Origin of the sequence: Streptomyces sp. NPDC094032 (assembly GCF_040303965.1) — a bacterium.
Taxonomy (GTDB): domain Bacteria; phylum Actinomycetota; class Actinomycetes; order Streptomycetales; family Streptomycetaceae; genus Streptomyces.
Map to the genome: position 1 here is coordinate 1 of NZ_JBEOUE010000019.1, position 111,324 is coordinate 111,324.

Consider the following 111,324-nt stretch of genomic DNA (forward strand, 5'->3'; position numbering starts at 1 on the left):
GGTACTGCAGGGGGGACCCTGTGGGAGAGTAGGACGCCGCCGAACAATCATTGTGGGAAAGCCCCGCACCTTATGGTGCGGGGCTTTTCTGCGTTCTGGCCGGGTTCTAGGGTGATCTTCATGGGCTATGACTTGGTCATCTTCGACAACGACGGTGTGCTCGTGGACAGCGAGCCGATCTCCAACACCCTGCTCGCCGGCTATCTCACCGAACTCGGGCACCCCACCACGTACGAGGAATCGGTGCGCGACTACATGGGGTCGGCCATGCACCGTATCCACGAGCTAGTGGAGGAGCGGTCCGGGAAGCGGCTGCCCGCCGAGTTCGACGAGGTCTTCCACCAGCGCGTCTTCGAGGGCTTCCGGCGGGAGCTGGAGCCGGTCGCCGGGGCCGCCGACGTACTCAAGCGGCTGGCCGACGCGGGTGTGCCGTACTGCGTGGCGTCGTCCGGGAGCCATGAGCGGATCCGGGTCGGGCACCGGAAGACCGGGCTCGACGTCTGGTTCCGGGACGGGATCGTGTTCAGCGCCGAGGACGTCGGCCGGGGCAAGCCGGCGCCCGACCTCTTCCTGTACGCCGCCGAGCGCATGGGCGTGGCCCCCGAGCGGTGTGTGGTGGTCGAGGACAGCGGGCTCGGCGTCCAGGCCGCGGTGGCGGCCGGGATGGACGTGTACGGGTACACCGCGATGACGGCGCGGGAGCGGCTGGTGGGGGCCACGGGGTTCTTCGGGGCGATGGACGAGCTGCCGGCGATTTTGGGTCTGTGATCCATCTACCGCTGAGTAGGTCCCGGCCCTACGCTGTGCCGCCATGAAGGATGCGCGTGTGCGGCGTGGGCGGGGATCCCTGGCGGTCGGTTTCTTCGTGCAGGGGGTCACCTTCGCCCTGCTCGTGACCCGAATACCGGCGATCCAGGACCGGTACGGGATCTCGGACGGGCTGCTGCCCCTGTTCCTGGCGGCCGTGCCGGTGCTCGCCGGGGTGGCCAGTGTGCTCACCGAGAAGGTGGTGGCCCGGGTCGGGCCCGCCCTGGTGCTGCGCTGGGCCCAGCCGGTCGTGCTCCTCGCCCTGCTCGGTGTGGGGGCCGGCTCCGAGCTGTGGCAGGCGGCGGTCGCCCTCGGGGTCTTCGGGCTCGCGGTCGGGGCGCTGGACGCCTCCATGAACATGCTGGGGGTGAGCCTCCAGCGGGCGTACGGCCGGAGCATCATGCTCGGCTTCCACGCCGCGTACAGCCTGGGCGGCATCGTGGGAGCCTCGCTCGCCTGGGCGGGCGCGCACTGGCATCTGTCGCTGTTCGTGTCCTATCTGCCGGTGGTGGCGCTGCTGCTGCCCGTGGTCCTGGTCGGCAGCCGCTGGTACGTGGCGGGGGAGCCGGGCCCGGCGGCCGGCGAGGAGGGGGCGCAGGCTCCGGCGGGCGGCGGTGGTGTGGTGTTCCGGATGCTGCTGCCGCTGTGCCTGGTGATGACCTTCGCGTACATCGGGGACTCGACGGTCTCCAACTGGTCGGCGAAGTACCTCCAGGACGTCCTCGGCTCCTCGGAGGAGCTGGCGACCGTCCCCTACAACGCGTACATGGTGACGACGCTGCTCGGGCGGTCCGTGGGGGACTTCGGGGTGCGGCGGTTCGGTGCCGTGCTGGTGGTGCGGTGCGGGGCGGTGCTCGGGGCGCTGGGCTTCGCCGTGGTGGCGCTGGCGCCGGGGCCGTGGGCGGGGATGGCCGGGTTCACGGTGCTGGGGCTCGGGCTGAGCGTGATCGTGCCGCAGACCTTCGCGGCGGCGGGCCGGATGTTCCCGGCGGCGAGCGACGCGGCCGTGGCGCGGCTGAACGTCTTCAACTACGTGGGCTTCCTGGTCGGCTCGCCGCTGGTGGGCGCGCTGGGCGACGCGTGGAGCTACCGCGGGGCGATGCTGGTGCCGATGGTGCTGGTCCTGGTGACGGTGGTGTACGCCACGTCGTTCGGTTCGGAGAAGGCCCGATACGGTGGCTCGCATGAGCGGCCGCGCACTGTTGATGTGGGATGAAGCTGTCACGGGGTACGACTTCGGTCCCGAGCACCCGATGGACCCGGTGCGGCTGGCGCTGACCATGGGGTTGGTGCGGGCGTACGGGCTCGACCGGGCCGTGGACGTGGTGGCGGCGAAGCCGGCGGGGGAGTCGACGCTGCGTCTGGTGCACCGTGAGGACTATGTGGCGGCGGTGCGGGCGGCTTCGGCGGACCCGCGGGCGGCCGACCAGGCGTACGGGCTCGGGACGGTGGACGATCCGGCGTTCGCGGGGATGCACGAGGTGTCGGCGCTGATCGCCGGGCAGTCGGTGGCGGCGGCGGAGGCGGTGTGGCGCGGGGACGCGGCGCACGCGGTGAACTTCGCGGGCGGTCTGCATCACGCGATGCCGGGGGCGGCCTCGGGGTTCTGCATCTACAACGACGCCTCGCTGGCCGTGGCCCGGCTCCTGGAGCTGGGCGCGGAGCGGGTCGCGTACGTGGACGTGGACGTGCATCACGGGGACGGGGTGCAGGCGGCGTTCTGGGACGATCCGCGGGTCCTGACGATCTCCCTGCACGAGCATCCGCGGACGCTGTTCCCGCAGACGGGCTGGCCGGAGGAGACGGGCGCGTCCGGCGCGGGTGAGGGCGGGGCGGTGAATCTGGCGCTGCCGGCGGGGACCGGGGACGCGGGGTGGCTGCGGGCCTTCCACGCGGTGGTGCCGGAGCTGATCGCCGATTTCCGGCCGCAGGCGCTGGTGACGCAGCACGGGGCGGACACGCACTTCGAGGACCCGCTGGCGCATCTGGCGGTGTCGCTGGACGCGCAGCGGGCGGTGCAGGAGGCCTGCCACGAGCTGGCGCACGCCCATGTCGAGGGGGGCAGGTGGGTGGCGCTCGGCGGGGGCGGTTACGCGGTGGTGGACGTCGTACCGCGGTCGTGGACGCATCTGGTGGGGATCGCGGCGCACGCTCCGGTGGAGCCGGAGTCGGTGGTGCCGTCCTCGTGGCGGGACGAGGTGTACGCGCGGACGCGGCAGCTGGGTCCGGCGCGGATGACGGACGGGCGGTGGCCGGTCCAGTGGCGTGACTGGGCGGCGGGTTACGACCCGGCGGACCGGCTCGACCAGGCGATCCTGGCGACGCGCAGGGCGGTGTTCCCGCTGCGCGGGCTGTTGGTCTGAGCCTGGCCTGAACCGTTCGCGGACAGGTGCGTGACCGTTACGCCGACTGGTCGGTGTGCGGGGGTTTCCGGGTCGGCGGCAGGAGCGTTCCGGCAGCATCGGAGGGTGTTGAGTACCGGGGCGCTGCGGGCGCATCTGTTGGCGGCGGGGTTGGCGGGGCCGGTGGCGACCCCTCGGGAGACGAGTCTGCGCAGCTATCGGCTCTTCGCGGCGCGCGATCCGCGGGTGACGCTGGGGATCGAGCCGCTGTGGAGGTGGGGCGAGGCCGAGCTGCTGCGGCTGATGGCGGAGCGGTGCGGGGTGTCGGGGGATCCGGCGTACCGGTCGGGGCCCGACGTGATCGATCCGGAGCGGACGCTGGGGGCGCTGGCGGCGTTCGCGGAGCGGCTCGGGGAGGCGGCGGGGCGGCGGGCTCCGGTGCTGTTCGGTACGGGGCATCCGCATCGGCTGATCGGTTTCTACGCCGCGCTCGCAGACGCTTTGTCGGCGGCGGGATGTCTTGTTCTCACCCCGGCGCAGGGGAGATGTGTCGACATAACGACCCGGTTCGGCGTACGTACGTACCTCGTGGACTACGTACGGGGGGTCGCGCTGGTGCGAGAAGCGGACCTGTCCGCCGCAGGGCGTGAGACCGGGGCGCACACGCACTCGCCGCTGCCGGTTAGGGCCGTGCTGGAAGGCGCGGCGGAGGGCGGCTGGCCGCTGCCGGAGCTGGTGGTGGGGGATCACGGATGGGTCTGCGGGGCAGGTCAGCTGGGTATCGAGGCCATCGGGCTTGCCGATACGGATGATCCCGCGCTGTTCGTCGGGGAGGCCGAGGGGCAGGTGTCCGTGGTCGTTCCGCTTGATGACGCGGTGCGCTCGGACTACTACCGTCCACTCACTCGCTATGTACTCAATCGAGCGTGTCTGTCACGGTAAACGGTCGATGCCAGCTCCTCTTCCCCACTCGTACCACCCGCCCCTAGTCTGGGCGTGAGCGCTCAGCGACGAAGAGTCACCGGAGGGGAAGCCGGTGCGCGTCGTGTGCGGAAGGTACAGGTGGGTCATGGCTGCTGGCGACAGGCCTCTCAACGAGGTGAAGTTTCTGACCGTGGCGGAGGTCGCCTCGGTGATGCGCGTCTCGAAGATGACCGTGTACCGCTTGGTGCACAGCGGTCATCTGCCGGCGATCCGGGTGGGCAGGTCCTTCCGGGTGCCGGAACAGGCGGTTCACGAGTACCTCAGGGAGTCCTTCGTGGGGGTGGCGACCGCGTAGCGAGCGCGCGGCCGGAGCCCGGTTCCGCCCTCGGTTCACGAGCGGGTCGCTCGGGGCGGTAGGCTAGCCCCTCGTAGGTCGTGTGGGCCCAGACGCCCCGCACCGATCCCCGCTGGCGCGGGGATGTTCCGAGTAGTGAGCGAGGGTAGTCGTGGGCTCTGTTATCAAGAAGCGGCGTAAGCGGATGGCGAAGAAGAAGCACCGCAAGCTGCTCAAGCGCACCCGCGTTCAGCGTCGCAACAAGAAGTAAGCGACCGCTGTAACGACGGCGTTTCGCGTCGGCGTGGCCCCCCATCGGTTCACCGGTGGGGGGCCACGCTTTTATTGCGCCGAAATGCGGAGGCGCTACGGTGGCCGTCAGCGGAACACCGATGGAAGACCGACGGAAGGCGCTCCTCTTGGGCAAGGTCGTGCTCGTCACCGGTGCGGCCCGGCACCTCGGCGCCCGTTTCGTGCGGCGCGTCCAGCGGGACCCGGAGGTCGGCCGGGTGATCGCCGTCGACGCGGTCGCCTCCCCGCATCCGCTGGGCGAGGCCGAGTTCGTCCGGGCGGACATCCGGCAGCCCGCCATCGCCAAGGTGCTGGCCCAGCACGACGTCGACACGGTCGTCCACATGGACGTCACCGGGACGGCGCTGGGCTCCGGCGGCCGTACGTCGGTCAAGGAGACCAACGTCATCGGCACCATGCAGCTGCTCGGCGCCTGCCAGAAGTCGCCGCGGGTCAAGCGGCTGGTGGTCAAGTCCAGCACGAGCGTGTACGGCGCCGCGCCCCGCGACCCGGCGGTGTTCACCGAGACGACGGCGGCGAAGTCGCTGCCGAGCGGGGGCTTCGCGAAGGACGCGGTCGAGGTCGAGGGGTACGTACGGGGCTTCGCCCGGCGCCGCCCGGACGTGGCCGTGTGCGTGCTGCGCTTCGCGAACATCCTCGGGCCGCGGGTGGACTCCCCGCTCGCCGAGTACCTGGACCTGCCGGTGCTGCCGACGGTCCTCGGCTACGACCCGCGGCTGCAGTTCGTCCACGAGGACGACGTCATGGACGTCCTGGAGCTCGCGGCGCGGGAGCCGCGCCGGGCCACCCTCAACAGCGGCACGTTCAACGTGGCCGGCGACGGGGTGCTGCTGCTCTCCCAGTGCGCGCGGCGGCTCGGCAGGCCGACGGTGCCGGTGCTGCTGCCGGCGGTCACCTGGGTCGGGCAGGCGCTGCGGACGGTCGGGGTGACCGACTTCTCGCCGGAGCAGATCCGGCTGCTCACCCATGGCCGGGTGGTCTCCACCGTCCAGATGCGCGAGACGCTCGGCTTCACCCCCCAGTACTCGACGGCGGAGGCCTTCGCGGACTTCGCCGCCAGCCGGGGGCCCGGCCTGCTGCCGCCGGAGCTGCTCGCGGGGGCCGTGGACCGGCTCGCCGGGCGGCTCGCCCCCACCCCGACCTCCACGACCGCGGAATAGGAGCTCAGATCGCGATGGCGGACGCCAAGGTCATTCCGTTCGACGACGACCGGTCGCGGTCCCGCCGCAGGCCTCCCGCCCGCAGCGGCGGGGAGGCGGCCGTGCGGGCGCTGCCGGCGCAGCAGCGGCCGGAGGGGGCCCCGGAGCCGGTGGCGGGGTCCGGCGGCGGCTGGGAGCGGCGGCTCGCGGGCGGTCTGGCGTTCCTGCGGCGGCGGGTGACCGGTGACTACGAGGTCGACGAGTTCGGCTACGACAAGGAGCTCACCGACCAGGTCCTGATGTCGCTGCTGCGCCCGGTGTACGAGAAGTACTTCCGGGTGGAGGTGAAGGGCGTCGAGAACATCCCGAAGGACGGCGGGGCCCTGGTGGTCTCCAACCACTCGGGGACGCTGCCGCTGGACGGCCTGATGATGCAGGTGGCCGTCCACGACCACCATCCGGCCGGCCGGCATCTGCGGCTGCTCGCCGCGGACCTGGTCTTCATGCTGCCGGTGGTGAACGAGCTGGCCCGCAAGGCCGGGCACACGCTGGCCTGCGCGGAGGACGCGGAGCGGCTGCTGCGGGCCGGGGAGATCGTCGGGGTGATGCCGGAGGGCTTCAAGGGGATAGGGAAGCCGTTCGCCGAGCGGTACAAGCTCCAACGCTTCGGGCGGGGCGGCTTCGTGTCGACGGCGCTGCGGGCGGGCGTGCCGATCGTGCCGTGCTCGATCGTGGGCGCGGAGGAGATCTATCCGATGCTCGGCAACGCGAAGACCCTGGCGCGGGTGCTCGGTCTGCCGTACTTCCCGCTGACGCCGACCTTCCCGTGGCTGGGGCCGATGGGTGCGCTGCCGTTGCCGACGAAGTGGACCATCCAGTTCGGCGAGCCGATCCCGACCGACTCGTATCCGCAGGAGGCGGCGGAGGACCCGATGCTGATGTTCAACCTGACCGACCAGGTCCGGGAGCAGATCCAGCACACGCTGTACAAGCTGCTGGTGCAGCGGAGGTCGGTGTTCTTCTGACGCGCGGATACGGGGGAGGGGGCGCCGCCCAGGCCGGGCGCCGCCCCCTCCCCCGTATCGCCGGGGCTACTTCACGTCCTCGCTGTTGATGCCGAGGCCGGGCAGGATGCCCGGGAGGATCGGCGGGATCGTGACGTCCGGGGGGGTGGGTGTCGGGTCGCCGGACGGGGTGGTGCTCTGGCCGCCCTGGGGCGGGTTGAACAGGCCGCCCGTGTTGCCGCCGAGGAGGCCCTCGTCCTTGGGCGCGCCGGTGCCGGTGCTGGTGCCCGAGGGGTGGGGCTGGGCGGCGTCGCCCGTGGTGGAGGGCGTGGCGGGCGGGGTGTGCGCCTGCTGGGGGCCGGCCGGCTGGGTGTGTCGCGGCGTGCTCGGGGCGCCGGAACCGATCGTGCCGCGCTCGGGGGTGCGCGGAAGCACGGACTGCAACGGCTCGACCTCTTCGTCTATGGCGTCGAAGACGTCGTTGACCTGGTTGCCCACGTCGGTCAGCTGGACCGGGAGCCGGTCGCGCAGGCCGTCCCAGGTGGCGCGGTGGGACTGGGCGAAGGAGTTCAGCCGGGCCATCGGGCCGATCTCGCCGTCCCGCTCGTAGGCCTGGCGGAGCAGCCGGTGGCCTTCGGAGGCGTCGTGCTCCATGCCGCTCAGGACCCGGCGGATCTCGCCGAGCGACTCGTGGTCGAGGTCGCCGAGGCGGCCGCGTTCCATGAGTCTGCGGGCCTCGCTCAGCCGGGTGGAGGCCTGGTCGAGGTAGATCCCGCCGCGGTCGGCGTCGTCGTCGGCCATCCCCAGCTTGAGGTCCTCCATGCCGCGCTTCAGCCCGTACAGGGAGTCACCGGGGAGGGCGTCGGAGCTGGCGGCGGCGACGCCGCTGAAGGCTCCCGCGGCGACGCCGACGGTGAGCCCGCCCGCCGCGAGGCCCTTGGTCCAGCGGGAGCGTGGGCGCAGCTTCCGGAGCGGGGAGGCCCTGTGCGCCCCCTTGCCGCCTGCGGTCCGCTGCTCGGGCACGGTGGGGGCCGCGGACGCGCTCCCCTCCGCGAACATCGCCTCCATGGCGGCGACGAGCTGGGCCCGCTGCACCACCTTGACCTCGGGGTCCATCTGCGGCTTCGGCAGCTCGCCGAGGCCGTTCGCCAGGGCCAAAAGCCGTCCGTGCTCGGCCGGTTCGGCCGTCGCCTCGGACTGCTCGGCCGCCGCGCCCTCGGGCGTCCGGTCCTCCAGGGCCTGGGCGAAGGCGTTCGCCCGCCGGTGCGCCGATACGTTCGCGATCACTGGCGGCACCTCCTCTCGTCATGACGGTCGACTCCCCGGGGGGTTCGGAGGGTTGCACACCTTGAGCACATCCACACGAAAGAGTGAGTGGAAGTGGACATGGTGTGACCACAGGGAGCCTGCATTTCGCACAACGAGCGGCGCGGCACTTGGGTTACGCGCGAAAGATGATCGGACCAGTGCGTCATCGAGGCGTCACCGACTGTGAGTTGGTCTCGGGTGGTGGGGGTGCGGGGAGGAGGAGGGGTGTCGCCCGGGGGGCGCTGCGCGTGTGGGGGGCGCGCAGCGCTCAGCGGGCGTCCTCCGGGAGCAGCCGGGCCAGGGTGCGGACGGCCCGGTACTGGAGGGTCTTGATCGCGCCCTCGTTCTTCCCCATGACCCGGGCGGTCTCGGCGACCGACAGGCCCTGGAGGAAGCGGAGCGTCACGCACTCCTGCTGCTGGGGGTTGAGGCGGCGGACCGCGTCGAGCAGCGCGGCGTTGGAGAGCGATTCGAGGACGGAGTCCTCGGGGCTGCGCTCCACCTCGTTGGCGTCGAGCATCTCGCCGGTGGTCACTTCGAGGCGGAAGCGGCTCGACTTGAAGTGGTCGGCGACGAGGTTGCGCGCGATGGTCACCAGCCAGGCGCCGAAGTCGCGGCCCTGCCAGGTGAAGGTGGAGATCCGGCGCAGGGCGCGCAGGAACGTCTCGCTGGTGAGGTCCTCCGCCGTCGCCTTGCCGCCGACGCGGTAGTAGATATAGCGGTAGACGGTGTCGCTGTACTGGTCGTAGAGCCGGCCGAAGGCGTCGGCCTCGCCGGCCTGGGCGCGTTCGACCAGGTCCATCATGCGGGCGCTGTCGCTGTCGGCGGTGGGCCGGCGGGCGGCGGTCGAGGTTCCGGAGCCGCCCCGGGCGCCGCGTCTGCCGACAGCGGCACCGCTCTCGGCCAGGGCGTAGCAGGGACCGACGGGTGCCGGTCCGGCGAAGGCGGGTGCGAGGCCGGCGTACGCGGTGGGGACGAAGCCGCGCAAGCGGTCGAGGACCGTTGCGCGCAGCGTAGCCAGGCCCGAGGCGTCAACCCCGACGTGTGGGTACACGGGACTCCCAGAGGCAGAGCTTCCATCACGTGCAGTGCGGGACCGTTCACTCGTCGTGGCGACGTGTGGGGTCCCTTGTGCGTCTGAGGAGAATAACGCTTCGTACAGGCAGCGCTACACCCAGTTGCTCAAATCATCGATTCCGTCGTATCTGTTACCGCTTACGGGCGGAACGAGTCGCACTTCGTGACCGGTTGCGCTCGGATTGCTTCCGAGTGTGATCGGGGCCGGGTTGGGTTGTGCTCAAGTGCGGGACGGGCGAGTGATCGTGGCCGCTGCCGGGTAGGGGGCGGGGATTGCCTGGGCGTCGATCCGCGCGTGCGTGTTCGACCACGTACGGGTGAGCCGGGTTGGTCCTGGGTTGTCCCAGATGATCGCAGCCGAAACGTATCCGCAGGACGCGACACGCCGGGGGAGCGATCCTCAGCGGCGGCGGCGGTGCAGGGCGAGCGCGGCCGCCGCGCCGCCCGCGAGGGCGCCGACGCCCGCGGCGGCCGGGATGCCGACCTTGGCGGCCTTGCGGCCGGTCCGGTAGTCCCGCAGCCGCCAGTCCCGCTCCCGCGCGTGCCTGCGCAGCTTGGTGTCCGGGTTCACCGCGTACGGGTGCCCGACCAGCGAGAGCATCGGGATGTCGTTGTGCGAGTCGCTGTACGCGGCGCAGCGCGCGAGGTCCAGGCCCTCGGCCGCCGCCAGGGCGCGTACCGCCTCGGCCTTGGCCGGTCCGTGCAGCAGCTCGCCGACCAGGCGGCCGGTGTAGACGCCGTCGACCGACTCGGCGACCGTGCCCAGCGCGCCGGTGAGGCCGAGGCGGCGGGCGATGATCGTGGCGGTCTCGACGGGGGCGGCGGTGACCAGCCAGACCTTCTGCCCCGCGTCCAGGTGCGCCTGGGCGAGCGCCCGGGTGCCGGGCCAGATGCGGTCGGCCATGTACTCGTCGTAGATCTCCTCGCCGATGGACATCAGCTCGGAGACGCGGTGGCCCTTGACGATGGACAGGGCGCTGTCGCGGGCCTCCTGCATGTGCTCGGGGTCCTCGACCCCGGCCAGCCGGAACCAGACCTGCGCCCAGGCGAAGCGGGCGAGTTCGCGGCGCTGGAAGAACTTCCGCTTGTACAGGCCGCGGCCGAAGTGGAAGATCGCGGCGCCCTGCATCACGGTGTTGTCGAGGTCGAAGAAGGCGGCGGCCTCGGTGTCGCCGGCGACCGGGAACTCCGGCTCGGCGGGCGCGGCCTCCCCAGCGGCCCCCGCTGCCTCGGCCGCCTCTGCCGCCTCCTGGTCCCGCCGGAGCTGCTCTTCTCTCTCCCGCTCCAGCTGCCGCGAGGTCTTGCGGGCCGCCTCGGCGGCGGCCTCGCCTGCCAGGACGCTGCGCGCGGTGGCGGAGCGCCTACGGGGGGTGAGCCATCCCAGAGCGGCCATGTCCTTGAGCATAGTCAGTCTGTTCGGTCCTTCCCGACTTGTGGGGATGCCGTGGTGTGAACAGTGGGCGCCGGGGGTGTGACCCGGGCCGTGCGGGCCGCGCAGAATGGACGTCATGTTCGGACGTACGAAGAAGAAGGCCGGTCCGCGCACGGTGACGCTGATCGGGAAGCCGGGATGTCATCTGTGCGACGACGCCAGGGCGGTGGTCGAGGCCGTCTGCGCCGAGACGGGGGCACTCTGGGAGGAGAAGGACATCTCGGTCGACGAGGAACTCCATCGGGCGTACTGGGAGCAGATCCCCGTGGTCCTCATCGACGGCGAACAGCACACGTTCTGGCGGGTGGACGCCGGGCGGCTCCGGCGCGAACTGGGTGCGTGACCGAAAGACGGCTACCATCATGGACGTTTTGTTGGGTTTCGGGGGCGGCGTCGTGAGGAGAGTGTGCGGCTTTGCCCCCTTCGGGTTCTCAACGCTCTGACGCCGTCCGCGGTTCCGTACCGTCGGGAACCAGCCGCGTGACCCCGGTCACTTTGGCCAGACAAAACGGACACCATCTTTGTGCACGCGTTCACAAAGACATAGCCTGCATTCGACGGGGCGGTCCTGGGACACACGGCCGCCTGCAGCCCCGCTCATCCCGCAGGAGCACCGTGGCAACTGGCCGAACTCACCGACCGGCGACCCGTAGCCGAGGAATTCCCGAGGCCACCGTCGCCCGCCTTCCGCTGTATCTGCGTGCCCTCACGGCGCTGTCGGAGCGCTCCGTACCCACGGTCTCCTCCGAAGAGCTCGCGGCCGCCGCGGGGGTCAACTCCGCGAAGCTGCGCAAGGACTTCAGCTACCTCGGCTCGTACGGGACGCGCGGCGTCGGCTACGACGTCGAGTACCTCGTCTACCAGATCTCCCGCGAACTCGGCCTGACCCAGGACTGGCCGGTCGTGATCGTCGGTATCGGTAACCTCGGCGCCGCGCTGGCCGGTTACGGCGGCTTCGCCTCCCGTGGCTTCCGGGTCGCCGCGCTGATCGACGCCGACCCCGCCATGACCGGCAGGCCGGTCGCCGGGATCCCGGTCCAGCACAGCGACGACCTGGAGAAGATCGTCACCGAGGACGGTGTCTCCATCGGCGTCATCGCGACCCCGGCCGGGGTCGCCCAGCAGGTCTGCGACCGGCTGGTGGCCGCCGGGGTCACCTCCATCCTGAACTTCGCCCCGACCGTGCTGTCCGTGCCGGACGGCGTGGACGTGCGCAAGGTCGACCTCTCCATCGAGCTGCAGATCCTCGCCTTCCACGAGCAGCGCAAGGCCGGCGAGGAGATGGGCGCCGAGAACGCCGACAGCACCGACAGCACCGACAGCGCTGACAGCACCGAGAGCACCGGAAGCGCCGGCGGCCCCGCGCCCGCCGTCGCCGCCGCGCCGTCGGCCGGCCGTGGCGCGGCCGCGGCGGGCCGCAAGGGACCTGACGGGGACATGCCCGCCGTGATGCCGGCATGAGCCTCCTCGTCGTCGGTCTCAGCCACCGCAGCGCCCCCGTCAGCGTCCTGGAGCGGGCCTCCCTCTCCGCCGACGCCCGCGCCAAGCTGCTGCACGACACCCTCGCCGCCGAACCGGCCACCGAGGGCGCCGTCCTGGCCACCTGCAACCGCATCGAGCTCTACGCCGACGTGGACAAGTTCCACGCCGGTGTCGCCGAGCTGTCCACGCTGCTCGCGCAGCACAGCGGCGTCGGCCTCGAAGAGCTCACCCCCTATCTCTATGTGCACTACGAGGACCGGGCCGTCCACCACCTCTTCTCGGTGGCCTGCGGCCTGGACTCCATGGTCGTCGGCGAGGGCCAGATCCTCGGCCAGATCAAGGACGCCCTCGCCGTCGGACAGGACCTGCACACCGCCGGACGCCTCCTGAACGACCTGTTCCAGCAGTCGCTGCGGGTCGGCAAGCGGGCCCACAGCGAGACCGGCATCGACCGGGCCGGACAGTCGCTGGTCACCTTCGGGCTCCGGCAGCTGGCCCAGGGCGCCGACGTCGACGGCTGGGCCGCGGGCAAGCGCGCCCTGGTCATCGGCGCCGGCTCGATGTCCTCGCTGGCCGCCGCGACCCTCGCCCGCTCCGGCGTCGCCGAGATCGTCATCGCCAACCGCACGGCCGCCCGCGCCGACCGGCTCGTCGAGATCCTCACCGAGCCCGGCAGTACGGGAGTGGCCGCGCGCGCGGTCGAGATGGTTGCCGTCGGCGACGAACTGACACGTGCCGACATCGTCGTCTCCTGCACCGGAGCCACCGGACTCGTCCTGACCGGCGACGAGATCGAGGCCGCTCTCCAGGGCCGCACCGCCCCCCTCCACCTGCTCGACCTCGCCATGCCCCGCGACATCGACGCCGCCGCCCACCGCATGCCGGGCGTCCGACTCGTCGACATCGAGTCGCTGGCCGAGGCCTCCGCCGACGCGCCCATGGCCGCCGACGTCGACCGGGTGCGCACCATCGTGTCCGACGAGGTCGCCGCGTTCGGCGCCGCCCAGCGCGCCGCGCACATCACGCCGACCGTGGTCGCCTTGCGCGCCATGGCCGCCGACGTGGTCGCCGGCGAGGTCGCCCGCCTCGAAGGCCGGCTGCCCGACCTCGACGACAAGCAGCGCGCCGAGATCACCCAGACCGTGCGCCGCGTGGTCGACAAGCTCCTGCACGCGCCGACCGTGCGCGTCAAGCAGCTCGCCAGCGAGCCCGGCGGCGCCGGGTACGCGGACGCACTGCGGACACTCTTCGACCTCGACCCGGAGACGGTTGCCTCTGTCAGCCGGGCCGACCTGAACGACGGCGACGTCAAGAACCGAGGGCGAGTATGACCGAGAGGGCACTGAGGCTCGGGACCAGGCGCAGCAAGCTGGCCATGGCCCAGTCCGGACATGTGGCCGACGCCGTCCGCCGGGTGACCGGCCGGCCCGTCGAGCTCGTGGAGATCACGACGTACGGGGACACCTCCCGCGAGCACCTCGCGCAGATCGGCGGCACCGGCGTCTTCGTCGCCGCGCTGCGCGACGCGCTGCTCGCCGGCGAGGTCGACTTCGCCGTGCACTCCCTCAAGGACCTGCCGACCGCCCAGCACCCCGACCTGGTGCTGGCCGCGATCCCCGAGCGCGAGGACCCGCGCGACGTCCTCGTCGCCGGTCCCGGGGTCACGCTCGACCGGCTGCCCGCGGGCGCCCGGGTCGGCACCGGCTCCCCGCGCCGCATGGCCCAGCTCAACGCGTACGCGCGCAGCCACGGCCTGACCATCGAGACCGTACCGATCCGGGGCAACATCGACACCCGCGTCGGCTATGTACGCAGCGGAGAACTGGACGCGGTGGTACTCGCCGCGGCCGGACTCAACCGCATCGGCGGAACCGAGGAGCTCACCGGCTCCCTGTCGCTCGACCACCTGTCGGTCGACTCGGTCCTGCCCGCCCCCGGCCAGGGGGCCCTGGCCGTCGAGTGCCTGGCGTCCGACGCCGCACTCGTCGCCGCGCTCGCCGAGCTCGACGACCCGCTCACCCGGGCCGCCGTGACCGCCGAGCGATCCCTGCTCGCCGCCCTGGAGGCCGGCTGCTCCGCACCTGTGGGTGCGCTCGCCGACCTGCTGGCCGACGACCCCGGTCACGGGCAGGTTGTCACCGAAATGCGCCTGCGCGGCGTCGTCGGCACCACCGACGGTTCCACGCTGGTGCAGCTGTCCACCACCGGTCCCGTACCCACCTCCTACGACGAGGCGGTGGCACTCGGACGCGAACTCGCGGACGAGATGCTCGCCAAGGGTGCGGCCGGTCTTATGGGGGAGCGAGCACTTTGAACCCCAGCCCGACCACCAGCCCCGCGTCCGCCGCCGTCTTCGGCCACGGTCACGTCACCTTCCTCGGCGCAGGCCCGGGCGACCCCGGACTGCTGACGCTCCGGGCCGTCGAAGCCCTGGCCGGCGCGGACGTACTGATCGCCGAGCCGGAGGTGCTCGAAGTCGTTCGCGGCCATGCCCGCGCGGGCGTGAGCACGCCTGAGCTGACGGTGGTTGACGACGTGTCAACAACCGTCGGTGTCCCCGTGTTGAGGGATGCGGCCAATCTTGTCATGGAGGCCGCACGGGGCGGCAAGCGGGTCGTCCGTGCGGTGACCGGCGACCCCGGCCTCGACGGAAACGCAGGTCAGGAGATGCTGGCCTGCGCCGCCGAGGGCATCGCCTTCGAGGTCGTACCCGGTGTCGCCACCGCCGTCGGCGTCCCCGCGTACGCCGGTGTCCCGCTGCGCGACGCGCAGGGCACCGACGTCCGCTTCGTCGACGCCCGCACCGCCGACGACCGCTGCTGGTCCGAGGTCGGCGCCTCCGACGGCACCGTCGTCGTCTCCACGACCCTCGACGCGGTGGCCGCGGCCGCCGGTGAACTGGTGGCGGCGGGCCGTAAGCCGGACACCCCCCTCACCGTCACCATCGCCGGCACCACGACCCGGCAGCGCACCTGGACCGCCACGCTCGGCACCATCGCCCAGGTCTTCAAGCAGGGCAAGGTCCTCCCCTCGCCCGAGGGACACCGGCCGGCGATAGCCGTGGTCGGCGAGCGGTGCGCCCCGGCGCAGCGCGACCAGCTCTCCTGGTTCGAGTCCAAGCCGCTCTTCGGCTGGCGGGTCCTCGTGCCGCGCACCAAGGAGCAGGCCGCCTCGCTCTCCGACCAGCTGCGTTCCTACGGCGCGGTGCCGCACGAGGTGCCGACCATCGCCGTCGAGCCGCCGCGCACCCCCCAGCAGATGGAGCGCGCGGTCAAGGGCCTGGTCACCGGCCGCTACGAGTGGATCGCCTTCACCTCGGTCAACGCCGTCAAGGCCGTCCGGGAGAAGTTCGAGGAGTACGGGCTCGACGCCCGCGCCTTCGCCGGGATCAAGGTCGCGGCGGTGGGCGAGCAGACCGCGGCCGCCCTCGTCGACTTCGGCGTCAAGCCGGACCTGGTGCCCAGCGGCGAGCAGTCCGCCGCCGGTCTCCTGGAGGACTGGCCGCCGTACGACCCGGTCTTCGACCCGATCGACCGCGTCTTCCTGCCGCGCGCCGACATCGCGACCGAGACCCTCGTCGCCGGGCTCATCGAGCTCGGCTGGGAGGTCGACGACGTCACCGCGTACCGGACCGTACGGGCCTCGCCGCCGCCGGCGGACACCCGCGAGGCGATCAAGGGCGGCGGCTTCGACGCCGTGCTCTTCACCTCCTCGTCGACCGTGCGGAACCTGGTCGGCATCGCCGGCAAGCCGCACAACGTCACCGTCATCGCCTGCATCGGCCCCGCGACGGCCAAGACGGCGGAGGAGCACGGCCTGCGGGTCGACGTCCTGTCGCCCGAACCCTCCGTCCACAAGCTGGCCGAGGCGCTCGCGGACTTCGGCCTGCGCCGCCGGGAGGCCGCGCTGGAGGCCGGGGACCCGGTGACCCGGCCCAGCGAGCGGCGACCGGGAGCACGGCGTCGCCGCACGACGTGACGTGAGCTGATACGACAGGGGCGCGGGGCCTTCCGGGGACCCGCGCCCCTTCGCGTACCGGCGGCTACCGGCGGCAACACCCTGTCGGTAAACGCACCCGGCGGGCGGGCGTAGCCTCGGGGGATGAACTCGTACGGATCTTTCCCCGGTGCGCGCCCGCGCCGGCTGCGGACGACTCCCGCCCTGCGGCGGATGGTGGCCGAGACGAGGCTGCATCCGGCCGATCTGATCCTGCCCGCCTTCGTACGGGAGGGCGTCACCGAGCCCGTACCGATCACCGCCATGCCCGGCGTCGTCCAGCACTCGCGGGACACCCTGCGCAAGGCCGCCGTCGAGGCCGTCACCGCCGGCGTCTCGGGGATCATGCTCTTCGGCGTGCCCGAGGACGCCAAGAAGGACGCCGCGGGCACCGCGGGCACCGACCCCGACGGCATCCTCCAGGTCGCCATCCGGGACGTGCGGGCCGAGGTGGGCGACGACCTCGTGATCATGTCGGACCTCTGCCTCGACGAGTACACCGACCACGGCCACTGCGGTGTCCTCGACGCCGACGGGCGCGTCGACAACGACGCCACCCTGGAGCGCTACGCCGAGATGGCCCAGGTCCAGGCCGACGCCGGCGTCCACGTCGTCGGCCCCTCCGGGATGATGGACGGCCAGGTCGGCGTCATCCGCGACGCCCTGGACACCATCGGCAAGGAGGACGTGTCGATCCTGGCGTACACCGCCAAGTACTCCTCCGCCTTCTACGGCCCCTTCCGCGAGGCCGTCGGCTCCTCCCTCCAGGGCGACCGCAAGACGTACCAGCAGGACCCGGCCAACCTGCGCGAGTCGATGCGCGAGCTCGCCCTCGACCTGGAGGAGGGCGCGGACATGGTCATGGTGAAGCCCGCCGGGCCCTACCTGGACGTCCTCGCCAAGGTCGCCGAGTCCGTCGACGTGCCCGTCGCCGCGTACCAGATCAGCGGCGAGTACGCGATGGTCGAGGCCGCCGCCGAGAAGGGCTGGATCGACCGCGACAAGGCGATCTTCGAGACCCTGACCGGCATCCGCCGCGCCGGGGCGCAGATGATCCTCACGTACTGGGCGACGGAGGTCGCGCGGAAGCTGGGGTCGGCGCACTCTGGATAGGTAGCCGACAGGTACCCCGCCGGAGGTGGTCCTCATGATGAACACGCTTGTCGGATGGCACGTCGAGATGGAGTTCCGGGAGGAGGGCGACCAGACCAAGGCGGCGGCCATGGTGCGGCTCAGCGACGGCACCGAGTTCCGCGCCCACGGCAACGCCAACCGGCACCCCTCCGACCCCGAGCAGCTCCGGGTCGGAGAGGAGATCGCCGGGGCCCGTGCCCTCATGGACCTCGCCTCGCAGCTGCTCCAGAAGGCCCACACCGAGATCGACGAGGTGTCGGGGCGGAACTCGCGTCCGATCCACCGCTGAGCCTCAGTAGGTGAGTGCCTCTCCCAGGGTGCGCTGCCAGTACGACACGGCGGCGCCGTCGTCGGCGAACGTGCCGCTCGGCGCCGTCACCGTCGTCCCGCTGTCCGAGGTCAGATACACCTTGATCGTGCGGACGGTGCGGCCGTGGGTGTCGCCGCCCGGCTCGCCCGTCAGGATCACCGACGCGTAGCCCGACTCGCCCGGCGCCAGCGTCACCACCGCCTGGGGCTTGCTGTCCTCCACGACCCCGATCGCCGCCTGGGCGTCGTCGAAGCCCACGGAGGGCGCGCCCAGGGCGTTGCAGGCGCGGCTGCCCACGTTGGTGACGGTCAGGACCAGGTGGTTGATGGGGCGGGTGACCTTGCTGGCGACGATCTTGGTGTTGGCCGCCGTGCAGGTGCGGGGGGCGGCGGGCGGGGCCGTCGTGGGCTTGGGGGACGACTTCTTGGAAGCCGTGGGCTTCGGGGTCGGCTGCTCTGTCGAACCGGTCTGCGTGGGCTTGGGGGTCGGGCTCGTGGTGGGGGTGCTCGACGCCGACGCCGATGTCGACGCGGGCTTGGCCGGGGCCGGGGCTGCGGACGCCTTGCTGTCGTCCGACTGGCAGGCGGTCAGGGCGAGCGCGGCGGCGAGGGCGGTGGCGGGCAGGGCGAGGCGGCGGGCGTGGATGCGCATGGTGGGTCCCCGTGTAGGTCGGTGTGCTGTGGTCAGTGGGCGTTCAGAAGGGCGATCACGATCGCCGTGCAGACGATCAGCACCGTGATGGCCAGGGCGTCGATGACGCGGCTGCTCGGCATGGCTCATACCCTGCGGGTCGGGGTGATCCACCCGCAATCGGCACGGGACAATGGGGGACGCTGGAACGCTCTCACCCACCGTGACCTGGGGAAATGACCCTCCCCTGGAATGCGTTCCCGGGACGCGGGGAGATACGGATGGAGGCGGCGGACGGCTTCGCGGAGCTGATGCGCGGGCTGAAGGAACGGTCGAAGCTCAGTTACGGGGCCCTCGCGAAACGGCTCCACGTCAGCACCTCGACCCTCCACCGGTACTGCAACGGGGACGCCGTACCGACGGACTTCGCCCCCGTCGAGCGGCTCGGGCGGCTGTGCGGGGCCACCCGCGACGAGCTCGTCGAGCTGCACCGGGCGTGGATCGTCGCGGACGAGGCGAGGAGGCGGGGGAAGGGGGAGACGGAGAGTGCTCCCGATGGGGACGACGTGGTCGGAGACGAAGCCGCCGACGAGGCTTCCGAGGGGCCCGCGCCCGTCGCCTCGCCCGGCCCCCGGTCACGTAAGCGGCTGCTCGTCCTGCTCGCCGCCGTCGCGGTCGTCGGGCTCGCCCTTCCCGCCGCGTACGTCGTGGGGCGTGCCGGCGACAGCCGGGACGGTGCCGCGGGGAAGGGTGCGGACGACGGGCCTCCCGCGCCGCTGAGCGTCGGCATCAGCTCGTACAACTGGGCCGAGCCCTGCGGCCAGTACTACGTGCTCGACCAGCAGCCCGGGCACGTGCCGCCGCCGCCCGCGCCGCAGGACACCCGCGGCTGGGCCCGCGCGCTCGGCGGGATCGACGGGGGGCACATGCAGCTCCAGCTCACCGTCACCGGCCGCACCCAGGCGCCGGTGGTCATCACCGGGCTCCATGTGCGGGTCGCCGAGCGCGGCAGGCCGCTGGACGGGCCGGTGTACTCCATGGGCGACGGCTGCGGCAGCGGCGTCACCCCGCAGACCTTCGACGTCGACCTGGACGCCCCGCGCCCGTACCTGAAGCCCGTCGCCGGGCAGGACGGCGACCGTGTGGTGCCCGCGAAGAACTTCCCGTACAAGGTGTCCACCGGCGACCCCCAGGTCCTCAACCTGGACGTCCACACCGAGGCGCACGTCGCGTCCTGGTACCTGGAGCTCGCCTGGAGCAGCGGCGACCTGCGCGGGACGGTGCGCGTGGACGACGGCGGGCAGCTGTTCCGTACCAGCGCGATCGAGGGACGCCCGGTCTTCGGCTACTGGCCCGACAAGGGGACCTGGGTCAAGCAGTCGTGACCCGGGCCCCTCGTCGTGCCGCCGGGTGCCGTCAGAGGCGCTCGGGGGTGCGGATGCCCAGCAGGGCCATGCCCTGGTGGAGGGTGCGGGCGGTCAGGTCGCACAGGAACAGGCGGTTCTCGACCTGCTCCGGGGTGTCGGCCTTCAGGACCGGGCACTCCGAGTAGAACGTCGTGTAGAGCGAGGCCACCTGGTACAGGTAGGCCGCCAGCTTGTGCGGGGCGTACTCCACGGCGGTCTCCTGGACGAGCTCGCCGAACGAGTCCAGGTGCAGACCCAGCGCGCGCTCCGAGGCGGCCAGCGCCAGCTCCGGGTGGGCGGCCGGCTTCGCGTCGCCCGCCTTCCGCAGGATCGACTGGATCCGGGCGTACGCGTACTGCAGGTACACCGACGTGTCGCCGTTGAGCGAGACCATCTGGTCCAGGTCGAACTTGTAGTCCCGCGCCGCCGACGTCGACAGGTCCGCGTACTTCACCGCGCCGATGCCGACCTGGGCGCCCCGCTCGGCGATCTCCGCCTCCGACAGGTCCTGGGCCTTCTCGCGGACGACGGCCGACGCGCGGTCGATCGCCTCGTCGAGCAGGTCCACCAGGCGGACCGTCTCGCCCTCGCGGGTCTTGAACGGCTTGCCGTCCTTGCCGAGCACCGTGCCGAAGGCCAGCTGGACGGCCTTCACCTCGTCGTTCAGCCAGCCGGCCCGGCGGGCCGTCTCGAAGACCATCTTGAAGTGCAGCGACTGGCGGGCGTCCACCACGTACAGCAGCGTCGACGCCTTCAGGTTGCCCACCCGGTCGCGGATCGCGGACAGGTCCGTCGCCGCGTAGCCGAAGCCGCCGTCGGACTTCTGCACGATCAGCGGGGTCGGGTTGCCGTCCGGGCCCTTCACGTCGTCGAAGAACACGCACAGCGCGCCCTCGGAGCGCACCGCGACACCCGACTCCTCAAGGAGCCGGCAGGTCTCGTGCAGCATCTCGTTGTAACCGGACTCGCCGACCACGTCCGCGTCACGGATGTCCATGTCCAGCTTGTCGAAGACCGAGTAGAAGTAGATCTTCGACTCGTCGACGAACCGCTGCCACAGCGCCAGCGTCTCCTCGTCGCCCGCCTGCAGGTCGACGACCCGCGCGCGGGCCCGCGCCTTGAACTCCTCGTCGGAGTCGAACAGCGCGCGGGAGGCCTTGTACAGCCGGTTCAGGTTCGACATGGCCTCCTCGCCGGAGACCTCGGAACGGTCGGCGCCTTCGCCGTCGGCCTTGTGGTCCAGCTCGTGCGGGTGCTCGATCAGGAACTGGATCAGCATGCCGAACTGGGTGCCCCAGTCGCCGATGTGGTGGCGCCGGACCACCGTCTCGCCCGTGAACTCCAGGATCTCGACCATCGCCGCGCCGATGACCGCCGACCGCAGATGGCCGACGTGCATCTCCTTCGCCACGTTCGGCTGCGCGTAGTCGATCACCGTCGTGCCCGCCGCCGGGTTGAACGGGACGCCCAGCCGGGCGTCCGCCGCGCGGGCGGCCAGCGTCCGCACGATCGCCTCGTCGGTCACCGTGATGTTGAGGAAGCCGGGGCCCGAGACCTCGATCTCCTTCAGCACGTCGTTCTCCGGGATCGCCGCGACGACCTGCGTCGCCAGCTCACGCGGGTTGCCCTTCAGCCGCTTCGCCAGCGCCAGGATGCCGTTGGCCTGGAAGTCGGCCCGGTCGCTTCGTCGCAGCAGCGGGTCGGCGGACCCGGCGTCCGGCAGGGCCGCCGAGAGGCCGTCCGCGAGGCGCTGCTGCACGGTCGAAGCGAGGGAAGGGACCGAGGCCATGAGCTTCCGTTCCTGTAGAGGCTGTCCGGGGAAAATCCGGTGGTCTATTTCGCCTGTCAAGTGTCCCATGGGGCGGCAACGTCTTTTCTCCGCCTGTGGACAACCTCGGAGCGCGTCGTTCCGTCTGGGACAATGAGTGGAGCAAGGCTGTAAGGCGTTGTACGGAAATCCGGAAAGAATCCAGGAAGAAGGACGTACCGACCGTGGCTCAGAGCAGCACCGAGACCGACTGGGTCTCCCGTTTCGCGGACGAGGTCATCGCCGAGTCGGAGCGACGTGCGCCTGGCAAACCGGTCGTCGTCGCCTCCGGCCTCTCCCCGTCCGGCCCGATCCACCTGGGCAACCTGCGCGAGGTCATGACCCCGCACCTGGTCGCCGACGAGGTCCGCCGCCGTGGTTACGAGGTCCGGCACCTGATCTCCTGGGACGACTACGACCGCTACCGCAAGGTGCCCAACGGCATCGCGGGCATCGACGAGTCCTGGGCCGAGCACATCGGCAAGCCCCTGACCTCGGTCCCCGCCCCGGCCGGCTCCCCGCACGCCAACTGGGCGGAGCACTTCAAGGCCGCCATGGTCGAGGCCCTGGCCGAGCTGGGCGTCGAGTACGACCCCATCAGCCAGACCGAGCAGTACACGGCGGGCGTCTACCGCGAGCAGATCCTGCACGCCATGAAGCACCGCGGCGACATCGACGCCATCCTCGACCAGTACCGGACGAAGAAGGCCCCGAAGAAGCAGTCCCAGAAGCCCCTCGACGAGGCCGAGCTGGAGGCCGCCGAGGGCTCCGGCGCCGCCGCCGAGGACGACGGCTCGGGCTCCGGCTCCGGCTACTTCCCGTACAAGCCGTACTGCGAGCGCTGCGAGAAGGACCTCACCACCGTCACCTCGTACGACGACGAGACCACCGAGCTCGCCTACACCTGCACCTCCTGTGGCTTCGCCGAGACCGTCAAGCTCAGCGAGTTCAACCGCGGCAAGCTGGTCTGGAAGGTCGACTGGCCCATGCGCTGGGCCTACGAGGGCGTCATCTTCGAGCCCTCCGGCGTCGACCACTCCTCGCCCGGCTCGTCCTTCCAGGTCGGCGGGCAGATCGTCTCCATCTTCGACGGCGTCCAGCCCATCGGCCCCATGTACGCCTTCGTCGGCATCAGCGGCATGGCCAAGATGTCCTCCTCGCGCGGCGGCGTCCCCACGCCCGCCGACGCCCTGGAGATCATGGAGCCGCAGATCCTGCGCTGGCTCTACGCCCGCCGCAGGCCCAACCAGTCCTTCAAGATCGCCTTCGACCAGGAGATCCAGCGCCTCTACGACGAGTGGGACAAGCTGGAGGCCAAGGTCGCCGACGGCTCGGTGCTCCCCGCCGACGCCGCCGCCCACACCCGCGCCGCCCGCACCGCCGCCGGAGAGCTCCCGCGCACCCCCAGGCCGCTCCCGTACCGCACCCTTGCGTCCGTCATGGACATCACCGCGGGCCACGACGAGCAGACCCTGCGCATCCTCACCGAGCTCGACCCGGAGAACCCGGTCACCGGCCTCGACGAGGTCCGCCCCCGCCTCGACCGCGCGGAGAACTGGATCACCACCCAGGTCCCCGCCGACCAGCGCACCATCGTCCGCGACGAGCCCGACACCGAGCTCCTCGGCACCCTGGACGACGAGGGCCGCGAGTCGCTGCGCCTCCTCCTGGAGGGCCTCGACAGCCACTGGTCGCTCGACGGCCTGACCACCCTGGTCTACGGCGTCCCCAAGGTCATGGCCGGCCTCACCCCCGAGGCCAAGCCGACCCCCGAGCTCAAGCTGGCCCAGCGCTCGTTCTTCGCGCTGCTCTACAAGCTGCTCGTCAGCCGCGAGACCGGCCCCCGCCTGCCCACCCTGCTCCTCGCCGTCGGCGCGGACCGGGTGCGCAAGCTGCTCGGTTCCTGACCCGCACCACGACGGAGGCCGCCACCCGCACCGCGGGCGGCGGCCTCCGCCATGTCGTCTGCATCCTTCGACGGAGGGCGACTTCCCCCGTGGGCACGACGTAACGCCCGCTCCGCCGGGAGACCGTGGAGGCATGAAGAACGAAGCCCTCGCAGTCATCGGATGGATCGCCCTCGTCCAAGGCGGACTCGGCGCCGGAGGCCGCCTCTTCGGAGACGGCCCCTGGGGCCTGCTCCAGAAGTGGTGGGACATCCCCACCGCCGGCTACCTCGCGCTCCTCGTCGTGGGGATCGCGCTCGCCGCGGTCGGCGAGACGGCGAAGGCGAAGAAGAAGGCCAAGGCCTGACGGGAGCAGCACCGCCTACGGGGGGCGGGCCTACGGCGTGTGGGCTACGGCGTGTGGGTCTCCGCCCACTCCTGCTCGATCCGGTGCCGCAGTCGCGGCGTCAGCTCCCGCAGGATCGACGCGCTGCGCGGGTGCGTGATCCCGTACATGTCGCTCAGCCTTATGTCGAGCTGCTCCGACGTCGGGAACTCCTGGTTCTCCTCCAGGAAGTCCCACATCGCCTTGTACGCCGACTCCGCGAACTCGTCCCCCGAAGGCTCCTCGTCCACGAACTCCGAGTACTCCTCGAACTCCTCGGGACCCGGCGGAGGAACATCCTCCGGACCCTGCGGGATCGGCACCGGAGTCGGCTCAAGACCCTCCACGATCTGCGGGTTGTACGAACCCTGATACGTCTCCGGCGACACCTGGGCCGCGAACCACTGGCTCTCCTGCGAACCCGGCTGCGCCGCCTCGGGCCCCTGCGCCTGCTGCGGAACCTCGGCGACCGCGACCGGCTGCGGCGCCGGAGCCACGGCGGCCTGCGGCAACTCCGGCTGCTGCGGCACCTGCTGAACCTGCGGCACCTGCTGGACAGGGAGGGGCTGCTGGGCCGGGAGGGACTGCTGCGGCGCCGGCGGCAACAGCATCGGCTCCACGCCCGCCGCCGCCAGACCCGCCGCCGCCGTCTCCGCCAGCGGCACCCCGTACTTCGCCAGACGCAGCGGCATCAGCGCCTCCACCGGCGCCTTGCGCCGCCACGCCCGCCCGAAACGCGCCTGGAGCCGCGCCTGGTAGATCAAACGATCCTGCTCCAGCTTGATCACCTGCTCGTACGAACGCAGCTCCCACAGCTTCATCCGCCGCCACAGCCGGAACGTCGGCACCGGCGACAACAGCCACCGCGTCAGCCGCACACCCTCCATGTGCTTGTCGGCCGTGATGTCCGCGATCCGGCCCACCGCGTGCCGCGCCGCCTCGACCGCCACCACGAACAGCACCGGGATCACCGCGTGCATCCCCACGCCCAGCGGATCCGGCCACGCCGCGGCGCCGTTGAACGCGATCGTCGCCGCCGTCAGCAGCCACGCCGTCTGCCGCAGCAGCGGGAACGGGATCCGCATCCACGTCAGCAGCAGATCGAGCGCCAGCAGCACACAGATGCCCGCGTCGATCCCGATGGGGAAGAAGTACGAGAAGGTGCCGAAGCCCTTGTCGATCGCGAGCTCGCGCACAGCGGCGTACGAGCCCGCGAAACCGATCCCGGCGATGATCAGCGCACCGGCGACGACCATGCCGATGAGTATCCGGTGCGTCCGTGTCAGCTGCATCGCGGCCACCCGCGATCCCCTCCCGTCAAACGACAACTCGCGGGCACAGCGTGGCACACACACGAAGGGCCCGACCCCCGGGGGAGGGGCGGGCCCATCGCAAAACAGCTCAAACCACTACTTGTTGGCCACCGCGACCGCCGCGACGGCCTCCTTGGCCGCCTTCAGCGCACCCTCGCTGATCGCCTTCTCCGACGGGCCGTCCGCACCCGCGTACCCGGCACCGTTGTACGAAAGCAGCACCAGCACATTGCCCGTACGCGCCACCACCGACGCGTACGTGAAGTCCTCGTCGGTCTTCTTCAGCTGGTACGTCACCGTGCTCGCCTCGTCGCCGACACCGGCCGCGGCCGTCGTCTTCAGCTTCTTGGCGCCCTGCGTGCCCTGGAACTTGGCCAGCTCCTTGGCGTAGTTCTCCGTCGCCCGCTCCTGGCCGCTGCCGAGCGTCGCGTCCGACTCGTAACGGTAGAAGGACACATCGAGCCAGCGGTACTGCGAGCCCTTCACGCCCTTGTCCTCAAGACCGTTCCACGAGCAGCCGCCACGGCTGGTCACATCGCTCGACTCGGCCGTCGTGCCGTTCTTCGCCTTCGCCTTCGGCACCAGAGCCGCCGTCGTCTTCGCCGACACCGCCTTGCACACGTCGGGCAGCTTCGCGAACTTCGCCGCCTCCACCGTCTTCGTCGGCGTGGGCTTCGCGGACGCCGACGCGGACGCCGAGGACGCGGCCTGGTCCTTGGAGCCCGACCCCTTGTCACCGGAATCGGAGCCGGACGAGCACCCGGCGGCGACGAGCATCACCGGGACGGCGGCACAGGCGAGGACGCGGGAGAGGCGCGAGGCGGATCGCTGCATGGTTCCTTCAGTCGCTTGTCGTACAGGCCCGCGAGGCGCACGGACCGGGCGGCCGGCGGCCGGGGTACCCCGACACGTTACGTGGTCCGACCCCGCTCACGGAGCGGGTCCGAACCGCTACTCCTCCAGCCGCTCCGCGAGCAGCCGAGCCAGATTCCGGGCCTTTTCCTGCAGCTCCCCGCTGTCCGGAGCCTCCGTCGACACCATCGACTGCTCCTCGTACTGGACCGTCACGATGACGTTCGATGTGCGGAACACCACGCTCACGAGCCGCTTGGCACCCGCCGGACCGGTCGCCGACAGCGCGTCGTCGAGGAACGCGACCTCGCCGAGACCGTCGAGCGAGCGGGGTTCGAGACCGGTGGTGGGCGTGGCGGAGGGACTGACAGGGGCGGTCGTCCCGGCCGGCGGCTTGCCCGTCGGGGCGTGCGCGCCGGACGGCGGGGCCGTCGTCGCCGTCGCCGCTGTCGCCGTCGCGGGCGGTGTCTTCGGGACGACCGGGATACCGGCCGCCGTCTGCTTGGTGACGTACACCTGCTGCGCCCGGTCGGCGTCGCTGACCGCCGGGTCGTACGAGACGACCCGCTCGATGTCCAGGGTGAGCCGGTGCGCCGCGTCCGGGGAGTCGGCCTTCCAGCTGCAGCCCACCCGGCGGTCGGTGTCGAAGGTGACGGCCGCGGTCCCCCGGTATGCCCGCTCGCGCTCGGCGTCGGGCAGCGCGGCGGCGCCCGGGAGCAGGCTCTTCAGGGTCGCCTGCGGGACGGCGCCGCAGGGCTCGAAGAGGGTGCGGTAGCGGCCTGGGGGCGCGGCCGGGGTGGCGGGGCCGGCCTTGGAGTCGACGGCGTCGACGTTCGCCGTCGGGCCGGCGGAGCAGCCGCTCAGGCCGATTCCCAGACCGAGGGCGAGGGCGGCCGCGGTGAGCACCGCGGGCCTGGACCGGCCGGGCACGTACGCCTTTCGCTGCACGATCCCAGGCTCCCTTCTCCCGGAGACATCCCCGAAAACCGTTTGTCGCTCCCTATGGGGCGATGAACACAATGTCTATCGCACGCGCCGCTGTTGATGCCGGTCCGTAGTCACCTGTACGGGCTTGTGCTCCGGTTTTTGCGCTATCAGACTTAATGGGGGAATCGAGGAAGTATGTCGTATGTAGAGGTGGCGGGCGCGAAGGTCCCCATCCGCCTGTGGACCGACCCGGCGTCGGTCGACGAGGGCGCGATGCGGCAGCTCCAGAACACGGCGACCCTCCCGTGGATCAAGGGCCTGGCGGTCATGCCGGACGTGCATTACGGCAAGGGCGCGACGGTCGGCTCGGTGATCGCGATGCAGGGCGCGGTGTGCCCGGCGGCGGTGGGTGTGGACATCGGCTGCGGCATGTCCGCCGTCAAGACCTCCCTGACCGCGAACGACCTGCCGGGCGACCTGTCCCGGCTCCGCTCGAAGATCGAGCAGGCCATCCCGGTGGGCCGCGGGATGCACCGCGAGATGGTGAACCCGGGCCGGCTCTTCCAGTTCCCGACGGCGGGCTTCGACGAGCTGTGGTCGCGGTTCGACACGGTCGCGGACTCGGTGAAGTTCCGGCGGGAGCGGGCCGAGAAGCAGATGGGAAGCCTTGGCCAAGGCAACCACTTTGTGGAGCTTTGTATCGATATGTCCGATTCGGTGTGGCTCATGCTGCACTCGGGTTCACGGAACGTCGGCAAGGAGCTCGCCGAGTACCACATCGGCGAGGCGCAGAAGCTGCCGCACAACCAGGGTCTGGTCGACCGCGACCTCGCGGTGTTCATCGCGGACACGCCGCAGATGGCGGCGTACCGCAACGACCTGTTCTGGGCTCAGGAGTACGCCAAGTACAACCGCGCGATCATGATGGCGCTGTTCCAGGAGGTCGTCCGCCGTGAGTTCCGCAAGGCGAAGGTGACCTTCGAGCCGGTGATCTCCTGCCACCACAACTACGTGGCGGAGGAGCGGTACGAGGGCATGGACATGCTCGTCACCCGTAAGGGAGCGATCAGGGCCGGATCCGGGGAGTTCGGGATCATCCCCGGTTCGATGGGCACCGGTTCGTACATCGTGAAGGGCCTGGGCAATGCGGCGTCGTTCAACTCCGCCTCGCACGGCGCGGGCCGCCGGATGAGCCGGAGCGCGGCCAAGCGGCACTTCTCGACGCGGGACTTGGAGGAGCAGACCCGGGGCGTGGAGTGCCGCAAGGACTCCGGCGTCGTGGACGAGATCCCCGGCGCCTACAAGCCGATCGAGCAGGTCATGGAGCAGCAGCGGGACCTGGTCGAGGTGGTCGCGAAGCTGAAGCAGGTCATCTGCGTCAAGGGCTGACAGCGTGGCTGACGGCGGGCCGGCTGACGGGTTTCGATGCCTGGCCGGTGCGGAGCCGCCACAGGCGCATGGCGCAGCTCTGCTCGGTACGGTCGAGGGCGGTGGCCGCGGCGGCGGGGTCGCCGAGGCGGAGCAACTCGCGGTCGTCCGCCTCGGTCCAGCGTCGGCGGGGCGGTGCGAACCTCATATGTGCCGGGCGTACCCAGGTCTGGATCGCCGCGGCGTTGGCCTTCTTGTGGTCCAGGGCCAGGCAGCCGGGGTAGTAGAGGTGCTCGGCGAGCTGCTGTGCCTGTTCCTTGTGGTAGGTGGTGACGTAGACCTGGTCGCGGGTGTTCCGCCGGGCGATGCGCTCCGCACCCGTGACCTTCTTCGCGTAGTGGCACAGGTATACGGCCACGGCTGTGCTGGCCGACGTGAACGAGAGGAACGGGAGGCCCTGCGCCGTCCAGCCGAGCGATCCGTCGGCGTCGATGAGTCCGCGGATGTAGTCCGCTCGGGAGAACTCGACCCGGGGAGGTTTGATGGTGCGCGACTTCTTGCCGTAGGGGATCCCGAGCTCGTTGACGATGGTCCTGGCTTCGAGCGCGAACAGGGACCATGTGGCGGAGTGGTGCTGCTCGGCGAAGTTGGTGTCGCGAACTCGGTGCGTGATGGAGCTGTAGTACGGGGTCAGGCGCTGGAACTCGCCGAGGATGTGGGCGTCCCGCGCGTTGATCTCGACAGCCAGTCTGCCCTTCTGGCCTGCGCCGTGCGAGAGGTGGCCGTCCGCCTGGAGGAAGCCGAACATGTAGGCGTACTCGGGGTCTTCGAGGTCCATGAACGGTGTCGTGGGTGCGGCGAGGTCGAAGAGGGTCGGCGGGTTAGGGTCGTGTTCAGCCATGGGAAGTTTTCGCCTTCCTGATGGTGAGGCCCTCGGTGGGGATTGCAGTCCCGGCCGAGGGCCGTTCTGTATGGAGTTGTGTCGAGCCTAGGTTCGGGTTTCGCACTCGGTAGGGGCTTTGGGGCCGTTCACTCGAATGAGTGGGCGGTGGTCGTCAGAGTTCGCGGTGGACCTTGGTGTTGGAGGCCTGGGCTCGGGGGCGGACGACGAGGAGGTCGATGTTGACGTGTGGGGGGCGGGTGCAGGCCCAGGTGATCGTGTCGGCCACGTCGTCGGCCGTGAGGGGCTCGGCCACGCCCGCGTAGACCTTGGCGGCCTTCTCGGTGTCGCCGCGGAAGCGGGTGGTGGCGAACTCCTCGGTCTTGACCATGCCGGGGGCGATCTCGATGACGCGGACCGGGGTGCCGACGATCTCCAGGCGGAGGGTCTCGGCGAGGACGCGGGCGCCGTTCTTGGCCGCCACGTAGCCCGCGCCGCCCTCGTAGGTGGCGTGGCCCGCGGTGGAGGAGAGGACGACCACGGTGCCGTCGCCGCTCGCGGTGAGGGCCGGGAGGAGGGCCTGGGTGATGTGGAGCGTGCCGATGACGTTGACCTCGTACATCCGGCGCCAGTCCTCCGGGTCGCCGGTGGCGACGGGGTCGGCGCCGAGTGCGCCGCCCGCGTTGTTGACCAGGACGGCGAGGCTGCGGAACGCGGTGGCGAACTCGTCGACGGCCGCGCGGTCGGTGACGTCGAGGGCGTAGGCGGTGGCCTGGTGGCCGGCCTCGTTGATCTCGGCGGCGAGGGCCTCGATGCGGTCCTTGCGGCGGGCGGTCAGGACCACGCGGTAGCCGGCGGCGGCCAGCTGTCGGGCGGTGGCGGCGCCGATTCCGCCGCTCGCTCCGGTGACGACGGCGATGGGGGTACCGGCGGCAGTCATGACGTGCTCCTCGCGCGTGTGGTCGATTACGGGTCGATCGCCCGGTCAGGATAGGCGGGCGGGGGTCAGTGGCCGCGCGGGGCGTACATGATCACGGCCATGCCCGCGAGGCAGATCAGGGCGCCGGTGACGTCCCAGCGGTCCGGGCGGTAGCCGTCGGCGACCATGCCCCAGGCGAGGGAGCCGGCGACGAACACGCCGCCGTAGGCGGCGAGGACCCGGCCGAACTCGGCGTCGGGCTGGAGGGTGGCCACGAAGCCGTAGACGCCGAGGGCGATGACTCCGGCGCCGATCCAGATCCAGCCGCGGTGTTCCCGGACGCCTTGCCAGACGAGCCAGGCGCCGCCGATCTCAAGGAGGGCGGCGAGGACGAACAGGGCGATGGAGCGGGCGATCAGCATGGGGGAAGGGTGTCATCCGGGGTGGGGGGAGGGTGGGCTCCGGGCTCCGTGGGACACGCTGGCTGACTGATCGTCAGAAAATGTGGGTTATTTCGGTATCTTCTGGGCATGAGTGTGATGCGTAAGGCTCTGCTCGGCGCGGCCCTCGCCGCTGCCCTGGTGGCCGGTGCGGGAAGCGGCGCCGTCGCCGTCGGGCCCGAGGCGGAGGCGGATCTGGCCCACCACGGCCATGTCTCCCTGTGGGACGGGCGGCTCGGAGTGTGGCTGGTCAGCGAGAACCACGGGCCCTCGAACGTCTCCCAGGCGACCGTGCGGCTCGCCTTCTCGGAGCCCATGGCGGGCGGCCAGGAGCTGCCGCCGGCCTGCCTGTGGAGCAGCGACCGGGTGGTGTCCTGCCGCACCGGCGCGCTGCGGGCGGCCGGGGCGGTCGGGGAGCTGGCCCTGGATCTGCGGACCGCCGGGCGGCCGGACGAGCTGACCGTGGACATCCGTACGGTCTGGCGGGACGGGGTCGTCGACCGGAACTCGCGGAACGACCGGCATCGGGTGCTCGTGCTCGCCACCGGGGATCCGTATGTCTTCTGATGCGGGCTAGTGGCTAGGGCCTCCTGAGCGGGACCGTGTAGCCGTCCGGGCGGACCAGGAGGGTGTCGCGGCGGGTCGGGTCTGCCCAGGTGGTCCGGGTGAGGCGGTCCATCGCGATCGGAGCGGCCGGGGGCAACGTGGCGGGTGTGGTCCTCGGGGTGATCAGGACGAAGTGGCCTTCGCGCAGTGCCTCGTACAGGCGGCCCTCGCGCAGGGGCTCGTCCGGGGCGCGCCGGGCCCCGGACGCGTACGCGTACGCGATGCCGATGCCGCTGATCTGGCCCATGGCGCGGTCGGCGGCCGGGCGGACGGTGCCGAGCAGGCGGGTCGCGAGGGTGCGGGCGGTGCGCTGGAGCGGGGTGTGGGCCATCGCGAGGCGGACCAGGGTGCCGCTGCTGCGCAGGACGGTGGCGCCGACCGGGTGCCGTTCGGCCTGGTAGCTGTCGAGGAGCGCCTCGGGGTCCCGGGCCTCGCCGCGCAGGGTGGCGGCCAGCTTCCAGGAGAGGTTGGCGGCGTCCTGGAGGCCGGTGTTCATGCCCTGCCCGCCGGCCGGGGAGTGGACGTGGGCGGCGTCCCCGGCGAGGAAGACGCGTCCGGAGCGGTAGGCGGGGGCCTGGCGCTCGTCGCTGTGGAAGCGGGAGATCCAGCGGGCGTCGTGCATGCCGAGGTCGCTGCCGAGGGCGCGGCGGGTGATGTCCCGTACCTCGTCGAGACCGACCGGGTCGTCGTCGGCGGCCTGATGGGTGCGGTCCCAGCCCATCACCCGGTACCAGCCGTCGCCGAAGGGGGCGATGAAGGCGAAGGCGTCCTCGGAGGCGGTGACGGTGAGCAGCTTGCCCGGCTCCTCGGCGAGGCGGACGTCGGCCAGGACCATGGAGCGGATCACCGACGAGCCGGGGAAGGGGAGGCCGAGGGCGGTCCGCACGGTGCTGCGTGAGCCGTCCGTGCCGACGAGGTAGCGGGCGCGGAGGGGGGAAGGGGCCCCCGCCGTGAGCAGGTCGGCGGTCACCGAGTCCGTGTTCTGGTGCAGGCCGCGGAGCTCCGTCCCGTACCGGAAGTCCACGCCCGCGGCGCGCGCCCGGCGTTCGAGGAGGCGCTCGACCTCGTACTGCGGGGTGAGGAGCAGGTACGGGAAGCGGGAGGGCAGCCGGGACAGGTCGAGGGCGAGGCGGCCGAAGAGGCGGAGGTCGGTGACGGGGGTGCCGGTGGCGACGAGCTCGTCGGCGAGGCCGCGGGCGTCGAGCTGCTCCAGGGTGCGGGCGTGGACGCTGAAGGCCCGGGTGAGGTTGCTGATGCCGGGCGCTCTGCGTTCGGCCAGGGTGACGCGCAGGCCCGCGGCGGCGAGGTCGCCGGCGAGGAGGAGGCCGGTGGGGCCCGCGCCGACGACGAGGACGTCGGTGTCGGTCGTGTGGGTGGGATCCGTCGTGTCCTGGGTGCTCATCGGTGCCTCCGGGAGGGTCCTGGTCGCACATCAACGGCCGTTGGCCAACGCCTGTTGGTCAACGCTTGTTGGCAATTCTGGACCCGCTCGGCATGGTGTGTCAACGCCTGTTGGCCTACAGTTGTTGGCATGACGACCGCACGCCGCTCCGACGCCACCCGCGCCGCGATCCTGGAGGCCGCCCGCGAGCACTTCGCCAGCGAGGGGTACGAGCGCGCCACCATCCGGGCCATCGCCCGCGACGCCGGGATCGACCCGTCGATGGTCATGCGCTACTACGGCAACAAGGAGGGGCTGTTCGCCGCGGCCTCCGACTTCGAGCTGGAGCTCGCCGAGCTCGGCGGGCTGCCCGCCCGGCACATCGGCGCCGCGCTCGTCACGCACTTCCTCGACCGCTGGGAGCGCGACGACGTCCTGACCGGGCTGCTGCGGGTCGGCGTCACCAACCCCGCCGGGACCGAGCGGATGCGGGAGATATTCGCCCAGCAGCTCGGGCCGATCACGCGCGGCGTCTGCCCCGACCCCGACGAGGCGCCGCGCCGGGCCGCGCTCGTCGCCTCCCAGATCCTCGGCATGGCGCTCGTCCGCTATGTGCTGCGCCTGCCGCCCGCCGCCGAGATGTCCCGCGAGGAGGTCGCCGAATGGCTCGGGCCGACCATCCAGCGCTACCTCACGGCCGAGCAGCCCTGAGCCGAGCCGGCTTGTCTAGCGGCGGGCCGTCGCGTCGCCGAACTCCCGTACGGCGTCCGCGACGATCGTCTCCAGGCGGGCGTGGTGCGCGCCCCGCCAGTAGACCCGGTCGCACTCCGTGCACTGCGCGAAGACGTCGTACGTCCGCTCCGTGCCGTGCTCGATCCGCTCGCGCACCATGTCCTTGTCGGCCTCCGCCAGCGGCCCGTTGCACGCGGTGCAGCGGGTCCAGGGCGCGAGCCGCGGCGCGAAGCGGCCGAGGACGTCGCGGAGCTGCGCGTCGGGCTGGTCGCTGTAGACGTACGCGCCCGCCCACAGCTCCCGGCGGCGCAGCAGGCCGCGGTCGCGGGAGAGCAGCACGCGCCGGTCCTTCGCCGACAGCGCGGCCAGCGCCGGGTCGCCGATGTCCTCGCTCTCGTACGCCGCGTCGACGCCGAGCAGGCGCAGCCGCCGGGCGAGCGTGCCGAGGTGGACGTCGAGCAGGAACCGGAGCGGGGCGCCGGGGACCGGCTGGGGGCGTTCGACGCCCTCGACCTCGACGGTCTCGCCGGCCGCGGGGACGTGCGAGGGCTCCACCGGGCGCCCGTCCACGAGCAGCCGCCCGGCCTCGGTCAGCGGTACGCCCAGCGACTCGACCACATGGCCGAGCGAGGACGAGCCGTCGGTCGTCACGGCGCTGCGGCCCGTGCGGCGGTCGGCCGCGACGAAGAGGCGCAGGGCGGGGGCGAAACTGATCTGGATCTCCGGTCCGTTCACGGGGACAGGATGGCACCGGAGCACCCGCCCGGCCACGGATTTCCTGTCGCGCGCGAGGGCCCGGGGTACGGTCCCGGCATGAAGATCATCGATGTCGAGCCTGGCGACCCGCGCCTTGAGTCCGATCTCCTGCCCGTCCTCGGCGAGCTGCGGCCGCATCTGACGCCGGAGCTGTTCCGGGACGTGTACGAGCGGGGGCACCCGCAGGGGCTGCGGTTCAGCGCCGCCTACGCCGACGACGGGGCGTGCGTGGGCGTGGCCGGGTGGCGGATCGTCCACAACACCAGCTCCGTGAAGAAGCTGTACGTGGACGATCTGGTGACCAAGGCCGTCAGCCGGTCCGGCGGGGTCGGGCACGCGCTCGTCGAGCACCTCGAAGGGCACGCCCGCGCGGCCGGCTGCTTCGAGCTGAACCTGGACTCCGGCACCCACCGCACCGGAGCCCACCGCTTCTATCTGCGCGAGCGCTTCGACATCGTCGCCTTCCACTTCACCCGGATGCTCAAGCCCCGGGGGGAGTGAGGTCGAGCCGCCAGTCGTTGCACCGCATCGGGTGACCCGGCGGGTATTCGAGCTCCCGCTCCGCGAGGAGCGTGAAGCCCGCCTTGCGGCACACCGCGTTCGACGGCGCGTTCTTCGTGGACGGGTAGGCGTGCAGGTGGGGGAAGCGGCCCTCGGCGCGGGCCCGTTCCACCACCGCGAGCGTCGCCGCCGTCGCCACGCCGCGGCCCTGGAAGCCCGGGAGCACGGTCCAGCCCGTCTCGTAGGCCGAGGCCCCGGCCTCCTCCGACCTGTGCTCCCAGAAGCCGATCGCGCCCACCGCCCGCTCCTCCGGCAGCAGCACGATCCGGAACATGCACCCCGCGCGGTCGGGGTCCACGCTCAGGCGCTCGTAGCGCAGCTGCCGGGCCGCGAGCTGCTTCTCGGTCTCCGGGCCGCCCAGATGCTCCATCAGCTCCGGTGCGTTCATGGCCTGGAGCAGCCAGAAGTCCCCCTCCGCCCAGGGTTCGAGCCGTACCGTGCCGTTTCCGCGCTCGTGGTCCATGCGCGCACCCTAGGTCACGGCACTGACAGTGCCTTCGCGTACGTCGTCGGCGGCACGCCCACCATCGCCGTGAAGTCCCGTACGAGATGGGCCTGGTCGCTGTAGCCGAGTTCGGCGGCGAGCCGGGCCCAGTCCGGGGCGCCGGGCTCCGGGCGGGCCCGTTCCAGGGCCTCGTGGATGCGGTAGCGGAGGATGACCCACTTCGGGCCGACGCCGACGTACGCCGCGAACAGGCGCTGGAGCGAGCGCGGCGTGAGCCCGGCCTCGTGGGCGAGGACCGAGACGCGGCGCATCGCGCGGTCCGTGCGGACCAGGTCGACCAGCGCCATCGCCTGGTCGGCGGCCGGGTCGGGGGCGGGGCCGTGGGCCAGCAGGAAGGCGTCGAGGGCGGCCACGCGGGCCGCGTCGTCGGCGGGGGAGAGGACGTCCGCGCGCTCGGCGGGGCCGGTGGCGGGGAACGCCTCCGTGAGCGGGAGGATCCGGCCCGTCCACTGCGAGAGCGGCCACGCCGGAGCGAACGGGCGGAAGCCGCCCGGGCGGAACTGCACACCGCAGGCTCGGCCGGTGCCGGTCAGCGTCTTCGTGTAGAGCCCGAGGCCGATGCCGGAGAGCACGGCGGAGTCCCCCGTCTCCTCACCGCGCTCGAACACCACGTTCACCGAGGGGTGCGGGACCACCTGGGACGCGTACGGCTCCGTCAGGTCCCAGTCGATCAGCCAGTAGTGCTCCAGGTACGGGCGGAGCGCGGGCGCGGGGGAGTGGCGGCGGAAGCGGACGCGGGCGAGGAGTTCGGCGGGGTCCACGATGCCCCGGGTGTCACGGCGGGGTCCTGGGGCGGAGGTCATGCGGGGCATGGTGTCCGGTCCGGGGGGATCCTTCAAGGACCTGGGCGGGGGTCCGGGCGCGGACAGGAGGGGGTCCGGCCGAGGTCCGCCCAAGGACCTGGGCGGGGAGGCGCGGCCGAGGGCCCTCCCCCCGTCTCAGCGCAGCCGCCCCGCCGTGCCGAGGGAGAGGCGGGAGACGACCTGGCCGAAGGCGTGTTCCTCGGCGGGGGTGAGGGCGACCGTCTCCTGCGGGTGCCAGATCCGCTCCAGCGGGGTGTTCGCCCGGTCGCGGCGGGCGCGGGCGCGCAGGCCGAGGGCGAACCAGACCGCGGCGGACAGGGCGAGGAGGCCGAAGAGGGTGATCACGCGGGGGTCCGAGAACTGGCCGGGCAAGGTCATGGCTGACTCCAGGGCGGGGGACCGTGCGGCGGCGGGGCCCATGGCAGGGGGCGCACGCCCGTACGGTGCTGTCGATTCCTACTGCTTCCTCCCGACCCGTTCAGTTAACACCACCCTGGGGGTCTTTCGGCAGGGGGGTACGGGACCAAAGTCCCGGGGTGCGCGCCGGAGCGGAGGCCCTCTTGTGCGCGTGGTGGAACCGCTTCAAGGTGGCGGGGACGGAGGTTTCCGGCCGGGGAGGGAGCGGGCCCATGACTGACGCGACGGGTACGGGCGGGTGGGGTTTCACGGACGACCGGGGTACGGCCCTGGCGGCGGGGCGCAGGCCGGAGCGGGTGGTGGCGTACGTACGGGCCGGGGCGGCCCTGCTGGACCTGGGGGTGCGGCCGGTCGCCGTGTACGGCTCCGGGCACGACGGCGACCTGCTCGATCCGGTCAAGGCGGGCGGTCTGGCGGCGGCCGGCGTGCCGTATCTCGGTCCTGGCCGGGCGCTGGACGTGGCGCGGCTGCGGGCGCTGGGCGGCGTGGACCTGGTCGTGGACGTGACGTACGACGGGAAGAGCCCGTACGCGGTGGACGAGGCGCTCGTCGAGGGGCTCGGGGTGCCGCTGGTGGCGCTGTCGGTCGGCAACGAGTTGACGCTGGCGGCGATCGTGGACCGGTTCGGGGAGCTGGCGGGCGCGCTGGGCGCGGCGGCGGGGCCCTCGGGCCGGGTGGGCGACGCGGAGGCGGCGCTGCGGGCGGCGGCGGGGCGCGCGGACGTGGGGGTGCTTGCGCTGTCCGGGGCCGGGCCCGAGCAGGTGCACCTGGCGCGGCCGCAGGCCTGGCCGGAGCTGGCGCGGCTGGCCGAGCTGGGGGTGCGGTTCGTGGATCCGGGGCCGGGTCCCGGCGCGAACTGGCTGACGACCGACTGGGAGCACGCGGTGGGGCTCGCGCCGGACCTGGTGCTGTTCGACAGCCGGGCCAACGCGGTGCCGCCGCACGCGGTCCCGCCGGGGGCCCGGCTGGCCCCCTGGAACCCGGAGACCCCGCCGAGCCCCACCGCCTGCGCCCGCTTCTTCCAGGACCTGGCGGCGGCGCTGGAGATCGAGCGGGAGTAGCACCGACGCCCCCCGAGCACCCCTACGGCAACCGCGCCCGCAACGACGCCGCGAACTCCTCCGCCCTCGTCAGCTGGGCGTGGAGTTCCGCGACGCGGGCGGTCGCGGCGCGTTCGTAGCCGCGGACGCGGGCGACGAGGGTGGCGCGGGTGGGCGGGTCGAGTTCGTCGGGGGTGTCCGGGGTGTCGGCGGCGAGGCGGTCGACGGCGGTGAGCAGGTCGCGGGTCTCGTCGAGGGTGAAGCCGAGCGGCTTCATCCGGCGGATCACCATCAGGCGGGCCACGTCGGCGTCCGTGTAGAGCGGGAAGCCGCCCTCGGAGGCCGCGGACGGGACGACGAGGCCGCTGTCCTCGTACTGGCGGATGGTGCGCAGGGGCAGCTCGGTGCGCGCGGCGACCTCGCCGATGTGCAGGGGGTCGCCGGTGGCGCGGGGGGCTGTGGGGGCTGTGCTCACGCTGGTCGGGTCCTTCCTCGTACGGGCGGGCCCCGTCCGGGCCGCCGGCGGGCGCGGCTTCCGCGCATTACATCCGATTCGTCCTAACTTCAGCACTTATGAGAGCTGGAAGCGTGGCGAAACGCCTGCTGGTAGGACGTCCGTTGGACAGCGCGCGGCTCGGTGAGACCCTGCTGCCCAAGCGCCTCGCCCTGCCGATCTTCTGCAGCGACCCGCTCTCCTCGGTGGCCTACGCCACGGAGGAGATCCTGCTGATCCTGGCCCTCGGCGGCCTCGCCGTGCTCCATCTGGCCTGGTACGCGGCGGTCGGCATCGTCGTCCTGCTGCTCGTGGTCGTCGCCTCCTACCGGCAGACCTGCTACGCCTACCCGGGCGGCGGCGGGGCGTACGTCGTCTCCGCCGAGAACCTGGGCACCACCGCGGCCCTCACCGCGGCCAGCGCGCTGCTCATCGACTACGTGATGACCGTCGCCGTCTCCGTCGTCTCCGGGGTCGCCGCGATCACCTCCGCGGTCCCGGCGCTCGACGGGCACGCGACGCTGATGTCGGTGGGGTTCGTGGCCGTGCTCGCCTGGCTGAACCTGCGCGGGGTACGGGAGTCGGGCCGCTGGTTCGCCCTGCCCACCTACGCGTTCATCACCGTGATCTACCTGATGTTCGCGGTCGCGGCGGTGCGGATGGCGAGCGGCGAGACGATCCGCGCCGAGTCGGCGGACCTGCCCGTCGAGGCGGTCTCCACCTACTCGGGGCTCGCGCTCGTGCTGCTGGGGCTGCGGGCCTTCGCCTCCGGCTGCACGGCGCTGACCGGCGTCGAGGCGATCAGCAACGGCGTGCCCGCCTTCACGAAGCCCAAGAGCCGCAACGCGGCCACCACCCTGGCGGTCATGGGCGGGCTCTCCGTGACCATGTTCTTCGGGATCACGGTGCTCGCCATGGTCTACAAGGTGCATGTCGCCGAGAACCCGACCCAGTTGGGGCTGCCCCCCGGCACCCCCACCTCGACCGCCCTCGCGCAGATCGGGCGCGCCACCTTCGGCGACTGGCACGTCCTCTTCTACGCCCTCCAGGCCGTCACCGCGGGCGTCCTCGTCCTGGCGGCCAACACCGCCTTCAACGGCTTCCCGATGCTCGCCTCCGTCCTGGGCCGCGACCGCTTCGCGCCCCGGCAGCTGGTCCACCGCGGCGACCGGCTCGTCCACTCCAACGGCGTCCTCCTCCTGGCGCTGGCCGCCATCGCCCTGATCGTCGCCTTCGACGCCAACCTCACCCGGCTCATCCAGCTCTACATCCTCGGCGTCTTCGTCTCCTTCACCCTGTCCCAGGCGGGCATGGTCAAGCACTGGCGGCGAGAACTCGCCACGCCGGAGGGGGCCGCCCAGCGGGTGCACATCCTGCGGCGGCTGTCGATCAACGCGTTCGGGGCCTGTCTGACGGCGGTCGTCCTCGTCATCGTCCTGATCACCAAGTTCACCCACGGCGCCTGGATCGTCGTCATCGCGATGCCGCTGCTCTTCGCCGGGATGAAGGGGGTGCGCAAGCACTACGACGCCGTCGCCGCCGAGGTGGCCGTCGCCCCCGACGCCCACCCGCACCCGCTCGCCGCCAACCACGTGCTGGTCCTGGTGTCCTCGGTCAGCGCGCCGAGCCTGCGCGCCCTGTCGTACGCGAAGACCCTGAAGCCGGCCTCGCTGGCGGCGGTCACCGTCGCCGAGGACCCGGCCGCGGCGGAGGCCCTGCGCGCCTCCTGGGAGGCCCACGGCATCGACGTACCGCTGCGGGTGCTGAGCTCGCCCTACCGCTCGATCGTCCAGCCGCTGCTGCGGCACATCCGCGACGCGCCCGAGCGTTCGCCCGACTCGGTGCTCTCCGTCGTCATCCCCGAGTACGTCGTCGGGCGCTGGTGGGAGCAGCCGCTGCACAACCAGAGCGCGTTCCGGCTCAAGGCCCGGCTGCTGTTCATGAAGAACGTCGTCGTCATCGACGTGCCCTACCGGCTCGCCTCGGCCCGGGAGCTGGCCGCCGAGCGCGCGAGGGCCGCCGCCGAGGCGGCGCGCCGGGACTCCTAGGACGTGACCGACCCGACGTACGTCCTACGGCCACACCAGGCAGTACGGCTGATGCCCCGCCTCGTGCAGGCGGACCGAGAAGTCCTGCCACTCGTGGAGCAGCTGGTAGACGTTGAACGCGTCCCGGGGGCCGCCGCGGTCGGGGACGGTGGACCAGATGAAGGCGGCGGCGCCGACCGACTCCTCGCCGATGCCGCGCAGCGGGTCGACCACGGTCATGGGCAGCTTCACCACGGCGTAGTCGGGGTGCAGCACCACCAGTTCCAGCGGCGGCACCTTGTACAGGGGCATGCCCTGGATGCCGGTGAGCACCATCGCGGCTATGGTCTCCGGCTTGATCTTGGTGAACATGCCGCCCATGCCGAGCTCGTCGCCGCCCAGCTCCTCGGGGCGCATCGAGATGGGCACCCGGGCCGCGGTCGCGCCGTCGGGCGCGCCGAAGTACTTGTACGTCACCCCCAAGCGGCCACCCCGCGATTCCCCGGCCTTCGGCTCGTCCGCCCCCGGTCCGCCCGGCTCCCCCGGCTCGCCCGTCCTCGGGGAGTTCGCCCTGGGCTCCTCGGCCCGCCGGCGCCGGTGCCTCCCCCGCCGGACAGGCTCGGGACCCAGGTCGTCAGTCCCCTCGCCCGGTCCGCCACCGCGATGCATATCTCCACCCGACTGCTGTTCCGGGCCGCGCGTCTCCGCGGCGTGACCCGATCATCGTGACAATGACCTCCCCCACGTTCGTACGGTGAAACACCTGTCCGCAAGAACGCCGTGGCCTCTGACACCATGGATTCCGTGAGCCATCCCTATGACGCCCCAGTTTCGCAGACGCGGAGGACAGACGCCCCGGCGTAATTCAGAGGGTGCTCACTCCATCCCTCCGTACTCGCAGGTCAGGATCCCAGTGCCGTATTCATACGAAGCCCCAGTCTCACAGACGCTTTTCGACCGCGCGTCCCTTGTGACGCCCGGCGGCGTGAACTCACCGGTGCGTGCCTTCCGAGCCGTGGGCGGTACGCCCCGGTTCATGGTGTCCGGTACCGGTCCGTACCTCACCGACGCCGACGGGCGTGAGTACGTCGACCTCGTCTGCTCGTGGGGGCCGATGATCCTCGGTCACGCGCACCCCGAGGTGACCGCCGCCGTGCAGGAGGCGGTGACCCGCGGCACCTCGTTCGGCACGCCGGGCGAGGGCGAGGTCGCGCTGGCGGAGGAGATCGTCGCGCGGGTCGAGCCCGTCGAGCAGGTCCGGCTGGTCTCCAGCGGCACCGAGGCCACCATGTCGGCCATCCGGCTGGCCCGCGGGTTCACCGGCCGCGCCAAGGTCGTCAAGTTCGCCGGCTGCTACCACGGGCACGTGGACGCGCTGCTCGCCGCGGCCGGCTCGGGCGTCGCCACCTTCGGTCTGCCGGACACGCCCGGTGTGACGGGCGCGCAAGCGGGGGACACCATCGTGCTGCCGTACAACGACCTGGAGGCGGTGCACGAGGCCTTCCACCGGTACCCGGGCGAGATCGCCTGTGTGATCACCGAGGCGTCGCCGGGCAACATGGGCGTCGTCCCGCCGCTGCCGGGCTTCAACCAGGGCCTGAAGGACGCCTGCGAGAAGAACGGCGCGCTGTTCATCTCCGACGAGGTCATGACCGGTTTCCGCACCTCGCGGGCCGGCTGGTACGGCGTCGACGGCGTGAAGCCGGACCTGATGACCTTCGGCAAGGTCATGGGCGGCGGCTTCCCGGCGGCGGCCTTCGGCGGCCGCGCCGACGTGATGGGCCACCTCGCCCCGGCGGGCCCGGTCTACCAGGCGGGCACCCTGTCCGGTAACCCGATCGCCACCGCCGCCGGCCTCGCGCAGCTGCGGCTGCTCGACGCCGCCGCGTACGAGAAGGTCGACGCGGTCTCCACGGAGATCCAGGGTCTGGTCACCGACGCGCTCACCAAGGAGGGCGTGGCGCACCGGCTGCAGACCGCGTCCAACATGTTCTCGGTCTTCTTCACCTCCTCCGAGGTGCGCAACTACGAGGAGGCGAAGAAGCAGGAGGCGTTCCGCTTCAACGCCTTCTTCCACTCGATGCTCGCGGACGGGGTCTACCTGCCGCCGTCGGCGTTCGAGTCCTGGTTCGTGTCGGCCGCCCACGACGAGCGCGCCGTCGAGCGCGTCGCCGCCGCGCTGCCGGCCGCCGCCCGCGCCGCCGCGGAGGCCACGGCATGAGCGACGTACGCCCGGAGAGCCCGGCACAGCCCGCCAACCCCGCGAGCCCCGACGACATCACCGTCGTCCACCTGATGCGGCACGGCGAGGTCCACAACCCGGACGGGGTCCTGTACGGGCGCCGCCCCGGCTACCACCTGTCCGAGCTCGGCCGGCAGATGGCCGACCGGGTCGCCGAGCACCTGGCGGGCCGGGACATCACCCATGTCGTGGCCTCCCCGCTGGAGCGGGCGCAGGAGACGGCCACGCCGATCGCCAAGACCCACGGCCTGGACCTGGCCTCGGACGGGCGCCTGATCGAGGCGGCGAACGTCTTCGAGGGCAAGACCTTCGGCGTCGGCGACGGGGCGCTGCGCAAGCCGGGCAACTGGAAGCACCTCACCAACCCGTTCCAGCCGTCCTGGGGCGAGCCGTACGTGGAGCAGGTCGTCCGGATGATGGGCGCGCTCGACGCGGCGAAGGACGCGGCGCGCGGGCACGAGGCGGTGTGCGTGAGCCACCAGCTGCCGATCTGGATCGTGCGCAGCTTCGTGGAGAAGCGCAGGCTGTGGCACGACCCGCGGCGGCGGCAGTGCACGCTGGCCTCGCTGACCTCCTTCACGTACCGGGGCGACCGGATCGTGTCGGTCGGCTACAGCGAGCCGGCGCTCGATCTGGTGCCGGTGCACCTGCGGGCCGGTGCGAAGCCTGTGAAGGGTAAGGCCAAGGCCTTCGGCGCGTAGCTTTTCCGCTCTATCGTTCGGGGCGGCCCGGTGGTGATCGTTCGCCTGGGCCGCCCTGAAATTTTTGTTCTGTTTTCCGGAACCTCCGTGTTCCTCACGACATCTCACTGTTTGTCGGTTTGGAATGACTTCAGGTCATACGTCAGCGCGAATGGGGATGTCATGCGCGGGATCAGTCGAAGGGGACTTCTGGGGGCCGGTGTCGGTGCCGCCGCGGCGCTCGGTATTGCCGGGTGCAGCGGTAGCGATCAGGACAAGTCGGGACGTTCCGGACCCGGTAAGGGCGGGGACGCGACCGGTGGACCGGACACGCCCGCGCCCACCAAGGACGACGGCCGGCTCATCGGCGACGGTTCCACCGCCGACACCGGGAAGCAGCCGAACCAGCCCGACGCCCCCGTGCCGCTCGAACCCGGTCAGACCCCGCCGCAGTTCGTGATCTTCTCCTGGGACGGCGCCGGCGAGGTCGGCAACGGCCTCTTCCCGCGCTTCCTCGAACTGGCCAAGAACCACGACGCGGCGATGACCTTCTTCCTCTCCGGGCTCTACCTGCTGCCCGAGTCGAAGGCCCAGCTCTACCGCCCGCCGAACAACCGCGTCGGCGCCTCCGACATCGGCTACCTCACCGACGACCACGTCAAGCAGACCCTGAAGTACACCCGCCAGGCCTGGCTGGAGGGCCACGAGATCGGCACCCACTTCAACGGGCACTTCTGCGGCGGCTCCGGCTCGGTCGCCAACTGGACGCCCGCCCAGTGGCAGAGCGAGATCGACCAGGCGATCGGCTTCGTCACGAAGTGGAAGACGAACAGCGGCTGGAGCGACCTCGACCCGCTGCCCTTCGACTACACCAAGGAGCTCGTCGGCGGCCGCACGCCCTGCCTCCTCGGCCAGGACAACCTGCTGCCCACCGCCAAGCGGCTCGGCTGGCGCTACGACGCCAGCTCCCCGGGCGGCCGCCAGATGTGGCCGGTCAAGCGCGGCGGCCTGTGGGACCTGCCGCTCCAGGCGGTGCCCTTCCCCGGGCACTCCTTCGAGGTCCTGTCGATGGACTACAACATGCTCGCCAACCAGTCGAAGAACTCGACCAAGGGCATGCCCTCCCGCTACCCGGGCTGGCGCAAGCAGGCCACCGAGGCCTACCTGTCCGGCTTCCGCCGCGCGTACGAGTCGAACCGCGCCCCCTTCTACATCGGCAACCACTTCGAGCAGTGGAACGGCGGCATCTACATGGACGCCGTCGAGGAGGCCCTCAAGGGCATGGCCGGGAAGAAGGACGTCCGGCTCGTCTCCTTCCGGCAGTTCTGCGACTGGCTGGACGTCCAGGACCCGAAGATCCTCGCCAAGCTGCGGACCCTGGAGGTCGGACAGCAGCCGGCCGGTGGCTGGAACGCGTTCCTCAGGCCGGCTTAAGCGATCTTGACAAGGGGCATCTTGGGCACGTAGGGGGGTGCCCAAGATCCGCGAAACGCCCATGCGAAACTTTTCACATGAGTCTTAGCCGTGCCTCGCGACGCACCCTGCTCGCGGTCGGAACGTTGACGACCGCCCTTGTCCTCTCGGCCTGCAGCTCGGACACCAACGGCAAGTCCGGGGGCGGCGGCGACACCAACTTCGTCACCAACACGGGTGGTATCTCCACCGTGGCCAAGAGCGAGCGCAAGCCGGTCTCCGTGCTCGCCGGCGAGACCCTCGAAGGCAAGCGGCTCGACGTCGCCGACCTCAAGGGCAAGGTCGTCGTCCTCAACGTCTGGGGCTCCTGGTGCCCGCCCTGCCGCGCCGAGGCACCGCATTTCGCCAAGGTCTCCAAGGACCTCAAGGCCAAGGGCGTGGAGTTCGTCGGCATCAACACCCGCGACCCCAACAAGCAGCCCGCGCTCGCCTTCGAGGCGGACTACGGCGTGCCCTACCCGAGCCTCTACGACCCGGCGGGCAAGCTCATCGTGGGCGGCTTCCCCAAGGGCACGCTCAACCCGCAGGCCATCCCGTCCACCGTCGTCCTCGACAAGGACGGCAAGGTCGCCGCGCGCTCGCTGATGGCGCTCGACGAGACCAAGCTCCGCTCCATGATCGAACCCTTGATCGCGGAGAAGTGAGAGAGACGACGTGAACGAGACGGTCTTCAGCGGAGCCCTTCTGCTGGCCCTGCCCATCGCCGTGCTCGGCGGTCTGGTCTCCTTCTTCTCGCCGTGCGTGCTGCCGCTCGTCCCCGGCTACCTGAGCTACGTCACCGGGGTCACCGGCACCGACCTGGCGGAGGCCCGGCGCGGCAGGCTGGCGGGCGGGGCCGCGCTGTTCGTCCTCGGCTTCACCGTCGTGTTCGTCTCCGGCGGCGCGCTCTTCGGCTACTTCGGCTCGACGCTCCAGGAGTACCGGGGGACGCTCACCAACGTCCTCGGTGTGCTCATGATCCTCATGGGTGTCTTCTTCATCGGCCTGATGCCCTGGTTCACGCAGCGCGAGTTCCGCTTCCACAAGAAGCCCGTCACCGGCCTCGTCGGCGCGCCGCTGCTCGGCGCCCTGTTCGGCATCGGCTGGACGCCCTGCATCGGCCCCACGCTCGCCTCCGTCACCGCGCTCGCCGCCAACGAGGCCAGCGCCGGGCGCGGGGCGCTGCTGACCGTCGCGTACTGCCTCGGTCTGGGGCTTCCCTTCATCCTCACCGCCATCGCCTTCCGCAAGGCGCTCGGCGCGTTCGGCTGGGTCAAGAAGCACTACACCTGGGTGATGCGGATCGGCGGCGGGATGATGATCGTCACCGGTCTGCTCCTGCTCACAGGAGTGTGGGACAGCATGGTCGCCGACATGCAGGGCTGGTCCAGCGGTTTCACGGTGGGGATCTGAGGGTTTAACGACATGAGCAACACCGAAACGACGGAACAGCAGGAGCACCTCGGCGAAGCCGGGGCACAGCTGTCCACCGCCCCCAGGGAAGAGCCCCTCGTCGGCGGCCCCACCCTCGGCCCGCTCGGCTGGGTCCGCTGGTGCTGGCGCCAGCTGACCTCCATGCGGGTCGCCCTGATCCTGCTCTTCATGCTCTCGCTCGGCTCGATCCCGGGCTCCCTCATCCCGCAGACCAGCGCGGACGAGGTGAAGGTGCGCACCTTCAAGGAGGCGCACGAGACCCTCACGCCGATCTACGAGAAGCTCCAGCTCTTCGACGTCTACAGCTCGGTGTGGTTCTCCGCGATCTACATCCTGCTCTTCGTCTCGCTCATCGGCTGCATCGTGCCCCGCACCTGGCAGTTCGTCGGCCAGCTCCGCAGCCGCCCGCCGGGCGCCCCCAAGCGGCTCACCCGCCTCCCCGCGTACACGACCTGGCGCACCGAGGCCGAGCCCGAGGACGTCCGCGAGGCCGCCCTGAAGATGCTCAAGGGCCGCCGCTACCGGGCCCACGCCGTCGGTGACGCCGTCGCCGCCGAGAAGGGCTATCTGCGCGAGGCCGGCAACCTCATGTTCCATGTCGCGCTGATCGTGATGCTGGTCGCCTTCGCCTGGGGCGTGATGTTCAAGTCCGAGGGCGGCAAGCTGATCGTGGAGGGGGACGGGTTCTCCAACACGCTCACGCAGTACGACGACTTCAAGTCCGGCTCGCAGTTCGGCACCGACGAGCTCCAGCCGTTCGGCTTCACCCTCGACAGCTTCACCGGCACGTACGAGAAGAGCGGCCCGCAGCGCGGCACCCCGCGCACCTTCGAGGCGGCCGTGCGCTACAACGAGGTCGGCAAGCCCGAGAAGAAGGCGATCATCCGCGTCAACGAGCCGCTGAAGGTCGGCGACGCCAAGGTCTTCCTGATCGCCCACGGATACGCGCCCGTCGTCACCGTCAAGGACGGGCGCGGCAAGGTCGTCTACCACGGCGCCGTCCCGCTGCTGCCCTTCGACAACAACGTCACCTCCACCGGCGCCATCAAGGTGATGGACGGCTACCGCGACAAGAACGGCAAGAAGGAGCAGCTGGGCTTCAACGCCTTCTTCGTGCCGACCTTCGCGGGCGCCGGCAAGGGCCAGATGTTCTCCCAGTTCCCGGCGCTCGACTTCCCCGTGATGGCCGTCACCGGCTACCACGGCGACCTGCGGGTGGACTCCGGTCTGCCGCAGAACGTGTACCAGCTGGACACCTCCAAGATGAAGCAGTTCAAGGTCAAGGGGGGCACGGGCAGCGCCAACCGGCTGCTGCCCGGCGAGACCATGACGCTGCCGGACGGAGCGGGCTCGATCACCTTCGAGAAGGAGATCAAGGAGTGGGCCAGCTTCTCCATCACCCAGCAGCCCGGCAACGGCCTCGCCCTCGCCGGGGCGGTCGCCGCGATCCTCGGCCTCAGCGGCTCGCTGTTCATCCAGCGCCGCCGGGTCTGGGTCCGGGCCGTACGGGGCGAGGACGGCGTCACCGTCGTCGAGATGGCAGGCCTTGGCCGGAGCGAGTCCGCCAAGCTGCCCGAGGAGCTGGCCGAGCTCGCGGTCACGCTCAACACCGAGGCGCCGACCGCGCCGGAACCGTCTTCCGAAGAACCTGCCGAAGGGGCTGAGAAGTGAATCTCGCCGCCACCGCCGCCACGACCCTCGCGGCGACGACCAACGAGAGCATGGCGCAGATGAGCAACACGCTCATCTACTCCTCGATGGCCGTCTACACCCTGGCCTTCCTGCTCTACATCGCCGAGTGGGTGCTCGGCAGCCGCAGCAAGGTGGCCCGTACGGCCGCCGCGCTGACCGGCCCCGAGGCGGCCGCGAAGGCCCCCGAGGTCACCGTCACCGCCGCGGCGGGCGGCACCGCCGTCCTCGACCGCCCGAAGGTCGTCGTCCGCTCGGCGGCCGGCGCGCGGGACGTCCCGGACGGCCCCGGCGCGGCCGGCGGCACCGTCAAGGGCGACCTCTACGGCCGGATGGCGATCTCGCTGACCGTCCTCGCCTTCGCGATCCAGGCGACCAGCGTGGTCGTCCGCGCGCTCGCCGTGCAGCGGGCCCCCTGGGGCAACATGTACGAGTTCTCGACGACCTTCTCCACGGTGGCGGTCGGCGCGTTCCTCGGCTTCCTGCTGGCGAAGAAGAACGTCCGCTGGATCGGTCTGCCGCTGGTGACGGTCGTCCTGCTGGACCTCGGTGTCGCCACGACCGTGCTCTACACCTCCAGCGACCAGCTCGTCCCCGCGCTGCACTCGTACTGGATGTGGATCCACGTCTCGACCGCGATCATCTGCGGCTCGGTGCTCTTCCTCGGCGCCGTCGGCACCGTCGCGTACCTGCTGCGCGACTCGTACGAGAACAAGCTGGCGAACGGCGGCAAGCCCAGCGCCTTCACCACCTCGGTGATGGAGCGGCTGCCCTCGGCGGCGACCCTGGACAAGTTCGCGTACCGGGTCAACGCGGCGACCTTCCCGCTGTGGACCTTCACGATCATCGCGGGCGCGATCTGGGCCGGCGACGCGTGGGGCCGCTACTGGGGCTGGGACGCCAAGGAGGTCTGGGCCTTCATCACCTGGGTCGGCTACGCGGCCTATCTGCACGCCCGGGCGACGGCCGGCTGGAAGGGCCGCAAGGCCGCGTACATCGCGCTCATCGCCTTCGGCTGCTTCCTCTTCAACTACTACGGCGTCAACATCTTCGTGAGCAGCAAGCACTCCTACGCGGGCGTCTGAGCTAGCGGGTGACCGGCCCCGGGGCCACGCTGGAGGTATGAGCGCGATCCCCCGGGGCAGGAGCGAGACCCACGAAGGCGACACGCATCTGCTGCGCTTCACGGCCGCCTTCCCGCATCCGCTGCCCGCGGTGTGGGCGGCCGTCGCCACGCCGGAGGGTCTGCCGGGCTGGCTCTGCGCGGCCGACCCCCTGGAGCCGAGGCTCGACGGACACGTCACGCTGCGCTGGCTCAACAGCGACACGGTGGTCTCGGGCCGGGTGACGGCCTGGGACCCGGAGTACGTCGCCGAGTACACGGTCGGCCCGCCGCACGGCCGGATCCGGTTCCATCTGGAGCCGGGCCCGGACGGCGGCGGGTCGGCCGTGCTGCGTCTCACGGCCGGTTTCCGGGGCACGCGGGGCGTGAAGCTGGACATGCTCGCCGGCTGGCACGAGCACCTGGAGCGCCTCGGCCGCGCGCTGGACGGACACCCCACGGACTGGCGGGAGTGGACACCCGAGCGCTGGCAGGAGCTGCGCGCGCTGTACGCGCGGGACGACGCGCCCTGGCCGAAGTGGGAGCCCTGAGTCTCAGCACCTCACCCCTTGGCGGGCGGCAGGCAGCTCTCCGCCGGGGGCCTCCCCTCCGGCCAGGCGATCTCGACGAAGCGCTGGGTGCCGTCCTGGGCGAGCTGCACGATCGGGACGGCCTTGTTGTACGGGTTGCCGTAGTTGTCCAGGCAGATCCAGCCGCTCGCGCCCTGCACCCGCAGCGAGCCCTTCACCTGCGGCCACTGCACCGGGACGTCCGCGAGCTCCGGGTAGGCGGCCTTGTCCGGGGTGGCCTGCCGGATCGCGTGCACGGCCGTCGCCATCGCGTCGTACGCGACGATCGCCTGCCCGTCGGCGAGCGGCGGCGGCTTCTTGGCGGCGCGGGCGATGTCGCCGACGAAGGTGTCGTACGCGATGGTGGAGCCGCCCGTCGCCGGGACCGGCCGCCCGGGGGCGGCGCGCCAGGCGTCGGGGTGGGCGAGCGCGGCGTAGCGGACGGTCAGCCGGGCCTTGAGGGCGTTGCGGTCCAGCTTGGCGTCGTTGCCCAGGTAGGAGCCCTCGTCGCCGGTGAGGACGGTGAACGGGCGCTCGACGCAGCCGCGGGCGCCCAGGGCGTTGATGAACTGGCGCAGCTGGGTGTGGCGGCCGGCGAAGAAGACCGTCTCGGCGCGGGTGTCGCAGATGAGGTGGGTGATCTGCCGGAAGGTGTTGGCGGTGGTGCCCTCGTCGGTGGTGTCGGGCGGCGAGGTGAACAGCTGCGGCTCGTAGGGGGCGCCCTTGAGGGAGGCGGAGAACGCCGCCTTGAGGGTGTCGGTGTAGTGGTCGCCGGTGCGGGTGTCCTGGACGAGGATCGCCTTGGCCGCGTCCACCTTGCCGAAGTGGGCGAGGGCCTTGGCCTCGTCGCTGTTGGTGGGGGAGACCCGGGCGAGGCCGGGGTACTTGTTCTGGCCGGGTCCGTTGGCGATGTCGTCGGCGGTGATGGTCGTGCCGACGACGGCGATGCCCGCGCCGGTCAGGGCCGCCACCGCCTGGCGTATCTCGGTGGACGAGGTGGCGACGCCGGTGACCGCGCGGAGCCGGGCGGGACCGTCGGTCATCCCCTTCAGCTGCTCGACGACGCTCTGCCAGTGCGCGTTGCCCTTGCCGGTGTTGGCGAGCACCAGACGGATCTTCGGGGTCTCGCTGTTGGACTCGTGGTTGGCCCGGTACTGGCGGGCGTAGGCGCCCTGGAGCTCGTGCAGGACCTTGGTCCGCATGCCGGGGTCGGGCGAGGTCAGCGGGAGCAGGACGGCGACGGTGGCGTACGTGTCGGGCTTCAGCGTGGCGTTCTCGCGCTGCACGAGCCCGGCGATCTCGGCGAGGCCGTCGACGCCGAAGGCGTACCCGTCGCCGTTCACGCCGATGCACTCGGTGGAGCCCTGGGGGCGTTCGACGCCCGCCGCGCAGGAACGGTCCTCCGGAGTGACCCAGGCGCGGATCCCGTAGAACAGCGGCACGCCGAGCACGACCAGGGCGACCAGGCCGGCGAACAGTTTCTGTCGGGGGGTGTAGAGGTAACGGTTGCGCAGCCGGTTGGCCATGGCCTCAGACTCCGTCCTCGCGGCCCGGCGGCAGCGAGAGGCGCCGCCAGGCGTGAATGTCCTTCGGCCAGTGGGTGGCCGCGTCCCACAACGGGCTGTTGCCGGTCAGATGGCGCCCGGACAGCTGGCGCAGCTCGTGCGCCAGCTTCTCGGTGACGTCCTCGTCGGGCAGGGCGAGCGGATCGGTGAGCAGCCATACGGCGTGCAGCAGGCGCCGTACGGACAGGTGGAGTTCGGTCGCCTCGGCGTCGAGCCCGGCGGGCAGCCGGTCGGGCACCTGCCGGCCGAGGGCGGCGTCGCGGCGCGGATCGGGGCCGGTGGTGCCGGTGCCGTCGGCGGTGCGCGGGTAGGGCGCGGAGGCGATGAACCGCAGCCGGCCGAGCCAGCCCACCACGTCGGTCTCGTGGAAGGTGCTCCGCAGATGGGCGACGGCGTCCGCGGTCCGCCCAAGCGCCAGCTCGTGATGGAGCCGGTACGGGCGGGCCGCCTCCTCGCCGTAGTGCCGGTGCATCGTCTCGTGGACGGCCCGCCAGGCCGCGTGGCGCGGGTGGTCGCCGTCGGCGAAGCGCAGCCGGTGCAGCAGCAGGGCGCGCAGCAGCGGGTCGGCGACGAAGTGCTCGGGGCCCTCCGGCCAGTCCTCGGCGCGCAGTCGGTCGCGGACCTGGAGGGCCATGTCGCCGTCGCGGGACTCGGTGTGCAGCCGGGTGCGGGCGAGCAGCCGGGCCGACACCTCGTCGTGGGCGGCGGCGAGCACGGTGAAGGGCTCAAGGCGCGGCTGCGGGAGGAGCGCGGCGAGCAGGGCGGGGGCGACGGGCACGGGGTGGGCGTCCTCGCGGAGCTCCACGTCGAGGTCGAGCAGGGCGCCGGGGGTGAGCGCGGGCCGGCGGGCGCGCGGGGTCTCGGCGGCGGCCTGCCCGAGCAAGATCACGCCCAGCGGGCGCCCGCCGGTCAGCCGGTGGACGCCCCGGGCCAGGTCGGCGGGGGCGAGCCCCGAGGGGTCGAGGCGGTCGAAGGCGGCCTGGGTCTGGGCGGCGGACAGCGGGGTGAGCTCGACGGCGAGGATGCCGGAGGTGACGTCGCCGCCCCGCTCGCAGGGCGCCCGGTGCGTGGTCTCGGGCAGCCGCAGCCGGCGGGCGTGCCGCAGGCCCTCGTGCCGGGCGACCCGGGAGGTGGCGAAGACGACCACCTTGTCGCGGCGGCCGTCGTGGCGGGCGCGCAGGACCGGTTCGACGATTCGGCGGCCGAGGTCGCCGTGGGCGTTGTCGAGGAGCAGCACGGGCCGGCCGCGCCGGGTGCCGACCCGGGTGAGGCCCTTGTAGGCCTGCCCCAGGTCCTCGACGAGCGCGCCGACGAGGAAGTCCTCGGCCTCCTGGCGGCGCCGCCCGCCCGCCTCGAAGTCGATGGCGAGCTGCTGGAGCCCGGCCTTGCCGCGCCCGCCCGCGTTGCGGTAACTCCCGTACCAGCTCTCGGACTTCTGGTGGAAGCGGCCGAACACCTCCTCCAGGACCGTCTCGACGGTGGCCTCGGCGAGCAGTCCGGCCAGCGGGACGGCGGCGTCGGCGACGGTGGCGGCCAGCTTGGTCAGGACCTTGGTGACCCAGTTGGTGGCGGCACCCTTGGTGGCGTCGACGGTCGCCAGGACCGGGCCGAGCCGCTGGAGGTCGCGCTGGGCCCGTTCCCCGTCCTCCTGGGTCCAGCTGAGGGAGGCGACCGCGACCAGGCCGAGCGAGAGCCGGGGGAACTGCACGGACTTCGCCCCGGTCACCCGCGGCGACAACTGCACGGCGAGCTCGGCGAGCGCCCCCGTGAGCTCGGTCCAGCCGGGCCCGTGGTCGGCGGGCCGCTCGATCCGGTCGCAGTCGATCAGCGCGAGCGGCGTGGCGCCCTTGTAGGTGGTGCGGAGCTGTTTGAGCAGGGCGGTCTTGCCCATGCCGCGCCCGCCGGTGAAGACGACGACGGGCGGATCCTCGCCGTGCTCGAACGGGACGCGGGCGAAGTCCTGCCCGCGGAGCCCGATGAGCCGCGCCGCGAGCCCCGTCTCATGGAACACCGCCTCGCGACCGTAGAGGACCCTGTCCACCCGCCACCCCCCCCGCATCCCACCAGACGTGCCCCGTCACATCCTCAAGTCCAGGATATAGAGCGCCTGTTGGGAATAGACCAGAGTTTCCGACGCGATCTCACCGGAGCCCCCGGCTCCGGGCCGCCCCGGACCCCCGTGCCCGGAACGCCGCCGTCACTCATCCCCGATGTCCTCGTTCCACAGCCGCGGATTCCTCTCGACGAACTCCCGCATCAGCGCCGCGCACTCGGCGTCGTCGAGGACCAGCACCTCCACCCCGTGCGCCGCGAGCCACTCGTGCCCGCCCACGAAGGTCCGCGCCTCGCCGACCACCACCCGCGAGATCCCGAACTGCCGCACCAGACCGGAGCAGTACCAGCACGGCGACAGCGTGGTCACCATCGTCGCCCCCCGGTACGACCGCTGCCGCCCCGCCGCCCGAAACGCCTCGGTCTCCGCGTGCGCCGAAGGATCCCCACCCTGCACCCGCCGGTTCCGCCCCCGCCCGAGCGGCACCCCGTCCGCGCCGTACAGCACGGCCCCGATCGGGATCCCGCCCTCGGCGAGCCCGGCCCGGGCCTCGGCCAGGGCGGTGGCGAGCCACTGGCGGGCCTGTTCCTGATTCATGAGGGGAGCCTTCCCCGGCGGACCGGGAGCGTCACACCTGGTAGCCCTCGGGCAGTGGATCGGCGACGAATGTGCCCTTGCCGTGAACCGTGAGGATCAGGCCTCGCTCGCGGAGGACTCCGGCTGCGCGGCGGACTGTCAGGTACGCCACCCCGTACTCCTTGGCGAGGTCCCGCTCGGCGGGCAGCCGGGCGCCTGCGGCCAGCTCTCCGGCCGCGATACGGGCGGCGATGTGGTCGGCCATCGCGACGTACACCAGCTGGGGGCCCTGCGGGTCGAACTCGGGGATCTGGTTGTGGTCGGTCACACGACGAGCGTAAGCATCGAAGACCTATGCGAACCATCGGTGAGCTATGTAGAGCTATACATGGCCTTATAGGGTCGTGTGGCACAAAGACCCCGGCGACCGCTGGAATCGGCCCCGGGGCATGGCCACCAACTCGTAAGGGAGTTGATGACGTGCGGAACCCTATCGCGCGTGCCCTGATCCCGCTCCTCCTCCGGCTGCTCATGCTCACCCTGCCGCCCACCGGCAGGCACCGGCCCCGCCCGGCAGCGCCGTCCCCGGCGCCACGCCACCGCGCCCCCATCCGGCGGTCGCCGTACGCCCGGGAGCAGACGGCGCTCCTCGACGGCTCCCGATCGCCCCTGGAACGCCCGTACCTGGAGGCAGTGCAGCGCAGGCGCCGACGCGCGCTCTGGCTGGCGACCGTCGGAGTGGACATCGACCACCGCAACATCCACGCCGGGGGTGTCCGTTGAACCGCTGTGGGGCGCGTCGGCCCGTAGTCGGGGGTGCCTCTGTCACGGTCAGTAGCGCCGTTCCGCCTCGGCCCGCTTCTTCAGCGGGCCGAGGTCGAGGCTGATGATGCCCATGGCGGCGGGAAGTATCAGGCCCCGGATGGAAGAGCCCGGAGGCGCTCCCGGAACTCCCGTACGGTCGGCGCCGAAGAGTGCGGTTCGAGGTAGTGGCTGAACTTCGTCAGCCGGACGTGTGCTCGGTCGGAGCGGACTCGGTTCTCCAGCAGCTCCAGGCCGACGTTCGCGGCGTCCAGGGCACCGTCCAGGTCCCTGGCGGCCAGCCGTGCCGTGGCGAGGCGGCCGGAGCGTACGGCGCGGTCGCGGGGGACCGCTTGGTTCACCGCCACGGCGAGTGCGCTGGTCGCCCGCTCGGGGAAACCGGATCGCAGCATGATCTTGCCCTCGGTCGACTTGAGTTGGGCCTCGCCGTACCAGCCGAGCCAGTCCGGACGGTCGCCTTCGAGGTGGGTGTCCCACAGGTCGTAGGCCCGGTTGAGCGACTGGCCAGCAGCCTCGTGTCGGGTGTCCCTGGAGAGCGCCTCGGCTTGGTGGAGGTAGAGGTATGAAGTCGCCGAGGGTGGTAGGGCCGACTGGGCGTTGTCGATGGCCGTGTCGATGAGCTTCACGCGCGCGGCCGTGTCGCCCGAGTCGGAGATGTGGACGCCCATCTCGGCCAGGATGAAGGCGCCGAAGCCGTCGTCTTTGGCGCTGTGAGCGCTGCGGAGAGCGCCAATGTAGTAGCGCTGGCCGAGTGAGCGGAGGCCTTTGTCGTAGGCCATCCATCCGGCGAGGTAGGACGCGCGGGCGGCCGTGGCGTAGAGGCGGTGCTCGACGGCGTCGGAGTAGCGCCCGTGGTCGAGGAGGCTGGTGATCAGTGCGAGGTCGCTGGTGGCCTGGTCCAGGAGGCGGGCGCCGCCCATCTGGTCGTCGAGGGTGCGGAGGGTGTCCACGCGCGCTTCGATGGTGGTCACCATCGCGTCGGTGACGCGGTCGCCTTCGATTGCCGAGGCGAACGCCTCTGGTGCGGCTGCCCAGTTGGCGGCGACTCCTGTCAGTGCGACGCCGGTGATGGACAGGAATCCTCGGCGATCCATGTGGCCGCTCCTGACCAGATCGGCGAATACCGTCACGGTCCCGGTCGGAGTCCACGGGGCCGCCAGGGCCGTCGACTCCCAGGCCGGCAGCCATCGGGGCCAGGGCACCGAGCGTACGTGGTCCTCGGCGACGCCCAACAGGTCGGCGAGCACCCGTTGCGTGTCCGCGTCGGGTGCCTGCCCCTGCTCCCACTTCCAGACGGTCGTCCGGTTGGTGGCCAGTTGTACGCCCAGCGCGGCCCCGCGTTCGCGCATGAGCCGTGCTAACTCGGCCTTGCCCCAGCCCTTGCCTTCTCGCACGTAGGTCAGCGGGTGCAGAGCCGTCGGGTCAGACATCCCACCCTCCCCTCAGGTTGGTAGTCAGGAGGTTACTCCCCGTGCGTGCGAGAAACGGGGGTTTCTCTCGCTGGAGGAACCCCCTGGAAACGTTCCGGACCCGTGGTCCACGGTCGTTCACTGGGCCCACGCCGTTCGGAGCCGAGCACCCGGGTTAACCGGCTCCCCCGCCCCGCTCCGGACGGCTTCCAGGACCGCAGCCCGTCATCGGCGTCCCTCGCGTGGGTGACGGGCTGCATCACCCCCGAGGAGGTCGTGATGAGCCAGCCTCTGCCCGTCCGTACGCCGGGTGACAGCGGAAGACAGCACACGGTTCCCGAGCCGCCGGCCGGTCCGAGTCCGGCCCTTCGCGCCCGCGCCAAGTCCGGCTGGGAGAGATTCCTCCGGCGCGGAGCGAGCGACCGCGAGGAGTCCGAGCGGTGAATCCGGTCGACGCCGAAGGCCGGGAGGACCACCCCCTCCTTCACCGCCTGGTACGCGACATCGCGAGCCGGGGCGAAGGGGAGCTGACGGCCGTCGTCCATGAGAGGCACGGCGGCCGGCTCATCCGTATCGCCCACATCCAGCCCGCGAACGGCGTCGCCTGGTCGACGGCTGCCGACAACATCGGGCCCGCCCGATGAGGCAGCGCCTCGCTGTCGTGGCCTACGTGATCGTCGTCAGTGCGCTCGTCGTCACGTTGGCCATCGCCGGAACCCCGGACCAGTGAGAAACGGGAGGAGCAGCACCATGAGACGTACCGCGAACCGCGGCTTCAACCACCGCCAGGCCGTGACCGAGGAGTGGTTCCGCACCCAGGTCCTTCCTCGCGTGTCCGGCGTACGGTTTCTCCCCTACCAGGTGCGACAGATGCGGCACGAGCACCTTCCCGCGATGTTGCGTGACGAGGACCGGAAGAGCCTGGCCGGTATCGCCGGGGACCTGGTGAAGGTCTCCGTGCGGTGGCGCTGCCTGCCGTTCCATTACTTCCGCTACGGCGGGTACCGGCGTGAGGTGTCCGCCGAGCGGGCCTGCTCGTACCTGCCGGAGAGCGCCCTGTTCCACCGGCTCCTTCCCCGCGTGAACCGGGACACGATCGCCCTGGACGACAAGACGACCTGCAAGAAGATCCTCGCCTCTGCCGGCATCCCGCAGCCCGCGCTCATCGCCAACGGCGACCGCCGTGCGGGTGTGACGTCCAACGGCGAGGCGGTGCCGCTGGCGGAGATCCTCGACCACGCTTCCGGCCTCGGCCGCGTGGTGGTCAAGCCTTCCCGCTACTCCAGTGGTGGGTCCGGCGTCGTGATCGTGCGGCCCGGCGAGGACTCCTTCAACCTCCCGGCCTACGCGCAGCGATGGGGCACGTGGCTGGTGGAACAGCACGTGCCCCAGCATCCCGACCTGGACGTGCTGAACCCGTACGCCCTCAACACGTTCCGCGTGATCACCCTGCTGCGTGAAGGCGCCGTCGAGGTCCTGTACGTGATGCTGAAGCTCGGCGGCGCCGAGAGCACCACGGACAACTCGGCGTCCGGAGGCATGCAGATCCGTGTCCGCCCCGACGGGCGACTCGATCGCCACGGCTATGACCGGTACCTGAACGCCCACACACGCCACGAGGTCAGTTCGGTGCCGTTCGCCGACCACCGGATCTCCCGCATAACGGAGGTCCGAGAGCTGGCCGAGCGCTGTGCCCGCCTGTTCCCGCAAGTGCCCTTCATCGGCTGGGACATCGCTCTCACGCCCGGCGGCCCCGTGGTCATCGAGGGCAACAGCAGCCCCTCCCTCGCACACATCCAGCGCACCCACGGCGGCGTCGCGCCGGACCTCGTTCCCGCGCTCCGCTCCGTGATGGACCGCCCGATCCTCTGACCAAGGAGTTCCCGTGGAAAACCTGAGAATGCAGGCCCGCGCCGCGGCCGGGGGTCTGCTCGACACGCTCAAGACGATGCCCGCGGTCCAGGCGCTCTACGTCCTGTCCTCCTCGGCGGTCGCGCCCCGGAACGTCACCCGATTCAGTACCGACTCCGACTTCGACCTGGCCGTCGTCCTCGATGTCCCGATCAAGGAGGACGAGTGGAGGTCGCGGCCGGCGGACACGTACGCCCTGATCCGCGACCGGCTCCCCGCCTGGATCCCGGAGTTCAGCTTCCACCTGCCGGTCCCCTGGGGACGCATGGAGGTCAATGTCCACCAGCTCCTCTTCCAGTACGAGGCCGACCCGCGCACGGCGTGGAACAGCGACAAGTGCGACGCCTACGGGAACAAGGGCGAGCCGCTGTTCGACCGCGAGGAAGCCTTCGGGGCGCTGATCTCCCACAAGACGCGCCAGCAGCTCCAGCGCCTGGAGGGCGAGACCTACCGGCTCCACAACCGGATCACCTGGGACGTGCGCGAGATTCCGCTGCGCATGGCGAGGCGGGTCGGCGTACCCACGGGCCACTTCGTCCTCTCGGGAGCGCTGGACGAGGTCGTGGACTGGATGTACGCGCGATCGGGCCAGCTGCTGCCGAACATGAAGTGGAAGCTGTACTCCCTCGGCGCACTCGGCCTGATCAGCAGCGATCAGGAGAACCTGCTGATCGAGGCCCAGCAGTGCGACCCGCTGTCGATGGCCGACCTGGAGCGGCGGTGCGAGGCCCTGAGTGAGTTCTGCCGCGCGGTCGGGATGGACCTCAGCCCCGGGGCGATCGAGGTCGTGCGCAAGGCGTACCAGCAGGCCAATCACCACCTCCTCGGAGGCGAGGCGGCGGTCTTCGGCACTCTGCCGGCCCCGCGATTCTTTCCCTTCGGCGAGCGCGGCGGTTCTGGTTAGGCGCTTGTGTCCAGGCGTCAGTACGCTGCTTGATCCGCTTACACAGGAGGCATGATGTCGATCAAGGTCCACAACACGCTGACCGGCCAGACCGAGGAGTTCCGCCCCGAGCGGGAGGCCGAGGTGCGGATGTTCGTGTGCGGACCCACCGTGTACGGCCCCAGCCACGTCGGGCACGCGAAGACGTACACGCAGTTCGACTTCATCGCCCGGTACCTGGAGGCGAGCGGCTACAAGGTCACGTACCTCCAGAACATCACCGACGTCGACGACAAGATCATCCGACGCTCGGCGGAGGAGGGCACCCCGACGGAGGAGATCGCGGCTCACTTCGAGAAGCAGTACCTGGACGACATGGCCGCGCTGGGCAACACCCGTGTCGACGTCCACGCGCGGGCCCACGACCACATCGACGCGATCGTGGACCAGATCAAGCGGCTCATCGAGCGCGGACACGCCTACCAGCTCGACGACGGCTGGTACTTCGACCTGGCCTCGTTCCCCGCGTACGGCAAGCTCTCCGGTCGCACTGACCTGCGCCCCGAGGACTCGGTGTCGCGGATCGACGACAACTCGAAGAAGCGCAACCCCGGCGACTTCGCCCTGTGGAAGGGGCGCAAGGACGGCGAGCCGTTCTGGGAGACCGACCTCGGCCCCGGCCGGCCGGGCTGGCACATCGAGGACACCGCGATCACGGAGACCTTCTTCGGGCCCTCGTACGACCTGCACGGCGGCGCCGTCGACCTCATCTTCCCGCACCACGAGGCCGAGGTCGCCCAGATGGAAGCCGCCTCCGGCATCGAGCCCCTGGCCCGCTACTGGATGCACACCGGTCTCCTGCGGGTCGACGGCGAGAAGATGTCGAAGAGCACCGGCAACTTCCTCACCATCCGCGACGCCCTCGCCAGGACGGACTTCCGTACCCTGCGGCACGCCTTTCTCTCCCAGCACTACCGCTCCTCCATGGAGCTGAGCGACTCCACGCTGGAACAGGCCCGAGGAGCACGCCGCCGGATCGAGAACTTCGCCCGGGCCATCGACGCCGCGCACACCGACAGTCAGGCGAACACCGTGCGCGCGAAGGTCGCCTGGAAGGAGATGCGCGAGCGCCTGGACGACGACTTCGACACCCCCGGTGCCCTCGCCGTCCTGTTCCAGTACATCCGTGAGCAGAACCGCATGGAGGAGCCGGCCGGTCCGGCCGCCCTGCGGCTGATCGAGGACGTGAACAACCTCTTCGGAACCTTCGACATCCCCGGCTCCGTCCAGAGCGACGCCGCCGTCGACGAACTCGTGAAGGAACGCGACCGGCTCCGCGCGGCGAGGAAGTTCGCCGAGGCCGACGCAATCCGCGAACAGCTCACCCAGCAGGGCGTCGTCCTTGAGGACTCGCCCGAAGGCACCCGTTGGTGGAAGGAGACCACCTCATGACCTGGAAGAGCCGCTTACCGCTCGTCGTAGAGAGCGCCATTCCGCTCAGCCTCTGCGGAGCGCTGATGGACCACGTGAAAAACCACACCGCCCGCCCGCGTACCTACCAGGGCGTCATCGACGAATCGCTGCGCAAGAGTGAGTACGTCGAGGTCCCGACGCACCTGGAGGAGGCGTTCGTCTCCCACAGCGTCGCCCACGTCCGCAGCCACTTCGAGATCGCCCCGAAGCGGATCCCCACCCAGTCGGCGGTCGTCTACCGCTACGGCCCCGGAGTCGGCTTCGTCGCCCACCACGACGAGGTCACCGACATCGAGCGCGAACGGGCCCGGACCAACGGCCAGCCCGTCGTCGGCGGCGACCTCACCCTCGTGGTCTGGCTCAACACGCCGGACTCCTACGGCGGGGGCGAGCTGTTCTTCGAGAACCCTGCCCAGGAGATCAAGCCGCCCTGCGGCACCCTGGTCGCCTTCCCCGCCATCCGCGACCACATCCACGGCGTACGGCCGATCACTAGGGGCGAACGCGTGACCCTCGTCGTACGCGTCGATGCCGAACGCCTCTGAGCAGAGGCCACTTCCCCTGTCAGCTGGGGCAGCGCGGCTGCCAGGATGAACGGTATGACGACGATTGACGGTGAGGTAGCGCCGGGATTCGAACCGGTCCGCGAGGCGTTCGCAGCGAACTTCACCCAGCACGGGGACATCGGCGCGGCCGTGTGCGTCTACTGGCACGGCCGGCCGGTGGTCGACCTGTGGGGTGGCGTCGCCGACGTTGACACCGGCCGTCCGTGGACGCGGGACACCCTGCAACTGGTGTACTCGGCGACCAAGGGAGCCACCGCGACCGCGGCGCACATGCTGGTCGAGCGCGGCATGGTCGACCTCGACGCCCCGGTGGCGAAGTACTGGCCGGAGTTCGCGGCGAACGGCAAGGCAGACATCCCCGTGCGTTGGCTTCAGTCCCACCAGGCCGGCCTGGTCGCACTGGACGAGCCGCTCCCGCTGGCTGCGGCGCTGGCCTGGGACCCCATGGCAGCAGCGCTGGCGGCCCAGCGGCCGCTATGGACTCCCGGCACCGCACACGGGTATCACGGTCGGACCTGGGGCTGGCTGGTCGGTGAGGTGATCCGCCGAGTCTCCGGCCGCTCGCCGGGCCGCTTCTTCGCCGACGAGATCGCGGGCCCGCTAGGGCTGGACTTCTTCATCGGCCTGCCGGCGAGCGAACGCGAGAGGGTCAGCCGCATGGTGTACCGGCGACCGGCCGTCGACCTCACTACCTTGCCTGCCGAGTCGGTTCCCGAGGAACTCCGCGAACAGGTCGCCGCCTGGCGCGACCCGAACTCCTTCAGTAACCGGGCGTTCGCGGTCACCAACCCGGCCGCGATCGACTTCGACTCCTCGGAGGTGCAGGCCGCGGAACTTCCGTCCTCCAACGGCATCGGCACTGCACGGGCGCTTGCCCGCATGTACGCCGCAACGATCGGTGAGGTTGATGGCGTGCGCCTGCTCGCCTCGGAGACCCTGGCGTCAGCGACTGACGAGCAGGCCAGCGGGAAGGACCAGGTGATGCTGATCCCGAGCCGATTCAGCACCGGCTACATGCTTCCCACCGAAGACAACCTCATGACCGGCCCGAACGCCTTCGGCCACACCGGTCGCGGCGGCTCACTCGCCTTCGCCGACCCGAAGCACGGCATCGCCTTCGGTTACGTGATGAACCACATCATCAGCGGGCCCGACGACCAACGTGCGGCCTCGCTGACCGAAGCGGTGCGGACGTCGCTGGCGTGAGCTGTCGGGCCTTGACCGCTTACTGAACATGGCGAGCCGTCGTGGTCCACCCCAGCCGACCCCATCGGCTCCCCCGATGGGGGCATCGGCAGGACGCACCAGCGGCCCGTGGACCGCCCCCGCCCCCCGTTCGTAGCGTCGTCGGCATGAGAAACGAGACCAGGGGAACCCTCGAACTGATCCTTGCCATGGTGCTGTCCGGCACCCTCGGTGTCTTCGTCGTCGAGTCGGGGGCCTCGCCCTTCACCGTGGTGTTCTTCCGGTGCCTGTTCGGGGCGGTCGCGCTCGGGGCGTACGGCCTGGCGCGCGGGTTCTTCGCCGGGCACGGGTTCACGGCGGGGAAGCTGGGGCTCGCGGTGCTCGGCGGGGTGTTCATCGTGGGCAACTGGGTGCTGCTCTTCGAGGCGTACGAGGTCACCTCGATCTCCTTCGCCACCGTCGTCTACCACACCCAGCCGTTCTTCCTGGTGCTGCTCGGCGCCGCCGTCCTGCGGGAGCGGATCGGCCGGGCCACGGTGGGGTGGCTCGTGGTCGCCTTCGCGGGGCTCGTGCTGGTGTCGGGGGTGCGGCCGGGGGACACCGCCTCGGTCGTGGGGCTCGGCCTCGCGCTGGCCGCCGCCGTCCTCTACGCCGTGGCGACCGTCGTCACCAAGCGGATCAGCGGGGTCCGGCCGCATCTGATCGCGCTCGTCCAGGTCACCGTGGGCATCCCGCTGCTGCTGCCCTTCGTCGACTTCGGCGAGGCCGCGGGCCTCGGCGCCGGGTGGGGCTGGCTCGCCGGGCTCGGGCTGCTGCACACCGGGGTGATGTACGTGCTCATGTACGCGGCGTACGCCAAGCTGCCCACCGCCCGGATCGCGGTGCTCGCCTTCACCTACCCCGCCGTCGCGATGCTCGCCGACTGGCTCGTGTACGGGCACCACATCGGCCTCGTCCAGGCGCTGGGCGTCCCGCTGATCGTGCTCGCCGGGCTCAGGGTGACTCGTGCGCGAGGCGCCGCGCCTGCTCCACGAACAGGCGCACATGCGGGGGCAGGCGCTTCCCGCGTCGCCACGCGATCTGCGTGAAGAGCGTGAACGGCGGCCGCCAGTCGAGCGCCGTCAGCACCCCGGACGCCAGCTCCTCGGAGACGGTGATCCGGGGCAGCAGCGCGATCCCGAGGCCCGCGGCCACGCCCCGCTTGCTCGCCTCGATCGTGCCGAATTCGAGGAAGGCGGGGGAGTGGGGGGCCAGCTCGGCCTCGAAGAGGTCGCGGTAGGCGCAGCCCGGCTCCGTGCCCACCAGGGACACCGCCGCCAGGTCCGCCGCCGTGAGCCCCGTCCTGGCGGCCAGCGGGTGGCCCGGCGCGGCCACCAGGACCAGCGGCTCCTCGCCGAGCACCTCGCTCTCCAGGCCCTCGTGCGCCGTCTCCCGCTCCATCAGGAGCCCCAGGTCGTACGTGCCCTCGCGCAGCGCCCGCCGGTTGGCGTCGCCGAGCGTCGGGCGCAGGGTCAGCCGCACCCGGGGGTAGCGGTGGTGGAAGAGCTCCAGGAGCGGCGGCAGCCGGTAGGAGGTGAGGGACTCCACGGTGCCGACCGCGATCGTGCCGGCCGGACCGTCGGCCGCCGTGACCGCCGCCCTGGCCTCCTCGGCGAGGCCGATGATCTGCCGGGCGTACGGGAGCAGGCGCTCACCGGCCTCGGTGAGGCGGATGCGGGAGCCGAGGCGTTCGAAGAGTTCCACGCCGAGGGAGGATTCGAGGGCGCGGATCTGGGCGGTCACGCTGGACTGCGCGTACGCCAGCTCGGCCGCCGCCCGGGTGAAGGAGAGGACGGTGGCGACCTTCTCGAAGGTGGTCAGGAGCCGCAGCTCCATCAGCCGTCGGTGTCCTTGGAGTCCTGGGCGTCCCTGGGGTCCCTTGAGTCCTTCGCGTCGCCGCCCTGTTCCCGGCGCTTCAGCTCGTCCTCGCGGCGGCGCAGGTCGGCCTCCCAGTCCTTGAGGAGGGCCTCGTCGTCGGCCTTCTCCTCGCGGAGCGACTTCAGGAACTCGGGGTTGTCGTCGGGGGCGACCCAGCCGCCGGACCCGCCCCGGGCGGCGGCGCGGCGCTGCTTGCCCGCCGCGAACCAGACGACCGGGCCGACGACCCAGAAGAGCAGGATGATGATGACCCAGACCACCTTGGGCAGGTGCTTGGTCTCCTGCTCCGGCGTGTTCACACAGTCGATGAACGCGTAGATCGTCAGTGCCAGCGGCAGGATGAACATCAGCGCCCTGAGCATGTGGGACAGCCCCCTGGAAGCAGCGGCGGGAGCGCGTTTCGACGGCCCCGGTGACGAGTCCAGCCTAACCGGTGACCGATACTTGCCCGTATGGCTTACGACGATCTCCGCTCGCTGCTCAGGGCCCTGGAGCGCGAAGGCGACCTCAAGCGCATCAAGGCCGAAGTCGACCCGTACCTGGAGGTCGGGGAGATCGTCGACCGCGTGAACAAGGCGGGAGGCCCGGCGCTGCTCTTCGAGAACGTGAAGGGCTCCGCCATGCCGCTCGCGATGAACGTCTTCGGGACGGACCGCCGGCTCCTCAAGGCGCTCGGCCTCAAGTCGTACGAGGAGATCTCCGAGAAGATCGGCGGGCTGCTCAAGCCCGAGCTCCCGCACGGCTTCGTCGGGGTCCGCGAGGCCTTCGGGAAGCTGGGCTCGATGGTCCACGTGCCGCCGAAGAAGGTGAAGGACGCCCCCGTCCAGGAGGTGGTCCTGACCGGCGACGACGTCGACCTCGACCTGCTGCCGGCGCTGTTCACCTGGCCCAAGGACGGCGGCTCCTTCTTCAACCTGGGCCTCACCCACACCAAGCACCCCGAGACCGGCGTCCGCAACCTCGGCCTCTACCGCCTCCAGCGGCACGACAAGCGCACCATCGGCATGCACTGGCAGATCCACAAGGACAGCCGCAACCACTACGCGGTCGCCGCCGCGCGCGGCGAGCGGCTGCCGGTCGCCATCGCCTTCGGCTGCCCGCCGGCCGTCACGTACGCCTCGACGGCGCCGCTGCCGGGTGACATCGACGAGTACCTCTTCGCGGGCTTCGTGCAGGGCAAGCGGATCGAGATGGTCGACTGCAAGACCGTCCCGCTCCAGGTCCCCGCGCAGGCGGAGGTCGTGATCGAGGGCTGGCTGGAGCCGGGCGAGACGCTGCCCGAGGGCCCGTTCGGCGACCACACCGGCTTCTACACGCCGCAGGAACCGTTCCCCGCGCTGACGATCGACTGCGTGACGATGCGGAAGCGTCCGCTGCTCCAGTCGATCGTGGTCGGCCGCCCGCCGACCGAGGACGGTCCGCTGGGCCGGGCGACGGAGCGTTTCTTCCTGCCGCTCCTCAAGATCATCGTGCCGGACATCGTCGACTACCACCTGCCGGAGTCGGGCGGCTTCCACAACTGCGCGATCGTCTCGATCGACAAGAAGTACCCGAAGCACGCGCAGAAGGTCATGCACGCCATCTGGGGCGCGCACATGATGTCGCTGACCAAGCTGATCATCGTGGTCGACAAGGACTGCGACGTGCACGACCTGCACGAGGTGTCCTGGCGGGCGCTCGGGAACACGGACTACGCCCGTGACCTGACCGTCGTCGAGGGCCCGGTGGACCACCTGGACCACGCCTCCTACCAGCAGTTCTGGGGCGGCAAGGCGGGCATCGACGCGACGAAGAAGCTGCCCGAGGAGGGCTACACCCGCGACGGCGGCTGGCCCGACATGGTCGAGTCGGACCCGGCGACGGCGGCCCTGGTGGACCGCCGCTGGAAGGAGTACGGGCTGTGACCACGGCCGCGGTGCCCGGCGCCCAGCCGGGCCGGACGAAAGCCTTCCTGCGCCTGGTGATGATCGAGCACTCGGTCTTCGCGCTGCCCTTCGCGTACATCGCCGCCCTGACCGCGATGTACCAGCTGGACCGGCAGATCCACTGGTGGACCCTGTTCCTGGTGACCGTCTGCATGGTCGGGCTGCGCACCTTCGCCATGGCGTGCAACCGGATCATCGACCGCGAGATCGACGCCCGTAACCCGCGCACCGCCCACCGCGAGCTGGTCACCGGCGCGGTCTCGGTGCGCTCGGCGTGGACCGGAGCCGGAGTCGCGGTCGTCGTCTTCCTGGGCGCCGCGGCCCTGCTCAACCCGCTCTGCCTGGCGCTCGCGCCGCTCGCCGTGATCCCGATGGTGATCTATCCGTACGGCAAGCGGTTCACCAACTTCCCGCACGCCATCCTGGGCCTCGCCCAGGCGATCGGCCCCATCGGGGCCTGGCTCGCGGTCAGCGGCGAGTGGTCCTGGGACGCGGTGATCCTGGGCCTCGCGGTCGGCATCTGGATCGGCGGCTTCGACCTGATCTTCGCCTGCCAGGACGTGCAGGCGGACCGCGCCCACGGCGTGATGTCGGTCCCGGCCCGCTTCGGCATCCCGGCCGCCCTGTGGGGCGCCCGCGCCTCCGCCGTGGTGACCACGGGCCTGCTGGTCTGGTACGCGCTGGCGACGGACGCGGGCGCGTTCTTCTGGGCCGGTCTGGTGATCGTGGCGGTGGCCTTCTGCTACGAGCACTCGATCGTGAAGCCGCACGACCTGTCCCGGCTGAACCGGGCCTTCTTCACCGTCAACGGCTTCATCGGGATCGTGCTGTTCCTCTGCGCGCTGCTCGACCTGCTGGTGCGCGGGCTGTCCCTGTAGGGGACGGCTAGGCTCGTCGGCGTGGAGCAGCAGGTGAACAAGCAGCAGCGTCGTCCGTGGGTCGTCGGAGTGTCGGGAGCGTCCGGGACGCCGTACGCAGCCGCCGTGCTGCGGGGGCTGCTCGCGGCCGGGGAGAGCGTCGACCTCGTCGTGTCGCGGGCCTCGCGGCTGACGCTGCTCGACGAGACGGGGATCGCCTTCCGGGACGCGCACTGGCGCGAGGACCTGGCGACGTGGCTGGCGCGGGGCGCCGACGGGAAGCCCGACACCTTCGGGGTGCCGGAGGGCCTGGACGACGTGCGGTACTGGGCGGCCGGGGATCTGGCCGCCGGGCCGTCCTCCGGCTCGTACGCCGTGAAGGGGATGCTGATCGTGCCGGCGTCGACGGCCGCGGTGGCGGGGGTCGCGCTCGGGCTCTCGAAGGACCTGCTCCAGCGGGTCGCGAGCGTGACGCTCAAGGAGCGGCGGCCGCTGGTCGTCGCGGTGCGGGAGACCCCGCTGAACGGACAGACCCTCAAGCACATGGTGACGCTGGACGAGGCGGGCGCAGTGGTGCTGCCCGCCTCTCCGGCGTTCTACGCGGGGGCGACGCACATCCAGGATCTGGTGGACTTCGTCGCCGGGCGGGTGCTCGACGCGGCAGGGGTGCCGCACCGGCTGTACCGCCGTTGGGAGGGAGAGCTGGGTGGCGCGCTCCCGTCCGCTGGTTAGGCCTTCTTGGCGCGCTTCTTCGCGGCGCGCTTCGAGGCGGGGTTCGGCTGGTGGGCACGCGAGCGGTTGGCCATCTCCTGCAGCTCGCGCATACGGGCGTAGGCCATCTCGATCGTGTACACGGTGATCACCACTCCAAAGATCGTCTTTGATCTGCCGAAAGATTCACAGGGTGTCGCCCCTGTGTACCTTAGATTCTATACCTAAACTCGCGGTATCGCTGGACAATGGAAGGCTTCATACCTATGGACGCCGTGGACAGGCAGCTCATCCAGGCTCTGCGCGAGAACGGCAGGGCCTCGTACGCCGAGCTCGGCCGGCTCGTCGGGCTCTCCGGCCCCTCCGTCACCGACCGCATCAACCGTCTTGAGGCCGCGGGAGTCATCACCGGCTACCGCGCCACCGTCGACGCCGCCTCGCTCGGCCTCGGTGTCACCGCGCTGATCGGCATCTCGCTGTCCGACGCCGCCGACCACGAGGACGTGGCCCGTCGGCTGAAGGACCTGGCCGAGATCGAGGACTGCTGGTTCATCGCCGGCGACGACTCCTTCATGCTCAAGGTCCGCTCCGACGACGTGGACGGCCTGGAGAAGACGATCCGGCGGCTGAGCGGGACGAAGGGGGTGTCGCGGACCCGTACGACGATCGTGCTCTCCACGAAGTGGGAGAACCGGGTCGGAGATCTGCCTGAGGAGGGCTGAGGATACGGTGGGCAGGCCTGGTTTCTGAGAGAGCCTGGTTTCGGAGCAACAAGGAGGCATCCGTATGGACGCGGGGCTCAAGCGGGAGCTGGAGCAGAAGGTCCTCGCCGGCGAGCGGCTGAGCCGTGAGGACGGCATCGCCCTGTACGGATCGGACGACCTCGCCTGGCTCGGCGGGCTGGCCCACGAGGTCAGGACCCGCAAGAACGGCGACGTGGTGCACTTCAACGTGAACCGTCATCTGAACATGACGAACGTGTGCACCGCCTCCTGCGCCTACTGCTCCTTCCAGCGCAAGCCGGGCGAGAAGGACGCGTACACCATGCGCATCGAGGAGGCCGTGCGCCTCGCGAAGGCGATGGAGAACGAGAACCTCACCGAGCTGCACATCGTCAACGGGCTGCACCCCAGCCTGCCCTGGCGCTACTACCCGCGCTCGCTCTCCGAGCTGAAGAAGGCGCTGCCGAACGTCTCGCTCAAGGCCTTCACCGCCACCGAGATCCACCACTTCGAGACCATCTCGGGCCTGTCGGCCTCCGAGATCCTCGACGAGCTGATCGAGGCCGGTCTGGAGTCCCTGACCGGCGGCGGCGCCGAGATCTTCGACTGGGAGGTCCGGCAGCACATCGTGGACCACAGGACCCACTGGGAGGACTGGTCCCGGATCCACCGGCTCGCGCACGAGAAGGGCCTGAAGACCCCGGCCACGATGCTGTACGGGCACATCGAGGAGCCGCGCCACCGCGTGGACCATGTGCTGCGGCTGCGTGAGCTCCAGGACGAGACCGGCGGCTTCCAGGTCTTCATCCCGCTGCGGTACCAGCACGACTTCGTGGACATGAAGGACGGCAAGGTCCGCAACAAGCTCCAGGCGCGGACGACGATGGCGACGGGCGCCGAGGCCCTGAAGACCTTCGCGGTCTCCCGGCTGCTCTTCGACAACGTCCCGCACGTCAAGGTCTTCTGGGTGATGCACGGCGTCCAGACCGCGCAGCTTGCGCTCCAGCACGGCGCGGACGACATGGACGGCTCGGTCGTCGAGTACAAGATCACCCACGACGCGGACAACTACGGCACCCCGAACAAGCTGGGCCGCGAGGACCTCCTGGAGCTCATCCGGGACGCCGGTTTCCGTCCGGTGGAGCGCAACACGCGCTACGAGATCATCCGCGAGTACCCGGGTCCGGACGCGGAGCGGCGCGAGACCCCGCAGCTCATGCGTTTCTGACGGTCCACCAGGTCAGCGGTCCGCTAGGTCAGCGGCAGCAGCATCACGATGTCGTCGCGGTCGTCGCCCGGGGCCACCCGGATGGCGGCCGGGACGCGGCCGACCTCCTTGTAGCCGGCCCGCGCGTAGAAGGTGTCGAGGCCGGTGCCGCCCCGGCAGGTGAGCCGGACGGCCTCGACGCCCTCGAAGCCCTCGGCGGTCCGCGCGGCGTGCTCGACCGCGGCCATGAGCTCGCGCCCGTACCCCTTGCCCTGGTGCCGGGGGTGCACCATCACCGTGTACAGCCACACCCAGTGCGTCATCAGGGGGTGGCTGTTGTACGTGAAGAAGGCGGTGGCGGCGACCTCGCCCCGCTCGTCCCGGCCGACGAGCAGCCGGGTCGTGCCCTGCGCCATCCCCACGAGGTGGGTGAGGAGCGCGGGCCGGACCTCCTCGCGCGTCACGGGCGGTACGAAGCCGACGGCGCCGCCCGCGTTGGACACGTCCGCCCAGAGGCCGAGCAGGCCGTCGCGCAGGGCGGGGTCGATGGGCGGATCCAGCTCAAAGGTAAGGGTCATCGGCTGATCCTATTCATTACTTGGTAGAGCGCTCAAGGATTTCCGACCTTCGGACGTCCGGTTCGGGACCTTCGCCCGTCGGTACGGCATAAGGGACGGGCGTAGCTTGTGAATGTATTCACGAGCTCCGATCCCGGGCTCCCGACCAGGGAAGAAGGCTGTCGCCATGGCCGTCCACACGCCGGAACGTCACACCCTCCGCAGCACCGCCGACCGGCCCGGCAGCCAGGACGACGTCCTCGTCCGCTCGGGCCCCACCCGCGCCCTGCTCGCCGTCAGCCGCGTCCTCGTCGGCTTCTTCTTCCTGTGGCCGTTCCTCGACAAGACCTTCGGCCTCGGCAAGGCCACCCCGTCGGCCGGCGCCTGGATCAACGGCGGACACCCCACCGAGGGCTTCCTGCTGCACGGCACCAAGGGTCCCTTCGCCCACATGTTCGACTCGGTCGCGGGCACCTGGTGGCTGGACACCCTCTTCATGCTCGGCCTGCTCGGCGTCGGCCTCGCGATGATCCTCGGCATCGGCATGCGGATCGCCGCCGTCTCCGGAACGCTGATGATGGGCTTCATGTGGCTCGTCACCCTCTGGCCCGACAGCAACCCCTTCATGGACAGCCACTGGATGATCGCCCTGGTGCTGCTCATCACCGCCGCGACCGGCGCGGGCCGCTACTACGGCCTCGGCGGCCGCTGGGCCGAAATGCGCCTGGTCCGCGAGCACCGCTGGCTGATCTGACCGTCCCCCGCACCGCGCCACGACCCCGGTCCCGACGAGCGTCCCTCCCCGTGCTTCACTGGAGGGACGCTCGTCCGGTATGGGAGGGAACAGACATGCTCCGCTACACCCTGATGCGCCTCGGCATCTTCGCCGGCAGCTTCCTCGCGCTCTGGGGCCTGGTCTACGCGGGCATCCTGCCGCGCGGCCTCGGCGACTCCAACCTGCTCTGGGTCCTGCTGCTCTCCGTCGTCGTCTCCGCCCCGCTCAGCTTCGTCCTGCTGCGCAAGGAGCGCGACACGATGAGCGCCCAGATCGTCGAGCGCGTCGACCGCGCCAAGGGCCGCCTGGACGCCAACCGGTCGGCGGAGGACGCTGTCTGAGCGATGCGCGGCGCCGCGTAAAGGCCGCGTAAGGTACCTCACATCGATGCCCCGGGTGGGAGCTTTCAAGGCTCCTGCCTGGGGTTTTCTGTGTTTCCAAGGTTTTTGGCGGGGCTTACCTCAAAGAAGCCCTTTGAGGATCTCAAAGTTCAAGTGTTAACGTATTCGACATGAAGACAGCAGTGCGCCTCCCGCATGCCGCGAGCACCCCGCTCGTGGCGCGCCTGCATGTCGATCTGTGCCGCTGTATGTCCGCGGTCTGTTGCCGCTAGGTCCGATCCCGGCATCATGCAGCGGTCCGCGCGTCGAGCGCGGTGTGCCGCACCCCCGTCCCCGTATTTCCCGATACGCACCGCTGGAGTGTGTCTGTGTCCGCGTCCTCGTCCGCGCCCGTGGCGAAGTCCCGCATACCCAAGGTCCCGTTCTGGGCCCAGATCGTCGCCGGTCTCGTCATCGGTGTCCTGCTCGGCTGGCTCGCCCGCAGTCAGGACATCGGCTGGCTGAAGGAGACGCTGACCCAGGTCGGCGGCATCTTCGTCCAGCTGCTCAAGCTGGCCGTCGCCCCGCTGGTCTTCTTCGCGATCCTGGTGTCGATCACCAACCTCCGCAAGGTGAACAACGCGGCCCGGCTGGCCGCCCAGACGCTCATCTGGTTCATGATCACCTCGCTGATCGCGGTCGGCATCGGCCTCGCGATCGGTCTGCTGACCAACCCCGGCGCGGGCACCGGCCTCACGCCGAAGGACGGCAAGCTGCCCGAGCACCAGGGCAGCTGGATCGACTTCCTCACCGGCATCATCCCGACGGACGTCATCACGCCCTTCACCGAGCTGAACGTCCTCCAGATCGTCTTCATGGCCGCCGTCGCCGGCATCGCCGCCCTGAAGCTGGGCGAGAAGGCCCAGCCGATCCTCTCCCTCTCGGAGTCGATCCTGGAGCTGCTCCAGAAGGCCCTGTGGTGGGTCATCCGGCTCGCCCCGATCGGCACCGCCGGCCTCATCGGCAAGGCCATCGTGAACTACGGCTGGGACCTGATCGGCAAGTACGCCACCTTCACCGCCGACGTCTACATCGGCTGCGCCCTGGTCCTGTTCGGCGTCTACCCGCTGCTCCTCGCGACCGTCGCCAAGCTGAACCCGCTGCAGTTCTACAAGGGCGCCTGGCCCGCCATCCAGCTGGCCTTCGTCTCCCGCTCCTCGGTCGGCACCATGCCGGTCACCCAGCGCGTCACCGAGCGCCTCGGCGTCCCGAAGGAGTACGCCTCCTTCTCCGTGCCGTTCGGCGCCACGACGAAGATGGACGGCTGCGCCGCGATCTACCCGGCGCTCGCCGCGATCTTCATCGCGCAGATCTTCGACGTGCAGCTGGGCGTCAAGGAGTACCTGCTGATCGCGTTCGTCTCGGTCATCGGCTCGGCGGCCACCGCCGGCCTCACCGGCGCCACGGTCATGCTGACCCTGACCCTCTCCACCCTCGGCCTCCCGCTGGAGGGCGTCGGCCTCCTGATGGCCATCGACCCGATCCTCGACATGATGCGCACGGCCACGAACGTCGCCGGCCAGGCCCTGGTCCCGGTGCTCGTGTCCTCCCGCGAGAAGATCCTCGACCTCGCCGCGTACAACTCGGCCTCGGCCTCCCCGGTCGACGAGCTGGTGGACGCGCCCGAGCCCAAGGTGGCGGTCGCCGCCTGACGCCACGGTGGACGGTGTACGTGAGGCCCGTGCCCCCCACTGGGGGTACGGGCCTCACGGCGTTTCCGGGGGTGTTTCCGGAGGCTTCTCCGGCGGCGGGCCGGTCACCCGTCCTTCGGGTCCGGCTCCGGCTCGGCGTCCGGTGCCGCCGGGCCCGTGCCGGGCTGCGAGTAGAGGATGTCGCGGGCCTGTTCGGCGGCGCGCATCAGGCTCTCGCCGATGAAGTCGACGAAACGGGCGATGGTCTCCAGGCGCGCGGCCGCCGGGGTGTCCGGGCCGAGGATGCCGATGCCCTGCCGGGCGGTCTCGGCGAGCGCGAGGTTGGCCTTCGCGCCGGCGATCGTGCCGTGGTACCAGACGTCGTTGTCGGCGGTGTAGCGCTCGCGGCGGCGCTCGTCGCGCTCCCGGCGGACCAGGCCCTGGGCGTCCAGGAACGTGATGGCCTTGGAGACGGACGCCGGGCTGACCTGGAGGTGCTGGGCGAGTTCGGACGCGGTGAGGCTGCCCGCGTCGCTCGTGTAGAGGGCCATCAGCACCCGGGCCATCATCTTCGGCAGGCCCTGCGCCATGAGGAGGGTCGTGAACGTCTCCTCGTACTCCCGTACGGCCTCGGGGTCGCGCCCCGGGGTCTGCGCGACCGTCCCCCGCCCCCGCGGCGCGGCCGGCCGGCGCTGGTGGGTGCGGCGCTCGGTGGCGCGCTGGGCGAGGTCGGCGCGGTAGGAGGTGGGGCCGCCGTTGCGCATGACCTCGCGCGTGATGGTGGAGGTCGGGCGGTCCAGGCGCCGGGCGATCTCCGCGTAGGCGAGGCCGTCGCCCAGGCCCAGCGCGATCTGCTGACGTTCCTGCTGGGTGAGTCTGCCTCCCGGCATCGCGGTCTCCTCTTTGTCCCTCTTGGTGCCTCTTCGTACTTCCTGACGCCCTCAGCATAGCGTTCACTCCTCATTCATTGCAACGCGACGAGGGGCTGACGTTGCGTTAAATCCATCCCCGTTGCAACGATTTCACTGTGCTGACCTGCATGAATGCTGTTTGTGCGCAACGAAGGTGTTGATGAGATCTCGAATGCAACGTAGCTTTTCCAATGTCGGAAACGCCGACGGGGGGCGGAAGCCACGGCAGAGCCCCCACCGAGTCACAGGAGAACGACATGCGGAACTTCGCCACCACCGCCCCCATCACCGCCGTCCTCGACATCCCCGCCGGGCGCGTCGAGTTCATCGCCGCCGACCGCGCGGACGCCACCGTCGAGGTCCGCCCCGCGAACGCCGCCAAGGGCCGGGACGCCAAGGCCGCCGAGCGGGTCGAGGTCGCCTTCGCCGACGGTGTGCTGCGGATCGCCGCCCCCGAGGCGGAGCACAAGGTCCTCGGCACCTCCGGAGAGGTCGAGGTCACGGTCCAGCTCCCGGTCGGCTCCCGCGTGGAGGCCGTGGTCGCCGCCGGCGAACTGCGGGGCACCGGGCGCCTCGGCGACGTGGTCCTGGAGACCGCGCAGGGCCCGGTGACGCTGGACGAGGCCGCGAGCGCCCGTATCGCGGTCCAGGACGGCGACATCACGATCGACCGCCTGACCGGCCCGGCCGAACTCCGCACCAAGCAGGGCACCGTCAAGGTCGCCGAGGCCGTCCGCGGCGCGGTCGAACTGCGCACCGAGAAGGGCGACATCGAGATCGGCGCCGCCTCGGGGGTCTCCGCCACCCTCGTCGCCGGTACGAGCTACGGCCGCGTCGAGAACGCGCTGCGGAACTCCCAGGGCGCCGCGGCCGAGCTGAACATCCACGCCACCACCGCGTACGGCGACATCACCGCCCGCAGCATCTGAATCCGCCCGATCCCGACCCCGACCTCGACCCCGAACTCGTATCCGAAGCAGAAGGAGCACTTCCCATGAGCAACCTGGCCATCGCGGCGCACGGGCTGCGCAAGTCCTACGGAGACAAGGTCGTCCTCGACGGCGTCGACCTGGCCGTCCCCGAAGGCACCGTCTTCTCCCTGCTCGGCCCGAACGGGGCCGGCAAGACCACCGCCGTGAAGATCCTCTCCACCCTGATCTCCGCCGACGCGGGCACCGGCGCCATCCGGATCGGCGGCCACGACCTGGCGGCCGCCCCGCAGAAGGTGCGCGCCTCGATCGGCGTCACCGGGCAGTTCTCCGCCGTCGACGGCCTGATCACCGGCGAGGAGAACATGCTCCTGATGGCCGACCTCCACCACCTCTCCAAGCGCGAGGGCCGACGGGTCGCGGCCGAGCTCCTTGAGCGCTTCGACCTCGTCGAGGCCGCGAAGAAGCCCGCCTCGACCTACTCCGGCGGCATGAAGCGGCGGCTCGACATCGCGATGACGCTGGTCGGCGACCCGCGGATCATCTTCCTCGACGAGCCGACCACGGGTCTCGACCCGCGCTCCCGGCACAACATGTGGCAGATCATCCGCGGTCTGGTCTCCGACGGCGTGACCGTCTTCCTCACCACCCAGTACCTGGAGGAGGCCGACCAGCTCGCCGACCGCATCGCCGTCCTCAACGACGGCCGGATCGCGGCCGAGGGCACCGCCGAGGAGCTGAAGCGGCTGATCCCCGGCGGGCACGTCCGGCTCCGCTTCACCGACCCGGCCGGCTACCGGGCCGCGGCCCTCGCCCTGGACGGGGCCATCCGGGACGAGGAGTCGCTCGGCCTCCAGGTGCCCAGCGACGGCAGCCAGCGCGCCCTGCGGGTCCTGCTCGACCGGCTGGACGCGGCCGGTGTCGAGGCGGCCGAACTGACCGTCCACACGCCGGACCTGGACGACGTGTTCTTCGCCCTGACCGGCCCGGGCGCGGCGGTGCCGGGCCAGTCCGCCCCGGCCGCCCCGGCTGACCGCTCCGCCTGAACAGCCCCGCCCCGACAGCCCTTCAGCCCGCCCAGCCCGCCCCGCCCGCCCCGCCCGCCCCGCCCCGTCCAAGGAGGACGAACGATGAGCTCCCTCTCCCTCGCTGTACGCGACTCGGCCACGATGCTGCGCCGCAACCTGCTCCACGCGCGCCGCTACCCGTCGCTGACGCTGAACCTGCTGCTCACCCCGATCATGCTCCTGCTGCTGTTCGTCTACATCTTCGGCGACACCATGAGCGCGGGCATCGGCGGCGGCGTCCCGGACCGCTCCGCGTACATCGCGTACATCGTCCCGGGCCTGCTCCTGATGACCATCGGCAGCACCACGATCGGGACGGCGGTCTCCGTCTCCAACGACATGACCGAGGGCATCATCGCCCGCTTCCGCACCATGGCGATCCACCGCCCGTCGGTGCTGGTCGGACACGTCGTCGGCAGCGTGCTCCAGTCGGTCGCGAGCGTGGTCCTGGTCGGCGCGGTCGGCGTCGCCATCGGCTTCCGGTCCGTGGACGCCACCGCCCTGGAGTGGCTGGCCGCCTTCGGTCTGCTGGTGCTCTTCTCGCTGGCGCTCACCTGGATCGCGGTCGGCATGGGCCTGGTCAGCCCGAACGCCGAGGCGGCCAGCAACAACGCGATGCCGCTGATCCTGCTGCCGCTGCTGTCCAGCGCGTTCACCCCGGTCGACTCGATGCCCGGCTGGTTCCGCCCGATCGCCGAGTACCAGCCCTTCACCCCGGCCATCGAGACCCTGCGCGGTCTGCTGCTCGGCACCGAGATCGGCCACAACGGCTGGCTGGCGGTCGCCTGGTGCGTGGGCCTCGCGGTCCTCGGCTACTTCTGGTCGACGTCGAAGTTCAACCAGGACCCCCGGTAGGCGCCGCCGCGTGACGCCACTCCTCTCGTACCGCCCAAGGGCGGCGTACCCCGGCAACACGCCGGAGCGCGCCGCCCCTTCGGCGTTCCGGGGTCCTTCGATACGCGCGCGGATCTGTCCAAATCCCTTGCCACGCCCTAGATTTACTCGGAAGTAAGGTTACTGTCCGGTTCTCGACGCCCCGAGGAGCCGCACGTGCCCGTCCCCGAGCCGCAGACCCTCCGCACGGCACCGCCGCCCTCACTGGTCCGCGTCGACGGGACCGTACGCGAGGCGTCCGTGCCCGCGCTCGTCCCGCCCGTACGGCGCGGCTCGCTCGCCGACCTGCCGTACACCACCGCACGGGAGGAACCCGCGGCCGTCCTCTTCGCCCGCAAGCGGCCCGACGGCGGCTGGACCGACGTCACCGCCGCGACCTTCGCGGCCGAGGTGCACTCCGTCGCCAAGGGGCTCATCGCCCAGGGGCTGCGGCCCGGCGACCGGCTCGCCCTGATGGCCCGTACCCGGTACGAGTGGACCCTCATCGACTTCGCTGCCTGGGCCGCCGGGCTCATCACCGTCCCGGTCTACCCCACCTCCTCCGCGTACCAGATCCGCTGGATCCTCCAGGACTCCGGCGCCGCCGCCTGCGTCGTCGAGGACCCGGCCCAGGCGCGCCTGGTCTCCGCCGAGCGGCGCCAACTACCGTCGCTCGGACAGCTCTGGGTGCTCGACACCGGTGCCGTCGACCAGTTGCGCAAGGCCGGGGCGCACGTGCCCGACGAGGCCGTCACCGCCCGCCGCGGGCTGCTCACCCCGGAGACCCTCGCCACCCTCGTCTACACCTCCGGCACCACCGGCCGCCCCAAGGGCTGCGCGCTCACCCACGGCAACTTCCTCACCGAGGTCGACAACGCCGTCGGCCTGCTCCACCCCGTCTTCAAGGCGCTCACCGACGAACCCGCCTCCACCCTCCTCTTCCTCCCGCTCTCCCACGTCTTCGGCCGCATGGTCGCCATCGGCTGCGTCCGCGCCCGCGTGAAGGTCGGGCACACCCCGTCCGTGGAGAGCGACGAACTCCTCGCCGACCTGGCCGCCTTCCGGCCGACCTTCCTCCTCGCCATCCCGTACGTCCTGGAGAAGGTCTTCCACACCGCCCGCGCCACCGCCGAACGCGCCGGCCGCGCCGCCTCCTTCGACCGCGCCGCGCGGGTCGCCGAACGCCACGGCCGCGAGGCGCGCCCCTCACTCGGACTGCGCGCCGCGCACGCCCTCTACGAGCCGCTCGTGTACCGGCGCATCCGGGCCGCGCTCGGCGGCCGTGTCCGGCACGTCATCTCCGGCGGCTCGGCGCTCGGCACCCGGCTCGCCGAGTTCTTCGCCGGTGCGGGCATCGAGGTCTACGAGGGGTACGGCCTGACGGAGACGACCGCAGCCGCCACCGTCACCCCGCTCGGCGGACCGCGCCCCGGCACCGTGGGCCGCCCGCTGCCCGGCACGGCCGTGCGGATCGCCGACGACGGCGAGATCTGGCTCAAGGGCGGGCATGTCTTCGCCGGTTACTGGGACGCGCAGCGCGGGGTCGCCCTGCCGTACACCGACGAGGGCTGGTTCCCCACCGGCGACCTGGGCGCCCTCGACGGCGAGGGCCATCTGCGCATCACCGGCCGCAAGAAGGACATCATCGTCACCTCGGCGGGCAAGAACGTCGCCCCCGCCCCGCTGGAGGACTGGCTGCGCGCCCACCCGCTGATCGCCCAGTGCATGGTCCTGGGCGACGACCGCCCGTACATCACCGCCCTGATCACCCTCGACCACGAGGGGCTGCTCCACTGGCGGCGCATGCGGCGCAAGGACCACCTCGCCCTGTGGGAGCTGGCCCGCGACGAGGAGCTGATCGCCCTCGTCCAGCGCGCCGTCGACGAGGCCAACCGGCTGGTGTCACGGGCCGAGTCGATCCGCGCCTTCCGCATCCTGACGCGCGAGTGGACGGAGGCCGCCGGGCACCTGACCCCGTCCCTGAAACTCAGACGGCGGGCGGTGCTGCGGGACTTCGGGCGGGAGATCGACGAGATGTACGGGGGCTGAGCCAGGCTAGGGCCACAGCAGCTCACGCACCCACAGGCCCTGCTCCCGCCGATACCGCAGCCGGACGTGCCGCCGCCGCTCGTCGCCCTGGAAGAACTCCACCTCGTCCGGCTCGACCACGTACAGCGTCCAGCTCGGCACGTCGGCCTCCGGCTCCCGCGACGCCCGCTCCCAGGCGTCGGCACTGGCCCCGGCGAGCACCTCCGCCGATGCGAGCACCTCGCTCTGATGCCCCACGAGCGCGGAGGCGAGTGCGCCGGGCGTACGCGCGTGCAGATCGGCGTACGCCTCCTCGGGCGTCCCGGTGGACACCCGCCCCCGCACCCGCACCTGGCGCCCCTGGACCGGCCAGTAGAAGGTGAGCGCCGCCTCGGCCCGGGCGGCGAGCTGCCGGCCCTTGGCACTGCCCGCGTGCGAGGCGAAGTGCCAGCCGCGCGCGTCGGCGTCGTGCAGCATCACGATCCGCGCGTCCGGCCGCCCGTCCGCGTCCACGGTGGCGAGCGCCATGGTGTGCGGCTCCACCGCCTTGGCCGCCACGGCGGAGACGAACCAGTCGTGGAAGAGGGACAGCGGTTCGGCGGGCGCGGCGGCGGGGTCGAAGGCGGGCAGCGCGGTGTCCCAGACCCGGGACGACCGAAGGGCCTCGATGAAGGGCGACTGGCTCGTAGTCATGTCGCCCATCATGAGGCCCCGCGGGGGTGTCGGGTCCGGATCAGCCGGTGTAGTAGCCGGCCATGTCGGCGATGAGGTCGACGGTGCCGGAGTGGTTGTAGAAGGTGACCTTGCCGTCCTTGACGGGGACGACGACCAGGTTCGGGACCGTCTGGCCCGCGACGAAGTTGAGGTTCGAGGCGGCCGTGCGGGGCGTCCCGTACGGGTAGACCGAGACGAAGCCGGTCGCGGTCGGGTTGGTCGCGGTCACGTTGAGGACGACGGCGGAGTACTTCGTCCCGACCGTCAGGGTGACGGTCTTGCCCGCGCCGACCTTGCCCCAGGCGACGCCGGTGCCGTCACGCGTGTCCATGAGCCGCTTGGGCTGCATGCCGGTGAAGACGGAGCCGGTGTCCTTCTTGAAGTAGCCGGCGACGTCGGCGAGGAGGTCGACGGTGCCCGCGCGGTTGTAGAAGGTGACCTTGCCGTCCTTGACGGGCACGACGACCAGGTTCGGGACGGTCTGCCGCGCGGTGAAGTTGAGGTTCGACGCGGAGGTGCGGGGCGTCCCGTACGGGTAGGCGGAGACGAAGCTGGTCGCGGTCGGGTTCGTCGCGGTGACGTTCATGACGACGGCCGTGGCGCCGGGCTCGGTGACGGGCAGGGTGACGGTGCTGTTGGCGGCGACCTTGGCCTTGGCGACGCCGGTGCCGTTACGGGTGTCCATCAGGCGCTTGGGCGCGACGGGCTGGTAGAGCGAGCCGCCGGTGCCCTCGGTGTAGTAGCCCGCGACGTCGGCGAGCAGGTCGACCGAGCCGGCGCGGTTGTAGAACTCCACCCAGCCGTCGACGACGGGCACGGTGACCAGGTTGGCGCTGGTCTGGCCGGCCTTGAAGTTGAGGTTGGAGGCGGAGGTGCGTCGGGTGTCGTGCGGGTAGGCGGAGACGAAGCTGCCCGCGGTGGCGTTGGTCGCGGTCACGTTCAGGACCACCGCGCTGAGCCCCTCGGCGGGCACTCCGGCCTTCCCGGCCACCTTCAGGACGACCGTCCCGCCGGGACCGACCTTGGCCTTGGGGACGCCGAGGCCGGAGCGGGTGTCCATGAGGCGGGCGGGGGTGACGGGGGTGTAGGTGCCCGGGAGGGTGGTGAGGGAGGTCCCGGTGACGTTGAACGCCCCGTACGCGCCGTACGAGCGGCCGACTCCGTCCAGCGGACGGGCGGTCAGCTCCCAGCGGTACTGGCCGGACTCGATGCCGCGGCCGAGGCTGTCCTTCCCGTCCCACTTCACGCGGATGGAGGCGCCGGTGCCGCTCGTTCCCGTGAAGGTGCGGACGCCCTCGCCGTTGCCCTTGGCGATCCGCAGCTCCCAGGAGCCCACGGGCCGCGAGAAGCGCCAGACGGGGGACCAGGGACCCTCCGACGGCTCGGCGCCGAGGCCCTTGAAGTCCCCTTCCGGGACGGTCCGGTCGAGCGGGGCCAGGTCCTGGCGGGCCAGGTCGACCCGCTTGACGTGGATGTCGTTGGCGGCGTCGATGAACGCGACGCCGCCGCCGAACTTGTCCACGGTCCACGTGGTGCCGCGACCGGTTCCGGAGGAGGCCGCCGGCAGTTCGGCGAAGGCCGACGTGGTGCCGGTGGCGGCGTCGGTGAGCTGGAGCTCGGCCCCCACGTGCCGGACCAGGTAGCCGTCGCCGAGGAGGGCCTCGCCGGTCGGGACCGGCACGTTCTTCTTCAGCGTGAGGTCGTAGACGCCGGCCTTCCCCGCGGGCGCGCAGGCCCAGTAGAGCCACCGGCCGACGGCCTGGAGCTCGGACGGCTTGCAGCCGGAGCCGAGGGCGACGGGGGAGGAGGTGGTCCTGGTGACGAGGTCGTAGGAGTTGACCTGGCCGGAGACGGCGGCGTTCTTCCAGACCTTGCCGGCCCACACGGCGGCGGCCCCGTCGACGGTGAGTTCGCGGCCCTGGTGGTCGTTGTTGTCGAGGTTCAGGACCTCGCGCCGGGTGCCGTCCGTGGTGATGACGTAGCGGCCGGCGGCGTCCGCGATCGTGGGCGGCCCGGTCGGGGTGGCCTTCCGGAAGCCGGAGGTGCTGAAGGGCGATATGAGTGGGCCGGTGCGCCGGTCGGTGAGGACCGAGTCGCCGTCGCCGAGCGACTGGAGGCCGCTGGGGCCGGACGTCACCATCCCGAACATGCGGTGCCGCAGTGTGGCCTTGCTCGCGGAGGGCGTGCCCGTCAGGTCGGTGTCGACGTCGTAGAGCCCCGGGTGGCTCCCTCCCCAGGAGTTGCTGAGGTAGCTCAGCCGCCCGGCGCCGAGCGCCAGGCCGGCGTACGTCGCGGGGACCTCGGGCACCGTGCGTACGGTGCTCAGCGCGAGGGAGCCGTCCTCGCCGAGGGCGACGCGGCGCACGGCCCAGTCGGTGGAGCTGCTGCCGCCGACCGTGAGGACGCTTCCGTCGGGGGCGACGCCGAGCGTGGCCTCGGCACCCGGCAGCAGGTCCCTGGCGGTGCCGCCGCCGAGGGGGACCGCCAGGAGCTTCTCGCCGAGGATGTAGGGCTCCCTTTCGTACGACGCGTCGCGGCTGGCGACGACCCAGTCCCCGATCACGGCGAAGTCCATGGACACCCGGCCCTCTGCGGGGGCCACGACCTGCGTGGTCACGGGCTCGGCCGAGGGGGTCGCGCGGGGCGTCGTGTACACGGTGCCCTCCCCCCAGCCCCAGCGCAGGATGTGCCCTGCGGAGAGCCGGAAGTTGGCACTTGGAACGTCGGACCCCCCCAGCTCGGTGAGCGTGGCGGTCGCGTAGTCGAGGTAGTAGGCCGACGTCTGGCCCGGCATGATCGCGCCCCGGGAGTCCTGGGCGAGCGGGTACGGATCGATGCCGTCGGCGGGTATCCCGGTCACCGACCGCTCGACCGGTGCGCCGTTCTCAACCGAGAACAGCGAGAGCGTGGTGGCGATATCGTCCACTCTGGGAACGGCCACCACGGTGTCGGCGGTGAACATGTCGGACGGGACGAGGCCGGAGCGGACGGGGATCAGGGTCGTTCCGCCCGTGGCGATGTCCGTGATGGTCACGCCGCCCTCGACCGCGACGGCGCGGAGCCCGGAGTGGCTCACGTCGTTGTCGGCGTACGCCACGGTCTTCGTCGCGCCCGTGGCCGTGTCCGTCCAGAGCGTGCCCTTCGTCCCCTCCTGCCGGTGCAGGTAGCCGGTGGTACCGACCTGGAGGAGCTCGTCGGCGCGCGGCTTGAAGCGTCCGGGGTCCGGGACGACGACCTCGTCCGCGGCGGTGGTGGTGGCGGTCGGCGCCGCCGAGGCCGGGCCCGTGGCGGTCGCGGTCAGGCCGGCCGCGATGCCGAGGGTGGTGGCGACGGCGAGCGCCTTGCGGGTGCGCAGTCGTGCGGGGTGCTGCAAGGGTGTGCCTCCTTCTGGAGAGGGCTGGTGTCAGCCGCCGGTGTAGTAGCCGGCCATGTCGGCGAGGAGGTCGACGGTGCCGGAGTGGTTGTAGAAGGTGACCTTGCCGTCCTTGACGGGGACGACGACGAGGTTCGGGACGGTCTGGCCGGCGACGAAGTTGAGGTTCGAGGCGGCGGTACGGGCGGTGCCGTACGGGTAGACGGAGACGAAGCCGGTCGCGGTCGGGTTGGTCGCCGTCACGTTGAGGACGACGGCCGTGTACTTCGGGTCGACGTCGAGGCTGACGGTCTTGCCCGCGCCGACCTTGCCCTTGGCGACGCCGGTGCCGATGCGGGTGTCCAGGAGGCGGCGGGGCTGTGTGCCGGTGAAGACGGAGCCGGTGTCCTTCTTGTAGTAGCCGGCGACGTCGGCGAGGAGGTCGACGGTGCCCGCGCGGTTGTAGAAGGTGACCTTGCCGTCCTTGACGGGCACGACGACCAGGTTCGGGACGGTCTGCCGCGCGGTGAAGTTGAGGTTCGACGCGGCCGTGCGGGCGGTCCCGTACGGGTAGGCCGACACGAAGCTGGTGGCCGTCGGGTTCGTCGCCGTCACATTGAGCACGACGGCGGTGGCGCCGGGCTCGGTGACGGGCAGGGTGACGGTGCTGTTCGCCGCCAGCTTGGCCTGGGCGACGCCGGTGCCGTTGCGGGTGTCCATCAGGCGCTTCGGCGTGACGGGCTGGTAGCGGGATCCCGCCGTGCCCTCGGTGTAGTAGCCCGCGACGTCGGCGAGCAGGTCGACCGAGCCGGAGTGGTTGTAGAAGTCGATCCGGCCGTTGACTACGGGCACGGTGACCAGGTTGGCGCTGGTCTGGCCTGCCTTGAAGTTGAGGTTCGAGGCGTAGACGCGCCGGGTCCCCGACGGGTAGGCGGAGACGAAGCTGCCCGCTGTCGCGTTGGTCGCGGTCACGTTCAGGACCACCGCCGTCACGCCCGTGGCCGGGACTCCGCCGGCGCCCGTGGCCTTGAGGGAGACGGTCTTCCCGGCGCCGATCTTGGCCTTGGGGACGCCGAGGCCGGAGCGGGTGTCCATGAGGCGGGCGGGGGTGACGGGGGTGTAGGTGCCGGGGAGGGTGGTGAGGCCGACGTCGAACGCCCAGACGTTGCCGGTGCCGCGGGCGGAGGCTCCGACGCCGTCCGCGGGCTGTGCGGTCAGGACGTACGTGTACAGGCCGTTCTCGACACCGCGGCCGAGGTCGTCGCGGCTGTCCCAGTCGACGGCGACACCGGCGCCGTTCCCGGCGGTGCCGCGGTAGGTGCGGACGACCTTGCCGGCCGGGTTCTTGATCTCGACGCTCCAGGCGCCGACCGAGCGGGACAGGCGCCAGCGGAGCTTGCTGGTGCCGCCCTCGTACTGGATGAGGCCCGTGTCGAGCAGGGTGAGCGGCTGCGCGGCGACCGGGACGCGCTTGACGCGGATGTTCCGCTGGGCGTCGGTGAAGGCCACGTTCGCGCCGAACTTGTCGACGGTCCAGGTGGTCCCGCGCCCGTCGGCGGCCGTCCAGGCGGGGACCGTTGCGAAGTCCGTGGTCACGCCGGTCGCGGCGTTCGTCAGGAGCAGCTTCTGCGCCGCGCTGTCCCGGCGCACGACGAAGCCGTCTCCGAGCAGCGACTCGCCGACCGGGACGGCGACGCTCTTCTTCAGCGTCCGGTCGTAGACCCCGGCCTTCGCCTCCGCCGCGCACGCCCAGTACAGCCAGCGGCCGACCGCCTGCAGTTCGGACGGGACGCACGCGGAGCCGATGTTCAGCGCCGGCGAGGTCGTGTTCTTCGCCAGGTCGTAGGCGTTGACCGTGCCCTTCGTCGGGGCGGGCTTCCACACCTGGCTGCCCCACAGGGCGGCGGCGGAATTGGCGAGGGCGAGCCGGAGCTCGGACTCGTTGGAGTTGTCGATGTCCAGGTCGGTGGCGTACGTCATGTCGCCGCTCTTCGCCAGGACATAGCGGCCTGCCGCGTCAACGACCTGGCTCGGGGCGGGCAGTTCGGAATAGCGGAACGAGTCGTGTGTGGGCGCCTCGACCCAATTCTTCTGCCCGTAGACCGCGTTGCCGTCCCCGAGCGACCGAAGGCCGTTCGGGGTGCCGAACGGGCGGTATCGCAGCCGCGGCGCGGACGCCGAGGGCGCACCGGTCGCGCTCGTGTCGACGTCGAACAGCGCGGGCACGCTTCCCGGGATCGAGTCCGCGAGGTAGCTCAGCTGGCCGCCGCCGAGCGTCAGGCCGCCGTACGTCACGGGGACGCGCGGCACCTCCTGCACGGTGGCCGTACGGGGAGCACCGTCCTCGCCGAGCGTGATGCGGCGCACCGCCCAGTCGGAGGCGTCGGAACCACCGACGGTCAGGATGCCGCCGTCCGGGCCGACGATGAACTTGGTGGTCGCGGCCGGGAGCAGGTCCGTCGTCGCGCCGCCGCCGAGGGGTACGGTCTGGAGCTTCTGCGCGAGTACGCCGCGCTTGTCGTAGGGCTGGAAGGGCTGGACGAAGAGCACGCGGGAGCCCAGGACCGAGAACTCCACCCTGCCGCCGAAGCCGGATGGGATCGGGACCTCGGTGGTCTCGGGCGTCGCGGAGGCGTCCGTGCGGGGGACCGTGTACAGCGTGCCGCTGCCGGTGGACCAGGCCAGGACGTGGTCCGGGGCGAGCCGAAGGGTCGAGGCTCTCCTGAAGGCCGTGGGGAGCGGGGCCAGGGTGGCCGTCGCGTAGTGGAGGTAGAACAGGTCGCCGGAGGAGGCGCGGAGGATCGCGCCCCGGCTGTCCTGGCCGGAGCCGATCCGGATCAGTGTGCCCGTGCCCTCCGGGACACCGGTCACGGGGGTTTCGACGATGCCGCCGTCCACGGAGCGCACCATGGTGAGGGCTACGGACGTGCCGTCGGGCTGGGGGGTGCGGGTGACGATGCCGTCGGCGCTGTAGACCCCGGACCAGCTCTGGCCCGCGGGGACGGCGATGGTGGTCGTGGTCTGCTTCGCGATGTCGGTCACGGTGACCGAGCCGCCGCCTGTGGTGGCGTAGATGCCGGAGTGGCCGTCCTGGGCCGAGGTGGGCAGCGTAGTGGTGGTGCCGGAGGCGGCGTCCGTCCAGAGGAGGCCCGTCGTCCCTTCCTGCCGGTGGACGTAGCCGGTGGCCCCGGCCTGGACCAGGGACTCCTCGCGGGGCATGGCGCGGCCCGGGTCCGGGATCACCACCTCGTCGGCGGCCACGGGAATGTCGGCGGCCACGGCGACCGGGGCGGTCGCGGCGGCCAGCCCGGCCGTGATGCCCAGGGCGGTCGCGGCGGCGAGCGTTCCGCGCATGCGGACGCGGGCGGGTGCGGTCAAGAGAGATCCCCTCCGAAAAGCCTGATCAGGCAGCGGACGGGTGGCCTTCGTTCGCGCGTGTTCCGCGCGGCCCCCTCAGGCGCGCCCCGTCCGAAGGCGTGATCGTAACAGGGGCCACATCGGCACCGGAAGGGGATTTCGAACGGGTTCAGACGCCCTGGACCGCGCCGCTCGCGCGGCCCACCTCGTACCCCCCGTACTCCTTCACCGGCACCGCCCGCGCCGCCCCCTGGATCTCCTCGCGGATCGCGCGGGCGATCAGGTTCTTCCACGGGGTCTTCGGGAGCGTCCGCAGCAGGAACAGGCGCAGGGCGATCTTCCAGCGGGACGGGACCGTCATCTGCTTCGCCATCTTGTGGGCGAGGCGCCGGTTGAGTTCCACGCCGGGGCGCATCAGCGTCTCGTACGCCGTGAAGGCGACCACGTGGTCGCCGCCCGCCGCCGCGAGTTCGCCGGCCAGGACGTAGGCGCCGGTGAGGGCGAGGCCGGTGCCCTGGCCGGAGGCGGGGGAGGTGCAGTGGGCGGCGTCGCCGAGGAGGACGACGCGGCCCTGGGACCAGCGGTCCAGGTGGATCGTGGCGATGGCGTCGAAGTAGAAGTCGTCGGCGTCCGCCGCGTCCGCGATCAGGCGCGGGATCTCCCAGTCGTCGCCCGCGAACGCGTCCGCGAGCAGCCGCTTCTGGGCGGCGGTGTCGCGGTGGTCGTAGGCGAGTTCGGCGGGGGTGGCGAAGACGAAGAGGTTCTTGGCGGTGCCCGCGGCCTCGCCGGAGGTGCTGTAGACGCAGATCAGCTTGTCCGGGCGGGCGTGGTAGGTCTCCCAGCGGTCCAGGTCCAGGCGGTTCGGGGCGGTGAAGATGGAGACGTACGCGCCGAGGTGCTCCCGGAAGCGGCTCTCCTCGCCGAAGACCAGGCGCCGGGTGTGCGAGTGCATCCCGTCCGCGCCCACCACCAGATCGAAGCGGCGGCGGGTGCCGCTCTCGAAGGTGACGTCCACGCCCTCGCCGTCGTCGTGGAGGGAGGCGATGGAGTCGCCGAAGAGGTATTCGACGTCCTGCCGGGTCTTCTCGTACAGGATCCCGGCGAGGTCGCCGCGCATGAGCTCGTCGTCGCCCTCCGCCCGGCCGCCCAGGATCTCGGCGGGCAGCTCGCCCACCGTGCGGCCCCGCGCGTCGACGTACGAGCCGCCGGCCATGTCCGTGGAGGCCGCGCGGACCTCGGCGAGGACGCCCATCCGCTCGCAGAGCTCGATGGCCGAGCCGCGCAGGTCGACCTTGTAGCCGCCGGTGCGCAGCGCGGGGGCGCGCTCGACGACGGTCGGGACGAAGCCGTAGCGGTGCAGCCAGAGCGCGAGGGCGGGGCCGGCGATCGAGGCGCCGGAGATCAGGACCGTACGGGCTGCGCGCATGGAGGACTCCTCAGTGGGTGGGTGCGGGGCCGGGTCGTAACGGCCCCGCAGCCATGACTATACGGATGTCCTACACGGCTGTCTATGACGCTTGTATAGATTCTCCCCGGGGTGGGTGCGCGTGCCTCACCCCCGCCCCAGCACCACCGTCCCCGACGAGCAGAACCAGCCCCCCGTCCCCGACGCCACCGCCAGCTCCGGCAAGGAGCCGTCCGGGCGGCGGACCTGGAGGCCCGGGGCCTCGCCGCGGAGCTGGCGGACCGCCTCGACGAGGAGGAACAGGCCCCGCATCCCCGGGTGGCAGGCGGAGAGGCCGCCGCCGTCGGTGTTGACCGGCAGTCGTTCCCGCCGGTCCTTGTCCTGGAAGAACGCGCCCCCCTCGCCCTTCGCGCAGAAGCCCAGGTCCTCCAGGGTCACCAGGGTCATGTAGGTGAACGCGTCATAGATCTCGGCGAGTTCTATGTCGGCGGGGGTCACGCCCGCCCGCTCGAAGGCCAGCCGGCCGCTGACCGCCGCCGGGGAGACCGTGAAGTCCTCCCACTCCGACATCGTGGTGTGCGAGACGTACTCGCCGGTGCCGAGCACCCAGACCGGGGCCTTCGCCGTGTCCGGTACGTACTCCTCGGCGGCCAGCAGCACCGCGCAGCCGCCGTCGCTGCGGATGCAGCAGTGCAGCTTGGTGAAGGGGTCGGCGATCATCGGGCCGGAGAGGACCTCGTCGACCGTGACCGGGTCCCGGAACATCGCCTCCGGGTTCAGCGCCGCGTTGGCCCTGGCCTGGACGGCGACCTCGGCCAGCTGCTCCAGCGTGGTGCCGTACTCGTGCATGTGGCGGCGGGCGGCCATCGCGTACTTGGCGATCAGGGTGTGCCCGTACGGGACCTCGAACTGGAGGGGGCCGCGGGCGCCGAAGGAGAGGTTGGAGGTGCGTCGCCGGGCCTTGATGTCGGCGCGGGCGGTGGAGCCGTAGACCAGCAGGACCGCGTTGGCGCGGCCGGTCGCGATGGCGTCGGCGGCGTGCGCGGCCATGACCTCCCAGGTGGCGCCGCCGACGGCGGTCGAGTCCACCCAGCGGGGCCGCAGCCCCAGGTATTCGGCGACCTCCACCGGGGCGAGGGTGCCGAGGCCCGCCGAGGCGAGGCCGTCGATGACGGAGCGGTCGAGCCCGCTGTCCGCGAGGGCGCGGCGGGCGGCCTGGGCGTGCAGGGCGTAGGGGGTGGCCTCGTCGACGCGGCCGCAGTCGGAGAGGGATATGCCGACGACGGCGACGCGGCGACGGCGGTCCCCTGAGGTGGTGGGCATGGATCTGACGGTACATCAGATATGCCTCCCGCGATGCTCGTTGGGCGGGTGTGCGTTCGGGGGTGCGGCGGGCTGTGTTTCTGGGGGCGGGCGATCTAATATGACGCCCCGTCAGTTACGGAGGGGAGCCCCATGCGTACCGCCGCCGTCACCGAGGAGCAGCAGGAGATCCGCAGGACCCTGCGCGAACTCCTCGCCAAGCGGGCAGGACCGGCCGAGATCCGCGCCGCCGTCACCACCCCCGAGGGGTACGACACCGGGCTCTGGGCCACCATGGCCGGCACCCTCGGCCTGCCCGGGATCGCCCTGCCCGAGGAGTACGGGGGAGTCGGCTGCGGTCCCGCCGAGCTCGCCCTCGCCTGTGAGGAGACCGGCCGCGCCCTCGCGCCGTCCCCGCTGCTCGCCACCGCCGTCCTGGTCGCCCCGCTGATCGCCGCCCTCGGCACCGAGCGGCAGCGCGCCGAGCTGCTGCCCCGGATCGCCGACGGCTCGCTGACCTGCGCCCTCGCCGTGCCCGGCGGCTCGCTGCCGCTCGCCCTCGGGCTCACCGGGGACAACGCGGCCGAGCCCTGGGCCGGCGGCGGGCGCTCCGGCGGCGTCCAGGCGACCCGGCCCGCCGGGAGCGAGCGCTGGTCGCTGTACGGAGAGGCGGTCCATGTCCTCGACGGGCACAGCGCCGGGCTGCTCCTGGTCGCCGCGCACGCCGGCGGCTTCCCGCGCAGCCGCACCCTGCTCTTCCTGGTCCGGGGGGAGGAGGCCGAGGCCGGGCTCGTACGGACGCGGCAGCCCGCCCTCGACATCACCAGGTCCCAGGCCACCGTCCAGCTGAGGGACGTGGCGGGCGAGCTGCTGGGCGAGGAGGCGGGGGAGCCGCGCGCGGTCCTCGCCGCGCTCGCCGCCGCCGGGCGCACGGCGGCCGTCGCCCTCGCGGCCGAGGCGGTCGGCGCCGCCCGCGCCGCCCTCGACCGCACCGTCGAGTACGTCGGCACCCGCGAGCAGTTCGGGCGGCCGGTCGGCTCCTTCCAGGCGGTCAAGCACCGTCTCGCCGACCTCCTGGTCCAGGTCGAGTCGGCCCGCTCGCTCACCTTCTGCGCGGCCCTCGACGACGCCGAGCCGGAGGCCGGCGCGCTGGCCCTCGCCCAGGCCCTCGACGCGCTGCGGGCCGCCGCCGCCGAGACCGTGCAGCTGCACGGCGGCATCGGCATCACCTGGGAGCACGACGCCCATCTGTACTTCAAGCGCGCGGCCGCCGACGAGCTCCTCTTCGGCCCCGCCCACCGGCTGCGCGCCCGCGCCGCCGAACGCAGCGGACTGTTCGGAGAGGTGGCCTAGATGCCGATCGGGCTGCGCGTGATGCAGAAGGTCTCCTCCACCCGCGCCTTCGCGAAGGTCGCCCCGCACTTCATCCCCGCCATGGACCGGACCGTGCACCGGCTGACCCGGGGCAAGGTGATGCTGAGCGCCCAGATGCTGCCGGGCGTGGTCCTCACCGCCAAGGGGGCGAAGTCGGGGCAGCCGCGGGTCACCCCGCTGGCCTGCATGCCGGAGCCCGCGGCCGGCACCTGGCTGCTGATCGGCTCCAACTTCGGCCGCCCGGGGCATCCGGCCTGGACCGCCAACCTGCTCGCCCACCCGGACGCCGAGATCAGCTGGCGCGGTGACAGCTTCCCCGTACGGGCCCGGCTGCTCACCGGGGAGGAGCGGGCCGAGGCCTGGCGGGCGGCGCTGGCCTTCTGGCCGCCCTACGCGACGTACCAGGCGCGGATCGACCGCGAGATCCGGCTCTTCCGGCTGACCAGGACCCCGCCCCAGGGGTGAAAGAACGCCGGCGGCAGTCCGGGGCCCGTACGGGTACGGACTCCGGACCGCCGCCGGCGCGACAGGACGGGTGAAGGAGAGCCCCGAGGGCTCGCGGGGGCTACTTCGTCGGCTTCTTGCCCGTGATGCCCAGGTGGACCAACAGGGCCAGGTTCGGCTTGAGTTCGGCCTGCTTCACGCCCCAGGTCTGGAAGCCCTTCTGGTGGCCGGCGACCGCCGCCAGCATGGCCACCAGGGAGCCCGCCATCGCCGCGGGGCTGACGTCCTTGTCGACCTTGCCCTTCGCCTGGAGCTCCTTCACCGCGTCCGTCAGGGAGTTGGTGACCGAGTTCAGGATCTTCATGCGGATCTTGTAGAAGCGCTTGTCGCCCTCCGCGGCCCCGAGGTCCACCACCCGCAGGATCGCGTCGTGCCGGCGCCAGAAGTCCAGGAATCCCTCGACGAGTTCCTCGGAGGTCGCCCAGCCTGCCTTGCCGACCCAGGAGCGGCCGGAGACCAGTTCGGTCAACCCCGCGCCCTCCTTGGCCATTTCCTCCGCGATTTCGAGGACGGCGCCCTCGACGTCAGGGAAGTACTGGTAGAACGTCGCGGGTGAAGTACCCGCCTTCCGGGCCACGTCGATGACCTTGACGTCCCGGTAGGGCGAGGAGCTGAGCATCTCGCCGAGGCAGTCGAGCAGCTTCTGCCGCGTCGCCTGGCCGCGTCGTCCGGCCACGCGGCCGTCGACGGTGCGTACTTGTCCTGTCATGCCGTCAGCTTACCGAGGGGTGATCGGCGCGCGATTCGGCCGACTGCAAATGGGTATCCGGCCCCGGATCAGCGGCTCCGTCCTCAATAGGCTTATTAACAGCCTGTGGACAACTTCGGTGGACAACTCCTCCGGAGCCCTTGCGGGACAAGGGCTCCCGGCCCCCTAAAGGCACATATGTTCGTTTTTGGGGGGGTGCGGGGCACGGGGACGGACCCTAGCGTGGGGCCATGGCCGTATTCACACAGGGCACCCCCTGCTGGGTGGACGCGCAGCTCCCCGACCTCGAAGCGGGCAAGCGCTTCTACGGCGAGCTCTTCGGCTGGAGCTTCGACCCCGACCGCGACGAGGCCCTGCTCGACGGCAGACGGGTCGCGGGACTGCTCCCCAAGCGCGACGGCCGGATGCCCACCACCTGGACCGTCTACCTGGCCACCGTCGACGCGGGCGCCCTCGCCACCCGGATCAGGAACGCCGGCGGGCAGATGGTCATGGAGCCCTACCCCGTCGGCCCCTTCGGCGTCCGGGCCCTCGCCGCCGACCCCGGCGGCGCCGTCTTCGGACTGCGCCAGTCCGGCGAGGACGACGGCTTCGAGGCCGTGAACCGGCCCGGCGCCTTCTGCTGGATGGAGGTGTACACCCGCGAGCCCGAGGCGGTCGACACCTTCTACGCCACCGTCTTCGGCTGGCTCGGCCGCCAGGCCGACCCCGCCGCCGAGGGCCGCGACAGCGCCTTCGACTACCGCGTCTGGTCCCCGCCCGGCTCCCGCGCGGGCGAGGACAACGCCTTCGGCGGCCGGGCCGTCATGACCGCCGCCTTCCCCGCCGAGCTGCCCGGCCACGTCCTGCCCTACTTCGCCGTACGCGACTGCGACGCGGCCTGCGCCACCGCCGTACGCCTCGGCGGCCGGGCCGCCACCGACCCCTTCGACACCCCGCACGGGCGGATCGCGGTCCTCCACGACAACCAGGGCGCCCGTTTCGCCGTCCTCGCCGAGCCCACGGGGTGAGCGGCGATATGAGCCGGGACACCCCGATCCGCCCCCGGGTTCGCCACCACCGCCCCGGACAGGAACAATCAGGGTCCACGGGGCCGTACCCTCATGGCCCTACGGGGAGGTGGCAGGCAAGTGGAGCAGCTGACGCAGCACGACCCGAGACGGATCGGGCCCTTCGAGGTGCTGGGCCGGCTCGGTGCGGGCGGCATGGGTCTCGTCTATCTCGCGCGCTCGGCGTCCGGGCGGCGCGTGGCGATCAAGACCGTGCGGACGGAGCTCGCCGAGGACCAGCTGTTCCGCGTCCGCTTCACCCGTGAGGTCGAGGCCGCCCGGGCGGTCTCCGGCTTCTACACGGCGGCCGTCGTCGACGCCGACCCGCGCGCCGCCGTGCCGTGGCTCGCCACCGCGTACGTACCGGCGCCCTCCCTCGAAGAGATAGTGAACGAGTGCGGGCCGCTCCCGGCCCAGGCGGTGCGCTGGCTCGCGGCCGGCGTCGCCGAGGCCCTCCAGTCCATCCACGGCGCCGGCCTCGTCCACCGCGACCTCAAGCCCTCCAATGTCCTCGTCGTCGAGGACGGCCCCCGGGTGATCGACTTCGGCATCGCGTCCGGCGTCTCCAACACGCGCCTGACCATGACCAACGTCGCCGTCGGCACCCCGGCCTACATGTCCCCCGAGCAGGCCCGCGACTCGCGCAGCGTCACCGGCGCGAGCGATGTCTTCTCGCTGGGCTCCATGCTGGTCTTCGCCGCCACCGGGCATGCCCCCTTCCACGGCGCCAACCCGGTCGAGACCGTCTTCATGCTGCTGCGCGAGGGCCCCGACCTGGAGGGCCTGCCGGACGAGCTGCGCCCGCTGATCGACTCCTGCATGCAGATGGACGTCGCCAAGCGCCCCACCCCGGCCGACCTCCAGGCCCAGCTGGCCCCGCATCTCTTCGGCGCCGGCAGCGACGACAGCGGTACGGCGGCGGCCTGGCTGCCGCACAGCGCCACCGCCATGATCGAGACCCGCCGCGGCGGGCGCCCCAGCCCCCCGCAGCCCCCGCCGATGCCGCCGCGCCCGCCCCGGCAGCCCGCCGACTGGGGCGGCGACCCCCGCGCCGACCGGCCGTCCGACCGGCCCGCCGACCCGTACGGCGACCGGCCCGGCGGCGGCCGGCACGCAGGCCCCGCCGCCGCTCCCGGCCCCGCCGCCGCCCCGGTGCCCGACGCCGGTCCCGTACAGCTGCCCGGCGCGGCCGTGCCGATCGGGCCCGGTCCGCGGGTCGCCGACACCCGCGCCGCCGTCGGCGTCGGCCTCGGCGCCGCCGCGGGCACCGCCACCGGGTGGATCCGCCCGCCCGGCGGTGTCGCGGGCGGCGGTGTCGCGGGCGGCGCCGAGCCCGGACCGCCGCCCGGCTCCCGCCCGCTGCCCGGCCCCGCCCAGGCGCCCGACGCCCAGGCCCCGCAGCCGCAGCAGGCCCCCGAGGTGCCCGGCCACTGGCGGCCCTGGCGCTTCCGCATGTCCAACGACGTGTGGGGCACCCCCGTCGTCGACGGCGACCTGCTCTACGTCACCTCCTTCGAGGTGCACGCCCTGGATACGGCGAGCGGCCGGCGCCAGTTCAAGACCCGCGACGTGGCCTGGTCCATGGCGGTCGCCGGGGGCCGGATCCACGCCTCCGACGGACCCACCCTGTACGCGCTCGACGCCCTCGACGGCGGTGAGCGCTGGCGGCTGCACACCGACGCCTGGGTGTACTCCCTCCAGGTGGACCGGGGCACCGTCGTCACCGGCACCCGGGGCGGCGGCGTCCAGGGCTGGGAGGCCTCCAACGGCGCCAAGCTGTGGGAGATCACCGGCGCCCAGACCGACTTCGAGACGCCCGAGGGCGGGCCCGCCATACACGGCGACACCGTGTACGTGTGGCGCGACGCCCGGCTCCAGGCGCTGGACGCCCGGACCGGCGTCGAGCGCTGGTCGTACCCGATCGGCGACGCCGCCTCCTGCGCGCAGGTGCCGGTGCGGGTGGCCCCGGCCGAGGACGGCTGCGTGTACGTCGCGGCCGGCACCCGGGTGCTCTGCGTCGACATCGCGAGCGGGCACGTCCGCTGGCACTTCGAGGCGCCCGCCGTCTTCCTCGCGCCGCCCGCCTTCGCGCCGGGACCGGCCGTCACCGGCGGCGGGGTCTACCTCGCCGACCACCTCGGCACGGTGTACGCGCTCGACGCGACCACCGGCAAGGACCGCTGGCGGATCGCCACCGAGCCCCGCCAGTCCATCGAGCCGGTCCTCGTCGCGGCGGGCAACGTGCACGTGGGCAGCGGCAGCGCGCTCTACACGCTCGACGCGGTCACCGGCACCCCGAAGTGGCGTTTCGCGGCGGGCGGCGAGCTGATCGGCGCCCCTGTCGTCGCGGACGGCCGGGTGCACTTCGGCTCGGCCGACCACGTCCTGTACACGCTGGACGCCACGGGCGGCCAGCTGCGCTGGAAGCTGGCGACCGGCGGCGAGATCACCGGCTCGCCGGTGGCCAGGAACGGCGTCGTGTACGCGTGCAGCAAGGACCGCTGCGTGTACGCGCTGGACGCGGTGAAGGGGACGGCGACCAACCGGGGCGCGTGAGCTAGGCCCGGTGCTCGGGGGCCGGGGGCGGGGGCGGCGGCGGCTCGTCGGGCGGCCCGTACGCGTACGGGCGCTCATAGGTCTGGGTCGCCCCGTCGGGGGCCGGAGGGGCCGGCGCCGCCGCCTGGTCCACCCGGGTGCGGTGGCCTCCCCAGCGGCCCGAGCGGCCCGACATCACGACCGCGCCGATGAGCAGCAGCACCCCGCCGCCCAGGGCGTTGGCGACGCCGTCACCGAGGCCCCGCCCGTCGGGCCCGATGGACAGGCTGCCCTGCGCCTGCCCGACCCGCACCATCCACAGGACGGTGAAGCCGAGCACGACGAGACCCGCGAGGCCGACGAGCAGCCGGGAGCGCAGCACGACGCCGAGGACGGTGAGGAGCGCGGCGAAGGCGAAGGGCAGCAGGATCGAGGAGACGATCGCGGACTTGGCGTCGGTGATGCCCGTGAAGAGCTCGTCGATCGCGTAGTCGCGCCCGTGACGGCCGTCGTACCAGGCACGGAAGGGGCTCCAGACGGCGGCCGTCGCTCCGGCGAGGGCCAGGACCGAGCCGACGATGTTGCGGATCATCGATCGGCCTCCTCGGGTCCGGCTCTCGCTGTCGACGCTACGCCGGGTGCGGGGGCCCCGCCAGGTGACACGGGCCCGGCGCTAGGGTGACGCGGACACGACGAAACGTAACGGGGGAGCGGGACATGGTGCGCACACGTGTGAGGCTGGCGGCGACACTCGCGGTGGTGGTGCTCGCGCTGACCGGGTTCCAGACCGGCCACGGCGGTGGCGGGAAGTCGGGCAGGAGCGGGAGCAAGGGCGACGGGGGCGGCTGCTCCAGCTCCAAGAAGAAGAACGACGACTACGGCTACGGCAACGGCGGCTCGAACAACTCCACGTACACGCCCTCCCCGACCGCGAGCCCCTCCTCCGACATCGAGGTCGAGGTCGTCGACTGCGTGGACCCCGCGCAGAAGAAGCGCAAGGGCAAGCCCGCCCGCAAGGCCGACACGACGGCCACGGTGCGGGTCACCGCGCGCGACGGCGAGGCCGGGCGGTACCGCGTCGTCCTGGAGTTCGAGCGGGCCGACGGCTCCCCGGTCGACCTGGGCGAGGTCACGGTCGACCTGAAGGACGGGGGCTCCCGGCTCTACGACATCGCGATGAAGAGTCCCGGGAGCGTCGGCCAGGTGAAGCGCTGCGCGGTGTACGAGGTGACCCCGGAGTCCGCCGCCACCCCCACCCCTACCGGGTCCGGTAGCCCGTCGTCCTCCTGGTGAAGAGCCCGGCCTGCCGCTCCGGCGGCAGGTTCCCGAGCGTCACCAGGTGCGGGGCGTGGGCGAGGGCCTGGGCGCGGGCGGCCTCGTTGGCCGACCACAGGGCCCGCACCGTGCCCTGCACGGCCTCGGTCGGATGGCCCGCGATGACGGCGGCGGCCTCCCGCGCGGCGGCGAGCGCCCCGCCGGGCGCGGTCAGCTCGGAGACCAGACCGGTCTCGTACGCCCGCCGCGCGGAGACCCGTTCGGCGGTGCCCATCAGGGCCATCCGGGCGACTTCCCCGTACGGCATCCGCTGCGCCATGTGGATGGTCTCGAAGGCGGAGACCATCCCGTAGGTGGTGTGCGGGTCGAAGAAGGTCGCGTCCTCGCCCGCCACCAGGAACTCGGCCTCGCCCAGCAGGTAGAAGGCCCCGCCGCAGGCCATCCCCTCCACGGCCGCGATCACCGGCTTCCACAGGTCGTTCGCCTTGGGCCCGATCGTGAGGAGCGGGTCGTCGATCGTGTACGGGGAGGAGGGCTGCGGGATGTTCCCTACGGCCTCCCGGTCGATCCCGGTGCAGAAGGCCCGCTGCCCGGCGCCGGTGACGACGACCGCGCGGATCTCGTCCTCGTACCGGAAGCCGCGCCAGACGGCGGCGAGTTCGCGGGCCATGCCGAGGGTGACGGCGTTGTGCTTCTCGGGCCGGTCGAGGGTGACGACGGCGACCCCGGTCTCCTTGTCCCGCTCCACCCGTACGCTCATCCGCGCTCCAGCAGCCAGCGCGGCACGGTGACGCCCTCGACCTCGGTGAACGCCACCTTCACGGCGGCCCCGATCCGCAGCCGCGCCGGGTCCACCGAGTTCAGCGGGGCGTCGGGGGCGGCCACGACGTTGCCGACGAGGCGGATGCGGGGGGCTTCGGCGAGTTCGACGAGGACCGCGTTGTACGGGGCCATCTCGGCGTAGTCGGGGAGCAGCGGCGGGTGGGGGAGGACGTAGGACCAGATCCGGCCGCGCCCGGACATCAGGCGCCATTCGCTGTCGAAGGACTGGCAGTGCGGGCAGCAGGGGCGGGGCGGGAAGCGGAGTTCGCCGCAGTCGGGGGCGGCGCAGGCCTGGACGCGGAGTTCGCCTCGGGCGGCGTACTCCCAGAAGGGGGCGCCGTCCTCGTCGGTGACGGGGGTGAGCAGGGCCATGGGTCTCAGCTCCTCAGCAGGATCGCGGACGTGGGGACGCCTTCGCCTGCGGTGACCAGGCAGGTGGCGGCGTCGGGTACCTGGGCGGTGGAGACGCCGCGGAGCTGCTTGACGCCCTCGTTGATGAGGTTGAAGCCGTGGACGTAGGCCTCGGAGAGTCCGCCGCCGCCGGTGTTGATCGGCAGCCGGCCGCCGATCTCCAGGGCGCCCCCCTCGGTGAAGGCGGCGCCCTCGCCGCGCCCGCAGAAGCCGTAGCCCTCCAGGGAGAGCGGGATGAGCGGGGTGAAGGCGTCGTAGATCTGGGCGACGTCGATGTCCTCGGGGCCGAAGTCGGCCTGCTTCCACAGGTGCCGGGCGGCGGTCCAGGCGGGTCCGGAGAGCGGGTCGTCGTTCCAGTAGTTGACCATGCCGTGGTGCTGGGCGGGCAGGCCCTGGGCGACGGAGTGCACGTAGACGGGCTTCTGGCGGCAGTCGCGGGCCCGCTCGGCGGAGACGATCACGCAGGCCAGCGCCCCGTCGGTCTCCAGGCAGTTGTCGAAGAGGCAGAGGGGTTCGCTGATCCAGCGGGAGGTCATGTACATCTCGCGGGTCAGCGGGCGCTCGTACATCATCGCGGCGGGGTTCTGGTTGGCCCGGTTGCGGCAGGCGAGGGCCACGTTGAAGAGGTGGTCGCGGGTGGCGCCGTACTCGTGCATGTAGCGGCGGGCGAGCATCCCGATCTCGTCGGCGGGGCGGAGCAGCCCGAAGGGGCGGGTCCACTGGCCGGGGGTGGGCAGCTGGACGGCGGTGTTCTTCCAGGGGCGCGGGCCGCTGCCGCGCTTGCGGGAGCGCCAGGCGACGCCGACGGTGGCCTGTCCGGAGGCGATGGCGGCGGCGAGGTGTCCGACGGTGGCGCAGGAGCCGCCGCCGCCGTAGCCGACCTTGGAGAAGAAGGTGACGTCACCGGCGCCGATGGCCTTGGCGACCTCGACCTCGTCGGTCTCCTCCATGGTGTACGAGGCGAAGGCGTCGACCTCGGAGGGGGCGATGCCCGCGTCGTCGAGGGCGGCGAGGATCGCCCGGCAGGCGAGGGTCCGTTCGGATTCCGGGAGCTGTTTGGCGAAGGGGGTCTGGCCTATCCCGACGATGGCTGTTGCGTCCTTGAGCACGTGGTCCTCCCGGCCCGGCAGCACTGCTGACAGCGCGTCAGGCTACAGCTAATCTGACGGATAGTCAGCTACGGGAGGGGTGGGCGATGACGAGGGAGTACGACTCCATACCGGAGTTGGTGCGCCGGGCGGCCGAGCGCTACGGGGAGCGCGAGGCGGTCGTCGACGGCCGCGCGCGGATCAGCTACGCCGAACTCGGCGAGCGCGTCGAACGGGCGGCGGCCGCCTGTCTGGCCACCGGGGTACGGGCCGGGGACCGGGTCGGGATCTGGGCGCCCAACACCCTGGACTGGATCGTCGCCGCCCTCGGCGCGGTCACCGCGGGCGCCGTCCTCGTCCCGCTCAACACCCGCTTCAAGGGCGCCGAGGCCGCCGACGTCCTCGCCCGCTCCCGGGCCCGGCTGCTCTTCGTCACCGGCACCTTCCTGGGCACCTCGTACGTGGCCTCGCTGCGCCGCTCGGGCGTGGAACTGCCGGATCTGGAGCGGGTGGTGGTCTTCGGCGACACGGCCCCCGACGACCCCGGCTACACGACCTGGAAGTCCTTTCTCGCGGAGGGGAACGAGGTCCCGGCGTCCGAGGTCCGGTCCCGGGCCGCCACGATCTCCCCCTCCGACCCCTCCGACATCATCTACACCTCCGGCACCACCGGCCGCCCCAAGGGCGCCGTCATCACCCACGGGCAGACCCTGCGCTGCTACGCCCTGTGGAGCGAGCTCGCGGGCCTGCGCGAGGGCGACCGCTACCTCATCGTGAACCCGTTCTTCCACACCTTCGGCTACAAGGCCGGCGTCATCGCCTGCCTCCTGCACGGCGCGGTGATGGTGCCGCAGCCCGTCTTCAACGTGGACACCGTCCTCGCCAACATCGCCGCCGAGCGGATCACCGTCCTGCCCGGCCCGCCCACCCTCCACCAGTCCCTGCTCGACCACCCGGCCCGGGGCGCGTCCGACCTGTCCTCCCTGCGCCTGGTCGTCACGGGCGCGGCGGTGGTCCCGCTCCAGCTGGTGGAGCGGCTGCGGAGCGAGCTGGGGGTCGGCACGGTCCTCACGGCGTACGGCCTCTCCGAGGCGAGCGGCATCGTCTCGATGTGCCGCCGGGGCGATCCGGCCGAGGTCGTCGCGCGCACCTCGGGCCGCGCGGTCCCCGGTACGGAGATCCGGATCTCGGAGACCGGCGAGGTGCTGGTCCGGGGCTTCCACGTGATGTCCGGTTACTTCGAGGACCCCGGGGCCACGGCGGCGGCGATCGACCCGGACGGCTGGCTGCACACCGGCGACGTGGGCGTCCTGGACGCGTCGGGGAACCTCCGGATCACCGACCGGATCAAGGACATGTTCATCGTCGGCGGCTTCAACGCCTATCCGGCGGAGATCGAGCAGCTCCTCGGCCTCCACCCCGACATCGCCGACGTCGCCGTCGTCGGCGTCCCGGACCCGCGCCTCGGCGAGGTCGGCAAGGCCTTCGCGGTCCGCCGTCCGGGCTCGACGCTCACGGCGGACGACCTGATCGCCTGGTCCCGCCGGGAGATGGCCAACTACAAGGTGCCGCGCGAGGTCGAGTTCGTGCCGGAGCTGCCGAGGAACGCGAGCGGCAAGGTGCTGAAGGGCGAGCTGCGCGCCCGCTGAGCGTCGGCGCCCCGCACACGCCAAAGGGCCTGGACCGGTGTGAACCGGGCCAGGCCCTCCCCCCTGCGCGCGCGTGGCGTGCCTCGTCCTGGCCGGCCCGGCGGTCCCCACCGCCTGCCGTCCCGAACGTGATCGATCATCGCCGACCTCGAACGCGAGTACGAGCTGAGCCGGCGTACTCCGTCAAGTCCGGCGCCCCCCCGGCATGCCCCCCGGCACGCCCCCCCGGCACCCCCGCTGACGTGCGGCTTACGTGCGACGGAGGGGCCGGGACCGAAGACCCGGCCCCTCCGTCCTGAGATCGTCCGCGCCCCACCGCACCGGGCCGTGCCCCTCGGATCCCCCCGACCCGGGGGCGTCCCCCGAACCGGTGCGGTCTTGCTCTGCGGACGACCACGGCCCCGGCGACTCCCCCGATGGCGTCGCCGGAACCGTCCCCGTGGCGTGCGGTCCTAGAGAGCCGGCTTGGCCGGCTCGGAGGTGGCGTGGAGGTTGTCCGTGGTGGCGTCGCCGCCCGCACCCGCACCCGTGATCTTCGCCGTGATGGCGTCGATGGCCGGCTCCGAGGTGGCGTGCAGGTTCTTCGAGACGATGCCGTCGGCCGTGCCGCCCGTGGCGTGCAGGTTGTCCGGCTTGGCGATCGGGTCGGTCGGGTCGATGTCGGCCATGGTGGGTCCCCTCCTGGATGGATGGTGGTGCTGGTGGGTGGGTGGAGCCCGCCCGGCCGTTCCCCCGTGTCGGACGGTCGGACGGGCTCCTCAGGGCCGCTCACCCTAATGCGTCGGGAAAACGACCTCACCGGCGACCCGTGTGCCCCCCGACGCGACGGATCGACTGGTAATGAGCATGCCTGGTGGCGATAAACGAATGATGAACGCCCACGCGGGGGGCGGTCGGCGCCTCAGGCGGCGGGCAGCGGCGCGAGTAGGGCCCGCACCTCCGCCGCCTCGGGGGCCGACAACTCCTCGTAGATGTCGAGTGCTTCGCGCCAGCAGACCTGCGCGCGGCCGGACTGCCCGATGCCGTGCAGCGCCCTGCCGAGCACCGTCAGCACATTGCCGCGCCGCCACTCGCCGCCGATGCCCCGGAGCACCGTCAGCGCCTTCTCCGAGCCGGTCGCGGCGGCCGCGTACCGGCGGGCGGCGATGTCGACCTCCGCGATACGGAAGAGCGTCATGCCCTCCCAGAGCCGCTGGCGGCTGTCCACGAACACGTCGAGCGCCTCGCACAGCGTCGCGGCGGCGTCCGGCAGCCGGCCGCTCTCGGTGAGCGCGAGCCCCAGCGCGTAGCGCCCGTTCGCCCCCTTGAGGGCGTGGCCCATCCCGTCGTACATGTCCGTGCCCTGCTGGGCCATGCGGACGGCGTCCTCCTGGCGCCCGGTCGCGAGGTGGATCCGGGACAGGTTGCAGAGGGCCGCGGCCTCCCCGGCCCGGTCCTCGGCGAGCCGGAACTCCTCGATGGCCAGCGTGAGGTGGCGCTCGCCCTCCTCGTAGCGGGCCTGGTAGAGCGCGATGGCGCCCCGGGCGTTGGACGCCCAGCAGATCGGCAGCGGGTCGCCGACGGAGCGCGCCATCGCGACGACCTCCTCGGCCTCCCGGTCGGCCTGGTCGAAGCGGCCCTGGTAGTGGTGGACGTAGGCCAACGTGTTGGTGGCACGCGCCTCGGCCTTGACGTCGCCGAGCCGCCGCGCCGCCTCCCGCAGGGTGGCCGCCACCGTCTCGTACTCCTTGGAGTTCGCCCCCGACTCCGCCAGGTCGAGCGCCGCCCACAGCGCGTCCACCGCCCGGCGCAGCGTGGCCGGGCTGGTCGCCGACTGGCGTACGCAGGCCAGCAGGCAGTTCGCCTCGGCGTAGAGCCAGTCCTGGGCGGTGTGCCGGTCGGTGAAGGCGAGGCCCTCGTAGGCGGTGGGCTCCAGGTGGTCGACGAGGCGGTCGCCGGGGCGCTCGATGGCGTACATCCGCGAGACCGTCGACAGGTAGAAGTCGAGGAGACGCGAGAGGGCCAGGTCCCGCTCCACCGGCGGGTGTTCGTCCCGCTCGGCGCAGGCGCGCGCGTAGAGGCGTACGAGGTCGTGGTAGCGGTAGCGGCCCGGCGCGGCGGACTCCACGAGGGAGGTGTCGACGAGGGCCTCCAGGAGGTCCTCGGTCTCCCACTCCGGCAGGTCGAGCACGGCGGCGGCCGCGGCCAGCGAGATGTCCGGCCCGTCGGCGAGGCCGAGCAGCCGGAAGGCGCGCGCCTGGGCGGGCTCCAACTGGCCGTAGCCGAGCTCGAAGGTCGCCTTCACGGCGAGGTCGCCCGCCTGGAGCTCGTCGAGCCTGCGCCGCTCGTCGGCCAGCTTCGCGGCGAGCACGGAGACCGTCCAGGTGCGCCGGGCGGCGAGCCGGGAGGCGGCGATGCGGATGGCCAGCGGCAGGAAGCCGCAGGCGGCGACGACGTCGAGGGCGGCCTCGCGCTCGGACTGCACGCGCTCGGTGCCCACGATCCGGGTGAAGAGCTGGAGCGCCTCCTCGGGCGACATCACGTCCAGGTCGACGAGGTGCGCCCCGGCCAGGTCCACCATGCGGATGCGGCTGGTGACGAGCGCGGCGCAGCCCGCCGTGCCGGGCAGCAGGGGCCGGATCTGCGCGGCGTCCCTGGCGTTGTCGAGCAGCACCAGGACGCGGCGGCCGTCGAGCGTGGAGCGGTAGAGCGCGGCCCGCTCGTCGAGCGAGCCCGGGATGGCCGAGTCGGGGGTGCCGAGCGCCCGCAGGAAGGCGCCGAGGACGGTCTCCGGGGCCGCCGCGCGCGAACCGGCGCCCTGGAGGTCCACGTACAACTGCCCGTCGGGGAAGTGCGGGCGGGCCTCGTGGGCCACGTGCACGGCGAGGGTGGTCTTGCCGACGCCGCCGATCCCGGCGAGCGCCGAGACGGCCATGACGTGCCCCTCGGCGGTCGCGAGCCGGCTGCCCAGCTCCCGTACGAAGGAGGCGCGGCCGGTGAAGTCGGGGACGGTGGCGGGCAACTGCGCGGGGCGGGCGACGGGCGCGGCGGCCGGCGGCTGCTCGTCGACGGGCCGGGCGAGTTCGGCGTCGGCCTGGAGGATGCGCTGCTGGAGCCGGGAGAGCTCGGGGTTGGGGTCCACGCCGAGCTCGTCGGCGAGCAGGCGGCGGGTGTCGGCGTAGACCGCGAGGGCCTCGGCCTGCCGGCCGGAGCGGTAGAGCGCGAGCATGAGCAGTTCCCGCAGGCGCTCGCGCAGCGGGTGCGCGGCGGTCAGCGCGGTCAGCTCGGAGACGGCCTCGGCGTGGGCGCCGACCTCCAGGTCCAGGTCGAGCCGGGTCTCCAGGAGCTGGAGCCGCCACTCCTCCAGGCGGGTGCGCTGGGTCTCGGCGTACGGGCCGGGCACGGAGGCGAGGGTCCCGCCCTCCCACAGGCCGAGGGCCTCGTCGATCCGGTCGCGGGCGGCGCAGCGCTGTCCGGCGGCGCGCAGCTTGTCGGCCTGGGCGGCGAGCTCGTGGGCCTCGGTCAGGTCGAGCGTGAGGCCGGGCGCGGAGGTGCGCAGGGCGTAGCCGCCGGACTCGCTGACCAGGACCCCGGGGTCGAGGATCTTGCGCAGCCGGGAGGCGTACGTACGGACGGCGGCGAGCGCCTGCGAGGGCGGCTCCTCGCCCCAGATGGCGTCGATCAGCTCGCCCGCGGTGGCGGTCCGCCCGTCGCGCAGCAGCAGCGCGGCGAGCAGCGCCCGCTGCTGCGGCGACCCGGTGGGCAGCACCTGCTCCCCGCGCGAGGCGCGCACGGGCCCGAGGACACCGAAGCGGAGGGAGGGCGCGGTGGCGCCGGTTCCGTTTTCGGGCGCGCCGGAGCGCGGTTCCTCGGCCGGCCCGGTGCCGGTTCCGTCGGAACCCGTCGCCGGAGTCCGTTGTTCCGGAACCCGCGGCCCGTTCTCACGGTCCATTAGCTCCCCCTGCCCGTACCGCTGGTTTCGCCCAAGACAGTCTGCCTTGTCCGGAGGGCGCGCGTCAGCATCGGGTCGGCCGATCCGGCACCGGTTGACGGCGCAGTAGCTGACGAACCGTCAGATCAACGCTACCGTGAACGGCATGGAGAGCTTCCCCAAGATCATCTCGGTGGACGACCACACCGTGGAGCCCCCGCACGTCTGGCAGGACCGGCTCCCGTCCCGCTACCGCGACACCGGCCCCCGGATCGTCCGCGCCCCGTTGAAGGAAATGACCTTTCTGGGCGGAAAGTTCGCCCCCGTGATGGGCGCCAAAGGGGACGAAGGCCCCATAGGCGACTGGTGGGTCTACGAGGACCTGCACCGCCCGCTGACCCGGCTCGACACCGCCGTCGGCTACGACCGCGACGAGATCAGGCTGGAGGTCATCACCTACGAGCAGATGCGGCCCGGCTCCTACTCCGTGCCCGAGCGGCTCGCGGACATGGATGTCAACCACGTCCAGTCGGCGCTCTGCTTCCCGACCTTCCCCCGGTTCTGTGGCCAGACCTTCACAGAAGCTGCCGATCGTGAACTCGGTCTCCTCGGTGTGCGTGCCTACAACGACTGGATGGTCGAGGAGTGGTGCGGCCCCGAGGCGCACGGCCGGCTGATCCCGCTGACCCTGATCCCGCTCTGGGACCCGGAGCTCGCCGCCGCCGAGGTCCGCCGCAACGCGGCCCGGGGCGTGCGCGCGGTCGCCTTCTCCGAGATCCCGCCGCACCTCGGGCTGCCCTCGGTCCACACCGACCACTGGGACCCGTTCCTGCGCGCCTGCGACGAGACCGGCACGGTCATCGCGATGCACATCGGCTCCTCCAGCCGGATGCCGTCCACGTCCGCCGACGCCCCGCCCGCCGTCGGCTCCACCATCACCTTCGCCAACTGCTGCTTCTCGATGGTCGACTGGCTGATGAGCGGCAAGTTCGAACGCTTCCCCAACCTCCGGATCATGTACGCCGAGGGGCAGATCGGGTGGATCCCGTACATCCTGGAGCGCGCGAACGTGGTCTGGGAGGAGAACCGCGGCTGGGGCGGAGTCGCCGACAAGGTGCTGCGCCCGCCGTCGGAGCTCTTCGCCGAGCATGTCTTCGGCTGCTTCTTCGACGACGCCTTCGGGCTGCGCAACCTCGACGCCATCGGGGTGGGCAACGTCCTCTACGAGACCGACTACCCCCACTCGGACTCCACCTGGCCCAAGTCCCGCGAGGTCGGCGAGGCCCAGATGGGCCACCTGGCGCCGGACGTGGTCGAGCGGATCGTCCGGGGCAACGCGATCGACCTGCTGGGTCTTGACGCGGACGGCCTCTGGCGCCCGTAGGCCCGGGGTCCGACGGCCCGGAAAAGGGCCCGCCCGGCCCGCCGAGGGAGGCGGACCGGGCGGGGGCTGGGGGCGCCTCGGCTCAGTAGGAGCCGGTCCGCACGTACTTGATGCCGCCGGCGACGTCGACGAAGCCCTCCGCGTACGAGGAGACTCCGGCGTCGTTGACCATGCGGGTGTAGCAGGAGCTGCCGCCCACGGGGACGGAGCAGGAGTAGCTGCGCCCGTCGGAGTTGCGGACGACCTTCGCCTGGGCGCAGGCGTGGCCCGCGGAGGCGTTGCCGCAGTTGGACTGCGTGCCGTCCAGGGTGATCCGGGCCCAGGCGGTGCGGCAGCCGGAGTTGTAGCGCAGCTCGATCGTGCCGACGTGGGTACCGAAGTACGGGTCGTTGATCGACGCGGACTGGACGGTGCTGGTGGTGCCGCCGCAGCTCGTGGAGGCCGGGTCGTAACCGTCGTAGGTGGCGGCCTGGGCGGAGCCGCCGGTGAGGACGAGACCGCCCGCGGCGAGGAGCAGCGCGGTGCCGGTCTGGGCGGTGCGGCGGATCAGGGTACGCATGTCGGGTTCCGGTCCTTCGCTTCTAGTAGCTGCCGGTGCGGGTGTACTTGGTGCCGCCCGCGGTGTCGGTGTAGCTCTGCGCGTACGAGCTGACGCCCGCGTCGTTGACCATCGGCGTGTAGCAGGAGCTGCGGCCCTCGGTCACGGTGCAGGTGTACTGGCGCCCGTCGGAGTTGCGGATGACCCAGGCCTTGGGGCAGGCGACGCCGGCCGAGGCGTTGCCGCAGGCGCTCTGCGTGTAGTCCATGGTGATCCGGGCCCAGGCGGTGCGGCAGCCCGAGTTGTAGCGGAGCTCCAGCGTGCCGAGGTGGTTGCCGTGCGGGTCGGTCATCGCGGCCGACTGGACGGTGCTGGTGGTGCCGCCGCAGCCGGTGGTGGCCGGGTCGTAGCCGTCGTAGGTGGCCGCCTGGGCGGAGCCGCCGGTCAGGGTGAGGGCGCCGGCGGCGAGGATCAGGGCGGTGCCGGTCTGGGCGGCGCGGCGCAGCAGGGTACGCATGGAGTGGGGTCCGTTCGACGAGGGCCGGGAGGGGCCGCGGCGGGGGCAGGGGGGCTGCCGCTTCCAAGGTGCCGGACGGGCCCGCCCGCGGTCTTGGACAAAAGCGCGGGGATCGCGGAGCCGGTCCGTACCCACCCCTTGCCTGACGGCACGTCAGGAGACAGCATGGGGCCGTCGCCGTAACTGACGGAACGTCAGATAAGGGAGTCCCCATGGTGGTCTACGGGATGCAGCTGCCCGTCCAGTCCCAGAGCACCCTCTACGCCGAGCCCTGGGAGGCCGCAGCGGGCCCCGCCGACCTCCTCGCGGTCGCCCGCGCCGCCGACGCGCACGGCTTCGACTACCTCGCGAGCTGCGAGCACGTCGCCGTCCCGCGCCGGCTCGCCGGGGCGATGAGCACCATCTGGTACGACCCGGTGGCCACCCTCTCCTTCCTGGCGGCGGCCACCGAGCGGGTCCGGCTGCTCTCCCACGTCGCCCTGGTCGGGCTGCGCCACCCGCTGGTCTCGGCCAAGGCGTATGCGACCCTCGACCACCTCTCCGGCGGGCGGCTCGTCCTCGGGGTGGGGGCCGGGCACCTCCAGGAGGAGTTCGAGACGCTCGGGGTGGACTTCGCCGGGCGCGGCGGGGTGCTCGACGAGACCGTCGACGCGCTGCGGGCGGCGCTCGGGCCGGAGGAGTTCCCGGAGCACAGCGGCGAGCGCTTCGCCTTCCGGGACCTCGGCCAGCGGCCCCGGCCCGCGCAGGAGCGGGTCCCGGTCTGGATCGGCGGCTCCTCGCCCGCGGCGGTGCGCAGGGCCGCGCTCAAGGGGGACGGCTGGCTGCCGCAGGGCGACCCGCGCGGCAAGCTGGCCGAGCAGATCGTCCGGCTGCGGGGGCTGCGCGAGGAGGCCGGGATCGAGGCGCCGTTCACCGTGGGGGCGATCACCGAGGCGCTGTACGTGGGGCAGCCCGGCTGGGAGACCGGGCGGCGCACCCTCAGCGGCAAGCCGCAGGCGCTCGCCGAGTCGCTGCGCGCCTACGGGGAGATGGGCGTGGACCAGATCCAGGTGCGGTTCCGCTGCCGGAGCCGGGCCGAACTCGTCGACCAGATGGCCGCTTTCGCCACCGAGGTCGCTCCGCACCTCGACTAGAAGGAGTCACCGCATGGGCAAGCTGGACGGGCGGGTCGTCGTCATCACCGGCGCGGCGCGCGGGCAGGGCGAGCAGGAGGCGCGGCTCTTCGCCGCCGAGGGGGCCCGGGTGGTCCTGGGGGACGTCCTGGACGGCCCCGGCGAGGCGCTCGCGAAGGAGCTGGGGGAGGACAGGGCGCTCTACGTCCACCTGGACGTGACCTCGGAGGCGGAGTGGGCGGCCGCGGTGGCCGCCGCGAAGGAGCGCTTCGGGCGGATCGACGGCCTGGTGAACAACGCGGGCATCCTGCGCTTCAACGAGCTGGTGTCGACGCCGCTGGACGAGTTCCAGGCGATCGTCCAGGTCAACCAGGTCGGCTGCTTCCTCGGCATGAAGGCCGTGGCGCCCGAGATCGCGGCGGCCGGCGGCGGCACGGTCGTGAACACCGCCTCGTACACGGGCGTGACGGGCATGGCGGGGGTCGGCGCGTACGCGGCGAGCAAGCACGCGGTCCTCGGTCTCACCCGGGTCGCCGCGCTGGAGCTGGCGGCCAAGGGCATCCGGGTGAACGCGGTCTGCCCCGGGGCCATCGACACCGCCATGAGCAACCCGGAGGGCGTCGACCCGGCGGCCACGGCGGAGCTGTACCGGAAGCTGGTGCCGCTGGGGCGGATCGGGCGGCCGGAGGAGGTGGCGTCCCTCGCGCTCTTCCTGACCGGCGAGGACTCCGCGTACATCACGGGCCAGCCCTTCGTGATCGACGGCGGCTGGCTGGCAGGCGTCAGCCTTTTCTGACGCACCATCAGGTATTGACGCACCCGTCGCGCGGTGCGACAGTCGGGCACATCGCTGATCTGACGATTCGTCAGAAACTCACGAGGACGGTGAACTTCCGTGGAATTCGGGATCTTCGTACAGGGATACGTCGGCAAGCGGGCCGAGACCGATCCCGAAGCCGAGCACAAGGCCCTCATGGAGGAGACCGAGTACGTCATCCAGGCGGACAAGTCCGGCTTCAAGTACGCCTGGGCCTCCGAGCACCACTTCCTGGACGAGTACTCGCACATCTCCGCCAACGACGTCTACCTCGGCTACCTCGCCCACGCCACCGAGCGGATCCACCTCGGCTCCGGCATCTTCAACCCCCTCGCCCCCGTCAACCACCCGGTGAAGGTGGCCGAGAAGGTCGCCATGCTCGACCACCTCTCCGGCGGGCGCTTCGAGTTCGGCTCGGGACGCGGGGCGGGCTCCCACGAGATCCTCGGCTTCTTCCCGGGCATCACGGACATGAACCACACCAAGGAGATCTGGGAAGAGACCATCGCCGAGTTCCCCAAGATGTGGCTCCAGGAGGAGTACGTCGGCTTCCAGGGCAAGCACTGGTCGCTGCCGCCGCGCAAGATCCTGCCCAAGCCGTACGGGGCGTCCCACCCGGCCATGTGGTACGCGGCCGGGTCCCCCTCCTCGTACGCCATGGCCGCCAAGAAGGGGCTCGGCGTCCTCGGCTTCAGCGTGCAGAAGGTCTCCGACATGGAGTGGGTCGTCGACTCCTACAAGACGGCGATCAAGGAGGCCAAGGCGGTCGGCGACTTCGTCAACGACAACGTCATGGTGACCTCGACGGCCATCTGCGCCGAGACCCACGACAAGGCCGTCGAGATCGCCGTCTCCGGCGGCCTCAACTACCTCCAGTCGCTGCTCTTCCGCTACCACGACACCTTCCCCCGCCCCGAGGGCATCCCCGAGTGGCCCGAGCTGCTCCCCGAGTACTCGGCCGAGATCATCGAACTCCTCATCCAGGAGGAACTGATGATCTGCGGCGACCCCTCCGAGGTCCTGGCCCAGTGCAAGCGCTGGGAGCAGGCGGGCGCGGACCAGCTGTCCTTCGGCATCCCGATCGGGATCTCGTACGAGGACACGATGAACTCGATCAAGCTGATCGGCGAACACGTGATCCCGGAAATCGACACGGACCCGATCCACCGCACCACCCGCTTCCGGCAGGGCGCGGGCGAGTAGCCGCCCCCGCGGCCACCCGACCCCGCCGGCCTGCCCCCGTGGGGGCCGGGGTCCCGCCTCGCGCCCCGCGTGGGGTCCCGCGTCGCGCTTCGCGCCTCGCGTGGGGGCCTGGGTCCCGCCTCGCCCACCCGGGGGCCCGCGTCCCGCCTCGCACCTCGCGTGGGGGGCCGCGTCCCGCCTCGCGTGGGAGCAGGCGCCCCGCCTTGCCCACCCCGCGTGCGGGCACGCGTCCCGCCTCGCGCCCCGCGTGGGGGCACGCGTCCCGCCTCGCGCCCCGCGTGGGGGCACGCGTCCCGTGTGCCTACCCCCCCCGCCCCGCCCGTGTGGGCAATCGTCCCGCTGGGGCGGGACGGGTGGGCACACGGGACGGCGCCCTCTGCGGCGCCTCCGCTCCCAGTGCCTTGACCCGCACCCACAAGTGCGGCGCACAGGGGGCGGGGCTACAGGCGCGGAAGCCTAGGCCCGGCAAGGGGCGCCGTTCCGTTGTGCCCACCCGTTCCGCCCCAGCGGAACGATTGCCCACAGCGGCGGGGGCGAGGCCCGTACAAGCGCGGGGCGGCGTCTTCCCGGATCGTCGTCCCGTACCGGCCCCGGCCGGAGGCACCCGCAGCCGCGGCCGGCTGCCCGGCCCCCGACCGGGGCGCGCCCGTGTTCCCAGAAAGGACGGTCATGCTCGACCACCTCATCGAGGGCGCCACCGTCGTCGACGGCACCGGCACCCCCGCCTTCACCGCCGACGTCGGCATACGCGACGGACGCATCGCAGTCGTCGCCGAGCCCGGCACCATCGCCGAGGAGGCCCGGAGCACCGAGGACGCCACCGGACTCGTCCTCGCCCCCGGCTTCGTCGACCCGCACACCCACTACGACGCCCAGCTCTTCTGGGACCCGTACGCCACCCCCTCCATGAACCACGGCGTCACCACCGTCGCCGGCGGCAACTGCGGCTTCACCCTCGCCCCGCTCCACCCGGACCGCCCCGAGGACGCCGACTACACGCGCCGGATGATGTCCAAGGTCGAGGGCATGGCCCTCAAGGCCCTGGAGGACGGCGTCGACTGGAGCTGGTCCTCCTTCGCCGAGTACCTGGACGCCCTAGACGGCCGCACCGCCGTCAACGCCGGCTTCATGGTCGGCCACTGCGCCCTGCGCCGCTACGTGATGGGCCCGGACGCCGTCGGCGGACAGCCCACCGAGGAGCAGCTCGCCCACATGGTCGCGCTCCTCAAAGAGGCGATGGAGGCCGGCGCCTGGGGCCTGTCCACCACCCAGTCCGCCACCCACTCCGACGGCGACGGCGCCCCCGTCGCCTCCCGGCACGCGACGCCCGCCGAGCTCATCGCCCTCTCGAAGGCGGTCGGCGAGCACGAGGGCACCCAGATCGAGGCGATCCTCGCGGGCTGCCTCGACCAGTTCTCCGACGCCGAGATCGACCTCTTCGTCGAGATGAGCGCCGCCGCCGGACGCCCGCTCAACTGGAACGTCCTCACCATCGACGCCACCGTCCCCGAACGCGTCCCGCGCCAGCTCCTCGCCTCCGAGCGGGCCCGCAAGTCCGGCGGCCGGATCGTCGCCCTCACCATGCCGATCCTCACCCCGATGAACATGTCGCTCGGCACCTTCTGCGCGCTCAACCTCATCCCCGGCTGGGGCGAGATCCTCGCCCTGCCGGTCCCCGAGCGGATCGAGAAGCTGCGCGACCCCGCCGTACGGGCCGAGATGCTGCGGCGCGCCGACTCCAAGGAGGCGGGCGTCTTCCGGCGCCTCGCCCACTTCGGGCGGTACGTCGTCGGCGACACGTACAGCGCCGAGAACGAGGGCCTGACCGGCCGGGTCGTGCAGGACATCGCCGCCGAACGCGGCCAGGACGCCTTCCAGTGCCTGGTCGAGATCTGCGCCAACGACGAACTCCGCACCGTCCTGTGGCCGATGCCCACCGACAACGACCCGGCCTCCTGGGCGCTGCGCCAGGAGACCTGGCGGCACGAGGACGTACTGCTCGGCGGCTCCGACGCGGGCGCCCATCTGGACCGGATGTGCGGGGCGCCGTACACCACCCGCTTCCTGGGCGACTGCCTGCGCGGCCGCAAGCTGGTCCCGCTGGAGCAGGCGGTGAAGATGCTCAGCGACGACCCCGCCCGGCTCTTCGGGCTGCGCGAGCGCGGCCGGATCGCCGAGGGCTACCACGCCGACCTGGTCCTCTTCGATCCCGAGCGGATCGACGCGGGCCCGGCGACCCTGGTCCACGACCTGCCGGGCGACAGCCCCCGCCTGGACTCCCGGGCGGTCGGCATCGTGTCGGTGCGGGTCAACGGGGTCGAGACGGTACGCGACGACGAGGTGACGGGCGCCATTCCGGGCCGGGTGCTGCGCTCGGGCCGCGACACGAGGACGGTGAGCACCAGGTGACGATCACGGAGCGGCTCTATATAGGGGGAGAGTGGACCGAGCCCGACGGCGG

The 111,324-nt window shown here is 71.8% G+C and carries 106 protein-coding genes (1 of these 106 only partly in view); 64 read left to right on the forward strand and 42 right to left on the reverse strand.

The window, feature by feature from the left end; genetic code table 11:
- The first annotated feature begins 120 nt into the window (after positions 1-120).
- The 8 genes from ABTZ54_RS24490 to ABTZ54_RS24525 all read left to right on the forward strand — a co-directional run bounded on the left by ABTZ54_RS24490 (position 121) and on the right by ABTZ54_RS24525 (position 6,883).
- Positions 121-768, forward strand: coding sequence for an HAD family hydrolase (locus ABTZ54_RS24490; RefSeq protein WP_351666842.1), 648 nt, complete (start codon positions 121-123; stop codon positions 766-768).
- A 43-nt stretch (positions 769-811) separates the two neighbouring features.
- The gene (locus ABTZ54_RS24495; protein ID WP_351666844.1) at positions 812-2,023 is read left to right on the forward strand and encodes an MFS transporter; all 1,212 of its coding nucleotides are present in this window, start codon (positions 812-814) and stop codon (positions 2,021-2,023) included.
- Positions 1,992-3,170, forward strand: coding sequence for an acetoin utilization protein AcuC (locus ABTZ54_RS24500; protein WP_351666846.1), 1,179 nt, complete (start codon positions 1,992-1,994; stop codon positions 3,168-3,170). The genes ABTZ54_RS24495 and ABTZ54_RS24500 overlap by 32 nt, the downstream gene beginning before the upstream one ends.
- A 105-nt stretch (positions 3,171-3,275) precedes the next feature.
- Positions 3,276-4,091, forward strand: a complete 816-nt coding sequence (locus tag ABTZ54_RS24505) for a phosphatase (RefSeq protein ID WP_351666848.1) — start codon at positions 3,276-3,278, stop codon at positions 4,089-4,091.
- A gap of 127 nt (positions 4,092-4,218) precedes the next feature.
- Positions 4,219-4,428, forward strand: a complete 210-nt coding sequence (locus ABTZ54_RS24510; protein WP_046910004.1) for a helix-turn-helix domain-containing protein — start codon at positions 4,219-4,221, stop codon at positions 4,426-4,428.
- Positions 4,429-4,579: 151 nt separating this feature from the next.
- Entirely contained in the window at positions 4,580-4,678 is a 99-nt protein-coding gene (locus ABTZ54_RS24515; RefSeq protein ID WP_003948845.1) for a 30S ribosomal protein bS22, read from the forward strand.
- Positions 4,679-4,826: 148 nt separating this feature from the next.
- Positions 4,827-5,879 (forward strand): NAD-dependent epimerase/dehydratase family protein, encoded by a 1,053-nt coding sequence (locus tag ABTZ54_RS24520; RefSeq protein ID WP_351667156.1) that lies wholly within the window; start codon positions 4,827-4,829, stop codon positions 5,877-5,879.
- A gap of 14 nt (positions 5,880-5,893) precedes the next feature.
- Positions 5,894-6,883: a lysophospholipid acyltransferase family protein gene (locus tag ABTZ54_RS24525; RefSeq protein WP_351666850.1), complete on the forward strand. Its 990-nt coding sequence runs from the start codon at positions 5,894-5,896 to the stop codon at positions 6,881-6,883.
- Between the two features lie 66 nt (positions 6,884-6,949).
- On the opposite strand, the gene ABTZ54_RS24530 is transcribed toward ABTZ54_RS24525, so the two are convergent.
- The 3 genes from ABTZ54_RS24530 to ABTZ54_RS24540 form a co-directional block, all read right to left on the reverse strand.
- A complete protein-coding gene (locus ABTZ54_RS24530) occupies positions 6,950-8,149 on the reverse strand; it encodes a DUF5667 domain-containing protein (RefSeq protein WP_351666852.1) in 1,200 nt (399 codons plus the stop codon).
- A gap of 289 nt (positions 8,150-8,438) precedes the next feature.
- Complete coding sequence (locus tag ABTZ54_RS24535; protein WP_351666853.1) at positions 8,439-9,224, reverse strand: ECF subfamily RNA polymerase sigma factor, BldN family; 786 nt, start codon at positions 9,222-9,224, stop codon at positions 8,439-8,441.
- A 423-nt stretch (positions 9,225-9,647) separates the two neighbouring features.
- On the reverse strand, positions 9,648-10,640 hold the full coding sequence (locus ABTZ54_RS24540; RefSeq protein ID WP_351666854.1) for an HAD family hydrolase: 993 nt from the start codon (positions 10,638-10,640) through the stop codon (positions 9,648-9,650).
- Between the two features lie 106 nt (positions 10,641-10,746).
- Between ABTZ54_RS24540 and ABTZ54_RS24545 the strand changes: the two genes are divergently transcribed.
- From ABTZ54_RS24545 to ABTZ54_RS24575, 7 genes are all read left to right on the forward strand, one after another.
- Complete coding sequence (locus tag ABTZ54_RS24545; protein ID WP_351666856.1) at positions 10,747-11,022, forward strand: glutaredoxin family protein; 276 nt, start codon at positions 10,747-10,749, stop codon at positions 11,020-11,022.
- 272 nt (positions 11,023-11,294) lie between these two features.
- A complete protein-coding gene (locus ABTZ54_RS24550) occupies positions 11,295-12,140 on the forward strand; it encodes a redox-sensing transcriptional repressor Rex (RefSeq protein WP_351666858.1) in 846 nt (281 codons plus the stop codon).
- The gene (locus ABTZ54_RS24555; RefSeq protein ID WP_351666860.1) at positions 12,137-13,492 is read left to right on the forward strand and encodes a glutamyl-tRNA reductase; all 1,356 of its coding nucleotides are present in this window, start codon (positions 12,137-12,139) and stop codon (positions 13,490-13,492) included. Before ABTZ54_RS24550 ends, ABTZ54_RS24555 begins: the two co-directional genes overlap by 4 nt.
- Entirely contained in the window at positions 13,489-14,475 is a 987-nt protein-coding gene (gene hemC / locus ABTZ54_RS24560; RefSeq protein WP_351666862.1) for a hydroxymethylbilane synthase, read from the forward strand. The genes ABTZ54_RS24555 and hemC overlap by 4 nt, the downstream gene beginning before the upstream one ends.
- Positions 14,472-16,139: a bifunctional uroporphyrinogen-III C-methyltransferase/uroporphyrinogen-III synthase gene (locus ABTZ54_RS24565; protein ID WP_351666864.1), complete on the forward strand. Its 1,668-nt coding sequence runs from the start codon at positions 14,472-14,474 to the stop codon at positions 16,137-16,139. Before hemC ends, ABTZ54_RS24565 begins: the two co-directional genes overlap by 4 nt.
- 123 nt (positions 16,140-16,262) lie before the next feature.
- The gene (gene hemB, locus ABTZ54_RS24570; protein ID WP_351666866.1) at positions 16,263-17,270 is read left to right on the forward strand and encodes a porphobilinogen synthase; all 1,008 of its coding nucleotides are present in this window, start codon (positions 16,263-16,265) and stop codon (positions 17,268-17,270) included.
- Between the two features lie 37 nt (positions 17,271-17,307).
- On the forward strand, positions 17,308-17,580 hold the full coding sequence (locus ABTZ54_RS24575) for a DUF1876 domain-containing protein (protein ID WP_351667158.1): 273 nt from the start codon (positions 17,308-17,310) through the stop codon (positions 17,578-17,580).
- Between the two features lie 3 nt (positions 17,581-17,583).
- Here ABTZ54_RS24575 and ABTZ54_RS24580 read toward each other — a convergent pair whose 3' ends face one another.
- The gene (locus tag ABTZ54_RS24580; protein ID WP_351666868.1) at positions 17,584-18,252 is read right to left on the reverse strand and encodes a DUF4232 domain-containing protein; all 669 of its coding nucleotides are present in this window, start codon (positions 18,250-18,252) and stop codon (positions 17,584-17,586) included.
- Positions 18,253-18,512: 260 nt separating this feature from the next.
- On the opposite strand from ABTZ54_RS24580, the gene ABTZ54_RS24585 reads away from it, so the two are divergent.
- Positions 18,513-19,616, forward strand: coding sequence for a helix-turn-helix domain-containing protein (locus ABTZ54_RS24585; RefSeq protein WP_351666870.1), 1,104 nt, complete (start codon positions 18,513-18,515; stop codon positions 19,614-19,616).
- A 31-nt stretch (positions 19,617-19,647) separates the two neighbouring features.
- Here the strand turns inward: ABTZ54_RS24585 and argS are convergent, their stop codons facing one another.
- Complete coding sequence (gene argS, locus ABTZ54_RS24590) at positions 19,648-21,426, reverse strand: arginine--tRNA ligase (RefSeq protein WP_351666872.1); 1,779 nt, start codon at positions 21,424-21,426, stop codon at positions 19,648-19,650.
- A 203-nt stretch (positions 21,427-21,629) separates the two neighbouring features.
- Between argS and lysS the strand changes: the two genes are divergently transcribed.
- Both lysS and ABTZ54_RS24600 read left to right on the forward strand, forming a co-directional pair.
- A complete protein-coding gene (gene lysS, locus ABTZ54_RS24595; protein ID WP_351666874.1) occupies positions 21,630-23,351 on the forward strand; it encodes a lysine--tRNA ligase in 1,722 nt (573 codons plus the stop codon).
- A 133-nt stretch (positions 23,352-23,484) separates the two neighbouring features.
- Complete coding sequence (locus ABTZ54_RS24600) at positions 23,485-23,697, forward strand: hypothetical protein (protein ID WP_351666876.1); 213 nt, start codon at positions 23,485-23,487, stop codon at positions 23,695-23,697.
- A gap of 44 nt (positions 23,698-23,741) precedes the next feature.
- Here the strand turns inward: ABTZ54_RS24600 and ABTZ54_RS24605 are convergent, their stop codons facing one another.
- The 3 genes from ABTZ54_RS24605 to ABTZ54_RS24615 form a co-directional block, all read right to left on the reverse strand.
- Positions 23,742-25,007: a DUF2637 domain-containing protein gene (locus ABTZ54_RS24605; RefSeq protein ID WP_351666878.1), complete on the reverse strand. Its 1,266-nt coding sequence runs from the start codon at positions 25,005-25,007 to the stop codon at positions 23,742-23,744.
- A gap of 117 nt (positions 25,008-25,124) precedes the next feature.
- A complete protein-coding gene (locus ABTZ54_RS24610) occupies positions 25,125-25,862 on the reverse strand; it encodes a DUF3558 domain-containing protein (protein ID WP_351666880.1) in 738 nt (245 codons plus the stop codon).
- A 117-nt stretch (positions 25,863-25,979) separates the two neighbouring features.
- Complete coding sequence (locus ABTZ54_RS24615) at positions 25,980-26,828, reverse strand: DUF3558 domain-containing protein (RefSeq protein ID WP_351666882.1); 849 nt, start codon at positions 26,826-26,828, stop codon at positions 25,980-25,982.
- Positions 26,829-27,002: 174 nt separating this feature from the next.
- Here ABTZ54_RS24615 and ABTZ54_RS24620 point away from each other — a divergent pair, with 174 nt between their 5' ends.
- Positions 27,003-28,196 carry an RtcB family protein gene (locus ABTZ54_RS24620; protein ID WP_351666884.1) on the forward strand — a complete coding sequence of 398 codons (1,194 nt, stop codon included), beginning with the start codon at positions 27,003-27,005 and terminating at the stop codon, positions 28,194-28,196.
- Here ABTZ54_RS24620 and ABTZ54_RS24625 read toward each other — a convergent pair.
- The 3 genes from ABTZ54_RS24625 to ABTZ54_RS24635 all read right to left on the reverse strand — a co-directional run bounded on the left by ABTZ54_RS24625 (position 28,186) and on the right by ABTZ54_RS24635 (position 30,396).
- The gene (locus ABTZ54_RS24625) at positions 28,186-29,076 is read right to left on the reverse strand and encodes an LAGLIDADG family homing endonuclease (protein WP_351666886.1); all 891 of its coding nucleotides are present in this window, start codon (positions 29,074-29,076) and stop codon (positions 28,186-28,188) included. The two genes, ABTZ54_RS24620 and ABTZ54_RS24625, sit on opposite strands and share 11 nt — an antisense overlap.
- Before the next feature lie 154 nt (positions 29,077-29,230).
- Positions 29,231-29,995, reverse strand: a complete 765-nt coding sequence (locus ABTZ54_RS24630; RefSeq protein ID WP_351666888.1) for an SDR family NAD(P)-dependent oxidoreductase — start codon at positions 29,993-29,995, stop codon at positions 29,231-29,233.
- Positions 29,996-30,060: 65 nt separating this feature from the next.
- Positions 30,061-30,396, reverse strand: a complete 336-nt coding sequence (locus ABTZ54_RS24635) for a YnfA family protein (RefSeq protein ID WP_351666890.1) — start codon at positions 30,394-30,396, stop codon at positions 30,061-30,063.
- 108 nt (positions 30,397-30,504) lie between these two features.
- Here ABTZ54_RS24635 and ABTZ54_RS24640 point away from each other — a divergent pair, with 108 nt between their 5' ends.
- Complete coding sequence (locus ABTZ54_RS24640; RefSeq protein WP_351666892.1) at positions 30,505-30,981, forward strand: hypothetical protein; 477 nt, start codon at positions 30,505-30,507, stop codon at positions 30,979-30,981.
- 13 nt (positions 30,982-30,994) lie between these two features.
- Here ABTZ54_RS24640 and ABTZ54_RS24645 read toward each other — a convergent pair whose 3' ends face one another.
- On the reverse strand, positions 30,995-32,422 hold the full coding sequence (locus ABTZ54_RS24645) for an FAD-dependent monooxygenase (RefSeq protein WP_351666894.1): 1,428 nt from the start codon (positions 32,420-32,422) through the stop codon (positions 30,995-30,997).
- A gap of 129 nt (positions 32,423-32,551) precedes the next feature.
- Between ABTZ54_RS24645 and ABTZ54_RS24650 the strand changes: the two genes are divergently transcribed.
- Entirely contained in the window at positions 32,552-33,112 is a 561-nt protein-coding gene (locus tag ABTZ54_RS24650) for a TetR/AcrR family transcriptional regulator (protein WP_351666896.1), read from the forward strand.
- Between the two features lie 15 nt (positions 33,113-33,127).
- Here ABTZ54_RS24650 and ABTZ54_RS24655 read toward each other — a convergent pair whose 3' ends face one another.
- A complete protein-coding gene (locus ABTZ54_RS24655; protein WP_351666898.1) occupies positions 33,128-33,868 on the reverse strand; it encodes a Mut7-C RNAse domain-containing protein in 741 nt (246 codons plus the stop codon).
- A 78-nt stretch (positions 33,869-33,946) separates the two neighbouring features.
- Between ABTZ54_RS24655 and ABTZ54_RS24660 the strand changes: the two genes are divergently transcribed.
- Positions 33,947-34,390, forward strand: coding sequence for a GNAT family N-acetyltransferase (locus tag ABTZ54_RS24660; protein ID WP_351666900.1), 444 nt, complete (start codon positions 33,947-33,949; stop codon positions 34,388-34,390).
- Here ABTZ54_RS24660 and ABTZ54_RS24665 read toward each other — a convergent pair.
- From ABTZ54_RS24665 to ABTZ54_RS24675, 3 genes are all read right to left on the reverse strand, one after another.
- A complete protein-coding gene (locus ABTZ54_RS24665; RefSeq protein ID WP_351666902.1) occupies positions 34,371-34,913 on the reverse strand; it encodes a GNAT family N-acetyltransferase in 543 nt (180 codons plus the stop codon). The two genes, ABTZ54_RS24660 and ABTZ54_RS24665, sit on opposite strands and share 20 nt — an antisense overlap.
- 14 nt (positions 34,914-34,927) lie before the next feature.
- Entirely contained in the window at positions 34,928-35,758 is an 831-nt protein-coding gene (locus tag ABTZ54_RS24670; RefSeq protein ID WP_351666904.1) for a DUF6597 domain-containing transcriptional factor, read from the reverse strand.
- A 135-nt stretch (positions 35,759-35,893) separates the two neighbouring features.
- Complete coding sequence (locus ABTZ54_RS24675) at positions 35,894-36,136, reverse strand: hypothetical protein (RefSeq protein ID WP_351666906.1); 243 nt, start codon at positions 36,134-36,136, stop codon at positions 35,894-35,896.
- A 251-nt stretch (positions 36,137-36,387) separates the two neighbouring features.
- Here ABTZ54_RS24675 and ABTZ54_RS24680 point away from each other — a divergent pair, with 251 nt between their 5' ends.
- Positions 36,388-37,236 carry an ABC transporter substrate-binding protein gene (locus tag ABTZ54_RS24680; protein WP_351666908.1) on the forward strand — a complete coding sequence of 283 codons (849 nt, stop codon included), beginning with the start codon at positions 36,388-36,390 and terminating at the stop codon, positions 37,234-37,236.
- A gap of 22 nt (positions 37,237-37,258) precedes the next feature.
- Here the strand turns inward: ABTZ54_RS24680 and ABTZ54_RS24685 are convergent, their stop codons facing one another.
- On the reverse strand, positions 37,259-37,690 hold the full coding sequence (locus ABTZ54_RS24685) for a MerR family transcriptional regulator (RefSeq protein ID WP_351666910.1): 432 nt from the start codon (positions 37,688-37,690) through the stop codon (positions 37,259-37,261).
- Positions 37,691-37,788: 98 nt separating this feature from the next.
- On the opposite strand from ABTZ54_RS24685, the gene ABTZ54_RS24690 reads away from it, so the two are divergent.
- Positions 37,789-39,756, forward strand: a complete 1,968-nt coding sequence (locus ABTZ54_RS24690) for an APC family permease (protein WP_351666912.1) — start codon at positions 37,789-37,791, stop codon at positions 39,754-39,756.
- Between the two features lie 24 nt (positions 39,757-39,780).
- Here the strand turns inward: ABTZ54_RS24690 and ABTZ54_RS24695 are convergent, their stop codons facing one another.
- On the reverse strand, positions 39,781-40,404 hold the full coding sequence (locus ABTZ54_RS24695; protein ID WP_351666914.1) for a hypothetical protein: 624 nt from the start codon (positions 40,402-40,404) through the stop codon (positions 39,781-39,783).
- 244 nt (positions 40,405-40,648) lie between these two features.
- Between ABTZ54_RS24695 and hemL the strand changes: the two genes are divergently transcribed.
- The 8 genes from hemL to ABTZ54_RS24735 all read left to right on the forward strand — a co-directional run bounded on the left by hemL (position 40,649) and on the right by ABTZ54_RS24735 (position 48,885).
- The gene (gene hemL, locus ABTZ54_RS24700) at positions 40,649-41,956 is read left to right on the forward strand and encodes a glutamate-1-semialdehyde 2,1-aminomutase (RefSeq protein ID WP_351666916.1); all 1,308 of its coding nucleotides are present in this window, start codon (positions 40,649-40,651) and stop codon (positions 41,954-41,956) included.
- Positions 41,953-42,678 (forward strand): histidine phosphatase family protein, encoded by a 726-nt coding sequence (locus ABTZ54_RS24705; protein WP_351666918.1) that lies wholly within the window; start codon positions 41,953-41,955, stop codon positions 42,676-42,678. The genes hemL and ABTZ54_RS24705 overlap by 4 nt, the downstream gene beginning before the upstream one ends.
- Positions 42,679-42,840: 162 nt before the next feature.
- Positions 42,841-44,091: a polysaccharide deacetylase family protein gene (locus ABTZ54_RS24710; RefSeq protein ID WP_351666920.1), complete on the forward strand. Its 1,251-nt coding sequence runs from the start codon at positions 42,841-42,843 to the stop codon at positions 44,089-44,091.
- Positions 44,092-44,168: 77 nt separating this feature from the next.
- A complete protein-coding gene (locus ABTZ54_RS24715; RefSeq protein ID WP_351666922.1) occupies positions 44,169-44,774 on the forward strand; it encodes a TlpA family protein disulfide reductase in 606 nt (201 codons plus the stop codon).
- Between the two features lie 10 nt (positions 44,775-44,784).
- A complete protein-coding gene (locus ABTZ54_RS24720) occupies positions 44,785-45,522 on the forward strand; it encodes a cytochrome c biogenesis CcdA family protein (RefSeq protein ID WP_351666924.1) in 738 nt (245 codons plus the stop codon).
- Positions 45,523-45,534: 12 nt separating this feature from the next.
- Entirely contained in the window at positions 45,535-47,214 is a 1,680-nt protein-coding gene (resB, locus tag ABTZ54_RS24725; RefSeq protein ID WP_351666926.1) for a cytochrome c biogenesis protein ResB, read from the forward strand.
- A gap of 50 nt (positions 47,215-47,264) precedes the next feature.
- On the forward strand, positions 47,265-48,317 hold the full coding sequence (gene ccsB / locus ABTZ54_RS24730; protein WP_351667160.1) for a c-type cytochrome biogenesis protein CcsB: 1,053 nt from the start codon (positions 47,265-47,267) through the stop codon (positions 48,315-48,317).
- Between the two features lie 37 nt (positions 48,318-48,354).
- Positions 48,355-48,885, forward strand: coding sequence for an SRPBCC domain-containing protein (locus ABTZ54_RS24735; RefSeq protein WP_351666928.1), 531 nt, complete (start codon positions 48,355-48,357; stop codon positions 48,883-48,885).
- Positions 48,886-48,896: 11 nt separating this feature from the next.
- On the opposite strand, the gene ABTZ54_RS24740 is transcribed toward ABTZ54_RS24735, so the two are convergent.
- The 4 genes from ABTZ54_RS24740 to ABTZ54_RS24755 all read right to left on the reverse strand — a co-directional run bounded on the left by ABTZ54_RS24740 (position 48,897) and on the right by ABTZ54_RS24755 (position 53,425).
- Positions 48,897-50,429: an ABC transporter substrate-binding protein gene (locus tag ABTZ54_RS24740; RefSeq protein WP_351666930.1), complete on the reverse strand. Its 1,533-nt coding sequence runs from the start codon at positions 50,427-50,429 to the stop codon at positions 48,897-48,899.
- 4 nt (positions 50,430-50,433) lie between these two features.
- Entirely contained in the window at positions 50,434-52,479 is a 2,046-nt protein-coding gene (locus tag ABTZ54_RS24745) for a hypothetical protein (protein ID WP_351666932.1), read from the reverse strand.
- A gap of 186 nt (positions 52,480-52,665) precedes the next feature.
- A complete protein-coding gene (locus tag ABTZ54_RS24750) occupies positions 52,666-53,118 on the reverse strand; it encodes a nucleoside deaminase (RefSeq protein WP_351666934.1) in 453 nt (150 codons plus the stop codon).
- 31 nt (positions 53,119-53,149) lie between these two features.
- Positions 53,150-53,425, reverse strand: coding sequence for a GntR family transcriptional regulator (locus ABTZ54_RS24755; RefSeq protein ID WP_351666936.1), 276 nt, complete (start codon positions 53,423-53,425; stop codon positions 53,150-53,152).
- A gap of 152 nt (positions 53,426-53,577) precedes the next feature.
- On the opposite strand from ABTZ54_RS24755, the gene ABTZ54_RS24760 reads away from it, so the two are divergent.
- Positions 53,578-53,880 carry a hypothetical protein gene (locus ABTZ54_RS24760; RefSeq protein ID WP_351666938.1) on the forward strand — a complete coding sequence of 101 codons (303 nt, stop codon included), beginning with the start codon at positions 53,578-53,580 and terminating at the stop codon, positions 53,878-53,880.
- 128 nt (positions 53,881-54,008) lie between these two features.
- Here ABTZ54_RS24760 and ABTZ54_RS24765 read toward each other — a convergent pair whose 3' ends face one another.
- Positions 54,009-55,349: a helix-turn-helix domain-containing protein gene (locus ABTZ54_RS24765; RefSeq protein WP_351666940.1), complete on the reverse strand. Its 1,341-nt coding sequence runs from the start codon at positions 55,347-55,349 to the stop codon at positions 54,009-54,011.
- A gap of 419 nt (positions 55,350-55,768) precedes the next feature.
- Here ABTZ54_RS24765 and ABTZ54_RS24770 point away from each other — a divergent pair, with 419 nt between their 5' ends.
- The 7 genes from ABTZ54_RS24770 (at position 55,769) to ABTZ54_RS24800 (ending at position 62,434) form a co-directional block, all read left to right on the forward strand.
- Entirely contained in the window at positions 55,769-55,972 is a 204-nt protein-coding gene (locus ABTZ54_RS24770; RefSeq protein WP_351666942.1) for a hypothetical protein, read from the forward strand.
- Between the two features lie 106 nt (positions 55,973-56,078).
- The gene (locus tag ABTZ54_RS24775) at positions 56,079-57,200 is read left to right on the forward strand and encodes a sugar-transfer associated ATP-grasp domain-containing protein (RefSeq protein ID WP_351666944.1); all 1,122 of its coding nucleotides are present in this window, start codon (positions 56,079-56,081) and stop codon (positions 57,198-57,200) included.
- Between the two features lie 13 nt (positions 57,201-57,213).
- The gene (locus tag ABTZ54_RS24780) at positions 57,214-58,143 is read left to right on the forward strand and encodes a hypothetical protein (RefSeq protein ID WP_351666946.1); all 930 of its coding nucleotides are present in this window, start codon (positions 57,214-57,216) and stop codon (positions 58,141-58,143) included.
- Between the two features lie 51 nt (positions 58,144-58,194).
- On the forward strand, positions 58,195-59,574 hold the full coding sequence (cysS, locus tag ABTZ54_RS24785; RefSeq protein WP_351666948.1) for a cysteine--tRNA ligase: 1,380 nt from the start codon (positions 58,195-58,197) through the stop codon (positions 59,572-59,574).
- Positions 59,571-60,140 (forward strand): 2OG-Fe(II) oxygenase, encoded by a 570-nt coding sequence (locus ABTZ54_RS24790; protein ID WP_351666950.1) that lies wholly within the window; start codon positions 59,571-59,573, stop codon positions 60,138-60,140. Before cysS ends, ABTZ54_RS24790 begins: the two co-directional genes overlap by 4 nt.
- 54 nt (positions 60,141-60,194) lie before the next feature.
- Positions 60,195-61,367 carry a serine hydrolase domain-containing protein gene (locus tag ABTZ54_RS24795; RefSeq protein WP_351666952.1) on the forward strand — a complete coding sequence of 391 codons (1,173 nt, stop codon included), beginning with the start codon at positions 60,195-60,197 and terminating at the stop codon, positions 61,365-61,367.
- Between the two features lie 146 nt (positions 61,368-61,513).
- Positions 61,514-62,434, forward strand: a complete 921-nt coding sequence (locus ABTZ54_RS24800; protein WP_351666954.1) for a DMT family transporter — start codon at positions 61,514-61,516, stop codon at positions 62,432-62,434.
- Here ABTZ54_RS24800 and ABTZ54_RS24805 read toward each other — a convergent pair.
- The gene (locus ABTZ54_RS24805) at positions 62,340-63,221 is read right to left on the reverse strand and encodes a LysR family transcriptional regulator (RefSeq protein WP_351666956.1); all 882 of its coding nucleotides are present in this window, start codon (positions 63,219-63,221) and stop codon (positions 62,340-62,342) included. The two genes, ABTZ54_RS24800 and ABTZ54_RS24805, sit on opposite strands and share 95 nt — an antisense overlap.
- Positions 63,221-63,625 carry a PLD nuclease N-terminal domain-containing protein gene (locus ABTZ54_RS24810; RefSeq protein ID WP_351666958.1) on the reverse strand — a complete coding sequence of 135 codons (405 nt, stop codon included), beginning with the start codon at positions 63,623-63,625 and terminating at the stop codon, positions 63,221-63,223. Before ABTZ54_RS24810 ends, ABTZ54_RS24805 begins: the two co-directional genes overlap by 1 nt.
- Before the next feature lie 90 nt (positions 63,626-63,715).
- Here ABTZ54_RS24810 and ABTZ54_RS24815 point away from each other — a divergent pair, with 90 nt between their 5' ends.
- From ABTZ54_RS24815 to ABTZ54_RS24825, 3 genes are read left to right on the forward strand one after another with little or no spacing between them, the layout of a single operon-like run.
- On the forward strand, positions 63,716-65,167 hold the full coding sequence (locus ABTZ54_RS24815; RefSeq protein ID WP_351666960.1) for a menaquinone biosynthesis decarboxylase: 1,452 nt from the start codon (positions 63,716-63,718) through the stop codon (positions 65,165-65,167).
- Positions 65,164-66,066 carry a menaquinone biosynthesis prenyltransferase MqnP gene (gene mqnP / locus ABTZ54_RS24820; RefSeq protein ID WP_351666962.1) on the forward strand — a complete coding sequence of 301 codons (903 nt, stop codon included), beginning with the start codon at positions 65,164-65,166 and terminating at the stop codon, positions 66,064-66,066. The genes ABTZ54_RS24815 and mqnP overlap by 4 nt, the downstream gene beginning before the upstream one ends.
- 33 nt (positions 66,067-66,099) lie before the next feature.
- Entirely contained in the window at positions 66,100-66,777 is a 678-nt protein-coding gene (locus ABTZ54_RS24825) for a UbiX family flavin prenyltransferase (RefSeq protein ID WP_351667166.1), read from the forward strand.
- Here the strand turns inward: ABTZ54_RS24825 and ABTZ54_RS24830 are convergent.
- Positions 66,774-66,911: a hypothetical protein gene (locus tag ABTZ54_RS24830; protein WP_351666964.1), complete on the reverse strand. Its 138-nt coding sequence runs from the start codon at positions 66,909-66,911 to the stop codon at positions 66,774-66,776. The genes ABTZ54_RS24825 and ABTZ54_RS24830 overlap by 4 nt on opposite strands.
- 111 nt (positions 66,912-67,022) lie before the next feature.
- Between ABTZ54_RS24830 and ABTZ54_RS24835 the strand changes: the two genes are divergently transcribed.
- Both ABTZ54_RS24835 and mqnE read left to right on the forward strand, forming a co-directional pair.
- The gene (locus tag ABTZ54_RS24835) at positions 67,023-67,478 is read left to right on the forward strand and encodes an Lrp/AsnC family transcriptional regulator (protein ID WP_132915199.1); all 456 of its coding nucleotides are present in this window, start codon (positions 67,023-67,025) and stop codon (positions 67,476-67,478) included.
- Between the two features lie 64 nt (positions 67,479-67,542).
- On the forward strand, positions 67,543-68,706 hold the full coding sequence (gene mqnE / locus ABTZ54_RS24840) for an aminofutalosine synthase MqnE (protein ID WP_351666967.1): 1,164 nt from the start codon (positions 67,543-67,545) through the stop codon (positions 68,704-68,706).
- Positions 68,707-68,729: 23 nt separating this feature from the next.
- Here the strand turns inward: mqnE and ABTZ54_RS24845 are convergent, their stop codons facing one another.
- Complete coding sequence (locus ABTZ54_RS24845; RefSeq protein ID WP_351666969.1) at positions 68,730-69,263, reverse strand: GNAT family N-acetyltransferase; 534 nt, start codon at positions 69,261-69,263, stop codon at positions 68,730-68,732.
- A 166-nt stretch (positions 69,264-69,429) separates the two neighbouring features.
- On the opposite strand from ABTZ54_RS24845, the gene ABTZ54_RS24850 reads away from it, so the two are divergent.
- The 3 genes from ABTZ54_RS24850 to ABTZ54_RS24860 all read left to right on the forward strand — a co-directional run bounded on the left by ABTZ54_RS24850 (position 69,430) and on the right by ABTZ54_RS24860 (position 72,049).
- Positions 69,430-69,996, forward strand: a complete 567-nt coding sequence (locus tag ABTZ54_RS24850; protein ID WP_351666971.1) for a DoxX family protein — start codon at positions 69,430-69,432, stop codon at positions 69,994-69,996.
- A 95-nt stretch (positions 69,997-70,091) separates the two neighbouring features.
- Positions 70,092-70,358: a DUF4229 domain-containing protein gene (locus tag ABTZ54_RS24855; protein ID WP_351666973.1), complete on the forward strand. Its 267-nt coding sequence runs from the start codon at positions 70,092-70,094 to the stop codon at positions 70,356-70,358.
- A 368-nt stretch (positions 70,359-70,726) separates the two neighbouring features.
- Positions 70,727-72,049 (forward strand): dicarboxylate/amino acid:cation symporter, encoded by a 1,323-nt coding sequence (locus tag ABTZ54_RS24860; RefSeq protein WP_351666975.1) that lies wholly within the window; start codon positions 70,727-70,729, stop codon positions 72,047-72,049.
- Positions 72,050-72,153: 104 nt separating this feature from the next.
- Here ABTZ54_RS24860 and ABTZ54_RS24865 read toward each other — a convergent pair whose 3' ends face one another.
- Positions 72,154-72,918, reverse strand: coding sequence for a helix-turn-helix domain-containing protein (locus tag ABTZ54_RS24865; protein ID WP_351666977.1), 765 nt, complete (start codon positions 72,916-72,918; stop codon positions 72,154-72,156).
- A gap of 278 nt (positions 72,919-73,196) precedes the next feature.
- Here ABTZ54_RS24865 and ABTZ54_RS24870 point away from each other — a divergent pair, with 278 nt between their 5' ends.
- The 4 genes from ABTZ54_RS24870 (at position 73,197) to ABTZ54_RS24885 (ending at position 77,857) form a co-directional block, all read left to right on the forward strand.
- Positions 73,197-73,868, forward strand: a complete 672-nt coding sequence (locus tag ABTZ54_RS24870; RefSeq protein ID WP_351666979.1) for a DUF4097 family beta strand repeat-containing protein — start codon at positions 73,197-73,199, stop codon at positions 73,866-73,868.
- A gap of 65 nt (positions 73,869-73,933) precedes the next feature.
- Positions 73,934-74,914 carry an ATP-binding cassette domain-containing protein gene (locus ABTZ54_RS24875; RefSeq protein WP_351666981.1) on the forward strand — a complete coding sequence of 327 codons (981 nt, stop codon included), beginning with the start codon at positions 73,934-73,936 and terminating at the stop codon, positions 74,912-74,914.
- An 84-nt stretch (positions 74,915-74,998) separates the two neighbouring features.
- Positions 74,999-75,790: an ABC transporter permease gene (locus ABTZ54_RS24880; RefSeq protein WP_351666983.1), complete on the forward strand. Its 792-nt coding sequence runs from the start codon at positions 74,999-75,001 to the stop codon at positions 75,788-75,790.
- A gap of 195 nt (positions 75,791-75,985) precedes the next feature.
- Positions 75,986-77,857 carry an AMP-dependent synthetase/ligase gene (locus ABTZ54_RS24885; protein ID WP_502997306.1) on the forward strand — a complete coding sequence of 624 codons (1,872 nt, stop codon included), beginning with the start codon at positions 75,986-75,988 and terminating at the stop codon, positions 77,855-77,857.
- Between the two features lie 6 nt (positions 77,858-77,863).
- Here the strand turns inward: ABTZ54_RS24885 and ABTZ54_RS24890 are convergent, their stop codons facing one another.
- The 5 genes from ABTZ54_RS24890 to ABTZ54_RS24910 all read right to left on the reverse strand — a co-directional run bounded on the left by ABTZ54_RS24890 (position 77,864) and on the right by ABTZ54_RS24910 (position 87,987).
- Positions 77,864-78,529, reverse strand: a complete 666-nt coding sequence (locus tag ABTZ54_RS24890; protein ID WP_351666985.1) for a pyridoxine/pyridoxamine 5'-phosphate oxidase — start codon at positions 78,527-78,529, stop codon at positions 77,864-77,866.
- 40 nt (positions 78,530-78,569) lie between these two features.
- Positions 78,570-81,923, reverse strand: a complete 3,354-nt coding sequence (locus ABTZ54_RS24895; RefSeq protein WP_351666987.1) for a hypothetical protein — start codon at positions 81,921-81,923, stop codon at positions 78,570-78,572.
- Between the two features lie 30 nt (positions 81,924-81,953).
- Complete coding sequence (locus ABTZ54_RS24900; RefSeq protein ID WP_351666989.1) at positions 81,954-85,280, reverse strand: FlgD immunoglobulin-like domain containing protein; 3,327 nt, start codon at positions 85,278-85,280, stop codon at positions 81,954-81,956.
- Between the two features lie 148 nt (positions 85,281-85,428).
- On the reverse strand, positions 85,429-86,685 hold the full coding sequence (locus tag ABTZ54_RS24905) for an FAD-dependent monooxygenase (RefSeq protein ID WP_351666991.1): 1,257 nt from the start codon (positions 86,683-86,685) through the stop codon (positions 85,429-85,431).
- 126 nt (positions 86,686-86,811) lie between these two features.
- On the reverse strand, positions 86,812-87,987 hold the full coding sequence (locus ABTZ54_RS24910) for a thiolase C-terminal domain-containing protein (RefSeq protein ID WP_351666993.1): 1,176 nt from the start codon (positions 87,985-87,987) through the stop codon (positions 86,812-86,814).
- Between the two features lie 132 nt (positions 87,988-88,119).
- Here ABTZ54_RS24910 and ABTZ54_RS24915 point away from each other — a divergent pair, with 132 nt between their 5' ends.
- Entirely contained in the window at positions 88,120-89,319 is a 1,200-nt protein-coding gene (locus ABTZ54_RS24915) for an acyl-CoA dehydrogenase family protein (RefSeq protein WP_351666995.1), read from the forward strand.
- On the forward strand, positions 89,320-89,805 hold the full coding sequence (locus tag ABTZ54_RS24920) for a nitroreductase family deazaflavin-dependent oxidoreductase (RefSeq protein WP_351666997.1): 486 nt from the start codon (positions 89,320-89,322) through the stop codon (positions 89,803-89,805).
- 100 nt (positions 89,806-89,905) lie between these two features.
- Here ABTZ54_RS24920 and ABTZ54_RS24925 read toward each other — a convergent pair whose 3' ends face one another.
- Entirely contained in the window at positions 89,906-90,553 is a 648-nt protein-coding gene (locus ABTZ54_RS24925; protein ID WP_351666999.1) for a TetR family transcriptional regulator, read from the reverse strand.
- Between the two features lie 230 nt (positions 90,554-90,783).
- Here ABTZ54_RS24925 and ABTZ54_RS24930 point away from each other — a divergent pair, with 230 nt between their 5' ends.
- Positions 90,784-91,563: a VOC family protein gene (locus ABTZ54_RS24930; protein ID WP_351667001.1), complete on the forward strand. Its 780-nt coding sequence runs from the start codon at positions 90,784-90,786 to the stop codon at positions 91,561-91,563.
- A gap of 93 nt (positions 91,564-91,656) precedes the next feature.
- Entirely contained in the window at positions 91,657-94,158 is a 2,502-nt protein-coding gene (gene afsK / locus ABTZ54_RS24935) for a protein serine/threonine kinase AfsK (RefSeq protein WP_502997307.1), read from the forward strand.
- A gap of 1 nt (position 94,159) precedes the next feature.
- Here the strand turns inward: afsK and ABTZ54_RS24940 are convergent, their stop codons facing one another.
- Positions 94,160-94,729 carry a hypothetical protein gene (locus ABTZ54_RS24940; protein WP_351667044.1) on the reverse strand — a complete coding sequence of 190 codons (570 nt, stop codon included), beginning with the start codon at positions 94,727-94,729 and terminating at the stop codon, positions 94,160-94,162.
- Between the two features lie 125 nt (positions 94,730-94,854).
- Between ABTZ54_RS24940 and ABTZ54_RS24945 the strand changes: the two genes are divergently transcribed.
- On the forward strand, positions 94,855-95,430 hold the full coding sequence (locus ABTZ54_RS24945; RefSeq protein WP_351667046.1) for a hypothetical protein: 576 nt from the start codon (positions 94,855-94,857) through the stop codon (positions 95,428-95,430).
- Here the strand turns inward: ABTZ54_RS24945 and ABTZ54_RS24950 are convergent.
- The 3 genes from ABTZ54_RS24950 to ABTZ54_RS24960 are packed head-to-tail and all read right to left on the reverse strand — an operon-like array spanning position 95,396 to position 97,754.
- Complete coding sequence (locus ABTZ54_RS24950) at positions 95,396-96,172, reverse strand: enoyl-CoA hydratase/isomerase family protein (RefSeq protein ID WP_351667048.1); 777 nt, start codon at positions 96,170-96,172, stop codon at positions 95,396-95,398. The genes ABTZ54_RS24945 and ABTZ54_RS24950 overlap by 35 nt on opposite strands.
- The gene (locus ABTZ54_RS24955) at positions 96,169-96,606 is read right to left on the reverse strand and encodes a Zn-ribbon domain-containing OB-fold protein (protein WP_351667050.1); all 438 of its coding nucleotides are present in this window, start codon (positions 96,604-96,606) and stop codon (positions 96,169-96,171) included. Before ABTZ54_RS24955 ends, ABTZ54_RS24950 begins: the two co-directional genes overlap by 4 nt.
- Positions 96,607-96,611: 5 nt before the next feature.
- On the reverse strand, positions 96,612-97,754 hold the full coding sequence (locus ABTZ54_RS24960) for a lipid-transfer protein (RefSeq protein WP_351667052.1): 1,143 nt from the start codon (positions 97,752-97,754) through the stop codon (positions 96,612-96,614).
- Between the two features lie 86 nt (positions 97,755-97,840).
- On the opposite strand from ABTZ54_RS24960, the gene ABTZ54_RS24965 reads away from it, so the two are divergent.
- Entirely contained in the window at positions 97,841-99,382 is a 1,542-nt protein-coding gene (locus tag ABTZ54_RS24965; protein WP_351667054.1) for a FadD3 family acyl-CoA ligase, read from the forward strand.
- A 452-nt stretch (positions 99,383-99,834) separates the two neighbouring features.
- Here ABTZ54_RS24965 and ABTZ54_RS24970 read toward each other — a convergent pair whose 3' ends face one another.
- Positions 99,835-100,050, reverse strand: coding sequence for a hypothetical protein (locus ABTZ54_RS24970; RefSeq protein ID WP_351667056.1), 216 nt, complete (start codon positions 100,048-100,050; stop codon positions 99,835-99,837).
- A gap of 233 nt (positions 100,051-100,283) precedes the next feature.
- Positions 100,284-103,313 (reverse strand): SARP-family global regulator AfsR, encoded by a 3,030-nt coding sequence (afsR, locus tag ABTZ54_RS24975; RefSeq protein WP_351667058.1) that lies wholly within the window; start codon positions 103,311-103,313, stop codon positions 100,284-100,286.
- Between the two features lie 145 nt (positions 103,314-103,458).
- Between afsR and ABTZ54_RS24980 the strand changes: the two genes are divergently transcribed.
- A complete protein-coding gene (locus tag ABTZ54_RS24980) occupies positions 103,459-104,676 on the forward strand; it encodes an amidohydrolase family protein (protein ID WP_351667060.1) in 1,218 nt (405 codons plus the stop codon).
- An 82-nt stretch (positions 104,677-104,758) separates the two neighbouring features.
- Here the strand turns inward: ABTZ54_RS24980 and ABTZ54_RS24985 are convergent, their stop codons facing one another.
- Both ABTZ54_RS24985 and ABTZ54_RS24990 read right to left on the reverse strand, forming a co-directional pair.
- Positions 104,759-105,235 carry a DUF2690 domain-containing protein gene (locus ABTZ54_RS24985; RefSeq protein ID WP_351667062.1) on the reverse strand — a complete coding sequence of 159 codons (477 nt, stop codon included), beginning with the start codon at positions 105,233-105,235 and terminating at the stop codon, positions 104,759-104,761.
- A gap of 22 nt (positions 105,236-105,257) precedes the next feature.
- Entirely contained in the window at positions 105,258-105,731 is a 474-nt protein-coding gene (locus ABTZ54_RS24990) for a DUF2690 domain-containing protein (protein ID WP_351667064.1), read from the reverse strand.
- Positions 105,732-105,943: 212 nt separating this feature from the next.
- Here ABTZ54_RS24990 and ABTZ54_RS24995 point away from each other — a divergent pair, with 212 nt between their 5' ends.
- The 5 genes from ABTZ54_RS24995 to ABTZ54_RS25015 all read left to right on the forward strand — a co-directional run.
- The gene (locus ABTZ54_RS24995; RefSeq protein ID WP_351667066.1) at positions 105,944-106,864 is read left to right on the forward strand and encodes a TIGR03619 family F420-dependent LLM class oxidoreductase; all 921 of its coding nucleotides are present in this window, start codon (positions 105,944-105,946) and stop codon (positions 106,862-106,864) included.
- Positions 106,865-106,877: 13 nt separating this feature from the next.
- The gene (locus ABTZ54_RS25000; RefSeq protein WP_351667068.1) at positions 106,878-107,639 is read left to right on the forward strand and encodes an SDR family NAD(P)-dependent oxidoreductase; all 762 of its coding nucleotides are present in this window, start codon (positions 106,878-106,880) and stop codon (positions 107,637-107,639) included.
- A 99-nt stretch (positions 107,640-107,738) separates the two neighbouring features.
- Positions 107,739-108,863 carry an LLM class flavin-dependent oxidoreductase gene (locus tag ABTZ54_RS25005; RefSeq protein ID WP_351667070.1) on the forward strand — a complete coding sequence of 375 codons (1,125 nt, stop codon included), beginning with the start codon at positions 107,739-107,741 and terminating at the stop codon, positions 108,861-108,863.
- Positions 108,864-109,532: 669 nt separating this feature from the next.
- A complete protein-coding gene (locus ABTZ54_RS25010) occupies positions 109,533-111,272 on the forward strand; it encodes an N-acyl-D-amino-acid deacylase family protein (protein WP_351667072.1) in 1,740 nt (579 codons plus the stop codon).
- On the forward strand, positions 111,269-111,324 hold the start of the coding sequence (locus tag ABTZ54_RS25015) for an aldehyde dehydrogenase family protein (RefSeq protein ID WP_351667074.1). Its footprint extends 1,411 nt past the window's final position; the window shows 56 of its 1,467 coding nt (coding positions 1-56); the start codon lies at positions 111,269-111,271; its stop codon lies beyond the right edge, outside the window. The genes ABTZ54_RS25010 and ABTZ54_RS25015 overlap by 4 nt, the downstream gene beginning before the upstream one ends.

Bases quoted from the DNA above. Each gene is read 5' to 3' on its own strand.
- ABTZ54_RS24490 (WP_351666842.1), top strand. From the start codon at position 121: ATGGGCTATGACTTGGTCATCTTCGACAACGACGGTGTGCTCGTGGAC.
- ABTZ54_RS24495 (WP_351666844.1), top strand. From the start codon at position 812: ATGAAGGATGCGCGTGTGCGGCGTGGGCGGGGATCCCTGGCGGTCGGT.
- ABTZ54_RS24500 (WP_351666846.1), top strand. From the start codon at position 1,992: ATGAGCGGCCGCGCACTGTTGATGTGGGATGAAGCTGTCACGGGGTAC.
- ABTZ54_RS24510 (WP_046910004.1), top strand. From the start codon at position 4,219: ATGGCTGCTGGCGACAGGCCTCTCAACGAGGTGAAGTTTCTGACCGTG.
- ABTZ54_RS24525 (WP_351666850.1), top strand. From the start codon at position 5,894: ATGGCGGACGCCAAGGTCATTCCGTTCGACGACGACCGGTCGCGGTCC.
- ABTZ54_RS24540 (WP_351666854.1), bottom strand. From the start codon at position 10,640: ATGGCCGCTCTGGGATGGCTCACCCCCCGTAGGCGCTCCGCCACCGCG.
- ABTZ54_RS24545 (WP_351666856.1), top strand. From the start codon at position 10,747: ATGGACGTCATGTTCGGACGTACGAAGAAGAAGGCCGGTCCGCGCACG.
- ABTZ54_RS24555 (WP_351666860.1), top strand. From the start codon at position 12,137: ATGAGCCTCCTCGTCGTCGGTCTCAGCCACCGCAGCGCCCCCGTCAGC.
- hemC (WP_351666862.1), top strand. From the start codon at position 13,489: ATGACCGAGAGGGCACTGAGGCTCGGGACCAGGCGCAGCAAGCTGGCC.
- hemB (WP_351666866.1), top strand. From the start codon at position 16,263: ATGAACTCGTACGGATCTTTCCCCGGTGCGCGCCCGCGCCGGCTGCGG.
- ABTZ54_RS24575 (WP_351667158.1), top strand. From the start codon at position 17,308: ATGAACACGCTTGTCGGATGGCACGTCGAGATGGAGTTCCGGGAGGAG.
- ABTZ54_RS24580 (WP_351666868.1), bottom strand. From the start codon at position 18,252: ATGCGCATCCACGCCCGCCGCCTCGCCCTGCCCGCCACCGCCCTCGCC.
- ABTZ54_RS24585 (WP_351666870.1), top strand. From the start codon at position 18,513: ATGGAGGCGGCGGACGGCTTCGCGGAGCTGATGCGCGGGCTGAAGGAA.
- argS (WP_351666872.1), bottom strand. From the start codon at position 21,426: ATGGCCTCGGTCCCTTCCCTCGCTTCGACCGTGCAGCAGCGCCTCGCG.
- ABTZ54_RS24600 (WP_351666876.1), top strand. From the start codon at position 23,485: ATGAAGAACGAAGCCCTCGCAGTCATCGGATGGATCGCCCTCGTCCAA.
- ABTZ54_RS24605 (WP_351666878.1), bottom strand. From the start codon at position 25,007: ATGCAGCTGACACGGACGCACCGGATACTCATCGGCATGGTCGTCGCC.
- ABTZ54_RS24610 (WP_351666880.1), bottom strand. From the start codon at position 25,862: ATGCAGCGATCCGCCTCGCGCCTCTCCCGCGTCCTCGCCTGTGCCGCC.
- ABTZ54_RS24620 (WP_351666884.1), top strand. From the start codon at position 27,003: ATGTCGTATGTAGAGGTGGCGGGCGCGAAGGTCCCCATCCGCCTGTGG.
- ABTZ54_RS24625 (WP_351666886.1), bottom strand. From the start codon at position 29,076: ATGGCTGAACACGACCCTAACCCGCCGACCCTCTTCGACCTCGCCGCA.
- ABTZ54_RS24630 (WP_351666888.1), bottom strand. From the start codon at position 29,995: ATGACTGCCGCCGGTACCCCCATCGCCGTCGTCACCGGAGCGAGCGGC.
- ABTZ54_RS24635 (WP_351666890.1), bottom strand. From the start codon at position 30,396: ATGCTGATCGCCCGCTCCATCGCCCTGTTCGTCCTCGCCGCCCTCCTT.
- ABTZ54_RS24640 (WP_351666892.1), top strand. From the start codon at position 30,505: ATGAGTGTGATGCGTAAGGCTCTGCTCGGCGCGGCCCTCGCCGCTGCC.
- ABTZ54_RS24645 (WP_351666894.1), bottom strand. From the start codon at position 32,422: ATGAGCACCCAGGACACGACGGATCCCACCCACACGACCGACACCGAC.
- ABTZ54_RS24650 (WP_351666896.1), top strand. From the start codon at position 32,552: ATGACGACCGCACGCCGCTCCGACGCCACCCGCGCCGCGATCCTGGAG.
- ABTZ54_RS24660 (WP_351666900.1), top strand. From the start codon at position 33,947: ATGAAGATCATCGATGTCGAGCCTGGCGACCCGCGCCTTGAGTCCGAT.
- ABTZ54_RS24665 (WP_351666902.1), bottom strand. From the start codon at position 34,913: ATGGACCACGAGCGCGGAAACGGCACGGTACGGCTCGAACCCTGGGCG.
- ABTZ54_RS24670 (WP_351666904.1), bottom strand. From the start codon at position 35,758: ATGACCTCCGCCCCAGGACCCCGCCGTGACACCCGGGGCATCGTGGAC.
- ABTZ54_RS24675 (WP_351666906.1), bottom strand. From the start codon at position 36,136: ATGACCTTGCCCGGCCAGTTCTCGGACCCCCGCGTGATCACCCTCTTC.
- ABTZ54_RS24680 (WP_351666908.1), top strand. From the start codon at position 36,388: ATGACTGACGCGACGGGTACGGGCGGGTGGGGTTTCACGGACGACCGG.
- ABTZ54_RS24690 (WP_351666912.1), top strand. From the start codon at position 37,789: ATGAGAGCTGGAAGCGTGGCGAAACGCCTGCTGGTAGGACGTCCGTTG.
- ABTZ54_RS24695 (WP_351666914.1), bottom strand. From the start codon at position 40,404: ATGCATCGCGGTGGCGGACCGGGCGAGGGGACTGACGACCTGGGTCCC.
- ABTZ54_RS24705 (WP_351666918.1), top strand. From the start codon at position 41,953: ATGAGCGACGTACGCCCGGAGAGCCCGGCACAGCCCGCCAACCCCGCG.
- ABTZ54_RS24710 (WP_351666920.1), top strand. From the start codon at position 42,841: ATGCGCGGGATCAGTCGAAGGGGACTTCTGGGGGCCGGTGTCGGTGCC.
- ABTZ54_RS24715 (WP_351666922.1), top strand. From the start codon at position 44,169: ATGAGTCTTAGCCGTGCCTCGCGACGCACCCTGCTCGCGGTCGGAACG.
- resB (WP_351666926.1), top strand. From the start codon at position 45,535: ATGAGCAACACCGAAACGACGGAACAGCAGGAGCACCTCGGCGAAGCC.
- ccsB (WP_351667160.1), top strand. From the start codon at position 47,265: ATGGCGCAGATGAGCAACACGCTCATCTACTCCTCGATGGCCGTCTAC.
- ABTZ54_RS24735 (WP_351666928.1), top strand. From the start codon at position 48,355: ATGAGCGCGATCCCCCGGGGCAGGAGCGAGACCCACGAAGGCGACACG.
- ABTZ54_RS24740 (WP_351666930.1), bottom strand. From the start codon at position 50,429: ATGGCCAACCGGCTGCGCAACCGTTACCTCTACACCCCCCGACAGAAA.
- ABTZ54_RS24750 (WP_351666934.1), bottom strand. From the start codon at position 53,118: ATGAATCAGGAACAGGCCCGCCAGTGGCTCGCCACCGCCCTGGCCGAG.
- ABTZ54_RS24765 (WP_351666940.1), bottom strand. From the start codon at position 55,349: ATGTCTGACCCGACGGCTCTGCACCCGCTGACCTACGTGCGAGAAGGC.
- ABTZ54_RS24775 (WP_351666944.1), top strand. From the start codon at position 56,079: ATGAGACGTACCGCGAACCGCGGCTTCAACCACCGCCAGGCCGTGACC.
- cysS (WP_351666948.1), top strand. From the start codon at position 58,195: ATGATGTCGATCAAGGTCCACAACACGCTGACCGGCCAGACCGAGGAG.
- ABTZ54_RS24790 (WP_351666950.1), top strand. From the start codon at position 59,571: ATGACCTGGAAGAGCCGCTTACCGCTCGTCGTAGAGAGCGCCATTCCG.
- ABTZ54_RS24795 (WP_351666952.1), top strand. From the start codon at position 60,195: ATGACGACGATTGACGGTGAGGTAGCGCCGGGATTCGAACCGGTCCGC.
- ABTZ54_RS24800 (WP_351666954.1), top strand. From the start codon at position 61,514: ATGAGAAACGAGACCAGGGGAACCCTCGAACTGATCCTTGCCATGGTG.
- ABTZ54_RS24805 (WP_351666956.1), bottom strand. From the start codon at position 63,221: ATGGAGCTGCGGCTCCTGACCACCTTCGAGAAGGTCGCCACCGTCCTC.
- ABTZ54_RS24810 (WP_351666958.1), bottom strand. From the start codon at position 63,625: ATGCTCAGGGCGCTGATGTTCATCCTGCCGCTGGCACTGACGATCTAC.
- ABTZ54_RS24815 (WP_351666960.1), top strand. From the start codon at position 63,716: ATGGCTTACGACGATCTCCGCTCGCTGCTCAGGGCCCTGGAGCGCGAA.
- ABTZ54_RS24835 (WP_132915199.1), top strand. From the start codon at position 67,023: ATGGACGCCGTGGACAGGCAGCTCATCCAGGCTCTGCGCGAGAACGGC.
- mqnE (WP_351666967.1), top strand. From the start codon at position 67,543: ATGGACGCGGGGCTCAAGCGGGAGCTGGAGCAGAAGGTCCTCGCCGGC.
- ABTZ54_RS24845 (WP_351666969.1), bottom strand. From the start codon at position 69,263: ATGACCCTTACCTTTGAGCTGGATCCGCCCATCGACCCCGCCCTGCGC.
- ABTZ54_RS24850 (WP_351666971.1), top strand. From the start codon at position 69,430: ATGGCCGTCCACACGCCGGAACGTCACACCCTCCGCAGCACCGCCGAC.
- ABTZ54_RS24855 (WP_351666973.1), top strand. From the start codon at position 70,092: ATGCTCCGCTACACCCTGATGCGCCTCGGCATCTTCGCCGGCAGCTTC.
- ABTZ54_RS24865 (WP_351666977.1), bottom strand. From the start codon at position 72,918: ATGCCGGGAGGCAGACTCACCCAGCAGGAACGTCAGCAGATCGCGCTG.
- ABTZ54_RS24870 (WP_351666979.1), top strand. From the start codon at position 73,197: ATGCGGAACTTCGCCACCACCGCCCCCATCACCGCCGTCCTCGACATC.
- ABTZ54_RS24875 (WP_351666981.1), top strand. From the start codon at position 73,934: ATGAGCAACCTGGCCATCGCGGCGCACGGGCTGCGCAAGTCCTACGGA.
- ABTZ54_RS24880 (WP_351666983.1), top strand. From the start codon at position 74,999: ATGAGCTCCCTCTCCCTCGCTGTACGCGACTCGGCCACGATGCTGCGC.
- ABTZ54_RS24890 (WP_351666985.1), bottom strand. From the start codon at position 78,529: ATGACTACGAGCCAGTCGCCCTTCATCGAGGCCCTTCGGTCGTCCCGG.
- ABTZ54_RS24905 (WP_351666991.1), bottom strand. From the start codon at position 86,685: ATGCGCGCAGCCCGTACGGTCCTGATCTCCGGCGCCTCGATCGCCGGC.
- ABTZ54_RS24910 (WP_351666993.1), bottom strand. From the start codon at position 87,987: ATGCCCACCACCTCAGGGGACCGCCGTCGCCGCGTCGCCGTCGTCGGC.
- ABTZ54_RS24915 (WP_351666995.1), top strand. From the start codon at position 88,120: ATGCGTACCGCCGCCGTCACCGAGGAGCAGCAGGAGATCCGCAGGACC.
- ABTZ54_RS24920 (WP_351666997.1), top strand. From the start codon at position 89,320: ATGCCGATCGGGCTGCGCGTGATGCAGAAGGTCTCCTCCACCCGCGCC.
- ABTZ54_RS24925 (WP_351666999.1), bottom strand. From the start codon at position 90,553: ATGACAGGACAAGTACGCACCGTCGACGGCCGCGTGGCCGGACGACGC.
- ABTZ54_RS24930 (WP_351667001.1), top strand. From the start codon at position 90,784: ATGGCCGTATTCACACAGGGCACCCCCTGCTGGGTGGACGCGCAGCTC.
- afsK (WP_502997307.1), top strand. From the start codon at position 91,657: ATGGCCCTACGGGGAGGTGGCAGGCAAGTGGAGCAGCTGACGCAGCAC.
- ABTZ54_RS24940 (WP_351667044.1), bottom strand. From the start codon at position 94,729: ATGATCCGCAACATCGTCGGCTCGGTCCTGGCCCTCGCCGGAGCGACG.
- ABTZ54_RS24945 (WP_351667046.1), top strand. From the start codon at position 94,855: ATGGTGCGCACACGTGTGAGGCTGGCGGCGACACTCGCGGTGGTGGTG.
- ABTZ54_RS24950 (WP_351667048.1), bottom strand. From the start codon at position 96,172: ATGAGCGTACGGGTGGAGCGGGACAAGGAGACCGGGGTCGCCGTCGTC.
- ABTZ54_RS24955 (WP_351667050.1), bottom strand. From the start codon at position 96,606: ATGGCCCTGCTCACCCCCGTCACCGACGAGGACGGCGCCCCCTTCTGG.
- ABTZ54_RS24965 (WP_351667054.1), top strand. From the start codon at position 97,841: ATGACGAGGGAGTACGACTCCATACCGGAGTTGGTGCGCCGGGCGGCC.
- ABTZ54_RS24970 (WP_351667056.1), bottom strand. From the start codon at position 100,050: ATGGCCGACATCGACCCGACCGACCCGATCGCCAAGCCGGACAACCTG.
- afsR (WP_351667058.1), bottom strand. From the start codon at position 103,313: ATGGACCGTGAGAACGGGCCGCGGGTTCCGGAACAACGGACTCCGGCG.
- ABTZ54_RS24980 (WP_351667060.1), top strand. From the start codon at position 103,459: ATGGAGAGCTTCCCCAAGATCATCTCGGTGGACGACCACACCGTGGAG.
- ABTZ54_RS24985 (WP_351667062.1), bottom strand. From the start codon at position 105,235: ATGCGTACCCTGATCCGCCGCACCGCCCAGACCGGCACCGCGCTGCTC.
- ABTZ54_RS24990 (WP_351667064.1), bottom strand. From the start codon at position 105,731: ATGCGTACCCTGCTGCGCCGCGCCGCCCAGACCGGCACCGCCCTGATC.
- ABTZ54_RS24995 (WP_351667066.1), top strand. From the start codon at position 105,944: ATGGTGGTCTACGGGATGCAGCTGCCCGTCCAGTCCCAGAGCACCCTC.
- ABTZ54_RS25000 (WP_351667068.1), top strand. From the start codon at position 106,878: ATGGGCAAGCTGGACGGGCGGGTCGTCGTCATCACCGGCGCGGCGCGC.
- ABTZ54_RS25010 (WP_351667072.1), top strand. From the start codon at position 109,533: ATGCTCGACCACCTCATCGAGGGCGCCACCGTCGTCGACGGCACCGGC.